Origin of the sequence: Spirosoma endbachense, assembly GCF_010233585.1 — a bacterium.
In the GTDB taxonomy this organism is placed as follows: Bacteria; Bacteroidota; Bacteroidia; order Cytophagales; family Spirosomataceae; genus Spirosoma; species Spirosoma endbachense.
Genome location: NZ_CP045997.1, coordinates 9,812,151 through 9,927,493, shown reverse-complemented (window position 1 = coordinate 9,927,493; position 115,343 = coordinate 9,812,151). Strand labels below are relative to the sequence as shown.

The following is a 115,343-nucleotide window of genomic DNA, read 5'->3' as shown; positions in this document are numbered from 1 at the left end:
GATTTCGACTTTAAGCCGGTGAAAAAAGGCTACGCGATCAAGATTCCGGTGTTCTCGTTCAGCAAATTCCCGAATGTGAACAAGGAACTTGGCCCCGAAATGAAATCGACCGGCGAAGGCATCTACTTCATCGACGACCTGACGGACGATTATTTTCAGAAAATATATTCCGAACGGAATCTGTATCTGAGCCGGTAAAATACATACAGCCTGTTTGTTAGGGTGTCAGTTTTAGGAAACTGACACCCTATTTTATTGTAGCGTTTTATACGTGAATGATTAAATCCAATTGCGTCTTCATTACCGAAAAAGCCAGCCGGCTGCTCTGTACAGAAGCTACCTACGCTACACACAAAAAAGCCCAACCTACTCACGCAGATTGGGCCGATAATTAACAGTTGGATTATGTCATTAGAAACCCAGGCCAACGGCAAAGCCGCGAACCGATGGGTTGCCTGTGAGATTAGCGCTGAATGATGCGGCCCCTGACGACAGGTTGATCGTATAGACTTTAGTCGAACCGCCCGAACGCAGCAGCGCATAACCCATATTCGAGGTACCACCGATATCGAAGCCGTTACCACCTTCTATCTCAACCCCAAGCGAGCCAACAGGCACCAGCGTTCCATTGTTGGGAGGTGTCTGCATAACTAACCAGGCACTGCCTGTGCGGGTATCAATGTCGTATAGGGTTGTTGCCGTTGAGCCTGCGAAGTTGTTCGTATAGGCGGCTGCTGTTACGTTTGGTGAGCCCTGTCCTGACGCAAAAGCCAATGTGCCATCCACACCGACTACAGTGCCATCATTAGGGTTGAGTCGCAGATCCTGACCATTGAAACCGACAAGCCGGATACGGTCAACCGTTGGGTTGAAATCAAATCCGAAGTCACCTCCTGCACTTGGAATCGACGGCGTAAATGGCCCTGAACCCACTGCCGTAGCGGCACCATTTGAGGTGTTTATGGTATAGAGCCGGCTTGTGCTACCCAGCGCAAATAACTGCCCGTTAGCCGGTCTGAAATCAATACCATACAACGTCTCACCGCCTTGTAAGCCCGTAATGGCTTTGGTTACGGACGAGCCTGTCATTGGATTGAAGATATACAGCGTATTGGCACCATCGACGGCGTAAGCAACCGGCTCCGTTGGAATGGCTACCCCAACAATGCTGGTTGTGCCTGGCAGGTCGCCTAAACGCTCGGCACGGCCGCTTGCCAGATCAATCTGATAAAGTCCTTGCGTAATGCCGCTAATTAAGGTTGCAATGGCACTGCCATCGGGGGCGATGTCGAAACTACCCGTACCGGCAATGTCAATACCCAGTGAACCGACCTCTGCCAGCGTTCCATTATTGGGCGGGTCCTGGCGATACAGTTTGTCCGTAATTGGGTCAATATCGTATAAGGTTGTCGTGGTAGATCCTGAACGGTTGTTGGTGTAGGCAACCCCCGAAACGGCCACGTTGGCTACACCATTGATGGAGCCATCAACAATCATTACCGTTCCTGTCTCCGGATTTAAGCGCAAATTCTGACCTTTATTCGTAACAAGCCGAATGCGATCAACTGTTGGGTTAAAATCAAAGCCAACCACATCGCCGTTAATACTGGGTGAGAATGCGCCTGATCCCAACGCTGTAGCCGCACCATTGGCCAGATTAATAGCATAAATTCGGCTACCGTTACTGACGCCATATAACTGACCCGTTGCTGGTCGGAAGTCAATGGCTACCAGCCGTTCGTTGTTCTGAACGCCTGTAATATTGATCGTGCCCAGATTGACGCCAGGATTCTGCGTATTCAGTTTTAATAACTGATTGTTGTCTGTCAAGACATAAAACATAAAATCAGCAGACAGACGTGCATTGGCAGTAGAGAGGCCACTTTGCGGCTCTAGCTGTGGTTGCATATTCTGACAGGCATTAAGGGTCAGTAGCGTGCCCAGGGTTAGCATACCGATCAGAGAACGGAGCGATTTGTTATAAAACATGGCTGTTGATTGTAGAAAAAAGTTTCATAGACGAGTACACAATAAAAGCCTATACGATCGTGCAGGCTGAATAGATTGCATCAGATTAAAAAAAGATTAAAATCATATTATATGGCGTTAAAATGTGATTATTTTGAAGGTTATAGATTGGTTTTCAGTCTATTAATGGGATAAATAGTTATTACATTCCAATAAAAAAGCGCCCCTGTCCAGACAGGGGCGCTTTTTTATTGGAATGATTTTTCGGTAGTATCTACCGCCGATACCGACTACGATATTCAGGACCAACACCAAAGCCATAGCCTAGTGTTAAGGTAATTGTGGAGTTGTAAATGTTTTGCCCCCCAATGCCACCGGAGATCGGCTGGCTTGTCGCATCGGCCAGGCCATAGGTATAGCGGGCATCGATCAAAAAACGTTGCCGTTCGCCCAAACCTGGAAAGTTTAACTGGAAACCGGCAAATAAGCCAAGGTCGGGATTATTGAACGCTTCTGAGTTCGTTACATCCGGCTGGGTTGATCCGCCGATCTTTTGATTAACTCGTTTGGCGCTTAATGGTATAGCCAGCGTTGGACCGAAGAAAAGATTTGGCCGGAAATTACCACTCAATGTCAGGAAGTAGCGTAATGCCACCGGGATTTCCAGATAGTTAATTTGCTGTTTCAGTTCAACGGGTACGTTGCCTGGGTTAACTCCCGTAAATTTACCACCGCGTTGAGAATATAATACGTCGGCGGAGATGCCGAAGTGATTTAATGAACTGTACATCAGAAAAGCGCCCGCTACAAGACCAGGAGTCATTTTGTAGCCTTCCACATCACCCCGCAATGTGGATAAATTCAAGCCAACGCGCGGCCCTGCGCTGAAACGTTGCTGTGCGTAAGTAGTTGATAAGCAAGTTAAAAGGGCTACGCATGGAATGGCGAGTGAACGTAGCGAAATTGAGCGAAACATAGACTATAGAATGAGTTGTTATGCCGGGTTAACGTCCTAGCTTTCCTAAATGTTTTACTCTATCAAACTACTTCTTATGTTCCGGTTTTATATATTCGACTTTATGTAGGTTTTTATTGGGAATTAATTGTACCGAGTTATGAACGAAAACGGTCAATAAACTATTTTTTTTCGCCTTTTCAGACGAATCTAATTTCGCTCAGTAGCCTATCCGCAAGGATACGAATAAGGTTGAAGAGATGCCATAAACGGGCTTATCTGTCTGATTTTCAGGGTCGTTTTAGGTTTGTTATTTGGTTTCTGTTTGGTCGGATGCTTGGCTACAAAGAATATGATATAAATGGCCACGGCCAGCATAAGCAGAATGGCAGCAGTAGTTGTGGCTATCCAGAGCGGCCAAAGCCTTTTTTTCGTCGCTGATGAGTGAATACGCTCTTGAAGCGCATCACGTAGGTTCGCCAGTTGTTGTGTTGTCGGTGTGGCGGTTTGCTGCATCGCTTCTAAACCTGCCAGGGCATCGGCATAGAAGGGGTCTTCGAGCAGTAACCGCTCGACCCGGTGCCGGGCCGGACCATTCAGCCGTCCGGCCTGATAGGCGCGCAAATCGTCAAAGGTCAATTGATCATTCATATTGGTAAGGCAAACAGGCGTTCCAGATTACTTACTCATACAAAGTTTCAGCATTCGTCGGCCGTTTTGCAAATAACTTTTCACTTGTTTCAGGTCGTATCCCGTCAGGTCAGCGACTTCCACATAACTTTTTTGGTCAAGATAAAATAAAGTCAGACACGTGCGCTGTTCGCTCGGTAACGTTTGAAGACACGCTTCCATTCGGCTAAGATCTTCTTCAAGATCAAGCGTTCGGTTGTCCGACTCATCCGCTATGGTTGCCGTGACCGGATTATCGTCCATATCACTGTCTGCGGTTAAGCCGGTTAGCTGAACCGCTTTTGGGTGCGCCTGACTCTTGCGTAACTGCATCAGGCAGTAGTTCCGGGCAACACTGTGTAGCCACGACTGAAATTGTTGTACGTCATGTTTGCGCAGATCCGTAATTAACTGCTCAAACAGGTGCATAACGGCGTCTTTAGCTTCGTCTTCGTCGCGCAGATAGTTATAACAAACGGCATAGACCAGCTCCATGTGTCGTTCATACAACTCCCCAAGCACGGATAAATCACCCGTGGCGCGGTAAGCCGCAACATACTCCGCATCGGTAGTAAGTTTTGATTTACGAAACCGTTTAAGAAACATAGACCCAGTTGAACGGTATAATGCTGTTGATGCCGTCTATTAATTGCACATCTATAAAACGGATGTAATACTGTCCTAAATTCCATACATGCATGAAAACTTTCTTTGTTTGCTGGATGCTGCTTGGGTTAACGGTTGGTGTCAGAGCCCAAACGGAAATAGTGAGGACAATTACGGGTATCGTAACTGACCACTCTACGAATAGCCCATTGCCAGGCGTAACAGTTGTTGCTAAGGGAACTAATCGGGGAGTTGCCACAGATGCTAAGGGATACTACTCGATTGGTGTGCCAAAGGATACGGTAAGTCTGGTGTTTCGTTTAGTGGGTTATCGAACGCAGGAAATTGCCATTGGGAAGCGCCAATCTATCAATGTGACATTAAGTCCTGACGGTCAAGCCTTGAAAGAAGTGGTTGTAACTGGGTATAAAGTAGCGCAAAAGCGAAGTATTACGGGTAGTGTTGGACCGATAAATTCCCGCCCAAGCCCTTATTATCGCCCGCCAAATCCGTCAACCGAAAGTTACAAAGCCATTGAAGAAACCGGTTTTCAGGATGTTCGTCGCCAGCCAGTTACTACCTTCTCGGCCGATGTAGATCGGGCGTCGTATAGCAACATTCGGAGAATGCTCAATAACGCAAAGCGTCCACCCAAAGACGCGGTTCGGCTGGAAGAAATGATCAATTATTTTTCCTACCAATACCCACAGCCAACCGGCGAGGCTCCCGTGTCGATAACAACGGAACTGGCCGAATCGCCCTGGAATCCCGGACTGCAATTACTGCGGATTGGGTTGCAGGCGCGTAGGGTAGCGAATGATCGTCTACCACCAGCGAACCTGGTATTTTTGATTGATGTGTCGGGGTCAATGAGTGATGAAAATAAACTGCCACTCGTGCAGGCATCTCTCAATCTGTTGGTCGATCAACTGCGGCCTATTGATCGCGTAGCCATTGTCGTATATGCCGGAGCGGCTGGACTTGTGTTGCCACCAACGCCCGGAAACCAACCGCAACGAATCAAAGATGCCATTAATCAGCTTCATGCCGGAGGCTCAACCGCTGGCGGAGCCGGTATCGAACTAGCTTATAAAGTGGCGCATGATAACCTGGTTGAAAAAGGAAACAACCGGGTTATTCTGGCTACAGATGGTGATTTTAACGTGGGTATTTCGGGCGATGGCGAGTTGCAGCGTTTGATCGAACAGGAACGTAAGAAAGGCGTTTCCCTGAGCGTACTTGGCTTTGGAATGGGTAATTTGAAGGATGCTAATCTGGAAACGCTCGCTGACAAAGGAAATGGCAATTACGCATATATCGACAATTTGCCCGAGGCCCGTAAAGTGTTCATTACTGAGTTTGGGGGTACGTTATTTACGGTAGCCAAAGATGTTAAGTTGCAATTGGAGTTCAATCCGGTCTATGTACAGGCGTATCGGTTACTGGGCTACGAAAATCGGCGGCTTAACAACGAAGACTTTAAAGATGACCGTAAAGATGCCGGTGATTTAGGGGCAGGCCATAGTGTAACGGCCATCTATGAACTGATTCCGGCTGGTATGACAAGTCCGTATCTACCCAAACGCGATTCATTAAAATACCAGACGCTCGTTGAAACAAAAGCATCGGGCCAGTCTGGCGAACTGCTCACGCTGAAGGTACGCTACAAACAACCTACTGATTCTGTTAGCCGACAATTGGAGCATAGTGTGCAAAGGCAAGCGGTGACACTCGATCGGGCTTCGGCCGATTTCCGATTTGCGACTGCCGTGGCTGAATTCGGGTTATTGCTGGGCGAATCCACCTTCAAAGGGTCAGCTCAGTATGGCCAGGTGGTGAAACTGGCTAAAGGATCGCTGAATGGTGATTCCGAAGGCTATCGTAGTGAATTCGTCCGAATGGTAAAAACGGCTGCTGGCTTAAGTTCAGTATCAATAACAGATGATGAGGATAAGTAATAAGTAGCGTTCAACCGGCCGGCCTGGTTTACTCCGAAATCGGGCCGGTTTTCAACGGCCGAGCCTGGACACTTGCTCGATAACCCACCAACAAAATAACCTTCTTAGTATGGCATTCGTTGAGTATAGACACAAATACTCAATGTTATGAAACGGATCGTGTTTAGTACCATCCTGTTATGCGCTGGCTTAGTGGCCAGTGTCTATGCACAAAGCAATCAGTCGCCAACCTTACAACAGACAACGTCGACGGAGGATAATCGGCGGGCCAATCCGCCTAAGCCAAGGCTAAAAAAGGTAAGTGCCCAGGAACAGAAAGAACTGGAAAAGGGCATGGACACCACTTTACCCAAAAACCGCACCAAACCTGACCGGAAGCCACGCCGACTTCCGCCCGATTCACTTCGGCGGGGAGGAGCCACACGTGTAGATACGATTCGGTAACGAAAAGTAGCCACATGGTTTGTTCCGCCGATCAATTCGTGAATCGCTAAACTGCTAACTCCACAGAGCACATGTCCCTAAACAGACCCTGGCTAAAATAGTCAAACAAATTAGCTGAAACAGAGTCGTGTAAGATAAACCAGCAAAACGTTATGATTAAATTGATGATCGGTGCCTTACTGATAACGACCACAACGTTGGCCCAGACTGCACCACAAACGGCAAAAAGTAGCCCGTCGAAATCGGTGTCCGCTTCAACGGTCACCAGGCCATCGAAACAAACGGCGACATCGGCTAAAGCGACAACGAAAAGTAGCTCTACGTCTACGGCGCCTGATGCCTCCCGGCGTTCCTCGAAACCAATACCCAAGCCGTCGTTAAGTGATAATCTGGAGAGTAAAGACAACGCCATTCCCAGCTATAAGAAAGCGAAGCAGGCCGGGGAGCATAAAGTCAAACCCAAGTTTTCGCCACGCCGAACGGCATCGGGTGCTCGTCCAGATACGATGGATCGCAGGAAACAGTAAGAAAATAGCGAAGTAGCGTGGCCTTGTGGTCATGCTACTTCGCTAAAAGCCCTGTAAGGTTTTGTATGGTTAAGAGGACGTACTTTTTCATGGTACTTGTTGTTTACGCATAAAGCTTTTCTCTAAAGGTTCATGACCCAGTTCTGCACTTGAGAAAGCGATCCAGCATAAGTGCCCGACGGACTGATTGCCGAGCCTTGATCGGTCAACGCATTTAATTGTATAGTACAGAAAATATGGCCGGGGTATCTGCGTAAATGCATTTTGACGGTTGAGTCGTCGAGCCAGGTTACGTCTGATGCCGACCAGGGATCGCCGTTGAGATTAAACAGTTCAACGTCATCACTGACCCGGATCAGGTAGGGTTGATCGACCCAGTGACTCATTTTCATTTCGTAGCTACCGATTGCCACTTTAAACGTTTTTTGGGGAGAAAATAGCTCTTCCAGCATAATGATTTTGTACTACTTATTGGTGTTGGGTGTCGCCTGTCGAAGCTTGCCGTCGGGCATTAGTTGATAGATAAGGGTAGTGATTTTGGGTTGGCCTTCTTCCTCATAAGTCTCTGTTTTTACAATTGCCTGTTGTTGTTGCGGAAGCCATCGGGTCTCGGTTTGTGTCATTCCTTCAGCATTGTCATAATACACTTGCAGTTTATCGAGCTGTTGCTGAGTTGATCGATTGAAGGTGACGAGCCACCCAATCGTTTCATTTGAATAGAGCCGACTAAACAGGACAGCAAACACCTTATCGGTAGCGGCCAGCGTATCGGCTTTATAAACAGGCTTTTCTGGTTCATTACCCGTAAAGCTTTTTACATCATCGCGGGTGATCGCCTGATCCGTCGGATTGAACCGTGTACCTTCGTTCAGCCTGGCTTCCGCGATAAGAATTGTATCTATGACGGTTTCTTTGCCTGCCGTATTATTGTTCGGTTTGTCGGTCGATTGACAGGCCGGAATAAGTAAGCTGGCTGTCAGTAAATAGCTAATTGAGGGTAAATTCATTATAAAACAGTAGTTAAGGTGCTCTGGAGTATGGTTTGACTGGTTGTTATATCGAGTTTAAGGATTCGGTTGAACTGGGTTTCGTCGTCTAATTGACGCTCGGGCACGTAGTAAATTCGTACGATCAACCCGTTGAGGATCGGAAAATGATGAGCCTCAGCGTTGTGAAACCCGGCCATTTCAACCAGTCGGTGGTAACCAAACTGAACTGTATCTACCCGAAACGATTCATAGCTATAGCTGCGATGAGTGTCTTTTTGATACCAGTCTTTCCGCCAATAGCCCATTATTTTACCCTCTGCAACCTTACATTCGGGAGTCGATAGCTTATTCACCAGACGATGGTGGTCCCAGTAAGGCATGACCAGCGTAAACAGAATGAACAGCAGGCTGAATGCCAGCAAAGTGTACCGCCAGGACGCCAAGTTTGTCACGAAGAAAACGAGGAAAGTGGCTATAAGCAATCCAGCGGAAATTCCCAGAAAGACTCGGTCTATTGATGGCTGACCCGCTATTGAATAAACGGTCTTGTAGGGCATTTGTCAACAATTGGTAGGACTATTAAAACGTTCATCTACGACAAAAAAGCATCGATAATGCTGCAGAGAGTCGTGAACTTCCTCACTATCCGGTAGCAGACTGTGCCACCATAAGGTTTCACCCTGAATAACCTGACAGATAGCCCACACCACAGTAAATGCCAGTAATGGATAAGCCAGACAGTATAAAAGGAACCCCATCCAGAACGGCATGCCGCTTTGTTTTGCCGGCTGGGTTTTGTAGCCTAGCCAGGCCAGTAACGAGGTCCGGAGATTTAAGAAATACAATTTCATTGTGACAGCGCTCTGCAAGGGGACGATGCGGTAAACGGTTGTTAGTGAGACACAAAGTTGGTTCTGACTAAGCTATTTGGCCAATTTTATCCGTGCAAACAGCACGAATTTGTCAATGAAACGTAGAGGATTGTCAATGAATCGTTTCGACGAGAAGCCATTCGAGGGCCATGACGAACGGTTGGTTCGCCAAAAGCAACGTTTCAGGCGATTATGTTTGTTGAAGAGGGGTTATGAGCTGGTTTTTTGTGGTGTAGTTAAACCAGATTAATCTACTCATGGACCCATTTGCCCGAAGGCTTGGCGCCGTATTCGGTCTAGTTAGCATCGGTTTATTGGCCGGTGCCTTTTTCAGCTATAGAAACACCAGACAATGGCTCAGCGAGACCGATAAAGTGACTGGCCGCGTGATCGGTCTCGATAAACGGCAGTCTGTTGATCGTTCCAATGACCGTGATCGCTATTCTACGGCCTATTACCCAGTTGTTCAGTTTAGTGGTCCAGCCGGTCAGTCAATCACATTTCGCTCATCGGTTGGGTCGTCGTCATCCGATTATCAGGTTGGTGAGTCAGTGCCCGTCTTATATGACCGGCAAAATCCATCTGATGCCAGAGTAGACGCCTTCATGAGCATTTGGCTGGTGCCGCTGGTTCTGGGTGCCCTTGGCGTCGTTTTCATGATCGCAGGCCTTTTCCTGTCTTTCTTCAACTCCGTAACCTATGTGTACACGAATGGGGCCTGGCATCGGCATACACCTTAAGCTGGCTCATTGTCCGCTCATTAAAGAAGCTTGTTGATTTGTTGTTAACTCATTATCAGTACCATGAATCTTCTCCTAAACCTTATTTTCTATGCAGCCCTTGCCATAACTGGGTTGATTGGGTTGTTTTATTTCACCATGACTTTTTTCTCGATACTCTTTCCGCCGGGCCCCGCCTACAGGAAAGGTGACAGTTTGATTTTTCTGGCTGGCTGTGCAATTGTACTGGCGCTGCTGGTCTGGGCTTATGGGCTGGCTATGGTTCAGGGTAAAGTTGGGTTCGGCTTTGCTGTTTTAGCGGTATCGTACCTGGGCTGGCTGGGCGTTCTGGCTATAGGATTCGTGTTCAGTAAAGGGGGTACCTGGCAATAAGTCAGCTAATTGGCTTTTTCCCGTTTACGAGCCTCCCGCTTTTTTCGGCGTTCGGCCTTACGCTCTTCGCGTTTCTCTTTTTTTTCGGCTTTACGTTCTGTCCGTTTCGCTTTATAATCGTCTTTAAAGCTCTTGACGGCATCCTGTAGGGTAATATTGTTATCAAACTCACCTTTAAAGGCTTCAATATAAGCGTTCCGCAATACACCGAAGATAGTTGGCCAAATGGCGGTTTTAATCTCTTCGATCGTACCATTGAGGGGAATTCTCGTTGCCACCTGATCATGCTTCTGATTCTTAAGAACAGCGATTCCTGCCTGTGCGACCAGTTCGGTGAAGAATTTTCCAGCCGAGCGACCTTCGTGCTCATTGAGCTTGAAGATTTTCATGCCCTTTGTCAGCGGCTTCAGGTAGCCATTTAGCTTGCTGTCGAGCATGGCCATTTCGCTGTAAACACTCATTGTTCCCTGTTCAAAATCGAGGTTGGCATATTCGCGGGCTAGTGGATTGATCTTCACTAGCTGCAAATCGCTAAACCGCAGGTTGTAATCAAAATCCGGGACAACTTTCAGTAGGTTCATGTTAGCGCTGAAGGCCATTGAACCGCCATAACCCGGCACATCGCCCGAAGCCACTACTGGAGAAGGTAGTTTTTTGTCTTTGTCCTCCACATTGCGAATGTTTCGGATTTCACCCTGAAATTTTTTGAGGGATAAATCAGCGCGAGGTTGGGTAATTAAACTTGCCAGATTAATCGTGCCGTCGATAATCGCGAATCGATTTATGCTGATTGGCAGTAATTTTTTCAGGAAAGCTGTCCAGTCGACCTCAGCACCGGTCTGATTACTCGCTTCGTTATCGCTGAAGGCGAAGTTAAGTTCTGGATTATAACACTCAACTTCGCTTACCAGCCTACCCCGAAACAGTGATTTCCATTCAACAGATAAATCGGTTTTCGGAATGAAAATAAAGGGTTCCTTGATGTTGCCGTTAATCTTACGGACTCTCAGGTCATCGATCTGGTAAGCGCCCCGAATCAGCTGAATATCAATGTCTTCTACGTGGCCTGTATAGCCGCCCATGTCGGCTAGTGTTTTATTGACATACCGCAATACAAAGTAAGGCAGCAGTAAGCGGGCAATAATTAGCAGAACAACAAGTGCTAACAGGATCTTTGTGGTGCGTTTCAAAACGTTGCGTAGTTGATGTAACGTTTTGATAAACAAGCAATCTGGCTGATTGTTAACTGAGTTGAAAAGTCAATTGGGTAATCAAGGCCATCAGGATGATTGGATAATTGCGGTGTTAAACCTTTCCAACCCGTCGCTAAAGATGCCCTGATTACCCAATTCTCTTAACTTGACAATTATCGACTACCGGCCATTCGGTGAAAATTTCCGACCGTCCAGCGTAGTGTATTTAAAGTCGGTTGATCCTTCGAAACGAGCGTCATCGAAGTTAGTCCCACGTGGCAGGTGGGTATATTTAAAATCGGCGGAGCTGGTAAAGCGGGCCTGCCGAAAATCGACACTTTCGTCAAATTTTGTGTATTTGAAATCGGCATTCCGTTCAAAAACGACTTTCTGAAACGCCGAAGACTCGTCAAACTTCGTGTACTTGAAGTCGGCATATCCGCTGAAGGTCGATCCGCTGAAGTCGGCGGCATTGTTGAATTTTGCGTATTTGAACAGCGCTATTTCGCGGAAGGTATTGCCCGTAAAAATAGCTCGCTGCTGGAAATGGGAGTATTTGAACGTGGCATCGTCGTTGAAAGTACAATTCTCGAACGTTACGGCTTCGTTAAAATCGGCATTATAAACCGTATTGTTTCTATTGATGAGCCGTCTTTCTTCCGTCTCATCGGTGTGATAAGCAAGGAATTTGCCTTTAAATGTGCAGTTTTTGAATGAGATCGGCGATTCGACAGTACTCAAAAACTCCCGCGAATCCCCTTTCCAGCTGCCTTCCCGTACTTCCTTCCGATTGGCTAAGTTGGTCAGATCGAGATCGCCGGTTATGGTTGCGTTCTGGTACGAAACGGTTTCCTTGCGGTTGATTTTGGCAATAATGTCTTTAGCATCAACGGTCGTTTGGGCCAGCGACGGGGCCAGCGCGACGACTGTGAGCAGGAGAGAGGTTACGAATGTTTTCATGATGTGATTTCCGGAGTTGTGTTTTAGTAAAGATGCAAACGCCGTTGAGAACGTTGCGTGGGTAGAGAAACTATTATTATGGCCGGTTGCACGAGGCCCGGAATGTATTTATTCTGCCCTGATTGTCTTGATTAAACCCGGTTGGCTCAATGTACTAAAAAAACAGAAACCGCCAGCTTTTGAGGAGACTGGCGGTTATTAGTTGGGAGATTTTCTGCAATCTGAACGTCGTGTAAAGGCTAGTCCAGCCACATAACTTTCTCATAGGCAATCTCATAGTCCATTTCTTCGAGTGGAATCAGTTCGGCAAAATGACCAGTTTCATCGGTTCTGACGGCGTTCCAGCAACCCGACGCATCGCGTAGCAGGAGCCGGTAACCGTATAGTGGATGCAACGTACTGCCATCGGTGCGATGGTCCCAACCCGTCTGCAGCTCAATCGCAAACGCAATCCGGTCCATAACTTCGTTCATCTGGCCAGCCAGACTATCAACACCGTCCAGTTCTTCAATCCAAAGCACTAATCCATCGGTTCCCCAATCGAAGTTAAGGGGAGTGGGCGTTAGTGTAATAATGGAAGCGTTCATACCCGTTAAGTTTTTAGTTTGTAGCAGCCTGTATGTGTCTTAGGCCGTCTTCAATAGCCTTTGCGCTGGAGATCCGTTACCGGCCGATAATTGACCACTTGTTACAACGGATTGTTCTTCGCGCCATTTGCGCAGCCAAAAGCGGTATTTTTTTCGGCCGTAGTCCATAAAGCCAGGAATTGACGTGGCATCGACTGCGAAAAGCCGGTGAGGGCGCTGCTTCATAACCCCTATGAATACAAACCGAAATTGACGGGTCGACGCCCATTCGGCCAATTCGCCATGACGAGCGTCGGCATAGCGCAGGCTGTCGATATAAAAAGCCGCCTGCCGGTCATAATCGTAGGTATAACACGATTCCAGAAACTGCGACTGCGTGCGCGCCGACGTTGTTTTTATATCGATAACCAGCGCATTCCGGCGCTTGGGACTTGTATAAACCATATCCAGTCTGGCTTTGCAGGCAACACCGGTTGTTGGTTCCGTAAAAAGTACCACCCGTTCCCGCTCCGATTGCCGGAGATAACGCCGGCAGAACGTATCCTGTTTAATGGTACGCATCAGTGTATTTAGCTGCTCCGTTTGCGCTGGCCCCAGGGTATCATGGTCGACCATATCGGGTAGCAATTGCTCCAGTACCGTGCCGACCGTTTCGGGTTCCAGCAGGTGCTGGTGAAAGGCACGACCAAATACTTTCGTCTTTTCGGGAATAAACCGCGCCGACGGAACCGACCAATAGCCCAGATGCTCTTCTTTGAGTCGAGTCAAATCAGAATTCGATACACGCATCAGAGCGCGATAATCGTCGCCGGGGCTAAGGATCGGCTGTGGGATGGTGATCAGCTGTTGAGAAATCATTCAGAGTGGTTGATTGGGTACTATAAATGAGGTGATTGAGTGATTTATGGTAAATAGCTGAGGCACGATTTACCATAAATCACTCAATCACCTCTTCAAAGGCATACTAGACTTGTCCTGCTGGCAGTAGCCGAAGGTCGGCCTCGTCAGCGTCTTCGGTTAGATTCGCGAATGGGTTATAGTAGTTCATTGCCGTCTTGATGTTGGCAATATCGGTCAGGGTTTCCTGCCGGAAGATTTTGACATCAGCCGCAAACTGCTTCAATTCGCTGGTTTTTTCGACATCGCCCATTTTGTAAGAAAATGTGGCAATGTAATAGACGCCTTTAGGCTGAATTTTAGCGTTCTCCTTCTTTTCGGCAACGGCTGTAATGACCACATCGGCCAGCGTCAGGTCGTCGTAGTAGAGTGGTTCAATGAGCCGAAAAATATTATCGACCGAGTAGCCGTGAAACAGGACAGCTGAAACACAGTTTTTATCATCGATAAAAAAGATTTCCGCCCAGTTTTTGGTGCCCATGTTCAGAATGTTGTCGGTAAAGATCCGCCAGGCAATCGGCTGAAACGTTAATGTGCGCCCTAACTTCTCGGTGCCGTTGATATTGAACACACCCTCTTTGGCATCAAATCGATACTGACGCGGGTGTCCCTCCAGATATTTATACTTATTTACGACCTCATTTGTGAGTTCATGAATCTTTTGATACGGTTTCAGGGCGTTACCGCTTTGATTTGTCTCGATTTGGCTTTTGTTTTGTGTGTTCATTAGTATTTGTTGTTTACTGTTCAAGCAGGGGGCCCATTTTGCGGTCCCTTTTGCCTTTTTAAAGGAGGTGTTTACTGGTTTAAAATTACACAGTTTTGCGTAAAAAGCAAACCCATTCTGTAAGTATTTTTAAACGTGAATAGTATCGGAAATGAGCTTGATTTGGCCTGTTTTCTGCGTGTTGGCTCCACTAATTCATTGGCGTTGCCTTTGGTTGAATTTTTACATGGATTTGTGTAAAATCTACCCTTTTCTATGACTATCCATCTTCGTTTGCAGCAACTGATCGATACGCTTGATATCAGCGTACTTGAATTTGCCCGGCAGTTGGGCGAGCATCGGGGCGAAAAAGTTTATCATATTTTGCACGGCCGCCTGAAACCACGCTTCGATACGCTCGAAAAAATTCTGGTTGCCTATCCTCAGGTTAACGGCGACTGGCTGTTGAGGGGAGAAGGCATGATGTTTAAAACCCTTAATTCACCATCGGCAGCCATTACAACCGAAGAGCGATTGAGAAACGTGGAGTTTTTACTTTTTCAGCTTAATGAACGCATGGCGTTACTGCAGCAGACAAACGACCAATTGATGACCGAACTGTTAGCCCTGAAAAAAACGACCGACAGCCGGCTTTAAAACTAACGAATGGCCGTAGCATTTTCGGCCGCCCGTTTCGCCTGACTAAACAACCCAATGCCATTTCGGGTTATATGTTGAAAAAACACGCAACGTTATGGCAACGACATCACCATTCGATCCCGATAAAGTTGACCCCGAATTCTATTCGCACGACCCTAACCAGCATGGCGACTCTGATTATGGTCGCGAATCGGAAGGCGTCGGTACAAATGCCTACAAAGACTCAACGTCGGGTATGGACATGGATACCGAAAATATGGAAATCACCCACAATACGCGCGAGGCTAATCTTGGTGTAGGCCGTGTGGGTGAACCAAAAGGCGATAAATACGGCACCACAGAAGAGTGGGACGTAGAGCCTGAACTGATTAACGATCCGAAGCAGCCCGAAAGTAAAATGATAAGCGACGAAGCGGCTGACAAACTCAGCAAGGTGGCCGAAAATCCATCGGATGATGCACTATTTCACCGGGCCGATGCCACATACCTCGAAGAAGGCGATAACCCGAATGAGGGCTATGATCCGCACAATGTTGGCTATGATGGCAAAGACAAGTCGAATTCACAATAAGCTGTATAGTACAATTAGTACAATGATTCAACCAATGGAGCGATCGGTTATTGACCGATCGCTCTTTTTATTGATGGGGTAAATGGTTATATCACCGTTATGAACAGAATTCTTTTGTAAACTTGCTTTTCAATTAAAAAGTCGCCGGGTAAATTGCCCGCTCCACAGTCTTGCTTATCGAAACCCGTGCCTATGCCCGGGCGGGCCTGCTTGGCAACCCGTCTGATGGCTTTTTTGGCAAAACTATTGCCATTACCGTTCGCAACTTCGGTGCGTCCGTAACGCTTTATCCATCGCCGGAGCTGACAATTGAAGCGCAACCGCAGGATACGAACGTTTTCCGAAGCCTTCATCACCTGCGCGATGCCGTTAGTACGCTCGGCTATCATGGCGGTGTTCCTCTGTTGAAAGCAGCCATCAAAAAATTCGCTGAATATTGCGAAAGCGAACAGATCCGGTTGCCGAATCAGAATTTTTCGATTCGCTATAGCACGTCTATTCCACGACAGGTTGGCCTTTCTGGTTCCAGTGCCATTATCGTTGCTACGTTTCGGGCGTTGATGCAGTTCTATAATGTCGAGATTCCGTTGCCGATTCTGCCTAATCTGGTACTGGCAACTGAAGCTGACGAACTGGGTATTACCGCTGGCTTGCAGGATCGTGTTATTCAGTGTTATGAGGGTTGTGTTTACATGGATTTTGATCGGGAAACGATGGAGCGCCAGGGCCACGGCCAATACGAACCGATCGATCCGCACCAGTTGCCTAAGCTGTACATCGCCTACAACACCGATCTCGGTAAACAATCGGGGCGGGTTCATAACGATGTGCGGTCGCGGTGGTTGAAGGGAGAGCCTCTTGTCGTAGAAACGATGAGCTCTATTGCCGATGTTGCCCGCCAGGGCCGGGAGTCCTTACTGGGGCAGGATATCAAATCATTAAACGAGCTGGTAAACCGTAACTTCGACCTGCGCGCCCAGATCTATACGATCAGCGACAGCAACCGGAGTCTGATCGAAACAGCACGAGCCTGCGGTGCTTCGGCTTCCTTTACGGGTTCGGGTGGTTCTATTATCGGCCTCTACCGCGACGATGCCATGCTCAACCGACTCTTTATCGAACTCAGAAAAGTAAATGCCCGCGTTATAAAGCCTTATGTAGTTTAATTGCAAGTGACTGAATGAGTGAGTGACTGAATGATTGAATAATACCAGGCGTCAGCTATTCAGTCACTCACTCAGTTACTCAGTCAGTCACTCACTCAGTCAAAAATGATAAAGAAAGCCGTTATCCCCGCTGCCGGACTTGGAACCCGGTTTCTACCTGCCACCAAGGCTCAACCTAAAGAAATGCTGCCGATCATCGACCGACCTACGATTCAGTATGTTGTTCAGGAGGCTGTCGATTCGGGTATCGAAGATATTCTGATTATTACCGGGAAAGGCAAACGCGCCATTGAAGACCATTTCGATCGCAACTTTGAACTTGAAACCCGGCTTGAAGAAAAAGAAGATCAGTTGCTGCTGGACGAGATGCGTCGGTTGTCAGACATGGCCAATCTCCATTATGTTCGTCAGCGCGAACTGAATGGCCTTGGCGATGCCATTCGGTATGCCAAGCATCATGTCGGTAACGAACCGTTTGCCGTTCTGCTGGGCGATACCATTATGGACTCGGTGATTCCGGTTACGCAGCAGTTGATCGATACGTATGCGCAATATGGCGGATCGGTAATTGCCGTTGAAGAAGTGCCCCACGATAAGGTTAATCGCTATGGTATTGTTGGCGGCAAGCCGTTGAATAACCGGATTCTGGAGCTGACAACGCTCGTAGAAAAACCAGCGATCAATGAAGCGCCTTCGAATCTGGCTATTGCTGGTCGTTATGTACTGACACCGGAGATTTTTACCATGCTGGAGCAGACTCCAGTTGGAAAAAACAACGAAATTCAACTGACCGATGCGCTTCTATTGTTGCTTAAACGCGAGAATCTCTATGCGCATCGGATCGAAGGAAAACGCCACGACATCGGTAATAAGCTCGATTTTCTGAAAACAACCGTTGAGTTTGCGCTCAAGCGGCCAGAGTTCGCCGATAAGTTTCGGGCATTTCTGAAGGAGATTGTTGGTAACGATTGAGGTATTTTTTTACGGCAAGCGCCTTTTGGTATACAGCGGTATGTCACGACAGATTGTCGTTGTTTTTTCGTTAATAGTGTGTTTCAGTAAAATTCAATCAATTCATTTATCATGAACTACCTGCGCTTATCTGCGGGCCTGCTGGCCCTCGCGCTAACCTTTAACATACAGGCCGAAAATCTTCCGGGAAAGGGGAAGTGGGAAACGCTTTTTGATGGCAAGGATCTTAAAGGATGGCACACGTATCTGAAATCAGGTCAGCCTGTTTCTGACAAGTGGGGTATTGACGATGGCGCTATTCACCTGAAAGAAGGGGGTGCCGGAGATCTCGTAACGGACAAAGAATACGGCGATTTTGAACTGGAAATAGAGTGGAAAATTGCCGAAGGCGGCAACAGTGGCATTATTTTCCACGTTCACGAAGATCCTCAGTTTAAGGCTACCTACCAGACTGGCCCCGAAATGCAGGTTCTGGACAACGAACGTCATCCAGATGCCAAACAAGGCCGCGACGGTAACCGGACGGCTGGTTCGCTTTATGACCTCCAGAAGCCAGTTACGCCTGGTGCTGCCAAACCCGCTGGCGAGTGGAACAAAGCCCGATTGGTTATCCATAACGGAAAAGCCGAACAATATCTGAACGGCAAAAAAACAGCCGAATACGCTACCAGCGGCCCGGAATGGGACAAAATGGTATCAGAAAGCAAGTTTAAAGGATGGCCGGGCTTTGGTAAATATTCTACCGGCCATATTGCCCTACAGGATCACGGCAATAAGGTTTGGTACCGCAACATCCGGATTCGCGAATTATAATTATTGCAGAAAGGCAATACCTTGCGTTTCTGCAACTAAATCCTAAACCACTATGACCACCCGCCGAACGGCCTTGAAAACCCTGACTGGTAGCGCACTGGCGCTGTCGTTGACCGATTCTTTAGCTACTTCTATGACTCAATCCGACGCTGCGGCTCCCATGCTGAAGGGCCGTATCAACCACTCGGTTTGCCGGTGGTGTTATAGCAAAATTCCGCTGGATGATCTTTGCAAAGCGGCTAAAGAGATGGGGATCACATCCATCGACCTGACCGGACCAAATGAATGGCCTGTCTTGAAAAAACACGGCCTGACATCGGCGTTGCCGCAGGGAGCAGGAAAGGGTATTCCTGATGGATTTAACGACCCTAAGTTCCACGACGAGCTGGTTGCCAGTTATGAGGCTATTTTTCCCAAGCTTAAAGAGGCTGGCTTAAACACCGTCATCTGTTTTTCAGGAAATCGCCGGGGCATGAGCAACGAACAGGGCCTCGAAAACTGCGCGGTAGGCCTGAAACGCCTGATGCCAAGCGCTGAGAAACATGGTATTACCATGATCATGGAATTACTCAACAGTAAAGTCGATCACAAAGATTACATGTGTGATCATACGGCCTGGGGGGTAGATCTGTGTAAACGCGTCGGTTCCGATAACTTCAAGCTGCTATATGATATTTACCATATGCAGATCATGGAGGGCGACATCATTCGCACCATCCGCGAGCATAGCAAATACATTGGTCATTATCATACGGGCGGCAATCCTGGCCGGAATGAGATCGATGAAACGCAGGAGCTTTACTATCCGGCAATTATGAAGGCAATCGTAGATACAGGCTTCAAGGGCTATGTGGCCCAGGAGTTTATCCCGAAACGCGATCCCCTAACGAGCCTGAAAGAGGCCGTTCTGCTGTGTGATGTGTAGCGAGTAACTACGTAACGAGTTAATCTGGTAAAGATAGGGTTGGGTAAATGGGCCAAAAATCAGGAACCATTTACCCAATTCCTTTATTTACCCAACTATCTACTAACTGATTATCTGATTTGGAACCCGTCGATAGCCATTTGTTTCTGATTGTCGGAGCCGCTTTGTTTGCCATTGGACTCGCCGTTGTGCTGCTCAAGCGACACGCTATTGTCGTGCTGATGGGTATCGAACTGATGCTTAATGCCGTCAATATCAATTTGGTTGCCTTCAGTCAGTATGACCCCGACCGGTTGCAGGGGCAGATGCTAAGCCTGTTTGTCATGGTAGTGGCAGCTGCCGAATCGGCAGTGGCACTGGCAATCGTGTTGCAGGTTTATCGGCATTTCCGCACGGCTCAGCTCGATGAGTTGAATGAAATGAAGAACTAGGACGTTGGATAAGCACTATTGGACGAACAAGCGAACGCCCATAGTCAACGATCCAATAGCGCTATACATGAATTCTTTATTTGAACCGATTATCGATGGTATTCTGGCTGAAGGCTACGGCATCGTCGATAATTTTTTGACGGCAAACGAAGTATCGGCCCTGGCGAAACGACTCCGTGTGCGCCGGGAAGCTGGCCAATTCAAAGCGGCTGGTATCGGAAATCAACAGAGAACGGTTGAAAATACGATCCGGGGCGACGAGATTCTGTGGCTCGAAGAAGCTTCGGCTACACCCGAAGAAACCATGTTTCTCCAGCGTATCGGCGAGTTTGTGGAGTATGTAAATCGTACCTGTTACCTTGGTCTGCGCGATTACGAATTCCATTATGCACTCTATCCTCCCGGCACTTTCTACAAGCGCCACCTTGACCAGTTTCGGAGCGATTCGCGCCGACGACTCTCTGTAATCTGCTACCTGAATACCGACTGGCAGGAAACAGACGGTGGGCAACTGGCTTTATTTCTCCCTGAATCAGATGGCTCTACCGGGCACGAACTAACCATTCAGCCCATTGGCGGTAGGCTGGTCTGTTTTGAAAGCGGTCGGCTCGAACACGAGGTGCGGCCTGCCGGTCGCGAGCGGCTAAGCGTAACGGGTTGGTTGAAAACGGCCTAGTACCCGCTACGATTCTAGCTTCATCGCTTGAGCATTTTGATCAGAAAAGAAGGTACGAACCGCCCCATTCGCCGAATCGATAAAGGAATTGTAAAGCGTTTGGGATACCCTTCATTATCATAGGCTAAAGTCTGGTCGAAGTATTTATTATCAATTGTCTGACCAGTTGCGATATTGGTAATTTTGCGAATGTAGAGTTTGTCAATCGTAGCGTCGGAGCGTAAAGGGGTGTAATACACGCAGTTTTCGAAGAAATAATGGGTTACCTGGCTATGGCGGGATGAGCCGGGCGTCAGGATTTTCTCACCTCCGTGTAATAGATTGGCTGACCAGATGATCGCCTTCCCCTTGGGCATATTCAGCGTCTCTTTTTTCAGGCCATGCGCCTGAATAATTTCGTCCAGCCGTTCTTCGTATTTTTTGTATGTACCACCATAAATCTCTTCTACCGTCTGCGCTTCCGAGCCCTTCAAGCCCATATCAATCAAATCGTAGAAGGGTAATTTGTGGCTGCCAGGGTAATAATGAAGTGGTCCATTATCAGGACGTACATCTTCCAGAGCGACCCAAACACCACACATAAAGCGTTGTGGAATGGAGTTGAAGTGAATCGAATCGGAGTGGGTGCGCTGCTGGGTTCCAACCGGGAAATTGAGTGTCTGGAATGGAATTGGCTCGCGACGATAGAGTACGCGGAGCATCTCCATAATTTTAGGTGCCGTAGCAATGGTTCGAACGGCCGAAACCGTCTTCCAGGCATCCTGTTTCCGAAGTTCGTTGCCGTAGAGCGGTTCAACTTCCCGGCGGGCGTCATCGAGCACCGATTCCTCAATTTCCGGATCAAAAATCAGATACCCGTCTTCGGCATACCGGCGAATCTGTTCGGCAAGTACAGGGTCAAGATTGACTTGTTGTAATTCTCTGTTGAAAAAAGGCGATTCAACCCAGGGAAGGTTAATGGTTTGGGCAGTAGTCATAATAAGGTAGGTATGGCTTTTTTTTTACAAATATGCCTAAAAAGCTAATATGGTTTACAGGGATAGTAATTTGCTTCCCCACAGTATAATGGGGATATTTGCGGCCAATTCTGACCAATAACGAATGCCTGACGACGCTCCCCAACTAATTTCCCTGCTGATGATTGCCTTACTGGGGCTCCCCTTCGCCGGATTTCTGGCATTGACGGGCCTAAGCCGACTGGTTTCGGGTAAGCTGGCAATTCTGTCGACAGGGGTTGGCCTGGTAGTGTCGGTGTTCCTGGCGGCAACAATGCCCGAACAGGCTGTTACGATCCGAACCGACTGGGCAACGGTGTCAGGCGTATCGTTTGGTGTTAGTTTCCGGCTGGATGTGCTCACTGGGATTATGCTCGTATTAGTCCATTTTGTGGCTTTACTCGTCCAGATTTATTCGCTCTCCTACCTGCACGATGAACCGAAGTTATCCCGCTATTTCGCTTACCTGCAATTATTTGTCGGGGCTATGCTGGGAATTGTCCTGTCCGGTAACCTCCTGGTAATGTATGCCTTCTGGGAACTGGTTGGTCTGGCTTCTTACCTGCTGATTGGCTTTTATGCCGAGCGCCCTGCCGCATCAAAAGCGGCTAAAAAGGCTTTTTTGATGAACCGTGTTGGCGACATCGGTTTTTTGCTCGGTATTTTCCTGACGTACTATTACTTCGATACGCTTGAATTTAATGCTTTACTGGCCAATGGTATTCAGGCCATTCCACCAACAGCTATCGGTTTATGCCTGTTTATGGGTTGTGTTGGAAAATCGGCCCAATTCCCGCTATTGACCTGGTTGCCCGATGCCATGGAAGGACCGACACCCGTATCGGCTCTATTGCATGCTGCCACGATGGTTGCGGCTGGTATTTTTCTGCTGGCCCGAATTCATCCGCTGCTGTCACCGGATGCTCTGGTCGTCATTGCATTCATTGGCACCCTAACAACCATTTGGGGTGGCTATTCAGCTGTTTTTCAAACCGACATCAAAAAAGTACTGGCCTTCTCGACGGTCTCGCAGCTGGGGCTGATGGTTGCTGGTATGGGTACCGACAATGTTGGAGGAGCCATGTTCCACTTGCTGACTCATGCGTTTTTTAAAGCCGGTTTATTCCTGAGCGCTGGCGCTGTGATTCACGCAGTCAACACGCAGGATATGCGTCAGATGGGTGGCTTGCGGAAGGCAATTCCAACAACATTCATTGCCTACACGGTTTGTGCGGCCGCTCTGGCTGGATTGCCTTTCTTTGCCGGATTTTTATCGAAAGAGGCTATCCTGGGCGGGGCTTTTTGGTGGGCTGGTGTACAGACCAATGGGCTGGCTTATCTGGTGCCGGTACTTTTGGTAGGATCTTCTGGTTTGACCTCCTTGTATATGGCTCGCCAGTGGCGACTGATTTTTTTCGGCGAATACCAGAACAAGTCCGAGCCAATGGCACACGTTCATGAACCAGACTGGCTCATGCGGGGGCCAGTGGTGATTCTGGCAGTGTTGTCAGTATGGTTCTGGTTTGCCATAAATCCGTTATCGGGGCATTCGAGCTGGTTTTTCCGGTTAGTGCCCGTAGCAGAAGAAGTGGCCAGTTGGTGGCTGGCTCCGGTTTCCATCGGTCTTGTACTGGCAGGCGGCTGGTTTGGCTTTCAGATGCGTGAACCCAGTTATACCCGAAGCTATGTGCGTCTTTCGCTTAAGTATGGCTTTTTAGATACGGTTTACCAATACTTCGTTATTAGGCCAATACACAAACTGGCCCTGCTTCTCAACCGCACCGATCAGCGCGTGGTCGATGGGGTCGTGAACGGTGCGGGCGTAACAACGGTGGTTCTGGCACAAATTACGCATGTTGTTGATCGTTTTGGGGTAGATGGCTTTGTGAACGGTGCTGCCTGGTTGGCCGGTCAGGCCGGACGATTAACCCGTTCCGTTCAGAACGGTCGTGTGCAGTCGTACATTACGGCAGCTGTAGTGGGCCTGCTGGTGTTGCTTTGGTGGATTTTGTAACACGGGTGAAAACCCGCGATTTAGGTCAATGACTGCGGATTCGAATCCGCGCTACGTATGGTTCTTTCGTTACTTATTTTTCTGCCGTTGGTTGGGTCTTTACTGGTCGCATTGCTGCCCGAGAGTCAACGAACACAATTTCGGTTGATTGCCCTGATCGTTACACTGGCTAATCTGGTGCTGGCGGGCTTTGCTTATTCGCTTTTCGACACAACGATAGCGGGCTATCAATTACTGGAAAAAGCGGACTGGATTACCCTGCCGCTTGGCAACTTAGGTATTGCATCCATCGACTACTTGGTTGGTGTCGATGGATTTAGCCTGCCATTAGTTATTCTGTCGGCAGTGGTTATGGTTATTGGTGTGGTGGCATCCTGGAACATGACGAACCGCCTGAGAGCCTATTATTCGCTCTATCTATTGCTGACCGGCACCATCATGGGCTGTTTTGTGTCGCTTGATTTCTTCCTGTTTTTCCTGTTTTTCGAATTTATGCTCCTGCCGATGTATTTTCTCATTGGCCTGTGGGGCGGACCGCGCCGGGAGTATGCATCCATCAAGTTTTTCCTCTATACACTGCTCGGGTCATTGTTGATCTTACTGGTCATGATCGGCCTGTATCTGTCGGTTATGGACCCTATTAGTACAGCAGTTGCCGCCGGGCTGATTCCTGATTCATTGACCGTTACTGATGATACCATCCGGATGATTCAGACCTATCTCCAGAATGGCCAATTGAATCCGGGCCAGATCGTCCATACATTCGATATGCGTTTTCTGGCCGATGGGGGCAATTATCTGCCAGACGCGTTTCTAAATCCGACTTCTGAGCCAATCGTGATGGGAATTCCGGCCCGTATGCTGGCATTCTGGGCGGTGTTTATCGGTTTTGCGATCAAATTGCCTATCGTTCCTCTGCATACGTGGTTACCGGATGCCCACGTAGAAGCTCCTACGCCCGTATCGGTTGTGCTGGCTGGGGTCTTGCTTAAAATAGGCGGTTATGGTTTCCTGCGTATTGCCTGGAATTTCTTTCCCGATGGGGCGGCTGAATATGCGCAGACACTCGCCATGTTGGGTACGCTATCAATCGTCTATGGTGGATTAAATGCGCTGGCACAGACCGATGTCAAGAAGTTAATTGCTTACTCATCGGTGTCGCACATGGGATTTGTATTGCTGGGTGTGGCCTCGTTAACGGCTGAAGGCATTAATGGTGCTATTTATCAGATGGTGAGCCACGGAATTTTATCGGCTATGCTCTTTCTGATCGCAGGCGTTTTATATGACCGTACCCACGATCGCCGGATCGATTCGTACCGGGGGCTGATGCAGCCTATGCCGCAGTACACGACCCTGACGGCAGTGGCTTTTTTCGGATCGCTGGGTTTGCCGGGATTTTCGGGATTTGTCGGTGAACTGTTTACGCTGATGGGCAGCTTCCAGTCTGAGTGGTTACCTGGCTGGCTTACCGCTGTTGCGACCACTGGTATTTTACTGGCCGCTGCATATTTTCTCTGGACACTCCAGCGTATGTTCTTTGGTCAGACCTGGGTGCGTCCCTTTGAGGGCCAGCAGGGTATGTCAACCGTGCTGACCGACCTGACTGCACGCGAAAAACTCCTGCTTATTCCGCTGGGCCTGATGGCGTTAATTTTGGGCTTATTCCCGAATCTGGTCTTTAATCTAAGCGGTGCAACAGTGGCACAATGGCTTGTAAGATTCGCGGTAGAATAGGATATGTGACAGAAAAAGCCAGTCGGCTTATTACTTGTCGGCATTGTAATCGGCCATTAGATCAATAAAAGCGAGACTAATTTCCCTCAGATGCGGATTCGCACACTTGACAATGACAGCACAATGATAGGTTAGTTGTTTTGTCGTATCGAAAAAAGCATCGTCGATCCGCACATAACCATTGGCCGCAAAGTGATCGTACCAGCGGTTGAATTTCCTCCAGCGGGCTTCGTGTTTCCGGTCAGCTGTGTCGCAAATGAAAATTGTGATTGTCAGGCTGCTTTTTTGATAAAAGTCGTTAATAATAGCAGCCACTGTTGGCGCAATAAGCGAGTCAAGCGGAGGGCGTCGGTTAGTCGGATTATCAGCGACTTTGATAACCAGCACAACGATTTCGTCGGCTAATACAAACCCCTCACCAAACAGATAGGGTGTGTTGGTTTAAACTGGACCTCATAGATAATGTTTTGTAGGGTAGCGAAGAAATAAATGTTTTGACTACCTCCCGCAAAATTAAAATTATAGCTGGACGATGGGCGTTCCTCTTCGCTCATTTTCTTCTCTAAGTTTGGCAACAGCTGCCTGAATCATTGGGTCGGTATGGAAGTTTTCAACGATGTCTTTTTCAGCCTGCCGTTTATCAGCAATGAGCCGTTCTATAATCGCTACGGCTCGCTCATGTGCTGTTTGTGCCGTTGTTGATTGATCTTGAGTTTTCATCTGCATAAGTTGATTATCAGGTGAAATTACGCTTAATAATGCAAAAACGGTTGATTGCCCGGCTTCGCTTAACGTCCATACTTTCTCTTCCGCGCTACTTGCCAGACTGCACCGACTAATCCAACCAATGCCAATGGGCCGAGTAAATTGAGGGCCTGCCAGCCAGTGCGGTTGGCATTAACGCGAATTTTGTCTAACGGACGGAGCATGACGGTGTGTGCACGGGCGGCAATAACACCATTCGGATCAACCAGGTAATCAATCGCGTTAAGGACAAAATCTTTGTTGGCAAATGTGTTGCGGGTGAACCTGTCGAAACCTAACGGATAAGGCGCATTCCGCTTAAAATCAACATCGTTGACAATCATGTCGCCATCTGAGCAGACCAGCACCCGAGAGGGTACACCGACCGCCTGGAAACCATTGGCACGCGCATCGCCCGGTAGAATCCGGTTCGTAAACAACGATTGGAATTTTCCTTCGAGCAAACAGCCAATGATCCGAACACCGTCGTTATAGGTCTTCGGATCGGGCTGTTGACGAGCTTCGTTGTACGAGATTAAAGCAGGCGCTTTCAGAATTTTGGTGTACTGGGATGTCAGCAGGAGCGGAATTTTTTGAATACCTGCCGATTGCACGGTGTCGAGTGTGCTGATAAATCGACCGAGCACAGCATCGAGATTGCGTACGATCGGGTTGCCGCTCGTGCCAAAATTGTTGAGCAGCGGATAGAATCGCCAGGGAACCAGCTGAACATTAGGTTTGTCACCAATATTGCCGACATTGAGCGGAATGGGAGCACAGTAAAAATCTTTCACAACGTCGCGGTTAACGCGAACACCCCACCGAAAAAACAGGTCATCGAGGCCGAGGTTAATCGGTTGAGCATAAGTGCCTTCGTTGTTTACGCTGTCTACGCGTTGTCCATCCACGAAAAACAAAGCCCGACCACCTTTCACGACAAACTGATCGAGTTTAAAGATTTCGTCTTCCGAAAAAGGCCGATCGGGTTTCGGAACCAGCACCGCGTCCAGTCCCGCAATGGGGCCTGGTTTAGTCATATCGATGAAAAACAGGTCGTAGTTTTCCTGGACAGAAGCCAGCAAATCAGCGAAACGTGAGGGCGGAACCTGCGTATGCCCGTAAAGTAGCCCAACGCTTCGCCGGTTGCCTTCTGTCTGGGTTAGTTTTCGAATCGCGGTAGCCAGCTGAAACTCAACACCTTCATACGACTGATTCAACTGCTCTTCTTTAGAGGCCGTTTTGTTTCCTTTCAGCAACAGCACCCCGGCTTCTTTTCCTTTATAGGAGACAACGACGCCCGGAAATACCAGTTTTTCGGTACGCTTTCCACCTTCATTAGCCACCAGATTGGTTGGTAACAGGCCCCGTTGCTGGAGCTTGTCAATCAGTTTATTCTTTTCTTCGACGCTGATCATGCCGTCTGGGTCGATGAATCGATAGGTGATCTTTTTTGCGGCTTCAGCCTGAAATTCGTCGAGCGTTTCGCGAACCGCATTTTCGAGCCGTTTGAAGGCAGGAGGAAGATCGCCGGTCAGGTAAACGTCTACATGAACGTCGTCGGGCAGGTTAGCCAGCAGGGTTTGGGTCGCAGTAGATAAGGTGTATCGTTTTTCCTGCGTCAGATCAAGCCGGAAAAAGACAAATGCCGATAAGGTATTAATGGCAACGAGGGCCGCAATACTAAGAAGTGTACGCAAAGAAGCGGATTTCATACTGGACTATAACGAGCAACCGGGCTTATAAAGTCTTTTGGTGAGAAATGCCCGGTCTTACTGGATTTAATTCAATCGGTGAACAGGAATCGTCCGCAGGATTTCCTGGGCGTCCGTTTGGGCAACGGTGGGGCTTTCAAGCGCTGTTGGTTCAATTCCCAATTCCTTCATGAGCCGATACTGTCGGGCTTCCAGAAAAGTCAGACGCGACACTACTTGATTCAGGCGGGTTGTCTGCTCTTCCTGTTTGGCCTGCAAGAGAGCAACCTTACGTTCCAATTCATCAATGCGCTCGTGATCAGTCATAGTGGGTTGTTATTTACGGTCAATTTTACGTGAATTTGGCCAGAAAATGAAGTCTTTGTATTTATTTTTCAAACCCAACGCAACCCTTTTTTCAACCGTTCCGTATTGACGACTGAACCGGTTCAACTGTTCTATTTCTCATCTTATAACACAGTTGATACAATGAAATCATCCGTTTACAGTAGTCGCCTGTTGGCCCTAACGGCTTTAGTGGTAGTTGCCTTGTTTGGTTGTAGCAAAGACGACAACACCCCTGCTACCGAGCCTGATCTGGGATTGGGAACAACTACACTCGGCAAGGTACTAACCGGTGAAGGAGGTAAAACGCTCTATTTCTTTGCTGCAGATGCTGCCGGTGACGCTAATTGCTCGGGAGCCTGTAAGGATAACTGGCCCGTGTATTATAAAGAAACGCCTACACTGGCCAGTGGACTGAAAGCTACTGACTTTGCAACGATTACCCGTGCCGATGGGGCCAAACAAACAACCTTCAAAGGCTGGCCACTTTATTATTTTAAAAATGATGCCAAAGCAGGCGATGTTGCCGGTGAGAATGTTGGAAACGTCTGGATGGTAGCCAAAACTAATTATACCGTCATGCTTGCCTCACGGCAGCTGGTCGGAAGTGATGGCAAAAGTTATACATTTGATACAAAAGAAGGTACGGGAAATTCGCTGTTTTTGACTGACAGTCTTGGCCGTACACTCTATGCATTTGCCAGTGATAAAAAGAACGTAAACAAATATACCAAGGCCGATTTGAGCAATAATGCTACCTGGCCCATATTTGAAACGTCGGCTACGATTGGCGAAATTCCTTCGGCACTCGCAAAGACTGATTTTACGACTATAACTTCTTATGGAAAAACACAACTGACCTATAAGGGCTGGCCCCTCTATTATTTTGGTGCCGACCAGGGTCAGCGAGGCAGTACAAAAGGAGTAAGTTTTCCAAAGCCTGGCGTTTGGCCAGTAGTGAATGCAACATCACCTGTAGCGCCGAATAGTTGATTGTTGCCTTAGTTTGGGTTCTCGGATAGTACCATACCGTAAACCCAAAACCGCTTCGGCGGCCCGGCGTAAACCCAAAATGTAAGCTTAAACTTTGTCCAACGCGTCGAACATACCTGCACTGCCCGAACTGCTGGCTGGTTGCCTCCGCAACCACCGGCGCAGTCAGGAATTGCTTTACCGGCAATTCTATGGCTATGCTATGAGCGTTTGCCTGAGGTATGCGCCCACTCGTGAAGGAGCGTTGGAGGTATTGAACGATGGTTTTTTGAAAGTATTTACTCGATTGGATCAGTATGAACCGACTCAGCCTTTTAAAGGCTGGTTACGACGCATATTGATTAATACTGCGGTAGATCACTACCGGCAGGAAGTGCGACATTTTTACCATGAAGACGTTGATCAGGCCGATCAAATTGCCGTGACGGACTCGTCGGATGCATATAGTCAGCTGGCTCATGAAGAATTGATGAGCCTGATTCAGCGGTTGTCGCCCGCTTACCGATTAGTATTTAATTTATATGTGATCGACGGATTTACGCATGACGAAATTGCTGCTCAGCTTGGTATCTCAGTCGGCGCTTCGAAGTCAAATCTGGCACGAGCACGGGAGAATCTACGCCAATTATTGAAGCACTTTAATTACGATGAGTATGCAAGAGCTAACCGATGACCAATTGGACGGACTCTTCAGAAAATCGACTGAAGAGTCCGATACCCCTTATGATCCAGCGGCCTGGGAGGCCATGAAGGATAAACTAGATGATCGCGACCGGGCCACTTTATGGAAAAAATGGTTGCCCTGGGGATTGCCTCTTCTGCTGTTATTATTGATGAGTGGAGTGTGGTATGTTTACCAGAAAGATCGCCCTGGCGGTGGGAAATCTGTTGCAGAACGTGTTGCGAAACGCAATACAGCTCCAACGCTTAATCCGAAGCAAACCCCGCAGACCGATGCCGCCCAATCAGCAGATGACGAATCTGTGGTAATAAAGCCGGAAGGAGCAGAAGCGTCTTCTACAGTCGCCGGTTCAACACCGAGAGTGGCAGCAGAAAAGGCAGCTTCTGAACGGACCAGCCCTGCTGTAAGGGCCGACAAACCAGCATCAGCGTTAAGTATAAATACTGGCGCTGATGCAACAAAAGACCCGGTAACATCGTATAGAGACAAAACGAATACGGAGAATTCAAATCCAGTAGCACGAGTTGTCGCGACACGTTCATCCCGTTTAGTCGCCCGGAATAATCGTCGTTCCGGGTCGCTTGGTAAGAAAGAGAAAGCCGTGTCGACGCGATCGGGCAATAAACCTATCGCTTTAGCTAAACGCGATTTTTTCCCTGCGTCAACGTCTGTATATGTCGTAAATTCTACCGGTTCATTACGTAAGCAAAGGGCAAAGAACGGTGGCGAAATGATACCGTTTGATGGTTCGAATAGTACGGTAAACACGCCGGCTGCAACGGCAACTGAAATCAGTGAGAATACGCCAGTAACATTGCCTTCATTAGCTGAATTGACAATTCGGCCGTGGCAATTGATGAAGCTGCCAGGATTGGCAAACCGGGAAATTACTCAACCAGAAAAATCGGAGCCGCTGGCTATGCCTCAAGTAACACCGGTATCGTCGCGAGGGCTAAGTGTTCGGGTGGCGGTTGCTCCTGACCTGAGTTCCATTGGTTTACAGAACTTTTCCCGGCCGGGTACTAATGTTGGTGTCATGCTGGAGTATCGCCAGTCACCGCGCTGGAGCGTTCAGGCAGGCGTAATCCGAAGTACCAAAGTTTACAAGGCAACCTCGTCACAGTATGATGCCGATGCAGAGTACTGGGTAAAGTTTCCGGCGAAACCAGGTGGTATCATTGGGCAATGTAACATGCTTGATATTCCGGTTAATGTCCGGTATGACATTGCTCTGCGCCCTCGGTTGGATAATCGATTGCAGCCAAGTCGTTGGTTTATAAGTGGTGGAGTAACATCGTACATTATGTTGAAGGAGGATTATACGTATGAAAATTATCCCCCCCATACCTATGGGGCTCCGTCGCAGTGGAGTACCAATTCTGGCGGCTATGGGTTTAGCCAACTAAACCTGTCGGCGGGTTATGAACGGGCCGTGAGTCGGCGGCTGTCATGGCAGGTAGAGCCATTTATGAAAGTTCCTCTGAAGGGAGTTGGTTTTTTTAAGATTGATCTGTTAAGTACCGGAGCGTTCCTATCCTTGCGGTACAAGCTTTAAATTTTTCCAGGCAGTAAACGAGTACAAGTAATCGTATCAAACGTCATTCAGTGTAGCTACATTAAACAACCTACAAACAGATGAATAGCAATCCAACGACCGACCAAATGAAGCGTGGTGAATTTTTGCGGAGCCTTGGTATGAGCAGCGCAGCTCTAATGGCTTTCTATTGTATGGGTACGGGACTGACAGCCTGTTCCAGCAAGAGCGATGATCCATCACCGACTCCGGGTACGCCCACAACAAGTTCGGGTTTAACGGGTAACGCCGAAACAGCAAAAGGTGCAATTAACTTTACGGTTGATTTGACAAACGCTGATTTTGCCAAGCTCAAAACGGTAGGTGAGTTTGTGAAAGTGGGTAATGTGTTGATTGCCAATACTAAAGGGGGCAAGTATGTAACTATACAAAGAGATTGTACGCATGAGCACCAGGATCTGGTTTCGTACCAACTGGCATCTGATAATTTTTATTGTAATGCTCATGGATCAACGTATGCTACAGACGGAAGTGTAACCGTAGCTATAATTTCTGGCCAGGCTGCTATGAAATTATACAAAACGACACTCAGTGCTGACGGTAACAAATTGACCGTTACGGCTTAACTACAAATTCCCGTTCAATGAAATACATTTTTGTTGCCGTACTCCTATCGTTCGGGATTGGCTCGCTGCAAGCTCAGGATTCGACGGCGGTGAAGACGCGTGTAGCTGTCGATACATTGTCGCCCAAAGATAATAACGCTGCCGATGCGCTACTGGCGGGATTGGCCGATTCAACTGATGCCCAGCCGTTGCTGCCCCGAAAAATGATATTTACGCAGCGGGTATTCTGGGGGCCCAAAGGGTTGTTGAGAGCCATGAATGTGGCCCCTCTAACGCCCGAAGGCCGTGCTAAAGAACTGAAAGTTCGGCGGACGATGCTGATAACGCACCAGATCGGAGGTTTTGTTACATTGGCCGGGTTTATAGCCCAGGGTCTACTGGGTGCAAAGCTCTACAATGCGAAAGGACAGGAGTACGTCGATACAAAAAAGTGGCATGAGCGCTCGGCTACATTTATCAACATTGCGTATGGTACCACCCTGGTTTTATCCCTGACGGCACCGCCCCCGGTAGTAGGAACCAAAAAAGGGTTTACCTCGATCAAACTGCATAAATACCTGGCCATTGTTCACCTGACGGGTATGGTTGCAACAAATATACTGGCCCATATGATTGAGGATCATCCTGATCTGAAACCCTATCACCGGGCGGCTGCTTACGGAACTTTTGGCGCTTATGCTGCTTCAATTGTATCACTTACATTTTGATTTCGGTACTTGGTGAGCAGGTGAATGGGTAACTGGGTAGTTGTCGGAACGAGAGGCTATACATACCTTTTACACCACAATTACCCACTTCCTTACGTTCTCCATTGCTATTTCCCTTAATTACCAATCCCCTACAATTATGAACTATCCAATTACTCGTGGCTATTGGCTAGCCATACTGATTCTCTGCGCCTTTGTGAGTCCAATGGCTAAGCGTAAACTGATGGCCGACAAATCGCTTTCGACAGTTATTTATGCGGCCAAACATCCGCTTCATAAATGGGAAGGGGTCAGCCACGACGTCAATTGTGCCGTGATCTATAATGATGAAGCGAAGCAGCCCGAAAACGTAGCTGTTTCTATTAAAGTGTCTTCATTCGATAGTGATAATAACAACCGCGATTCGCACGCAATGGAAGTGCTCGACGGGCTGAAGTATCCGAACGTAACCTTTGTCAGCTCTGACATTAAAGCGGGCGAAGATGGTGCATTGACGGCTAAAGGAAATCTGACATTTCATGGCGTTACGAAGCCAGTTACTATGCAGGTTAGTCGGAAAGATGCTGGTGGGAAAATGACACTGGCTGGCGAATTTCCGGTCAATATGAGCGATTATTCCATTGAACGCCCATCGCTTATGGGCATGAAAACAGAAGATGGTATGCTGCTCAAATTTACGGTAGTATTTACCCTGTAATTATGCCGTTTGTTTACCAGCAACTAACCCGGCAGGCAAGTAATCTATATACCTAACAACTATCAATAGCGTAAAGGCTCAAACGAAACGATTGTTGCCAATCCAAAAGCCTTTTTGAAATCGGGACTTTCGTCAGAAGCCGTACTAAGCGTAGTGTTGTTCCCAACGAAAGCCCTGAAAATATAGGTATTACGCCCTAAAAATATAGGTTTTCCTTGATTTGAGAACAACGGTCTATGTTCGACCTTTGTCATGTTCACTTTGCTGCCGGGAAAATGCATGCACGGATCAAATCGTCAACAGGAAACGCAAGATATCAGACAACGGTCTTGATTCTGGGTATTGGGCATGGGTTTTCAGATGCTGCCGCCGGTTACCTGATCGGTAGTTTGTCGCATGATGCGAATTTCATCGAGACAGGCAGTGCCGTGATGGTCTATAATGTGATTGCATTTGGTGGGCAACTCCCCGCCGGAATCTGGTTGGATCGTATCGGACATTATCGTAACCCGGCCGTTTTGTCTTTATTGGGCATGATACTGGCTCTGGGGCTATTGTCCTGTCATTTTTTATGGATTGCCATTGCTATAGCGGGACTGAGTTCCGCTATTTTTCATGTGGCAGGTGGTGCCGTTACCATCGCTGGTTTTCCGGAAAAATCGCGATTTGTAGGTGTGTTTTCTGCCTTCGGTGTACTGGGCCTGGCCCTGGGTGGGTGGGCTGCCATGAGGCAATGGGATGGAGCGAGTTATCTGCTGGAGGCTGGCCTGGCCGTACTATTGCTTTCTTTATTGAAAGCTAATTTTCCGCTCGCCCGAAATCGAAACTTACCTGCCCCGAAACCACAGCTAGATAATCATGATTATCTAATGATCCTTCTCTTAATGGCCATCGCTCTACGGTCGGCGGTATGGAATGTCATTCAGTTATGTTACGCCCATCAATACGACTGGCTGCTCTATGTGGCTATGGCCGCCATGGCTGGTAAACTCCTTGGTGGTTGGCTTACCGATCATATTCCCTGGAAACCCTACGCGCTTACTGCCTTATCGATTGCTCTTCCTGCGCTGGGTTGGGGCTACCGAAAATTATTCTGGCTTCTTTTGGGTACAGGCCTGTTGCAATCGCTTACGCCGATGAGTGTGATTGCCCTACAACGTCTCTGGCCGGGCGTACCCGCCACAGTGAGCGGTGCCGCTTTTGGCCTGGCTATTGCTATTGGTGGGCTCATCAATTTTGTGCCTTTTAGTACGCCGAGTTTCCAACTGATCCTGTTCGGTTTACTGGTAGGTATCCTGTATTACGCGTTTTTATCAGCCGATAGGCCCCTATCGACGCGGAACCGAAAATTCTTTAGGTAACTAATACTTAGGCCTTTGGCCTGGAGCCGTACCACGGTTTGTTTACGCATCACTAGTAACCGTGGCACGGCTCCAGGCCAAAGGCCTAAAACTGTTCACTACTTCTTAACTGATGTTACGCCAACTCCATTTGTGGATGTTGGCTGAGTTGATTTTTGAGGACGGCCAGTTCCGCAAAAGCCGCTTGCAGGGCTTTGAGGTATAACCGCCCTTTCAAGGCAAAATGATTGGTTGCGACGGTTCGCCGATGCGACGGTTCGCCGATGCGACGGTTCGCCGATGCGACGGTTCGCCGATGCGACGGTTCGCCGATGCGACGGTTCGCCGATGCGACGGTTCGCCGATGCGACGGTTCGCCGTGGCGATTCTTTACAACCTTGCCGGTTAGGCTTCTCAATCCATAGAGGTCAGGTTGAAGCACCTGATCTCACACCAATAAACCTGGCCTTACGCCACGAACCGGTATCAAATAGAGTAGCTATCTCGGCAACTGTTCGAATTTAATCATCCAGTAGTAAGTACAGGACTTTTTAGTTTACCTCTTTTGATATAGCCGGTTAATTTCTTCAGATGGGATTATTGACGGGAGCGGATGACCATTGCGTACAAACTCTTTATTTTGTGCCCTCGTCTTTACTACTCAATGCTCTCCCAACTTCAGACCATCGATATTGTTGTTCTGGTGCTTATGCTGGCCATTATGCCGATGGCTGGAATCATAATTGCCTTACGAAAAAAGACCGCTGAAGATTATTTTCTCGCTGGTCGTACGATCCGGTGGTGGGCTGTGGCCGGATCGGTGTTCGGCACCAACATCTCGTCGTTTCACCTCATCGGAATGCTTGGCATTGGCTACTCGATTGGCTTTGTACAGGCCCATTACGAAATTGTCTTTCCCGCCATTCTGCTATTATGTTTTGTCTTTCTGGGTTCATACCGGCGACTCGATGTATTCACGCTTTCACAATATCTGGAGGTTCGTTATAACGATAAGGCGCGATTGCTCTATACCATTTTACTAATTCTGATTATTCTGGTGCAACTGGTCGGGTCATTTTATGTGGGGAGTATCACGTTGCAATGGCTGTTTGGTGGAACGGGATTCGAGATGTCATATGCGACAGGTCTCCTTCTGATTGGTCTGATTACGTGTAGCTATACAATCTGGGGCGGTATGGAGTCCATTGTCGTTACCGATACTATTCAAACCGTGATGATGCTGGCGGCTGGTACTGCCGTTGCGTATTTTACGCTTAGTCAGCCCGAAATAGGTGGCTTTACAGGGTTGTTGCACTTGGATGCCGCACAGCCTCGTGCGTTGCAGAAGATGCATCTGTATTTACCTTCGAATCATCCGAATTTGCCTTGGACGGGTATTTTCACTGGCTTGTTACTTCAGCACTGCTTTAATTTTTCGACAAATCAGTTTCTGGTTCAACGCGTACTGGCCGCCAACTCCGACGCTGATGCCCGGCGCGGGGTAATTGCCAGTGGATTTCTGAAGCTGACCATTCCTTTCTTTAGCATTTCGGCTGGTGTAGCCGCCTACTACCTGTTTCGGGCCCGCTTCGGAGAAATGGACTTCATCCGGATGTCGGCCCAGTCCGACAATGCCTTTTTGAAACTGGTCGAAACTGTAATACCGCACGGTACGGGTCTGGTCGGCATGATTCTGGCTGGCCTGACTGCGGCTACATTTTCGTCGGTGGATTCGATGATGAACGCAGCCACAACCTTGCTGACGGTTGATGTATACCAGAAATACGTGAACCCAAAAGCCAGCGATAAACAAATTGTTGGCTTCGGTCGGTTAATGATCGTGGTGATGGTGCTCGCCAGCATTGGGCTGGCGTTGTGGACCTACACCCCCGACCGCACGAACAACTTCATGCTGAAGGTATCGGCGCAGTTATCCTATTTCACACCGGGTATTATGGTCGCGTTTTTTCTGGGCATTCTCTGGCGTGGTGCTTCGGCGCGTGCAGCCGTGATTGCCATGGCCGCTGCTCCGTTCTATGGCGTATTGGTAGAATTTATCTATAACAATTTCCTGGGAACAAACGCCACTGTTGCTGCCATTTTCGGCACGAATCTCAATTTTATGCACCGTGTCTTTCTGACATTTGTGCTCAGCCTCACAACACTCATTGCGCTCAGCCGAACGCTATTTCCAAACCGCAGCTCTGAAGGCTTCGAGCGATTGCGCGTCAGCATAAACGCCGGGCAACTGGCGCGGGCCGTTGGTTTATTTCTGGCGTTACAGAGCATATTTATTGGGTTGATTATCCTGGGTGGTATCTCCCCCAAAAGCGTAGCCGTCTGGGCTGCGTTGGCCACGTTTGGTTTATTTTTTCTGCACAAACGCTCTACCACTGAAGAGCTGCCCGCACTCAATATCGGTCAGAACACAGCCCGTTTCGGCCATGACGGTGACCTGCTATGGGCGGGCTTGCTGACGGGGGCGAGTATATGGGTACTGTATTATTTTGCGTAAATTGGTTTGTGACCCTTGCAAGGCTCTGTTATGTTGCTTAATATATCAATTGTTACGTATCGCGCGCAAGTTTCTTTGGTGAACCGCAAACCTCTAAGACCTTATAGGTTTAAATAAGCATGGGATTCGTAAACTAGTTGCTGAATGGGGTGACGATCTGGAACTCGAATCAGATCTGACTTATTGTTTCCAATTACCCCGGAATCAACGACTTCAAAAACCCCGGCCGCTCTCGCTTTTTAGAAGCCTGTTCGTAGGCGTAGCCGATTGCCAGTAACGCGCCTTCCTGATAGGCTCCGGCGATGAGCGAGAAACCGACCGGTAAGCCGTGAACGGTTCCCATGGGGATAGTCAGGTGGGGATAACCCGCCATGGCGGCTGGTGGGCAGAAGTAAAAGCCCGTGTCGTAGTCGCCGTTGATGAGGTCGATGCAGCCCGCTGGGCCGATGCTGGTGCCGCCAATCGCATCCAGTTTATTAGCCGCCATTAGCCGGTCGATACGTTGTCGCCAGTTTTGTGTTCTGGCGAGTGCTTCGGTATATTCTTTACTGGTCAAATCGCCTTTGGCTTCACTGCTTTCGAGCGTTTCCTGTTTAAAGAAAGGCATGGCCTTCGCCTGATTCTTTTGATTAAAGGCAATCACATCGGCCAAGGTCTTTACCCTGGCATTGGCCGTCGATAAGTAGCGGTTTACGCCATCTTTGAACTCATATTGAAGCACGGTAAATTCGGCCCCGCCCATGCCCTGAAGCTCTTTCATTAACTCGACTTCCACGATGGTAGCCCCCTGCTTTTTCAGTACATCAATGGCTTCTTTGTACAGACCAACAACGCCTTCGTACCCTTTTAAGAACGATTTCTCAATGCCGATCCGTTTGCCCGACAAACCTTCAGCTTTCAGAAATTGCGTATAGTCAGCTACACTCTTGCCACGGCTTTCGAGCGTCACGGCATCGTCGGGATCAACGCCTGTGAGCGCACCCAGCAAAATAGCCGCATCGGTTACGGTGCGGGTCATGGGTCCGGCGGTATCCTGGGTATGGGAGATGGGGATAATGCCACTGCGGCTGACCAGTCCTACCGTTGGCTTCAGGCCAACGAGCCCACAATGAGACGAAGGGGCAATGATGGAACCATCCGTTTCGGTGCCCACCGCAACGGCGCATAAATTTGCGGATGTTGCCGAGCCGGAGCCCGAACTGGAGCCGCTCGGATTGCGATCCAGAATGTAAGGATTTCGGGTTTGCCCGCCCCGACTACTCCAGCCGCTGCTGGAACGGGTCGATCGAAAGTTGGCCCACTCGCTCAGGTTGGTTTTACCCAGTATGACCGCGCCAGCCTTCCGCAATTGAACAACAATAAAGGCGTCTTTAGCTGCTTTGCGGCCTTCCAGCGCTAAAGCACCAGCAGTTGTCATCTGTTGATCGCCGGTGTCGATGTTATCCTTGATCAGTACCGGAATGCCATGCATGGGCCCCCGGAGCTTACCGGCCTTTCGCGCCTGATCCATCGATTGGGCTATGGTCAGGGCATCAGGGTTGATCTCAATGACAGCGTTCAGGCGGGGACCTTTTTTGTCGATGGCCTCAATACGGTCCAGGTAGAGTTGGGTGATGGCTTCGGAGGTATATTCTCCCGACTGCATTTTTTGCTGCAGGTCGTTGATGGTTAATTCATTGAGCGCAAACTCGTCGACAAAAGGGGCGGAGTCGGTTTCCGTACCTGCTGATTTTGGCGATGAGCAGGCTGTCAATGTAGCAGCAGATACTGAAAGGACTGAACTGGCTTTAACAAAACTCCGTCGGTTCATAAAAAGAGGGGGGCGAAGGGGGTAACGAGCCATGAAGTTAAGCACCCTTTCGCATAAGGCCGTTTAAGAAGCCTTATTTATTGCCTCAATTCATCCAGCGACTTTCAGTAAGCGCCCTCGAGGGTGTGCCACGGTTAGTAGGAGCGTCATCAGCAACCGTGGCACACCTATGAAGGCGCTCACCGGAAGTCCTGCTATTGAGCACAGAAAAAAATAACATGGCTATTCAACAAAATGCCAGCAGACACCGGCCAGATCAATTATGTTCACTTCCCGGCCATAAGGCTGGTTGATTGGTTTGCCGATCCGAATGCCAAACGTTTCAGGGAGTTTTTTCTCCGTTACCTCCCGCCAGAATTCGTCGGCGTTGCTGATCCGTACATTCACCATGAGATTTTGCGCAAACTCGACGTTGTCAAATTTCTGTAAAATGAATTTGCATCCGTCTCGGTCAAAGCCCACATAGTCACCAGCATCCCAATTGATGGTGAACCCTAATTCCTGAAAAAATTGCTTAGTGCCTTCAAAATTATTCCCTGATGGAATGAAGGGCTCAAGAGATAGAAACTTCATGATAAAAGGCGATTCGTTCGATTCGTAAATTTGGGTAAAATCATTCCCGCGATTGCGATTTCCTAGGCCAGCGCATCCTGAAACAGGCTCAGGCGTTCGCGCATGACGTAACTACTAACGTCGGGATTCCAGCCACCACCGCCTTTCAGGGAGTAAATCCGTAATTCCGGCGATAAAGTAGCGTATTTGTCCAGGGCTTTAAACCAGACCGCCCTGTCGCGGTAGGGAGCCAGCAATACCCGAGCCTGACTCAGGGTGCGGTGTTGCCGGGGCGACCAGATGGTGCGCTGACGATAGGCCGGACCCTGACCGTTGAGCAGGTCGGGGAGGGATACCGCCGGAGCCAGGGGCAGCAATTCGGCCATCAGGTACAGGCCCAGTTCGACATTGAGCAGCCGGTTGGCTACCATGCCAGGCAGCGCATGGCGATAGCGTAACCGAGTCGCCAGCGGCTCCTGCCAGCGCAAAAGGCTGGACAGGGCCGGGCGGGCTGTGGTGGGATAGGAGGTTAATTGCGCGTTCATTAGTTGATCTTGTTGTTCGTTGTTCATGTCAAAGTTGCAACTAGAAGAACGTAAATTTCTTACGTTGTGTAACTAGTGCAAAAAATATTTTTCGCCCCAATCTTACCAGGATCTCGCAAGCTTTTGAGCGATAGACCGTAGTCTCGGCTGATAGGCCCAGCAGAGCAGGCTGGACTGGCAAACCACTGCTCCACAAACTGTCAGGTAATGCCAATAGAGGTGGCGACTCATCGTTAGCCCCCACAGTAGTAGTCCGATATGCATGCGTAGTGTCCAGCAAATCATTAGGCTTGCGCTCCGTACCGCCGGAGCATTTCTTCAATACGTATCATTGTCTGAGCAGCGAGTCCAGGCTGCTGCTTCAACCAGGTAATGACTCCTGGTTCAATCGTGGCACCGGCATCGAGCAATGTCTCAATAATCGGTACATAATCTATCGCTGGATTGCCGTAGCTGACGCACCAGAGCGCCTGACCCAGCACCGTTCCACCGAATAGGTTTCTGACTTCAAGGGGTGCGTTGTGTTCCAGAAGCCATTTGACCATGCCAGGCTGTCCACCCAGTACAGCGCAGTGTAAACTGCTTTGACCGTCCCTGTTCTGGGCGTTTGGATCAACTCCACGGTTTAACAGGAACTCGGCCACGTCGATATGCCCATAGGTGCAGGCATAGAAAAAAGCACTTTCCAGTTGTGCTTCCAGCTCTTGAGGCATTTCCTGAAGCGGTGTAGCCAGCGTGTTTGCTGTACCCGTTTCATTGAAAAATCCCTGAACGAGATCAAGTCGTCCCAATCCGGCTGCGGCCACGACACTGTCAATTGGGGCGCCATGCGTAGCCAGCGTTTCAGCGGCTTCCGGATAGCCATTCGCCAAAGCCGCCATCAGCGGTGACCATCCATCAGCCAAACCAACCATCGATGCGCCATGAGTTAGTAAGCTTTTGATCAGCGGAATTTGAACACCAGCCCTGAAGGGATGAAGGCTTGTCGCTACCAGCCCCAAAGTTGTCCCTTTGCCGTAGGTGTCGGCCAGAGCGTCGACGTCGGCGCCCGATCTGAGTACTAATTCAGTGATGGCAACGGCGTTCATCGGCGATTTCTGACGGTAGTTCTCAACACCGTTGGCCCCGACATAGTGGAGAAGCATAGCGTGGTGCACACGCATCGAACGCATATGAACCAACTCTGGATTGTTCTGTAGCAGCGACGAAAGTGTGGTTGCATCACCGATTATCATTGCTTCAATGGCCGATTCAAACTGCCAGACCGCCGAATGCGCCTGTGTTACCTGGTCGACATAATTAGCCAGCTCTTTCCAGTTCTCGAATCCGTACACATGGGCAATGATCTGCTGAGCGTCGACCAGACTGAATCCGGTTTCGTGAAAGTCATCTTCCGGCCAGTTTCGAAAGGTCAGCTGGTGGTTCTGGATTTGTTGAAATTGTTGATTGTCACCCAATTTTTGGGCCTTAAGGAGCTCCTCGGCCTGATTCTGATAGTGCTCAAGCGGGGCATCAAACGATACGGGCTGTATGGGCGTCATGCGTACAAATTGTTTAATGTTGAGACAGCACACGTAAAAAAGCGGACAAAAAGAAGCGGAACGTTTACGCTTGACGACCAGAATTTCAGGCCATGCTTCGTGTTATTGGGGTAATGTTTTGAGCGTGGGAAAGTAGTAGACCCGGAACATACCGTTGTCGTTGATGGCCCATCCTTCCTGCAAGGCTACTGTAAACAACCAGTTCGATATCTCCGACTGATAGGCCCGATAGCCCCGATTGCGCAGGAATTGCTTTACAATAAGCGAACTGGTTGCCCCTTCGGCCAGGATCAGGGTAGTGGCTGCCAGACAGACAACAGAGGGTGTTATTTGCTTCAGTGATGCGTTCATGTCAGATCTTAATTTTAACCATGTACCGAACCGTGCATTGAGCCTGGTTGTAAACAATGAATTCGTTTTTCAATAGGCTGACCCCACGTTGAGCAAAGACCGAATCGTAAGCAGGATTAATGCGTTTAAGGGCATCGCTGTCAAGCTGTTGATACCGGGCTTCGTGCTGGCTTACCACCATTTGTTCGCCCACATGTACCTCATAGATGCCCAGATACCCTTCTTTCTGCTTCCCATTGGCCCAGACCGAGCCATGCAGTGAGGTATAGTTCAGCGATTTGCTGAACTGATCGGCGAAATAGATGCCGTATCCAAACATTTTGCCGTTAATGACCGCATTGGCCGGACGCAGCACAAGGCCTGTTTTTAGAATAGACATCCAGTTTTCGCTGCGACTGCCATGCCACAGAAGCTGCGTTTTGGATTTTCTGGCCTGTTTTATATGAGCGTCGAAAGCTGCCTGAGTTGCCGCCTGCTGAACACTGAAGGCCGCGTCGAACTTATCGACATCCGGTCCCATCATCTGCTTAATGAGATTGAGCACGCGTTGGTCGGTGACCGGTTCGACCCTAAGGTTCATTGTTTCCAGCAGGCCCGGCGGAGGTAGATTACTATCCGTTTTCGACTGGGCCAGTTCGACCTGTCCACGCATAACGTCGAGGGTATCCTGCTCGCTGGCTAACTGGGTATGCAATGTCTGTAACTCATCTGCCGTTTGAGGGACCTGAGCAACCAGATGCTGACCGACTTTCCCCATTTTTCGGGGAATGACTTTAAAGAGATCGAGCAGTTTGCTGTTGTAGGCCGATATGTCTACGCCCAGCGATACCAGTTTGGCTAGCTCATCGAGCAGTTGCTGGGCCGTTTCGACTTGTTTACGCGTTACCTGTTGGGCTGTAACGACGTAGTTCTGGTAAATTGACTGATTTGCGAAGTCCATCAGCCGACTCATCAGGCCACGTACCGAAGGGTCTGCAATGGAACTGGCATCTGAGGTTACCGTCGTATCGGCATAGAGATGAGTCTGATCGACGTAGCCTTTCGCTACTTTCTCGCGAAACTTTTTATTCCATTGCGCTATAGGATAGGTTGCGACACTTTTTGTGCCGCCTACCCGCCCATAGTGAACGGTAAACGTATCATTTTCCTGCTCGTGCATTTCATAGTATTTGTTGTTGTTTTCTGCCGTTACCATAATCAATTTCAGCGTGCGTAATGGTTTAGTCGGTAGAGGCAGCTGTGTGGGTGTGGGTTGGGGTGTTGGACAAGCGGTTGTAGGTTGTAATTTTTTTAGAGATAGTGATGGATCGAAGTAATTCTGGACACGCTGGAGCAGGTTCGTGAGCATAGAGAAAGGGAATTGAAGGCAGGGAATTGGGCAATAACAGGCCTGTCATCGCGTAAAAACGGCAATGCAAGTGGTAAAAAAGAGAACCGTCGGTTAGTGGTTAGCTCACAATCTGCTTCAGCGTAATAATGCGATTACGGAAAAAGCCAACCGTCTTTTCGCAGAATCGGCTGCGATCGGTACTGATGTCATAGGCTTGTAACCGGTCGGGGATGGTGGTGTAGGCATCCAGCAAAGCTGTCCATACATTGCGTTGCTGAATATGGCTCAGCACAACCCGGCCCCGGTTCAGTAATTTGAGTTGCTTGGGAGTCCAGGTTGGCCGCTCCAGAAACGACGAATCGGTGTCGGTCAGTAAACCCGGCAGAGCGTCGGGAGGGGCCGTGGGCAGGAGTTGCGATAACAGAAACAGGCCCAGTTCGATGTCGAGTAACTGCCCTGCCGACAACGTAGCCCGTTTCGATGGGCGGGGCGTAACGGCTGCCGCTGTCCATTGAGCAGCGGTGTTGAATGGTGGAAAAAGAGATGGTGCTGAGCTGGCAGCGCGATTCTGATTGGAGCGAAAGAAAGTGTTCATTAGTATGGTTGTTTAAAAATTCACAGAACAAAGTTCTATCGGGTAAAACGTAATCTTTTTACGCCCTTCTTTTTTTGTGAAAATATTTTTCTCTTTTTTGTGCCGGGCTTTGTACCCCGACAGTCTGTCTGGATTTAGTCCTGACAAACGGAGCAGATTTTTCCAGATGATTTAACTCATTCGTCATTCGTATGCCTATTACCCGATCAGCCTTTCAACGTTACCGACTCATCGACGAAATCATTAGCCGATATCCCCGCCAGTTTTCCAAACAGAAACTGTTTGACCTCTGCCGCGACAAGTGCGGGATTCGCTCCATTTCATCCCTGGAAAAAGACATTCAGCGATTGCGCGAAGACCATGACGCGCCCATTGCCTACGACAAACGGCGCAACGGCTATTACTACACCGATCCGCAGTTTCGATTGCTCCGGCTGATGCTCTCACCCGACGACATGGAAGCCCTCGATTACGCCCGTGAAGTGCTGACAGCCACACAAGGGGCGTCGGTAGCGGGTGAGTTGGCCAACGCCCTGCAGAAAGTGCGGCAAAGTCTGGATATTATTCGGGAGGTAAAAACCGAAGGTCTGACGCGACGCGTCGTGTATGTAGAAGAGCGTGTGCTGGGCGGGAATCGCCATTACGTACCGGTTCTGATTCGGGCCATTAACCAGAACCGGCAGATTACCTTTCGCTATCTGAAACACGAAACGGCAGTCACTATGTCCGATCCGTTGGCTGAGGTACCAAAACTACGAACGTTGCATCCTATCTTACTGCGCGAAGTGGCCGATAGCTGGTACGTGATTGGCTATGACGAACCTTCGGGCAAAGAGCGAACCTTCGCACTTGACCGAATGAGTGATCTGGAAATTACGGATGATCCCTGCGCCGTTCCACCCGATGTGTTAACGAATGTCAGTGAATTGTTTGAGCATATTTATGGCATTACGGATAGCAGCGGGCCGGTCGAAGAGATTTTATTGTCGTTTTCTCCCCTGTTTGGTCGCTATGTAACGGCGAAGCCGATTCATCAGACGCAGGAGGTTATCCGCGACACGGACGAAGAATGTGTTGTCCGGCTGCGACTTGCGCCCAACCGCGATTTGCTGATGCATCTGCGCAGTTATGGCGAACACCTGACCGTAATACAGCCTGCCAGTTTAGCTCAGGATATAAAAGAGTCGCTAATGGCTACACTGGCGCGGTATTGACTTATCAATAACTCACTATGCCCACGTTTACTACCATTCTTCAGAAGTTTGACAAAAAAGGCGAAAAGACCGGCTGGACATACATCGAACTACCGATTGATGTGACGGATGTGCTGAAACCCGGACAGAAAACATCTTTTCGGGTTAAAGGAACGCTGGATAATCTGGAAATTAAACAGGTAGCCCTGATCCCGATGGGACGATCGGGCGGTTCGGAAGGGGCGTTTATTATGCCTGTTAACGCAACCATGCGCCGTAGTATTCGGAAAGAAGAAGGTGCATCGGTGCGGGTCACGATCGATGTGGATGATTCGCCGTTACCCTTATCTGCCGACTTCCTGGAGTGTTTGCAGGATGATCCTGATGCGCTGAAATTTTTTGAAACGTTGCCCAAAGGTCACCAGAACTACTTCAGCAAATGGATCGAAGACGCCAAAACCACCGAAACCAAAGCCAATCGCATTACCAAAGCCTTACGGGGATTGTCGATGGGAATGGGATACGGCGAGATGATCCGATACTTTAAAAATCAGCAGTAATTAGTTGTCCTGCTGACGATGAAAACAGTGTCTATTTTCTTTCTAGGATTTTCGCTCAAAGGTGTGCCACGGTTAGCAAGAGTGCGATTAGAAACCGTTGCACACCTCTGAGCGAAAACCCTACTTTCAGCAGCAGGACAGCTAAGTTACCTGGCTCATTCAATTAAACGGAATCGTTAGTTTCACGCACATGTTTCGGCCCATGCCGTATATGCCCAGATGCCCATTGGGCGAATGCGTAAAGTATTCGAAATACTTCAATCGGCTCAGATTGGACTGATAAGCTACATCGAACAAATTATTGACCTGGAACAAAAGGCGTAGCGCAGGTCGGTTCTGGCCAATATGAATCGCGCCATCGATTCCGGCATTGACGAGCGTATAGGCTGCTGTGGCTGTTTCGGTATTGTTCAGGCCCAGATACCGATCCTGGCGGGCATTGTGATCGACATCGGCTTTAACGGTCAGTTCCGTGAGCCACTGGCTTTTCGTCGGAATGAGCTTACTAACACCCGTCGAGATGCGCAGGGGAGGAATAAAAGGTAAATATTCACCATGTACGCCCGTTTCTGCGAAGCGGCTCCCGCGATTGAAACCATAGACAACAGCTATACTATTGTCGAAACTGAAGCCCCGCCAGCCGGTTGGGTGAATACTGAACTGGGTTTCGAAACCATAAAGCTGTGCCGATGCCTGCTGATATTGAAACGTTTTGTTTCCCGGCACAATGACCACCGGATTGCCTTGTGCATCAACTAACTGCGCCAGCGATATGTAGTTCTGAATGTAGTTATTGAACACGCTGACCCCCAGATTCATGTCGGGAAGTGTGAGTGTCAGGCCGATATCTTCCTGTAAGCTGAATTCGGGTTTGAAATTTCGGTTTCCCATATACACGATGTGGGCACCGGGATCGAGCCCGTTCGACGCAATTTCGGTAATGCTGGGTGCGCGATAACCCCGTGCAATATTGGCTTTTAGAGCCAGTTTGTCGGAGAACTCATAGGTAAGGCCCACGCTCATTGAAATGCCGGTAAAGGACTGATGCAGACGAGGGAATTGTAAGGTTGCTCCGGCTGTATCGGGGAGGGTAACATGCTCATCGAAGCCATCCCGAACATTGGCACGAACGTAAAAATCATCGCCACGCAGCTGGCGCTGGTCGTAACGGGCTCCCCCGCTTAATGTCAGTTTGTCGACCTGCCACTTCAGAAAAACGAACGTGCCGACATCGAAGAGCGTGTAGTCTGGAATCGGGAAGTTTGTACCATTCTTATTTTTGTTGCTCTGATACATACCGTTTACCCCCACTGTAGTCGAAATATTCGACAGGGTAGGGAGGTTGTAGCGAACACCATAGTTGAGCGTGTTCAGACGTACGTATAGCCCTGGCTGATCAGGTTGCGTAGGGTGGTTGTATTCCCGGCGTACGTTTTGCTGGAATGCGAGCAATACATCGATTTCACCGTTACCGATCTGGTAGTGATTGTTGGTGTGGAGACGATAGTGTTGAATACGCTGATGCAGCGGGCCAAGCTTATACGGTAACAGATCGCTGGCGGGCACAATGGGCCGGTTTTGAATATCGTCCAGGCCCGATTCGTCGACCTGCTTCGTAAATTGACGTGTCAGCGAATCCCGGCTTCCATCTGGAATGCCCTGCAAATTGTCGTAGAGCGAGGCCCCGAAGCGCGAGTAACCGCGTTGTCCCGAATAACCCAGCATTGCCGTCAGCGTTTTTTCCGAAAACCCTGTGTTATAGACGCGCCCGTCGATTTTATTCTGGTAATTCGTGGCGGCCCGTAGCGAACCGCGCAGATTCCAGGCCCAGCGAGCTCCACCGGATGCTAAACTCACCGACTCACCCAGCAATCGGTTATTCGACTGGTATTCTGTTACAATCCCTACTTTGATTTTCCCTTCTGTGTCTTTCGGGTAGTTCGGCATCATACTGACCACACCCGCCAGCGCATCGGAGCCATACATCAGGCTGGCTGGCCCTTTAATGACCTCAGCGCGGTCTATATTATAATTATCGACCTCAATACCGTGTTCATCACCCCATTGCTGACCCTCCTGTCGAACTCCGTCGTAGAGCGTCAGGACCCGGTTGTAGCCCAGTCCCCGAATAAAGGGTTTAGAGATATTGGGCCCAGTTTTAACCGCGTTCAAACCAGGGGCATTTTTTACAAGTACATCGATAATATTACTACTGGCTGTGCCTTCGATGGCCCGGCGCGAAATCGCGAGAACGGCCACCGGATTTTGGCGCAGCAGTGTGCCCCGCGTAACACCCGTAACGACTACCTCATTGAGTGTGTTTGTATTGGGTAGCATGTCGACCGAATACGTATCGGTGCCGGGTTGGATCAGTAACGTATCGGATTTAAAACCGACGCAGGAAATAACCAGTTTATGAGTTACCGAATCAGCTTTTATCGATAACGAAAATTGGCCTCTGGCATCGGTCAATGCTCCTTTTGTACTTCCGATGAGGGTTATTGTGCCAAAAGGAATTGGCTTCCGGTTATCGGCGTCAATCACCGATCCGCGAATAATTCGATTGGGAGTTGGCTGTGCATATACAAGCCTTCCCATTAGCCCTATGCTAATGAACAGGAAAAATAATTTCATTCAGGATGTCTTCGTTTGGTTGAGTGCTCTGATGGAATGCAGCAACAGGCACCGGTTGAGAAGCCGGTGAGCGCCAATCAGGAAATTACCAAACGACCGGTGGACCCCGATGTGAGAAACAGTAAAAGGAGGAGACTGTGTGATACGTACGATCAGCAAACCGAAAAACAGCCTGGTGATAACTTCGTAGTAGAAAAAGAAAAGCAAAAAAAGCACTGACGATAATGGGGAGATGGCCTGCCAAATCAAGCAATAGAATCTCCTGGGCCGTATGGGAATTTGGTAGAATCGGGCCTTTACCGAAAGGCCAGTAAGGGTGAGCATGAACGATCAGCCGCCCATCCGTTAACCGGTGCGCGTGGCGGAATACCACCCCGTTGAGCCACATGGCCAAAAATAGGCCAAGTAGTATACGGGCTACCCGGAATCGATGTATATGAAGCCAATCGAGCATCTTCCTTGTACGCTAGTAGCTATGCTTCTGTGCGTCAATTTTCTACCAAATATAAGAAACATACGTTAGTAGACGACGTTTTATTTATTTTTAGGCTCGTCTAAAAAAAATGTTGGCTTTAGTTGAATAATGCGTATAGTTTTTTGTATTTATAGTGGTTCTGGCGGGCTTGCCGACTGACCCCAGCTACTTAATTCGTCTTCGGTCCAGAGTTCTGGAAAGAAAACGATTTGCTGTTGTCTGGGTGGCAGGTACGTTTGCCAGTTCGTTCCGCCCGTAGCACGGATGTCTTCCGGTTGTTTGTGCAGATATTGCACCGCCGATCGCAAATGGGCTAATTTCCAGCGCACATTTACCCGCCAGTCGTATTCACGCAGAGCCGTTACTAATTCGGGTGTACTTTGTCCATCGTGTTCCAGTTTTAGATAACGATGGTGTAGGTTTTTGAATTGATAGTCTTCGGCCTGTCGAATCAGATGCGAGCTATTGTGTTGATCGAACTGGCGGAGCGTAAGGGTTTTTTGCTGGGTTGCCAGTTCTGTAGCGCCCTGTTTCCAGTACATGAACTCATACAGATCAGAAATATACGCTGGCTCTTCGGGAGCAGCGATCAACAGGTTCCGGAAGTCAGTCGATACGATCTCGATCTGCCGGAACTGAACCGACTGAAACCCGCTCGATGGCAGAAGCGCCATCCTGAATTTCAGAAACTGGTCGCGTTCCATGCCGGTGATCATAACGCTGAACGATTCTTCAAGTAGGGCAAAATAGCGGTTCAGTCGCCCCAATCGGGCAACGAAAAAAGCAGCGGTCAACGGCTCGGCATGAGCGATCTGGTCAATTTCGTGCAGAATAAGCTTGAAGTATAATTCGGTAATCTGATGATAGGTAACGAAGATCAGTTCGTCGGGATAGGCTGTTTTAGGGTTTTGCAGAGACAGCAGCGTTTCGAGATGGATGTAGTCCCAATAGGTTAGGTAATCGGCCTGGAGCAACCCTTCGAGATAAGAAGCCATATCCTGCCCCATAGCCGCGAATTTCTGCTCGAGCTGATTAAGTTTGTCGGTTAGTGATTCGTGCATGGCAAGTGAGTTTTGGCAATGGCGTAAAGGTCGTAAGCCAATAGCTTCTTTACGAATTTTGTGCGATCTCTTTACGACCTTTGCGCTGGCCGCTAATACGGCTCAACTGAATGAGTATGAACGTCGAAAACAAAACCATTATTATTTCAGGGGCATCGCGGGGTATTGGCCGGGCAACGGCTTTATTGCTGGCCCAGCACGGTGCCAATGTTGTTGCTACCGCCCGTAATGCCGACGATCTTAAGCAACTCGAAGTGACGGCGACCGAAGGATCTGTTCGGGGAAAGATCGTAACGGTGCCGGGCGACGTCGCCAATGAGGCCGATATGGCCGCAGTCGTTAAGGCCGCGCTCGATCAGTTCAGGCGCATTGATGTTGTGATCAACAATGCAGGCTATGGGGTTTTCAAAAACGTCGATGAAATTACGGTCAGTGAGTGGGACGACCTGATGGCTACCAACGTGAAAGGGACGTTTATTCTGACAAAGGCTGCGCTTCCGTCGATGAAAGCACATGGCTCAGGGCATATTGTTGTCGTGGCATCGGATGTAGCCAAGCGGACCTTCGCGGGTGGATCGCTCTATACGGCCAGCAAGTACGCGCAGGAAGCGTTTATGGGGGCGTTGCGTAAGGAAGTCCGGCCGTTTGGTATTAAAGTGACAGGCGTTTATTCAGGACTGGTCGATTCGCACTTCCACGAAAAAGGTCACGGTCACGAAACGTCACAAAACTGGCTCAAAAATGAAGACATGGCCGAATCGATGCTGTTCATTGTCAGCCGCCCGGCTCACGTTGTGATTGATGAGTTTATGGTACATCCGCTGGAGCAGGAGTATTAAGGGATGTCGTGTAAGCTATAAGTTGTATCCTATAGCTTACACTATTAACAAGGTATATGTCAACGCCAAATTCACAATCCGGCCTTCGAGGGGTTCTCCAGATAACCTGCTACAACCGCTCAACGCTCTACTGACTCCAGTCCGTCGGTGTCCGATCCCAGCGATGGCCTTTGAGTTCGTGCAGTAACTCCGGCGACAGGCCGCGTCCGTCGCTAACGGCGGTGTTGGCTTCTACGTTTCGGAGCTGACGCATGCCCGGAATCGTCGTATGAACATCGGGATTACTTAAAATGAACCGCAACGCCATTTCGGGCATTGTCATATCCGCCGGGATCAGGGGGCGTAACGCATCGGCACGATCGACGCTGCTGTTAAGGTTTTCAGGAACGAAATAGGTCGAACGCCAGTCGTTGGCCGGAAAGGTAGTTTCTTTCGTAAATGTGCCGGTGAGCGTGCCTTCATCAAAGGGTACGCGGGCAATAAGGCCGAGGTTCAATTGTTTACACAGAGGAAACAAATGATCTTCCGGGTTTTGGTCGAAGATGTTGTAGATCACCTGTACGGCGTCGATCAGTCCGGTTCGAAGGGTGTTCAGGCTATTGTCTGGCTCCCAGCGATTTACAGATAGACCCCAGGCCCGCACTTTGCCTTGCTGTGTCAATTTTGTGATCGCTTCCTGCCAGTCGTCACGGTCGGCCCAGGCATCTTCCCAGACATGAAACTGCATCAGGTCGATGGTTTCAACACCAAGGTTTTGCAGGCTTTTTTCGGTATATTCAACAATGTAGTCGGCCGGGAATACATCGTCTAACTGAAAGTCAGGTCTGGAAGGCCAGGTGCGATTTTTGGGTGGAATTTTGGTTGCGGTATACAGAATCTTGTCGGGATTTCGCTTGAGCAGGTCGCCCAGAATCTGTTCGCTCAGACCGGAGCCATAGCCCCAGGCCGTATCGAAAAAATTGCAGCCCCGTTCAACCGCCAGATCGAGTGCTTTTTCGATTTGTGGCCGTTCAGAGCCAGTCCAGTCGGCGAGGCCCCACATGCCATAGCCAATTTCGGAGATTTCCCAGCCCATGCGGCCGAATGTACGGTAATTCATTTGTTAGGGGTTATAAGACACAGAGACACAAAGAACACAGAGTTTTTTGATTAACCCAAGATGGGTTACGGTCGGGATTAGAAAACAAGCCGTTAATCCTTGAGGTTTCGATTGATCGTCCGTTGACTGTTTTGCTGAACCGGGACCAGGACGAAATTGATTCGCAATCTTACTTTCCTGACTGCTTAATGGGGATAAACACTACGTTATCAATTGCTTTGACTTCTCATCAATGGCATTTTTAAGCAGCGAATCCACGACAAATGGTCTACTAATTTCCTGACCTTTGTAGACAACCCGAATTCCAGCCTGACGTTCCATTGATCGCCACTAAGTAATTCGTGAGTAAGGCATTCCTCATAAATACTTTCCAGAAAGCCCGGTAGGTGCTTCTGGTCAGGCATTATCGATGCTGCGGTTTTGCGATTTCTGCATCAGCGTCATTCAAGAGAATGGTCTTTTGTACGTACACAAAAAATACTAAAAGAATATGCTTGTTCGCATTGTTCGCATGACATTTCAGGAAGATAAACTTGCCGATTTTCATGCCATTTTTGATAGCTCCAAATACCTCATTCGGGCATTTCCGGGAAACCGGCATCTTCAGCTTTTAAGTGATCCCGACCGGCCCGACGTACGAATGACCTACAGCCTCTGGGACTCAGCCAATGCACTTGAAGAATATCGGCAGAGCGAGCTGTTTCGCTCAACATGGGCTGCTACAAAAGTATTGTTTGCAGAACGGGCTATTGCCTTCTCGGGCGAAAATCTGGAAACGGTAACACGAATCGATATGGCTTAAGCGCAAGTAAATCAAGACCTTTTGGGTCTTTTGGTTTAGAGTCTTCGCTCACCATAAAAACCCTGAACTGCCATGTATCGTTGGCTAACTGTCGTTGGGTTGATTGCCTGTCTGACGTTCGGGCTGGTTTCGGGGGCGTATGCACAATTGACCACTACGCTATCTGGCTATGTGACCGACGCTACGACCGGTAAGCCAATGCCCTTTGCCAATGTATACCTCAACGGCTCTACGCGGGGTTCCATTACAAATGAGCAGGGACACTTTTCATTAGCGGGTGTTCCGTTGGGGACAGTAGAGGTTGTGGCTTCTTTTGTCGGCTATCAGCCAGCGCACCAGACATTACGACTCAACGACGACCAGGCGAAGACAATCAATTTTCGCCTGAAACCCGGCGGACAATTACTGGCTACTGTAACCGTTCGGGGCAATCTCAAGAAGTGGGAGCGGCATCTTCGTCAGTTTAAAAAGCAGCTGCTTGGCGAACCGTTTGGCGGGCAGTGCGAAATCATGAACACCGATGTACTCAGTTTTACCGAAGAAAACGGACATCTGAAAGCCGTTGCGACTGAGCCGCTTGTTATTGAAAATCATGCGTTGGGTTATAAACTATGGTATGAACTGGCCTATTTTGATGGAACCTTCCAAAAGGTCTTTTATGCCGGTTCGACTCGCTTCGAAGAGCTAAAAGCACCCGATGAACGACAGGCTAATCGATACCGCCGAAATCGGATGCGTGCCTATCTGGGATCGGTCCGGCATCTGATGGTCACGCTGATCGACAGTACCTATGAGGATGAAGGCTTTCTGGTCTATCAGGAAGACATAACCGTACCGATAGCCAGAGGCAAAGATAATCGGGCAACATTGTATGGTTCACTAAGAGGGCACCTGAAGCCGCTGAGCATAAAAAAACTGATTCAGCCGGGGCGGTTACCGTTTGAGCGCAGGCTGGTTTCTGACCGTCAACTGATTGTATTTTACACCAATGCGATGTCGCCTTATTCGCCCTATAGCGATGCCCGGTACGCTTATTCGCAAATCAAACTTCCAGCGGGACAAATGCAGATGACCACCGATGGTGTCATAACGCTACCCTATGGATCAGAAATACAAGGCTCACTGGCCGACGATCGCCTATCGACGATGCTTCCTGCCGACTGGAAGCCTGACCAGGAGAAGGCTGTTCCCTCAACAAATGCCCCAATTATTGCACAGGGAAAACTATTGCCCCCCGATGCCCGGATGGAGCGAATTTCTACGGCGTTTAAGGAGCGTTTTCATGCGCTGGCACCGGTTCTGTTTGTGCATACCGATAAGCCATTCTACGCAACGGGTGATCGAATCTGGCTAAGCGCTTACCTGCTCGATGCGGTTACCAATCGCCGACCCGTTGGCGAAACGGCAATTCATGTAGCCCTCATGACGGCTTCAGGGCGGCTCGTTCAGCATCAGTGGCTGAAAATATCGGAAGGTCGGGCGGCTGGTGATTTCCGACTGTCGGATTCGCTGGCTTCAGGAACGTATCATTTGAGGGCTTATACCGATGAAGACGATGGGCAACATCGACCTGCTTTTGAACGATCCATTGCCGTGTATAATCTGATTCAGTCACAAAGTCAGGCAATAGCCGACACAGCACAAAAACCGCTGGACGTACAGCTATTGCCCGAAGGCGGTCATTGGGTGGTTGGGGTCCGGTCTCGATTTGGTATAAAAGTGGTGGCGCCTGATGGCCTTGGTCGGCAGGTGGCAGGCCGGATTATCGATGATGCAGGTGTGGAAGTGGCTCGGTTTACAACGAATCCGTTGGGGCTTGGCAGTGTGGTGCTGGCACCGGTTCAAGGCCATACCTACCAGGCACAGGTAACGGCTTTACAACTGGAATCGAATCACCGGTTGACCGGGTCGGTTCAATTACCTCCTGCCGAAGCCGATGGATTGCTGCTATCAGCCGATGTTGTTAGTGATAGCAGCCGGCTGATTATCACGATTACGGGAACAAATCGTCCGGCCGTCGATTCGGCTTATGTGTTGATACAGCAACAGGGCCGCGTGGTCGATCAGCGAAAAATTCAATTGCAGAATGGCGTGGCACGGGTCAGTTTACCCAGTGCCGGTTTGCCCCCCGGTCTGAATCAACTCACCCTTTATGATGCTTCTGCCCGACCAAAGGCCGAGCGACTGGTGTTTTTGCCGGAACGATTGGCCGCGGTTCGGGTGCTGATGTCCCTCAATAAAGCGCGTTATCAGCCTCGTGAACAGGCTATTTTAAGCGTTACGCTCAATGATGACGGACTTCCTGCAGTTGCCGTATTGTCTGCCTCGGTAACCGATGCCGGGCAGGTTCCCGACGATACCGCTGCGGCTACCATCCAGACGCATCTGCTGCTGACCGGTGAATTACGGGGGCGAGTTGAGCAACCCAATCTATACCTTAAAGACAACTCGCCCGAAACACGCCGGGCTTTAGACGATCTGCTGTTGACGCAGGGCTGGCGTCGCGTAAGCGGTACACCCGAAAACGAACTGCTGGGGGGCGTGTCATTGATTGGGCGAGTGCTGAACCAGAAAAACGAGCCTATTCCTGGGGCGCAGGTCATGATTGCCTCAATGGCGACAGAAAAGTCATTCCTGAAATCAGCCGGGGCTGATGAAAAAGGGTGGTTTCGATTAGCAGGTTTAGATATTGCCGATACGACGCAGCTGTTAGCTCAACTGACTAACCGGGAATTGAAGCCGTTCCTGAATGATGAAGCCCATTTTGTGCTGAGTGGACCTGGTCGGACGTGGGATGTAGACACCGCCCGTATCCCCTCAAATTGGCAGGCTTTACACATGCAGATAACCGCAGCGAAAATCCGTCAGGAAGACGATGCCGCTTTCTACCGTGACAAAACCGTTAAACTCCTGAAAGAAGTTATTGTCCGTGCCCGAAAAATTGAAGAACGTCCGGATGACATTAAACGAAGGAGTTTGCATAATAATGCTGACGCTACACTTGTGTTCGACGAAAAATCTCCCCGATTTCCGAATCTGTATGAGATGATTCGTGGGCGGTTTGCCGGAGTAGGGGTCACACAAACGTTGACTGGTGGTTATCAGGTGGTTGTGCGAGGAGTGGGGAGTATTATGAGCGGCTCACAGCCCTTGTTTCTCATGGACGGAATGCCCGTTCAGGATATGGATGGAACGGGTTTGTTAAATTTCAATCCCAGTGATATTGAGCGCGTCGAGTTGTTGAAAAATGCTGGAACCGCTGGCATTTATGGCGTTCGGGGTGGAAATGGCGTCATCGCTTTTTACTCGAAAGTGTTTCGGCCCGATAAGCCATCGACCAGTAAAAAAACAGGAACAAAGCCCATGCAATTGATTGGGTATCCATCGGTGCTGCGGGAGTTCTACGTGCCACGCTATGACAGTAAACCTGACGAAACGACACCTCCCGAAGTTTCGTCGCGGATTGATCGCCGGGATGTATTGTACTGGAAACCACTGATTCAAACGGATGGGCAGGGACATAGTCAGTTGCAGTTTCCGCTGTCGGATGTGGTCAGAACGTTGCGCGTAACGGTGCAGGGCATCACCGCCGAAGGTCGGCCGGTGGTTGGTTCAGCGCTGATCCGGGTTCAATAATTACTCCTCAGGCCTTTCCTCTGGAGCTTCGAGCCGTGCCACCGCACGGCGGACCGTGGTTACCAATGATAAGAAAACAAACCGTGGCACGGCTCGAAGCTCCATACGAAACGTTTATTGATGTACGCTAACATCGCGGGCTTTTCCACGGATTATCACCAAACACGACTATGTCTTTTGATGGTCAATTCACAAACGAATCGAGTTTGCTATAACTGACCCGCCCATCGTCGAGAAGAGCATAGGCTCGGTAATAGTACGTTCCTTTTGCTGTAAGGGTAATGCCTATTGAGCTGGGTAAAGTCAGATCTTTAGCTTTTGCGAGGGCTGTTGTTCCTGATGCGTCGGCCAGCGACGGAGTTTTATTGGTAGTTGAATAACAAACACCCAGCTCTTTGACCGTTACGCGGGGTACCGAGGTCACGTTGAAGGTAAAGGTCACCACAGTACCACGTCCGGTTATCGAAAAATTATCCACGTTCGTAATGGTTACGGTGGGAAGGGTCGACGACGAAGTGGGTGTTATTTCTTTAGGCTCCAGATTCCATTTTGAACACCCGGACATAAATAGACCGCCTAGTAGGGCAATCATCACACTGTAAACTAGCTTGTGCCGGTGTGTTCGCCAGTTAATCATGTCGTTGAGAATAGGGACTATATTAATAATTATTGATTTTTTATAAAAATAATGAATCACTTACTCGGAGTATACTGCTTTTGAGTGAACGGCTATAACTCAGAAAATGAAAATGGGCTGTATGGGTATGATTTATAGTTTTTTGAGTTTTTGATTCGCCAGCCAGGCTACAATGGCCAGACAACCGGCAAACCAGGCAAACGGTAGCCGCAGATCAAGTAGTGACAAAGCCCCAAAGACTAATGTGGTTGCAAAGCTACCCAGCCCCTGCAACGCCTGATTAATGCCGAAAACTTCGCCCCGGTCGTCGTCGGTTGTTAGCTGAGCCATTAACCCCTCGATCAATCCCTGGATTAGCGACAGGGTCAGGCAGTCTATTGTAATCAGGATATATAGCCCAACCAGTGATGACCCAACCAGTCCGTAACTGCCCAGCACGGGTACTCCGATGAGTGCCAGCCAGAAAATAGCCCGTTGCTGGTTGATCCGGTCGGCCATGTAAGCGTAAAAGACATAACTGATGACCACGCTCAAAGCGCCGAAATACATGAAAAAGTAAGAAATAGCCTTTGCATCCATGTGCAGTTCGCCAAAACTCGCGAAGGTTACGAAGTAATTGTAATAACCAATGCTGAAGGTTAGTGCTAATTGCATGAGTACCAATTGTTTCAATCCCTGATATTTGCTGTCTTTTTCTGCTAGTCGACTCCAGAGCAACTGTACATTCAGGGATTGAATCAGTTCGTTTTTGAGCGCCGATGTGTCAACGCCGGGCGGGTTTGGGTGAGTTTCCCGAAGTGTCCAGCTCAGGAGCATATTCACGCTTGAGAGTGTGACCGCCATAATCGCCACAACCTTCGCCTGATTGCCCTGAACGACATCGAACGTGGTCAGAAGCAGACCCGAAACGGCTGGTCCGAGGACAAAACCAAGCGAAATAATAGCCCCTTCGATGCCGAGGTTTTTGAATAGCTGATCTTTGGGGGAAATGTCTGTTATCGCCGATCGCACCGTTGCATACATGCCGTTGGTTGTGCCGTCGCTGATGCGGTTCGCAAAATAAAAGCCTACCCGAACAGGCAACAAAAAGCAATCGGCCAGAAACGTACCGACCGATGAGAGAATAAAAATGGGTCGGCGGCCGTAGCCATCCGAGAGTTTCCCCAGCAAAGGAGCGGAGAACAATTGCATACCTAAAAACAAAGCCGTACCAGCCGAAAGCCATAATTGGGGGCGTTGCAGGCCCTTTACAAATTCGGGTAAAATTGGCCCAACAGCTGAACCAACAATGACGTCAATCAGGATAATGGCATAAATCTGAGGCAGTCGAAAGTCACGGACTTTCCGCTGGCGCGGTTGCGTCATGGATGAACTGATTAATTGGAACGCAAAAGTCCTGTTTTATTTGACCAAAGCTAGTTTTGCGTGGACTTTCCAGGCCGCGCTGTCTGCTTAAAACGTCATTATGTAAAACTGACAGGTAAACGACTTGCCGAATTCGCTCATATCGCGCTGATAGGTAGGCTGGAATCCGTATCGTTCGTAAAACTGCATGAGTTTAGGTCGCCCGGCGTCGGTTTCGAGCTGAAGGGTGTAAATACCTCGTTTGAGGCATTCCTCCCGGCTAAACTTCAGAATCGACGCGAACAGATTCTGTCCATTAAAAGGACGCCTGATGGCTAATTTATGGATAAAGCCCGACGTGTTGGCCGGAACATCGGGCCAGTAATGGGGGTCTTCCCACTGAAGTATGAAGGCTGCCGCTGGTTCTGGCGCTGTTCCGTTGCCGTGGTCGGCATACATCACATAGAGCTTATCGCGGGTAAAATCGTCGATGAGGTTGTCGAGTGTCAGGGCGTCAACTGTCCAGAGTTCGCGATCATTGTCAACAAGCCATTGACCGACTTCGCGTAATAGATCAACGGCCACTTCGGGCTGGTCGTTTCGGAAGAAGAATTGCATGGGTTGAATCTATCACTTTTTCCCCAGACCCGATCCATCATCTATGACTTTACTCAACACGGATACGCCATTTTCGTCGAAGGCTTCGATCGCAAAATAATACGGTACGTCAACGTTGAGCGCCCTAAGTTCGAAGGTATTGGCTTCGTCGTTCCAGAACTGATAATTCTGATAGAGTTTGTCAGGCGCAATGCCCCAGCGGATGTTGTAGCCGACAGCGCCGGGAACCTTGCTCCAGGACAGGTCGGCATTGCGCTGGTCTTTCTGACGTTTGGCGGTCAGCGTAGCGGGTGTTGCCGGGGCTTTCCCGAATCCATTGCCAAATAGGCGGAATGCATTGATGGCCAGATGCGAACCCGCAACGTAAACGTGCTCATATCGCACATACCGCGCCCGAACGGGTTTGTCCAGTTGCACATAGGCGCAGGCCCGGTCGCGTTTGGGTTCTTTCGTCAGATCGGCAACAACATCCCACTTTTTATTGTCGGTTGAGGTCAGGATTTTGAACTGCGTATACACGGTCGAATCGGAGTCATAAACAGTTTGTTTATAGTCGATATAATCGACCTGAACGGCCCGGATTTCACGTTCCGTTCCTAAGTCAGCGGTTAGGGTTTCGCCCGGTTTGTTCTGAGCCGCGACCCAGAATGTGCGCGGATTTTCGTCGGCTACATTTGCCGCGACTCGAACGGTATCAGTAGGTGTCGATAGGGTCGATGAGGCTACGACTGGTTTTTTGTAGTTGAGAAGCATCCAGCCGGTAAACAGCGCATCGCTTTCCGTTCCGTTCTGGCTGGGTACTTTTTGCGTAGGCAGGTAATGTGGAAAATCACCAAACCGCGTGTTGGCAAACATATGGTCGTCTTTGTCGAAACCTGCCGGATTCATCACAATCCGGCGTTCCATGCCCCAATTGTAGCCAATCCAGGTAGTGCCCGTATTCCAATAGTTACCAAAATTGTCCTGGAACGTATTGCCATGTCCACAACCCGTAGCGAAACCGCCCGGTTTGTAGGCAATCGGATTATAAGGCGCGTACTCAAACGGCCCCAGTGGATCATTGCTAACATAAGTGCCATTGCCGTATACGTTGTACTCGGTGCCGGGCGCACCATATTGCAGGTAATACTTGCCCTTGTATTTGGTCATCCAGGCCCCCTCCGTAAAGGGTTTGAACGGGTCGGAATGATTCGGGCCGAAGCGTTCCCAGCCGTGTTTATAGGGGTCGAGCCAGAGCATGGCTTTATATGCCTGGGCGGGATTGTTGCCTGCGTAGGTCAGGTTTCGGCTCTTGTCCAGCTCAGCTCCGAAAATCGGGTATACATTCGATGAACCCCAGTACATATACCATTTGTCGGTATCATCGTCGTGAAACAGAGCCGGGTCCCAGGGACCAATGTCTTTGGGCAGACGGGGTAGCCAGCGATTATAAAATTTGAGTTTTCCTTTTTCGGGTTCCGTCGAAATAAAAATGGGCCGTTGCTCGAAGGTAGATTGAAACAGATACAGTGTATCGCGGACCGACATGGCCGCCGGAGCGCACATGTCCTCCATTGGCCATTTGTCGGGTACGATATAGTTCCAGTTAACCAGGTCTTTGGAATGCCACCAGCCACCCTGAATGGTGACGAAGAGATAATATTCCTTCTTGTGGTTAACAATGACAGGATCGGCTCCGGATCGATACGAAATTTTCTCGTTGAGCTGCTCGAAATTGTACCGATAACTGATGTCCATCGGGTTGCAGTAAGTTCTTTGCTGAGCGACGGACGGATAGGCAAAAATGAACAGGAGAACCAGATAAAGCGATAAACGCATAAAAATCAGTTGTTATTTCAGGGTTAAAGATAATTTGTTATTGTGAAAGTATAATTACACTTGACCTTGAAATAGCAGCGAACCGTGTCTCGTTCTGGATGCTCACCACAGCTGATTATGTACTTATCGCTTTTGACTGATAATTGCAGCTATCTGGCTACGAAAATTCATCAGATGACGTCTATGAATGGCTAATTTAAAACGCTGGTATGCAGCCGGTGCGCTAGATCTTCATCGATCAACTCATGGTTCATCCAGACTCCTGCTTTACCTCCGTTCGTGGCAGCGATCGACACCTGCCGAAAGGGAGTGCTGTTGTCTCCAGCCGCATACAAACCTGGTATGTTGGTTTGGCCGAATTCACCGATCTTAATCAGGCCAGATTCGTCGAAATCACACCCCAGCTGGGCAGCCAGTTCACTATGTTGCCGAAACGGAACGGGGCTGAAAATGGCGTCCAGTTCGTGGATCGATCCGTCTGGAAAGCGAAGGTTTTTTAGCTGACCTTGTTGATGCTCGACGGCTACAATTTCGGTTTCAATAACCGGTATGCCAAGCTGTTGTGTCGTTTGCCATTGCTCAGCCGTTAGGGTAGCCGGGCCGTTTGTAAACAAGGTTAAATCAGGACTCCAGTGTTGAATGAGTCGCACCATTTTGTTGGCAATATCACCGTTGGCGATGATACCGAGTCGTTGACCATGAACTTCATAGCCGTGACAGTAGGGGCAGTGCAAAATGGATCGTCCCCAACATTCGGCAAACCCGTCGATTGCTGGCATGATATCGTGAATACCGGTTGCCAATAGCAATTTGCGCGATCGGAACTGATGCCCGGCTGCGGTTTCCACTATAAATCCACTCGACTCAGGGCGCGCTACTGTCGCCAGATCATTTACGAATGAAACTGTTGGATATTGCAGCAGTTGCTCTTTGGCGATGGCTGCAATCTGGGCGGGCGTCTCACCGTCGCGGGTCAGATAGCTATGGGAGTGGGGCGTCTGCCGATTGCAGGGCTGGCCGCTATCGATGACAAGCACTTTCCTTAACGATCGTCCGAGGAGTAAAGCCGCGCTCAAACCAGCATAACTCCCACCAACAACGACAACGTCGAATGTATCTGTTGTACCCATGATTCCTGTATTGTTTTGACAAAAATACAGCAGCGGATTCACTAATGCAACAATGTTGCATTAGTGAATCCGCTGAAATCGATGATCATGGGATTGCTATAATCTCTAAAGCGACTTAACGAGCTTATTTTCAGCTTTATGGCTGATTAGTGGTAATCGCCAGAAGTGTTCGGGTCGCTAAAATGGCTTGTCAGCACCAGAAAAGGGGATGAATTTTCCAGTACATCAAGTCATTTATCTCAGCAATCTTCGGCTCCACAGTCAGCCTCTGTGGTTACCTCTGTTTCGAGCGTGGCATGGCCAATATTACGGTGTAATAACCGATGACGAACATCAGCTTTGAGAGCCGTTTCGGCACTGTCGGACAGGCCGGGTTGTAAGACAAGGTGAGCTGTAAGCGCATTTTCGGTCGTACTCATAGCCCATACATGGACGTGATGTACATCGCGCACACCGGCAACCGTCCGCAGATCGGCCAGCACAGCGGGTAGGTCGATATCGGCCGGAACGCCATCGAGCGAGAGCCGCAAACTATCATTGAGCAGCCCCCAGGTCGAACCCAGAATGACGGCAGCGACGGCCAGCCCGATAGCCGGATCGAGCCAGACCCAGCCGGTATAACTGATGATAACACCAGCTATGACTACGCCAAGCGACACCAACGCGTCGGCCGCCAGGTGCAGATAAGCGCCTTTTACGTTCAGGTCGTGGTCTTTATCGCGGAAGAACAACAGCGCCGAGGATGCATTGATGAGGATACCAAATCCGGCGACCCAGGCAACAGGACCACCGGCTACCGGCTCCGGGTGCTTGAAACGCTGGATACTTTCCCACAAAATAGCCCCGATCGTAACCAGCAGGATGACAGCGTTGGTCAATGAAGCCAATACTGTGCTTTTCCGATAGCCATAGGTGAAACTCGGTGTTTGCCGAACACGTGCGAGCCGAAAGGCCAACAGCGAAAGGAGCAAACTGGCCACATCACTCAGATTATGTCCTGCATCAGCAATCAGTGCCAGTGAATTGTAGTAGAATCCCATAGCGAATTCAACCACTACATAAACCGAATTCAGCACCGCCCCGATAATCAACGCCCGGTTGACGGATGTCAGAACCGTGGGGCCGTGGTTATGGCCTGCGTGACTATGGGCAGAGTCGTGGAGATCGTGAGCCATGCTTATAATTTCAGTTTAATACCTCCGTTGATGATTCGGCCATCGGTTGGGGCATAAATATCCGTAACAAATGTTGGCTGCGTTGGCGTACCATGAACCAACGGTTCAAAACGCGATTGCCGGACATCCAGGAAGTTCTCGAAATTAATAAAAATGCTCCCAAAGGACCATTTCCGTTCGATCATATAGCCCATCGTCCAGTATGAGCGCGTAATGGTGCCATCCGTTCGTTGTTGTTGACCAGAATAAAACGCTTCAAATCCGGTTTTTAGCTTGTCTGTCTCGTAGAGCGTTGTAAAGTAAAGCCGGTGTTTGGCCGTTAATGGAATCATACCCGTCAGGTTATCGTATCGGCGCTGGGTGTCAATAAATGAATAGCCTAAAAACGCATGAATGTCATGATAGACCAATCGAACATTCGTTTCGAAACCTCGCGTGTTGAGGTGACCTGCGGCCGTGCGAAAGGCATAACCATCAGTCTGGGGGCTCAACACCGTCAGGCGATTCAATTGCGTATAGAAGAACAACTGATTGATCGATAGTGTGGTTTCGTTTCCTAGCTCTGTGCGGTAATTAATATCCCAGTTCAGACCGATGGATGATTCGGTCTGGTTGCTCTGGATAGAGCGCAAGTTGACTCCCCGGAACGATAACCGTTCGGCATCTTCCGTAAATAGGGTCGGGGCTTTGTAGCCTAATCCGCCACCCAACCGGCTCGACCAGTGTTCTGTAGCGCGGTAGAGCAATGAAAAGCGGGGCAATAAAAATGCCTTTGGTGAATCTGAATCGGTCGTTCCGCCAACACGTGTGGTAACGACGTCTCCGCGTAGACCCGTTTCCAGGCTCAAGTGTTCCGAGAGCGTAAGCGTATTCTGCACGAACACACCGGCAATGCTCTGTCGATAGACGGAGGGGTCGGTGAAGGTCGATTGAGGGCTGTTGTCGCGAAAACTATCGGTCCAGACATTTAAACCCACAATCCAGTCTGATTTTGGCTGATGTTTAAAGTAACTGAGTTCAGTGAACGATGAATGTTGCTGACCATCGAACCGGTAATCGGGCAGGACAATGGCCCGGTTAAAGCGGCTGTAACTGTTTTTTACGGTCAGCACCGCGTCACTGGTAAATCGCTTTTCCAGCCGGAATTGCGTCGCTAACCGTCGTGAATCATTGGCCTCCGTATAGCCCGTTGCCGATTCATTCCGGATGATTGGCAGATAACCGCCCGTACGCTGTTCATTTGACCAGATTAGCCCCGCCGATACAGTCATGGTGGCGTTTGGATACCAGAATAGTTTGGGTTGCAGGGTAGTTCGGGCCGTTTGGGGCAGATCAGAAAACTGGTCGTGGTTCGGGTCGAAAGCACGTTGCAGATTGCGGGTAGCATAGAGCGTAATCCCAATTTTATCGTTTCGCTGGGCATAATACCCATTCAGATCCAGGCCCAGCGCCGACGTGCCGTTGATCAGGAATGACAGGTCGCGTTGACGAGTCGGTTCTTTCGTAACCAGATTGACCAGCCCCGCAATAGCTCCACTGCCATATAACGTAGACTGACAGCCTTTTACCACTTCCACCTGTTTCAGGTTGAGGGGCGGCACCTGCATCAGACTCAATCCACTCGAAAAACCGCTGTAAAGTGGTAAACCATCCTGCAACAGTTGCGTGTAGCGACCATCGAGTCCCTGAATCCGGAAGGTTGCATTGGCCGACATAACCGATGTCTGTTGTACCTGAATGCCCGGACTTTCACGCAAAATCACGGCGATATTGGCGGGTTGCATGTTGGCTTTTTCATCGAGTTCTTCGGCATCAATAACCTCAACGCGAGTCGGTTCATCGGCTACCGTTCGACCGCTTCGGGTGGATGAAACGGTAACCTCTTCCAGTGCTTCTTCGGAGGTTTCGAGCGCAAAACGAATTGTATCGCTAATGGGTAAATTAATTGTTTGCGTAACAGACAGGAAACTCACCGCCGATGCCCTGATTTTATAAGGGCCAGCAGTTGGTAGCCGGAGCTGGGCGTTTCCGGCAGTATCGGTAACCGCGCCGTTTGTGGTGCCGATGATCAGGACAGTAGCACCGGGTATCGGTTGGTTTGTGGTCGCATGGCGCACCGTAATGTGTAAGGTATCCTGCCCCTGAGAAGCCGTGTTTCGGAAAACGGCTGCCAAAAGCAATAGGAATAGAAAAACGTTTTTCATTCTGTAGGATGAATACAATGGAACAATTCAGCCAATGGATGATTGGCCGTGAAGAAATCCATGAAAAACGGTTACAATTTGGGCGGCTGCCAGACGGACTGAATCACATCCGCATGATTGGGAGACTGATAGGCAAAAAACTGACGGATGGGGAAAATGGTCGTCAGCTTAACGGACAGGCTGTAGCTGAAAATCCGGGGAATGGAAAAGCCAGCACAGGTTGCGCAGTGGCAGAATGGGCTACATGGCGCTTTGTGCCCATGATCAGGATCGTCGGTCGAATGAGGAGTTGCGGTGTTAGAGGCTATACGTTCGTGCGCATGGCAGTCGGCATCCGGACAGGGGAGACCCGCCAGCAACAACAGCCAAAACGAAAAAAGGTATACGACCAACTTCATAAGCATAAATGTAAAGCATGAGTTAATGCAACAGGTAGTCAAAAACGTTAATAGAAGCAGATAGGGGGCATTTTGTTGATTTATTCCTTGTTTTTACCGGGCTAATCCAGTTAGTTTGCCCCAACGTTCTTTGTTTTCCGTCAAACAGGCTATGGTTTTCCTGAGAGCTTCAGGAAATTAAAAAGGAATCGTGTGAGAATCACGAGCAGACGTTGCTACTGTCAGTGACCGTTAGAAAAGGGTTTGCCCTCGATGTCCATTGTTCCAACAGCGGTTCGCCGTTGTGAAGGGATGAGAAGGACGGCAAATACCGTCACAAGCCAGGAGACTTGCCTTAGCCCTGCTGATTGCGCCTACACGCTATTAGGCTTCATCAAGATTGACCGCTTCTTCTTTTCTCTTCTTTCGGTGGGGATGGGTGTGGTGTGTCGTGTTGATAAAGTCCTGGTAATGTGATAGACGTATGGAGTTCGGCAACGAACGCGATCAATCATTTTTATCAATTAACAACATGATCGCACACAACCTCGGCTATCCACGAATCGGTAGCCACCGCGAACTCAAAAGGGCCTGTGAACAGTTCTGGGCCGACAAAATCACACGTCAGCAATTGCAGGAAATCGGTCGGCGCATCCGACAGGACAACTGGCTGACCCAACAGCAGGCTGGCATTACGCTGGTTCCCTGCAACGACTTCTCGTTCTACGATCAGGTACTGGATATGTCCCTGACCGTTGGAGCTATTCCGAAGCGGTTTCAGCCGCTGCTCGACCGGCCCGACGTTGACCGGCTGACGCTTTACTTTGCCATGGCGCGCGGGTATCAGCAGGATGGTCTGGACCTGAAAGCGATGGAAATGACCAAGTGGTTCGATACCAATTATCATTACATCGTTCCGGAATTTACGGTCGATCAATCGTTTGAGCTCTTCTCCGATGCGATTTTTGCCGAATTTGACGAAGCCCGACAAACGCTCGGCACAACGCCAAAACCCGTATTGATCGGCCCCGTATCGTATCTGCTTTTAGGTAAAGAAAAGGAATCTGGTTTCGATCGGCTGGATTTACTGGATCGGTTGTTGCCCGTTTATGAACAGGTGTTGACCAGCCTTCAGGCGCTGGGAGCTGATTGGATTCAAATCGATGAGCCCTGTCTGTCACTCGATCTGACCGATCGGCAGCGGGAAGCTTTTGCTGTAACGTATAATCGACTCAAAGGGCAGTTTCCCCAACTTAAATTCCTGCTGGCCTCCTACTTCGAATGCTATGGGGCTAATCTGAATCTGGTGGTTCAACTGCCCGTCGATGCCCTGCATCTTGATCTGGTCCGGTGTCCAAGCCAGCTGGAAGACTTATTAAAAACCGATTTCGTCAATCAACAGACCCGTTTGTCATTGGGTATGGTAGATGGGCGTACGATCTGGATCAATGATCTGGAAAATTCGCTGACTATGATTCAGCGAGCAGCCGATGCGATAGGAGCCGAGCGCCTGTTACTTGCGCCATCCTGTTCATTACTGCATGTTCCCTGTGATCTGAATTCAGAAACCAATGGAAAGAGCCTGACGCCCGAAATAAAGCAGTGGCTGGCTTTCGCCCGGCAAAAGCTGGATGAGGTTTCGACATTGGTTACGCTGTTCCGGGAACCGAATAACGGGCAGGCAACAGAAGCCCTGGTCGCCAATCAGGCCGCGTTGGTCGCCCGCCGACAGTCACCGCTTATCAACCGCCCAACCGTGCAGGCTCGTCTGGCATTACTGACGGATCAGGATGCCCGTCGTCATGGAACGTTTGCCCAGCGTCAGGCTCTGCAACATGATCGGCTCAAATTGCCATTATACCCAACAACGACGATTGGGTCGTTTCCGCAGACTGAAGCGGTTCGGGCCAACCGCGCTAAATTCAAGAAAGGTGACAGGACACTGGAGCAGTACGAAGACTTTATTCGAACCGAAACTGAGCAGGCGATTCGCTGGCAGGAAGAAATCGGACTGGATGTACTGGTTCATGGTGAGTTTGAGCGGAACGATATGGTCGAATATTTCGGCGAGCTACTCGATGGATTCGCGTTCAGTGAAAACGGATGGGTACAGAGCTATGGCTCACGCTGCGTGAAACCACCAATCATTTACGGCGATGTGCATCGGCCCGCGCCAATGACCGTACGCTGGTCGCAATATGCCCAGTCGTTGACCAGTAAGCCGCTTAAAGGAATGCTCACTGGGCCAGTTACCATTCTGCAATGGTCGTTCGTGCGCGACGATCAGCCGCGTCGGGATACCTGTCTGCAAATTGCGCTGGCTATTCACGATGAGGTTGTCGATCTGGAAGCGGCTGGTATTGGCGTTATTCAGATTGACGAACCTGCTCTGCGGGAAGGACTTCCGCTGCGCCGGGAGAACTGGGCCGCTTATCTGGCCTGGGCGGTTATGGCTTTTCGGGTGGCGGCTTCGGGGGTTCAGGATCATACGCAGATCCATACGCATATGTGCTATGCCGAGTTCAACGATATTATTGGTGCGATTGCCGAACTGGACGCCGATGTGATCACCATTGAAACGTCCCGATCACAGATGGAACTGCTGGACGCGTTCGGAAAATTTGCTTATCCCAACGAAATAGGCCCCGGTGTTTATGACATTCATAGCCCTCGTGTGCCAACGGTTGACGAAATGGTTGAGCTCTTACAAAAGGCAGCAACTGTTTTGCCCGCCCGTAATTTGTGGGTGAATCCAGACTGTGGATTGAAAACGCGCCGGTGGTCAGAAACAGCCGATGCGCTGAAAAATATGGTTCAGGCTGCCCAAACAGCCCGCGATTTAGTTACAGAGACAGTGTAACTAGTCATGGCCTTCTGTCCAAACGGGCAGAAGGCCTTAATCGCCCATATTATGGATTTTTGCGGACCATACGACAAACAAGTAGCGAACACCTATCGAGTAACCCAGATCACACCGTTGTGGGGTGGTTGGGAGTTCAGACAGAATCCGGCATTATCAACTGGTACAGCGGGTTGGCTGGCGTTGGCGAAAACGTATGATTGGGAGCTGTCAGCGCCAGTCCGTCGTGATTTGATAAGTGGTGACTGGGCCATTGTTATAACGGATACGTCGCAGATTATTCGCTATGTAAATAACCAATTCGAGCGAATGACGGGTTACAAAAACCACGAAGCAACGGGCCGTCGACCTGATTTTTTGCAGGGAGTCAAGACCGATCCTTCATCGAGGCAGCGGATCAGGAAGGCGATTGACCAGCAGAAAATCGTTGACGAACGAATACTGAATTATCGCAAAGATCAGACAGCATACTGGTGTCATATCATTATTCGCCCCATCGTTAATCGACAGAAACAAGTAGTTAATTTTGTTGCCTTTGAACAGGAAATTGAATCAAATGACCGCTATAGCCATCAATAAACATGAGCATACGACTTGCCCTCGCTGTCAACGCTCTTTCGAGTGCCGCGTGGGTAGTATCAACCTGTGCCAGTGTCAGACACTGACGCTAACCGACGACCAGCGACAGTATATCAATTCGCTGTATCAGGGATGCCTGTGCGCAGCTTGTTTGCATGTACTTCGATCGGAATATAATCAACTTAACCACCAGAAGAAAGTAAATCAGCTGCTGCATGGGCATTGACAAAACAACCGCCATTGCGGATCGAATTTCAGCGGCCGAAACGCGCATATTTAAAGCTGTATTTCCCAGTACGACGAACCATTACGACACGCTCTTTGGCGGTACTGCCATGCAATTAATGGATGAAGTTGCCTTTATCGCGGCTACCCGGTTTGCTCGTAAGCGCATGGTTACCGTATCGTCCGATAAAATCAATTTTACGAAGTCCATTCCGGCGGGTACCATTATTGAACTCGTCGGCCGGGTTGATTATGTTGGCAATACCAGCATCCGAATCGCCGTCGAGATTTATGTCGAAGAGATGTACTCGATGGAACGTCACCAGGCCATTCACGGTACGTTTACGTTCGTTGCGCTGGATGAAGATAAAAAACCAATCCGCATTTTGTAAAACAGGCGATACCGGCAAACGGAGCTTATGAATTATAAAGCCATTACAACCCTCAAGAAAGCGGATACGGAGGGGCGAGTGCCCCAGCACACACTGGATCAATACATTCGTAGTGAACTTTCTCAACAGTTAATCAAAGCCCTGACACCCCATTTGCCGATTAATAGCAACCGGCAAACTCAAGTGGAGGGCACGGTCGATTTTACCACGGAGCTAATTTTTCTGCAACCGCACCAGTGGGAGCAGCTTAAAGAATCGTTGACTGGTAGCCTGAATTCGTTGTTACCTGAACAGCAATTCGTTATTCGACAACTTATCGATGAAGTTGAGAAACAATAGACAGGATAGCTTCCCTTATGATTTCGTAGCCATTGACCAGACTCGATAAGCAATCATTTATCGTTGGGGAGAAGGCTTGGTTATTTTCTTTTTGCAACATTGTTGCAAAAAGAAAAATAGTCTTTAGATTTGCCACATGGCAAGTCAAACTACTGTTGCAACGGCGGGCAAGCCCGTCGATAATCGTTTACCGGTTACGGTATTGAGTGGTTTTCTGGGAGCCGGAAAAACAACACTCCTCAATCATGTACTTCATAACCGGCAGGGTTTAAAAGTAGCCGTGATTGTCAATGACATGAGCGAAGTTAACGTCGATGCAGCGCTCGTCAGGCAAGAAGGTATGCTCTCGCGCACAGAAGAAAAACTGGTCGAAATGTCGAATGGCTGTATCTGCTGCACGCTGCGCGAGGATTTAATGATTGAGGTCGAAAAATTGGCGACGGAGGGCCGATTCGATTATCTGCTGATTGAGTCGTCGGGCATTTCGGAGCCATTGCCTGTAGCACAGACCTTCACCTTTCAATCTGATAGTTCGATAGACGAAGACAATAGGGTCGATCTGTCGCGCTTTGCCCGCCTTGACACTCTGGTAACGGTGGTCGATGCGTTCAATTTTTCCCGCGATTTCGGCAGTATCGATACTGTATATGATCGTAAACTGAATGAAGACACGGCAGATACCCGAACGATTGTCAATCTGCTGACCGACCAGATCGAGTTTGCCGATGTCGTTATCCTGAACAAAACAGATCTGTTGAGCCGCTATCAGGTAGGTGAGCTGAACGCTATTCTGCAAAAACTGAACCCTAAAGCCAGACTTATTGAAAGCCAGTTCAGCAAGGTCGATCCGACCGAAATTCTGAACACGGGCCGATTTGATTTCGACGAAGTATCACAATCAGCAGGCTGGATTCAGGAGATACAGAATCAGAAAAGCGGCAAAGGTCATACCCCTGAAACCGACGAATACGGGATCTCATCGTTTGTTTTCCGCGACCGGCGACCATTTCATCCGATGCGCTTCTGGCACTATCTGAGTGCGGATTTCCCGGCAGGTATTCTCCGAAGTAAAGGATTGTTCTGGTTGGCTTCCCGACCGGATGATGCGCTGAATTTTAGTCAGGCTGGTGGCAGCCTGCGAGCCGAATCGGCCGGTGTGTGGTGGGTGTCGATGCCTTTTTCTCAACGTATCCAGTACGGGTCATTTCTGGAAAATCGGCAATCTATAGAATCTGGCTGGCACAAACGCTTCGGCGATCGGCAGAACGAACTGGTCATCATTGGGCAGGATTTGCACCCGGAAAAAATCACAAAAGAGTTGCAGGATTGTCTATGTACTGAATTGGAAATGAGGCATATGGAAATCGGTGGCGTTTTTGGCGATCCCTTTCCAAGGGGTAGTGAATAATGAAAGATGGCTGCTGGAAAATGGATAGCAGGTGGCAATACGGATACATTCTTTATCAATAAATCTTTTGTTGCGGGAGGGTGAGTGTCTAACGGCTTCACTTGATGGTTGGGCATTCGTGCGATTGGGTACTTTCGTGATTGCCAAGCACTCCCCTCCGGCCAAAATAAATCGTACGGATTATAATACTGACAGCCCACTTGATTCGATGGGAAATCTGGGGGCAAAGCAGTCTGGCAGGTTTGGCGGTTTGTGGTGTTGCCCTGGTTGGGGGATTCGCTTACCTGATTCCGTCCGTTGTGTTGCGTCAATGGTTGCCCCTGTTCATCAGTTTATCGACGGGGGTGTTGTTGGGGGACGCGTTTCTGCACCTGCTACCCGAATCACTCGAGCGAATTGGTAACGTTCAGCTTGTTTTGCTGGAAGTGCTGGCAGGCATCTTTCTCTTTTTTAATCTTGAAAAGCTGATCCGGTGGCGTCATGACCAACGTCTGACAACAGGCGCTGTAGTAAAGCCGTTAATTTCCATGAATTTGCTGGGGGATTCCCTGCATAACTTCCTTGATGGAACGCTCATTGCAGGTAGTTTTTTAGTTAGCCCAACGGCTGGCTGGGCCACAACCGCGGGGTTGCTATTGCACGAATTGCCGCAGGAAGTGGGCGATGTCGGTACGTTGCTCTATGGTGGTTTTAGCATCCGTCGGGCAGTAGTTTATAATTTGCTATCGGCTCTAACATGCCTCTTGGGAATCAGTACCGTACTTCTTGCCGGACTATGGTTCGAAGCGTATCTGATTTATCTAATGCCGGTAGCAGCAGGTGGATTCATCTATGTGGCTTCCAGCGATTTAATACCTGAATTACATCGTTCCAATCAATCCGGTATGTCGTGGTTTCAGAGCCTGTTCGTGCTGATGGGCATTGGGCTGATGCTGTGGCTAGCCTCACTCGAATGACGGTTACTGTATGCTTTTGGCTTGTTCCATAGCCTGTTGGGTTTGTTGCTGAATTTGTTTGATGTTCGTCAGAAATGCCTGTTGTAGATCGCGCATCTGGTCGGCAGGAAGATCTTTGGTGTCGCTGTTATGATGATGGTGGTGGCCTTTATCATGCTCGTGATGATGCTCATGCTTCATGCCGGGCACTTCTACCAGATTTTCCTCCCACTGCTCAAATGCCGTTTTCAAACTATCGAGCGATTGGGCCGTGATTTTTGCCTCAGGGGTCATTTTTTTAATAAGCACAGTACGTACCGAGTCAATCTCATCAATCAGAGGTTCTACCTGTTCCTGTACGTTGATCGCTTCATTATGAAATGTTGCAGCTTCATTCAGTATGGACTGGTCGGCGTCAGTTTTCCCGGAGCAGGCAGCTAAAGATAATGCCAGGCAGAAAAGAATAAAGTTGCGCATAAGTGGGTAGTTTTTTAGGCAAAGATATAAATTTATGCAACAATGTTGCGTTTATGTCGAATTGTTCAGTATTCCCTATATAAATGGTTGGGTGTTGAGCGGAGAGTATAAACTTTCTCCGGTTAAAATAACCGGACCAAAGCGATCACACTCTATCTTTGTTCGCCATGAAAAACGTGCTGGTCTTTGTTCTCCTCATTGCAACGCTGCTGCCAACGGTCAGCCAGTGGGGAACCATTGCGTATTATCATGCCAACAGGGACTACATCGCCCGTGTTTTGTGCGAAAACCGGGATAAGCCTCAACTTCACTGCGATGGCCAATGCTATCTGGCTAAGCAATTGAAAGCCCAACAGGACAAACAGGATAAGGAAACCACCGAACGGGTTCAAACTACCCCCGTTTTGCAGTTGTTCTTTGAGGCTAGTCAACCGTTTGCGTTTAGCCCGTTCTGGACGCAGTCCCTGCCAATGAATTTCTTCGAGTATACTTTTTCAATCGCACTGGCCCCGTTGATGGGGTTCTTTCGTCCTCCGCGGTTTTAAGTCAAGCCGTTTATCTATCTACGTATCTGGAGTAATTGCTATCGTCCAGGCGCAGGAGCTATCCTCGTCCGTGGACTCTGGCCGTTTCTAAGGCGAACCTTACTAAGCGGCATTTCAGGGCTTCATGCCCGTAGCCTTACTTATTTGCTTGACTTAAACTAACTTCTCGTGATAACCTATAAATTGCTCATGGCCATTGGCTTATGGGTTGCAGCTGCCTGCATGGCAACTGCTCAATCCACCTGTCAGGGGTTGATTTTTGACGCTCAAACCAAAGAACCCATACCCGGTGTAACCCTGATTGCTCCCGATGGGAAATCTGGCGTCGTTACCGATGCGAACGGACGGTTCTCACTGACTCCCACTGTTAACGAGGTCATTGTGTCGGCTGTAGGGTATCGCCGACAACGAGTGACATTAACGCCCAATCAGTCAGTACACCTTGCTCTTGAACCAGCCGTTGAAGACTTGCAGACGGTCGTGGTAACGGGCAATCGGGAAGCCGCGTTGCGTACCGAAACACCGATTGCTATTTCGAAGCTGTCGCCCAGACTAATCGAAGAGACAAAGCCAACCAGTATTTATGAGGTGATCAACAAGACACCGGGCGTACTGATGGTTAACCTGAACAATGAGCAGCATATGATGGCGATTCGGCAGCCGATGACCACCAATGCGTATTTCCTGTACCTGGAAGATGGCGTTCCGATTCGGCCAATGGGCGTGTTCAATCACAACGCCTTGCTCGAATTGAATCAATTTACGGTTAGCTCCATTGAGGTAGTTAAGGGACCGGTATCCTCAATTTATGGGCCAGAGGCCGTGGGGGGAGCCGTAAACTTCATCACCCAACGCCCAACTGCCGTGCCAACGGCCCGCGTGGGCATCCAGTTCGACCAGTGGGGATATCAGCGGCTTCAATTTGGCACGGGAGTCCAACGGGGCAAATTGGGTATTTATCTGGGAGGGTTTGTGTCCCGGCAGCGTGATTCGTGGCTGGCCAGCTCTGACTACGACAAGTCCTCGTATTTTGCCCGGCTCGACTATGCGTTTACACCCCGTACGCGCCTGACGGGGACGCTCTCCTACAATAACTACAATTCGCAGACTAGTGGCAGCGTCGATAGTACCGCGTTTTTTGCCCGTCAGTACGTTAGCACAACTGATTTTACCTATCGGAAAACGTTCTCGCTGCGTAGTCGCCTGACACTCGAACAGGACTGGAAAGATGGATCACAATCATTCATAACGGCATTTGTACGGAATAATAGCGTGGGGCAAAATCCGGCCTATTCGATTCGATGGACAACGGGTTCTTCAACCGCTATGGGGCAGATTAACAGCAACGATTTCAAGAGTTTTGGGATCATTGCCCAGCATACGCAAAAGCTAAATTTCCTGAACAGCAAGCTACTGGTCGGGGCCACACTCGATCTGTCGCCCAATGCGTATTATGCCTATCAAACCGATATGGCGGCTGAATTACGATCCGATAAAAAATCAGTTGCGAAATACACGCTGTTAAAAGAAAGGCCTGATATCCAGCTGGCTAATTATCAGGCCGATATTCACAACATAGCGGCTTATCTGCAATATGATTTCGAGCCATTACCTAAACTGCGGGTATCGGCGGGGCTTCGCTACGACCGGATGGCCTTCGACTATACCAATGCGCTGGATAAGAGTTCAGGCGATAAATCATTTAGTCAGGCTACGCCAAAAATCGGGGTCACGTATGATCTGGGGAATGGTAAGGGGCCATCCAGTATGGGTGTGTATGCGAATTATTCGAAGGGTTTTTCGCCCCCGGCCCTTACGTCGATTTTCATAAAGCGAACTCTACCAACGGCTTCCGGCGATTTGTTCTACTACAATCTTCAGCCAGCCACATTCGACAATACGGAAATCGGTGGCTGGGCTTCATTGTTCAACAATAAGGTGTACGTAGATGGAGCGCTCTACCAGATGAATGGCAGGAACGAACTGCTCAACATTCGCCAGCCCGACAACTCAACCGATTACCAGTCAGCGGGCCGGACAGTACATCGGGGTATTGAACTGGGCGTCACGTACCGGCCTTCAAAACAGGCATTCTTCCGTTTCGGAGGGACGCACGTTGTGCATCGGTTTGTGGAATTTACACTTAGTCAGCGGGCATCCGATGCGGTGCAGAACGTCGATGGTAAAGATATGCCCTCGGCTCCACGCACGCTCTGGAATACGGAGATCAGTTACTATCCGGCCTGGCTGAAAAATTTCCGGACGTCGGTAGAATGGCAGCATGTGTCGAGCTGGTTTCAAAATCAGACCAATACGGTTAGCTATGGTGGCTATGACTTTGCCAATGTACGAATCGGGTATCAATGGAAGGGTATTGAGCTGTATTCGAACATACTCAACGTAACCGATGCGCTATTCGCCACGAATGCAACACGGGGCAATAATGCCACGGATCGAACGACCTATACCCCGGCAGCTCCGCGCACATTTGTGTTCGGCATTCAATATAGTTTTTCCGGTAAATGACAATCCGGCCGGTTCGCTCGTGCTGGCTCTACATAAATCATAAACAACATGACATACTCATTTCTAATCGCTCTTTTTGGCTGGTTGATGGCCTTTACGCCCGCTACCGAAACAACCGTTTCTAATCCACAATTCGTTGGAGCAACCCCTCGTCTGACGACCGATGCGGTCGGAAATCCACTCCTGAGCTGGGTTGAAAAAGACGGGGAAAAAGGAGCCGCGTTCTACTTTGCTATTTCGGCGAATGATCGTACCGACGGAATGGCCCCTGTATTTGGGCCGAAAATTCGCGTGAAAACGCCGACAAACATCGCTGCTCATGCGGAAGGGATGCCTAAAATTGCGGTCAAAGCAGATGGTACGCTCGTCGCCATTTTTGAAGTGCCGCGCCCTACGTCAGCTTCTCGCTTTGCTGGTGATTTACTGTTCACCATGTCAGCTGATCAGGGCAAAACCTGGACAGAACCGAAGCCAGTTCATCGGGATGCAACGCCGGGGAAAAGTCATTCGTTTGCTGATATAACCCGTTTGTCTAACGGTGAAATCGGCGTGGTATGGCTTGATGAGAAATTGCCCGGTCTGGAAGGCCGTCCGGTCGTATTTGCTCAGACTGCCAAAGGCAAAGGGTTCGGCCCGGCTGTGCTGGTGGAGAATAATGCCTGCCAGTGTTGCCGGACGAACGTATTTGTCGACGCCAAGAAAAACATTCATCTGACGTACCGCGACCTGATCCCTGCCACAAAATCGGGTGAGGTTGCTTCCCGCGACATCAGTACGGCTGTTTCGACTGACGGCGGCAAAACGTTCAGCAAACCGCAGCTTGTATTTGCCGATCATTGGCAGGTGAATGCCTGTCCACACGCGGGGCCGGTAGTAGCTGAATTGGGCAATGATCTATTGATGACGTGGTTTTCGGGAAAAGAAGACGCGCCAGGGCTTCGATTGGCCCGGTTAGGTTCCGATAAACTGGTATCAAGCGTATTGACGAGCCGGGCGAAACATCCGCAGGTAGCAACGGCGAATGGGCGAATTGTTTGGCTCTGGGATGAATCGGTTTCTAAAGACGGCTCTGGCGAAATGAGTTCATTTGTTCAGCGGATCGGAATGCGAACGGTATTGGGAAAGGACGTGAGTCCAACAACGTACCTGACAACCGAAAATGCCGATGCGAAGTATCCGGTTGTGCTGGCCACGAAAAAAGGCCTGCTCATTGCTTATGAACAGACAACAAATTCGCAGAATACGGTGATAGTTAGCCGGTTAGTGGATACGCTATAAAATTGGTTCAGGCAGGTTGGCGTACAGGCATCCGATAGTCGAAGTAAATGCCGGACAATTTCTTCCTGAACGAACTGGCGAACTCTAAAAATAGAATAGTAACCAGTTCGTTATTCATACGTCCCAACGGCTATGCTTCGTCGATTACCGCCCATTATTCAGTTTATTTTCGTTTGTATGACTGGGCATCTGCCTGGGCACCCTGGCAGGCTTTCTGAACGAATGTACACAACACCCATTTAGTGCAGCGAATGCGCTTATCTGGCTGTTCCTGATGATCGTTAGCGGTAGTATCGTGACATTAATTATCCTTTATAGCCGCAACGGGTTAAGGTAAATCAACGTATTGAACGTAAAGTAACTTCGAAACTTTGAGCCATGAAAAACTATTTCTTTTTATCGCTGGTGTTGATGGGAGCTATTGGAGTTGCCGTCGTTTCCTGCGACACAACCAATCCCTACGTTCCTCCTGAACCGATTGGCTCATTATCGCTAACATTCGACAACATTGCAGGCACTCAGGATCTTAAGCTAAACGCCACCACCTACCAGAATTCAGTCGGAGAGTCGTTTGTCGTGACGAAATTCAATTATTTTGTGAGCAACATTCAGCTCAAAAAAGACGATGGCAGTACATATACGCTACCGCAGGGGGCCAGCTATTTTCTGATTGAAGAAGAGAAGCCCGCTTCACTCTCGCTGACGCTGGCAAGTATACCATCCGGAAACTATACGGGAATGACGTTTGTGGTGGGTGTAGACAGCCTGCGTAGTCTGGCCGACATTAGCCTGCGAACAGGCGTGCTCGATCCAGCTCTAAACGATGGCATGTACTGGGAATGGAACTCAGGGTATATTTTTATGAAACTGGAAGGGACGTCACCACTGGCACCGGCCGCTCAGAATAATACCTTCTTTTACCATATCGGTGGTTTTGGTGGAGGATTCAACGGGAAAAAGACGATTAATAACCTACGTACGATTTTATTATCGTTTAACGGCGATGTAGTAAAAGTTGACCCTTCCGTCAAACCTAAAGTTCAACTAAAGGCCGATGTATTGAAAGTCTTTAATGGCCCAACAAAACTGAGTATTGCTCAGAATTCATCGGTTATGTTCGATCCCTATTCGACAAATATTGCCACTAATTACGCAGCCATGTTTAGTTACGACCGAACTCAGGCGAACCAATGACCCAATGTACTTTCCATAGCGCTAAAAAGTTAGGGCTGGTCATCAGTCTCTTTTTGTTTGGGCTGGCTGTGGCCTGTCAAACAAAATCGGGCGGTAGTGATGACCCCGCTCCCGATACGACAGATACGGGTGGTGTGCAATTTCATACTACCCCTGTTCCGTTTCGGCAACCGGCCAATTTTCCCACTCCTGTTTACGAACTTAGTCAGAACCCATTAACGGTTCAGGGTGTAGCTTTAGGAAAGTCGTTGTTTTATGACACCCAGCTGTCCCGCGATAGTACGGTTAGTTGTGGATTCTGTCACCAGCAGTTTGCTGGTTTTGCCCACTCCGACCATGCGCTGAGCCATGGAATAGACAATAAGTTTGGAACGCGTAATGTGCCCAGTCTGCAAAATGCGGCATGGGGGCGCGAGTTTTTCTGGGATGGTGGGATAACGGATCTGAACACACTGTTTATTGCCCCGCTCACCAACCCGGTTGAAATGGACATGAAGTTTGCCAATGTCCTGGCGCGGGTGCAGCAAAGTCCCAAATATCCGCAAATGTTTAAGTCCGCCTTTGGTTCAGACACCGTTACGACGGCTCGGTTCCTGAAAGCGATTTCGCAGTTTGTATTGACGCTCGTTTCCGCTGATTCGCGCTATGATAAATACGTCAGGAAAGAATCCGGGGGCGACCTGACAAGTGATGAACTGGCGGGACTGACGCTATTCAAGCAGAAGTGTGCGACCTGTCATGCCACCGATTTATTCACGGATTATAGCTATCGCAACAACGGGCTTCCTGTAAGTAGCATCAACGACCAGGGGCGTTACACGATTACGCTCAATGAAGCCGATCGGCTAAAATTTAAAGTGCCCAGCCTGCGCAATGTTGAGCGTACATTTCCTTACATGCACGATGGGCGCTTCACAACGCTGGAGCAGGTGCTCAACCACTATTCTACGGGAGTGAAAGATAGCCCTACGCTCGATCCGGCTCTGAAAGCGAATGGTCAACTCGGCATTGCATTAACTGCCACCGAACAGCAACAGGTGATCAGCTTCCTGAAAACGCTGACCGATAACACGTTTATTACCAATCGGGCATTCGGGCCGAATTAGTAAGGTCAGAACCGGGATTACGCAGATTTGGGGATTTTCGGGATTTTGCTTTCAGCAACTAGATTAACAAAATCAGATTAATACTCAAATCTGCGTAATCCCGGTTCTGATTAATGAACGTGCTGTAAACGATGCTGGCGAATGTTGATCAGATGGGTAATCACCAGACCCGCCGACGCTGCATAGCCTATGTATTCAAAGATTGGGCTTACGTCTTCCAGCAGAATGGCGATGGTGAACAGACTTAGAAATCCCCAGAGTGATTTTTTGACGGCTGGCAGCGCATAATGGCGTGTTGCCGAATAAACGGCCACAATGTTGACGCCGATAAAGAGGTAGTCCAGGCTCAGGTAACCGAAGCGAAGGTGTTCATCCTGAATCAAAGCAGTGGACATCAATAAAACAGGCGTAATCAGGCAGTGAATAATACACAATACCGACCCGGTAATGCCAATGTAGTCAGCTTTGCGAGAGAGAATATCAGTTTTCATGGGCAAACGCAAAAGTACGATGCTTCGGTCAATCGTACTTCTCTTAACCGGCTTTTTTGCAACAAAGTTGCGCAAATATAATTTTTTGTTCTACATCTACCAGAGGCCGTACTGAAATAAATTAGTTCACTTTGCTTAACAGCGTGTAACCCATCAGTTTACCGTTCTTGTTGTAGGTTTCTGACTTAATGTCCAGAAGCTGATTGTTGGCCCGGTAGCTTACCACACGCATAGTGCCCCGGATAGGAATGCCCATCATCCGGTTCTCAAAATTCATATCGGACGTGACTTTGTAGGTATCGAACGTACCGGCGGGTGTGGTAACTGATTGCTGACCTTCGACCTGTCGGTTGCTCATCGTCATCGACATTGTCATCATCGTATTCCCATTGCTCAGCATATCAGCGTCCATTTGTCCATCTGATAGTTTCTGGCCGACGCTGAGTTTGCCCGGATACACCAGCTTGTTTGTTTTCAGTTTCATTTCCATATCTTTCATACTGCTCTGCATGCCCTGCGCCATGCCCGATAAGTCGGCCACAAGCTCATCGCCCGTGCAGGTATAATGAATCGGATACGAGGGGCGTTGATTGCCTTTTTCGTCCTGAAACTGAGCCACTATGTCCATAATAGTTGAACTGCCTTCTTTGTGGACATCTTTTACCTGATAGATGATTTTGCCGGTAGGTTTATCTTTACCGCTGAACGTACTCATTTCAAAGTTCATTCCGGCTTTAAACGTGATGCCCATACAGTCCTGCGACTGGCTACGGCTTATGGTCATGCAAATGGTGAGCAGTGCAAAGGCAAGCGTTTTCATACAAAAGACGAGTTTAGTTGGAATAAGCCTCTGGCAGAGATCGTGCCACGGTTTATTGATACTCAGGCTTAATTATACCACGGATCTCTGTCCAAAGCCTACTGAAAACAAATGTATCTGTAACTAACAATTAGTAGCCAGGCCCTTGAGTAAACGGTAGCAGGCAGTTCTCAACAGGTAGTCTTTAGTGAACAGCCCGTCTTCATGCCCATACCATGCTCACAACACCCAAAAGCATAATGAGCTTACAAAGATTGCTCAGGTAGCCGAAGTCGCGTCGGGTGTCGGCAAAAACAAGCCGGTAGGTGAGCCAGATGAGTGGAATCAGAAGTACCAGGAAGATCAGGCCAAGCCGCAGATTACTAAGCGAATCGGCGATGAGAAACATACAGAAAATAAACGACCCGATGAGTACGTAGAGCAGGTATTTGGTTCGGCGTAGTCCCCAGACGATCGGCAATGTCCGGCAACCGAACCGGGCGTCGCCCCGAACATCCTGCATGTCTTTGATGATTTCACGGACAAGCGAAATGCCGAACGAAAACAAGGCATAAATAAGCAGCATTTCGGCATTCTGACGGTAATAAACCGCCAGAACAATGAGCGACAAGGCTGTTAACAGCGAAACAACAATGTTCCCAATAAAAGGCTGTCGCTTTAGCTGGGCCGAATAAAGCCACAAAAGTGATACCGAAATAACATCGGTCAGAAATACCCACTTACTCAAATATAAGCCAATGAGACAGCCGATTATGTTGAGGAGTTGATGCGTGCCAATGGCAACTCGACGCTTCAGATAACGACCTATGACCACTCGGTCGGGCTTATTGACGAGATCAATCTTGATGTCGAAATAGTCGTTGATGATATAACCGGCTGCGGCAATACAAACGGTGGATAACGAAAGGAGCCAAATGGTTGGGTCGGTCAGCAGCCGGGGCCAGGCTTCGCGGGGGCCAACCAGAACGAGCCGGGCCAGAAATTGCGTCAATACCACAATCAGCAGATTCTGCACCCGGATCAGCCGCAGGAATCCGAATGCGAAGGCCGAAAAGGGTATGGGCTGACGCGTAGACATGGCGTTTTTTTGCAAAAATAAGGGTTTTCGCGATTAGGTAACTACCGGAATTTGGTGATTGAGGTAATTCGGTAATTGGTTTGCACAATTAGTCAGAGAACCGATCGGCCAATTATGTATTTACCTGGATTAGGCCAATCACCAAATCCTACCCTATCGGGATTCTTTTGCTATATGTTTGGTGTTGTTCGAACAAATCGTTCCCAGCCCACAGGGCTTAATACATGAAAATCGGTATTGTATGCTACCCGACTTTTGGGGGCAGTGGCGTTGTCGCCACCGAACTTGGTAAAGCACTGGCTAAAAATGGCCACCAGATTCACTTCATCACTTATCAGCAACCACCTCGGCTCGATTTTTTCAACGAAAACGTTTTTTATCACGAAGTAAATATACCATCATATCCGCTCTTTCAGTACGCTCCCTATGAGTCGGCTCTGGCCAGCGAAATGGTTAATGTAGTAACGAACGAAAACGTTGATTTACTACACGTTCACTACGCTATTCCGCACGCATCTGCGGCCTATATGGCTAAAATGATTCTGCGCTCGCAGGGGCGGAACGTGCCTGTTGTTACAACACTTCATGGTACTGACATCACACTCGTAGGTAAGGATGCATCGTATGAGCCTGTTGTAACGTTCAGTATCAACGAGTCTGATGGCGTTACGTCGGTTTCCGAAAATCTACGACAGGATACGTACGCTCATTTTAAGGTTCACCGCGATATCGAAGTCATTCCGAACTTCATTGATCTGGATCGATTCCGGCGCCAGCAGAAAGAACACTTCAAGAAAGCGATCTGCCCGAACGGTGAAAAACTGATTGTGCACACGTCAAATTTCCGTCGGGTGAAGCGGATCGACGATGCTGTTATGATGTTTTTTCATGTTCAGAAACAGATACCGGCAAAACTATTGCTGGTCGGCGATGGTCCCGAACGTGCCCGAATAGAACGCCTGGTGCGTGACCTGGGCATCTACGATCAGGTGAGGTTTCTGGGCAAGCTGGATGCGGTTGAAGAAGTGTTATCGGTAGCCGATTTATTTGTGATGCCTTCCGAAAACGAAAGTTTTGGACTGGCAGCCCTCGAAGCGATGGCATGCGAAGTGCCGCTGATCACATCAAACGCCGGTGGGCTTCCTGAATTGAACATACAGGGTGTAACGGGTTTCCTGAGTCCGGTTGGCGATGTCGATGACATGGTCAAAAACGCACTCTATGTTTTAGACGATGAACATCTGCCTACTTTCAAGGCAAATGCGCTGGCAAGAGCCAAGGAATTCGAGTTATCCCGTATCTTGCCGCTCTATGAAGCTCACTATGAGCGGGTGTTGAAAGAGTCCCGGCTGGCAGTGTAGTGAACAAACATAGCGGCAGAACGATTTATGAGGGACGGCAGGCAATTTAGATCCCTTTAAATCGTCAGAGACCTCTCATAAATCGTAACTCAATCCATGAACCCAAACATACCCCAAACGGATCGGAAGCGTGTTGTTATTGTCGGCGCGGGCTTTGGCGGCTTGAAACTAGCCCGTAAGTTATCCCGAAAGAAAGAATTTCAGGTCGTACTGATCAATAAGCAGAACTACCATGAATTTCAGCCCCTGTATTACCAGGTGGCTACGGCCGGGCTGGAGGCCAATTCTATTCTGTTTCCGCTACGGACGGTATTTGGCAACTGCAAGAACGTACACATCCGTGTGACTAGTGTAACGGGTGTTCGTCCTGCCGACAAAACAGTTGATACCGAACTGGGACCGATCACGTACGATTATTTAGTCATGGCTACCGGTGCCGACACTAATTTTTTTAATCAGCAGAACATTATTGAAAAAGCGCTGTCAATGAAGTCGGTATCGGAAGCGATCGCGTTGCGCAACCGGATGCTGCAAAACTTTGAGGATGCGCTGAGTGTCGAAACCGAAGACGAAAAAGAGGGGCTTATGGACGTGGTCGTCGTTGGGGGCGGGCCAACGGGCGTGGAGCTTTGTGGGACACTGGCTGAAATGCGTCGGACCGTCCTGCCCAAAGATTATCCTGAATTGGACTTTAAGATGATGGATATCTATCTCATCGAGTCGGGTGGGGAGCTATTGGGGCCAATGTCGGTTGAATCACAGGAGCACTCGCTGGCCTATCTGAAAGAACTTGGCGTAAATGTTCGGCTGAACACGCGGGTAAAAGATTTCGACGGGAAAATCGTTACCATGAACGATGGGTCGACATTGCGAACGAATAACCTGATCTGGGCGGCTGGCGTTAAGGCTAATCCCCTCGCGGGGCTTCCTGCGGAGGTCATTGGGCGGGGTGGGCGCGTGCTGGTCAATCGCTACAACCAGGTTCAGGGCTTTACCGATATATTTGCTATTGGCGACGTGGCGCTGATGACTGAAGAGAAATGGCCAAACGGGCATCCGCAGGTGGCACAACCGGCTATTCAGCAAGGACGCCATCTGGCTAAAAATCTTTTTCATCTGATTCGAAACGAACCATTAGAGGAGTTTACCTATCGTGATCTGGGCACAATGGCTACCATCGGTCGTGGACTGGCTGTAGTTGATTTGCCATTTTTTAAGTTTCAGGGATTTTTTGCGTGGCTAACATGGTTGTTTGTTCACTTAATGTCGATAGTTGGTGTGAAAAACCGTCTGGCTATATTCCTGAACTGGATGTTTAACTATCTGACATACAGTAATTCACTACGCTTAATAATCAAACCTAAATTGCCTAAGGGAAACCTGATGGCCATGCAGGAAAAACTATCCGACCAGTTGGAGGTTAGTAAAACATGAAATGAGATAGTAAACCAAATTTACTATCTGGGATGACGAACCCAATTTTCGTTGTAATTTTGCACTATTACTTTATTGTCAACGTATCTGCTCTATGGAATCAACTACTGAGAAGTTGCAAACAATGGCCGGCCATGGTAAAACCCGACCAAAAAACAGCGGCACGAAAAAACTGTTTGATAACCCAATTCTTGAAGCACTTTCGCGTACCCACATCATGGTTCCCATCTCGATGTGGTTGGTTCTGTCCGTTTTTCTAGGTTGGTATGCCTTCACGTATACAGCTATGAGTACGAGCACGATTGCTACGCTGTTCATAACGGGTTTACTGGTATTCACCCTGTTTGAATACGTTTTACACCGCTACTTATACCATCTGGCACCTACCACTCCGAAACGCGCTAAAATTCAGTACACTTTTCACGGTATTCACCACGAATATCCGAAGGATAAAACCCGTCTGGCAATGCCTCCGGCTCTGGCTATTTTTGTAGCTGGTGCTTTCTTCGGGCTATTTTTCCTGATTATGGGTGAAGCCGCTTATGCGTTTTTCCCTGGTTTTCTGGTAGGTTACTCGGGCTATCTGGCAGTGCACTTTATCGTTCATGCCTACGCTCCGCCCAAGAATTTCTTTAAACAACTGTGGATCAATCACAGTGTTCACCATTACAAGAATCCCGAAAGCAATTACGGCGTTTCGTCGCCTATGTGGGATTATATTTTCAGGTCGTTTCAGAAGTAATTGTAAGAATCGACTACTAAAAAGCCCTGCCGGAACTGTTCCGGCAGGGCTTTTTAGTAGCAGGCAATTGACGCTCGCCAATACGCAGACTCACTTATCGTCGTCATCATCGTCGGCTTCCGCCACCTGCAAAAAGGCACCCCGTCTGGGTGCTGGCATAACAGAGTGTTCACCTTTAATGGCTTTCCAGATGATCTCGTTGAATAACCGGTCGTCGATTTTGTCGGCAAAACGCAGGTCCAGTTTTTCAGACTGGCGGGCCGGTTCAGTCATGGCTGTGTTCTTGGCGTCGAGATCAATATTGGCCGGAATATGGGTATAGGGGGTTAGGGTAGGGGTGTTGGTGAAACAGGCAAACATGGGCGTTGCAGCTGCATCGTACTGACTCATGGGCGGGAGACCTAAAATCAGCTCCATGGTGCGCAGCATTCCTGAGGTTGAGTACATGGTGTGCTCCACGTGTTTCCGTTTGGTATAAGGGCTGATTACCAGCGCGGGCGATCGGTGAGCATCAACGTGATCGGCCCCATTCTGGGCGTCGTCTTCGAGTACAAATACGGCTGATTCTTTCCAGATTGGGCTCTTGGATAGATACTCGACAAAACGGCCTAAAGCCAGATCATTATCTGCTACGTGGGCGGCTGGCGTTGGCGCGCCAATTCGGGCACCGCTTGTGTGATTATTACCAAGCCGGATGCTGCTGAAGTGCGGAACAGCCTTGGCTGCAATCAGCGAATCAATGTCTTTCTTCCAGACTTCTACACGGTCAATGTCTTTGATTTTCAGATCGTAATCGGGGTAATCTGGTGCAAACCGGCCATCTAATGCTGACCCTTTGCGTTTCGAATAGGCTTCGAACTCTCCGTAGCTCCGGTAGCGGACACCGGCCCGCTGGCAATAATCCCAGATGAATCCTTTCTTCGGATACGCGATCGGACGGCTTCCTTCAAAATCGTAAGTGCCACCCCGGCCACCATAGCTGGTAGGCCAGTTTTTTTCGACGTAGTCATTGGCATAGGCGGCTGTTGACCAGTTGTGCCCATCGGCGCTCACTTCGGCATCGACGTAGAAATTATCGAGCAAAATAAACTCGCGGGCCAGCGCATGTTGATTAGGAGTAACTTTCTCGGGAAACAAACACAATGAGGTGTCGCCATTGCCCCCCGGCATATCACCGAAAACCTGGTCGTAGGTGCGATTCTCCTTGATAATGTAAAAAACGTATTTGATTTGCGCTGATTTTTCGCCCACCCGTTTCGGAATCGGATTATTCTGTTCGCCAGCCGCCAGTTTTTCCTTCTCCTTCGTGTAGGGCGTATTCTGATAAACCAGTTTCGACAAGCTTGTCAGTTCGGCGGGTTTGGGTAAATCAAACAAAGACAACGTACCTTTAAAAAGGCCAGCGATGTACTCCGTTCCGCTTTCGCGTCGTTTGTAGGGGTTTGGTCCATTCGGATTTGCCTTGGATGAAAACCCCTTGCCATTGGCAACCAGCACCTTTTTACCAACGACCTTTACCGCCGTCGGGTACCAGCCGGTCGGAATGAAACCGAGCGACCGGCTGCGACCGGGATTAGACACATCGAATACAGCCAGGCAGTTGTTATCGGCGTTGGCAACTAACAATGATTTCTGGTCGCTTGAAAGGGCCAGGCCATTGGGTGTACTACCGGCTGGCGCGTCTGGATAGAGAGCCGTCGTAACGGTTTCCAGAACCTTCCGGGTCTTGACATCAATAACCGAAACCGAGTTTTCATTGGCATTGGCCACAAACAGGAATTTGCCATTTCGGGTAAATACCAGGTCATTCGGGCGGCTTCCCGTGTTGATTTCTCCGGTTAGTTTCTGCTGTTTGGGATCGTAAATCAATACTTTGTCGCCACCCCATACTGTAATAAATAGCTCGTCGGATACCGGTGAGCGCAGGCAGGTATAGGCTTCAGCAGGCAGCTTTATCCGGTTTTTAACTTGCTTTGTCGCCAGATCGCAGACATACAGCATACTGTCGTCTTTCGTGACGGCATAGAGCGTTGATCCGGTTTTGTCCGTTTCGATACCGGCTACCGAAATCCGGTTTGGCCAGGGTTTCCCCAGTACAACTGAATCTATTTTTGTAAGCTTGTCGCCCGTTACGTCGTAAATGAGCACGCGGTTATCGTTACCACCCGACGCAAGCAGTTTTTTGCCATCCGGACTGAACCGCAGGCCAACCCACGACTTCGCAATCTCCACCTCACTCAATACCTTTTCTTCCGATATATCGATCAGTTGAATACTCTGTGTGCTCTGTCCATTGTTTGTGACCGCCAGTCGCTTGCTATTTGGTGAGACTGCCAGATTGAGTGGCAAATCACCGAGCGGTATCGATCTACCAAAGGGAGTTAGGCCCCACCCGTTGGGCAGCGTCAGGCGGGATGCCGTTTTGGGCGTTTGGGCAAGGACGAATACATGCGTACTAATGAGAAGAAATGCCGAAAGTAGAATACGCATAACAAGGATGTTTTTGGCAAAGTTAAGATTGATTCCAGTCTGGTATGTTACGGTCTTGTTAAGCAACTATCGTTGATCAACTACTCGTTATTTTTGATCGTATAAATCTTTCAAAATATTTTGAAAGATAAAAAACTTTCATCTACCTTTGGACATGACATTCGAAGAAGCAAAAGACAAATTTATACACACCTGGGGAACGTTGGCGACCCAGTGGGGTATTAATCGTTCGATGGCGCAGCTCCACGCCTTGCTGTTAATCTCGCCCGACCCGCTGGCGACGGAAGATGTCATGGAACAGTTGCAGATTTCGCGGGGTAATGCCAGCATGAACCTGCGTGATCTGATGGATTGGGGGTTAATTTACAAACACCTCAAACCTGGTGAGCGTAGGGAGTTCTTTATTGCCGAAAAAGACATCTGGAAAGTAGCGCGTCAGGTAGCTAAAGAACGTCGTCGTCGGGAAATTACACCGGTAGTCGACGTATTGAATGAACTGAAATCCATACCTGCCGACACGCCCGAAGCGCAGGAGTTCCAGCGGGTGATGACAGGTTTAAGTAGTGTGGTTGGATTTGCGGATAACACGCTCAACGCGGTCATTAAAGCGGAGGAGAACTGGCTGATGGGGCAGTTTTTGAAAGTATTCCGATGATTTTTTTGTACCTATATTTCAATTGTTTTTGAAAATTTAAAAACAATAAGTTATGAATAAGCTAATTATCTATGATGGAAGCTGCCCGATGTGTCGACTTTATACGAAAGGCATGGTAGCCGCCGATCAGAGCGGGAGATTAACCCGACTAAGCAACGATCAACTGGTGCAACATACTATAATCAGTCGGTTAGATAGGCAACGAGCCCGTCACGAAATACCCATGGTCGACCTGGATAGCGGAGAGACATTATATGGTGTTGATACCTGGATATACGCATTTGGCCGACGGAGCGATCTGATCGAAAAGCTGTTGTCGTTTAAATGGTTCAAGGTGATTTTGCAGAAACTCTACGCCTTCATTTCCTATAACCGACGGATTATTATTACAGCGGCACCCGGCCGGTGGCAGTTACTGGATCTTCAGCCGGAGTTTCACATAGGGCAACGGCTGGCCTTCATTCTGGTCATCTTTGGCTTTATTTCCGGTCTTTTCGCTACAGGATATGTCAATGTCTGGCCACCCGCATTTTTAGGGTTGGTAGTCGGGCAACTGACTTTAGCCGGGCTATACCTGATCCTTACGCAACGCTATAACCTGCTCGAAACAATGCTGGATTATACGGGCCATTTAGGAATGAGCCTGCTGATTGGGGGAGTCATTTCCGCACTGGGAGCAATAACAGGCTGGGCGATTCTTTCTCTGGTTGGCTTTGCTCTCCTGATTGGCCAGCATTTTATCCGGACCTACCGACTTGGTCTAAGTCCTTGGTTAAGCGTCTGCTTCACGATGTTAAGTCTTTTACTTCTGGGTAGCCATGACAATCCTACGCATTTTTGACGATCGACTGTATCAGCGCTGGGTCTTATTACCGGTGTTGGCGCATATGCTAAGTTTTATGGCCGGAATAGTGGGTATAGTTCTCTTCCCCATTCTGGTAACGGTTGCCCAATATCTGGTTTTCAGAAGCCACCCTGCCGTTGCCCGACCCGGTCTGTGGTTCGTTACGATTCCTGTTACATTTTTTATCTGGATGAAATGGGGCCCCTATTTAGCGACCATAAAACAGCAAACTATCCAAAATGGCGTAGTTGCCTATTATATTGGCCAACTTATCAATACATTATTCATCCCGCTGATAATCAGAAAGGAAAAGCCAGAATTTTTGCTGAGCTGGATCCTGAGCAACCTGGTGGCAGGTATTGTTTGGATAATCCTGTATGACTTTGCAACGAATTGGTTGGGCGTTCAATACAGCGTAGAGGGCAATACGGCGCTGTTTATTCTGTATCCGACGATCGCTTTGCTGGCCAATTCAGTAAGTGGATTTTTCTTGACAAATCGTATGGTATATCAATCATGAAACGGCAAATGCGGCTGTTTACGGGATGATATAGCAGCAGCCAGTACGTATTTTGAGGAGTTGATCTTACGTGTAGATTACCCGTTTGCTTCTTTGAATCGATCAATAAAAAACCTGGTTTAACCAGCAATCAATCTGCTGATTAAACCAGGTTTTACCGCTCGAAATCTCGAATGGGTTTTACTTATCTTCCTTCAATGTCGACAGGAAACTAACCACATCCCGAATTTCCCGTTTTGTCAGCAGGTATTTCATTTCGGGCATACTCGATGGAGCGGTTGTTCGCTTCGCAACCTGATCTTTACGGATGGCGGTATCTGGCTGATCCCCCACTTTTACTTTGATCTCTGTGCTGGTCTCACCCTGCAAAATACCACTGACGGTTTTGCCATTTTTAAGCTTCAGGTTGACCGTGCCAAATCCAGGCGCTAAACGGGCACTTGGGTTGATCAGGGCTTCCAGCAGTTGTTCACGAGTGAGTCGGCTTGCTACGCCGTTCAGACGAGGACCAGCATTGCCCCCCAGGTCATCGTAGGCATGACAGCGGATACACTGCGCTGTTTGGTGGCGGAAAAAGATGCGTCGGCCCAAATCGGGTTCACCTCCGAGTAAACTTCCCTTGTAGGAAGCGGCCAGCGCATCCGGTGACAGTTTAGACGTGATTGCTTTATAGCGGGCAGCCAATTGTGGAGAGTGACTACTTTCGATAGCTTCCTCTAATTCCAGTTGAAGTTCGGCGGGCATCGTGCCTGCGGTCATTTTAGCCAGGAACTGGTCGAACGCCTTCTGTGAACTGGCAATAGGAAGTTTCCCCAGCGTGAGCAGGGCTGCCTGCTTTTCTTCGGTTGTCCGGGTATTGATCACCTCTGTCAATAAACTCACCATCCGGTCTTTGGGCATGTCCGATTTGGCTAATAAATCTAACCCTGCTACCCGTACACTTTTCTCGCTGTCGGCCAGGGCTGTTTCAATAGCTTTACTGACTTGTTTATCGTTCATCGAAGCCAACGCCCGCAACGCAGCGATCCGGACAGCCGCTTCTTTGTCGCCCGTTAACCGGCTGAACAACGGCTCAGCCGCTTCGGTCAGGTTTAGCTTGGTGATGGCTTTGATCGCACTCAGCCGTAGAGTCAATTCTGGATGCGTCAGCAACTTGATGTAGCTATCGGCAGTTTTCGTTTTGAGCATAGCCCCATCTCGCTCAATGACACCCCGGTAGCGTCCATCAACCCGATCCAGCACGGACGGTTTTGCCCACGTACTCAGCGCTTCCAGCGCTTCGGCCCGCATGGCCAGTGGGTTGCCTTCTTTCTGGGAATAGTCAATTAGGGTTTGCATCGCTTCAGGGGTTCCTACCCGCAAATTCGCATTGATGACGCGCCGTAGCAGGGCTTCATTCGTGAAGGTCGTCTTTTGTAACACCTTGCCCAATGCCGGGAGTGCATCTGGAATAGACAGATCATCATTGATGCCCCGAGCGGCTTCGGTCACGACAAATTCATCTTTATCGTCCAGGAAACTGGCAATACCCGGATCGCTCATACGTCGAAGTGCCACCACGGCAGCAATTCGTACCGCCCGCGACGAATGACTGGCTAAAGCCACAACTGGAGCTGCTTTCCCGATGCGGGCGAGCGCGAGGCTACCCGCATGGCGGATGTACGCGTCTTCGTCGTTGTTGGCCTCCAGGAGTTGAATAATAGGCTGAATGGCAGGCTCATAAGCAATGCGCCCCAGGGCCTCGGCAGCAAAGAAACGAGTCCGGCTGTTGGCATCTTTCAAGAGCGGAATCAGGGCTGCGCCAGCTTCTTTGTAGCGAACATCGCCTAACCATTTGGCCGCCTGGGCACGAATCTCAGGATCTTTATCGTCGAGTAAAGGCATCAGTAACTGGCCATATTGCTTATCCTGACGGGTCAGTTGACTAATACCCCAGATACCATGCACTCGGGCCAGTTGATTGTCGGTTTGTTTGATCGCTGTAGAAAAAACTGCAGCGCCATTGGTACCCCGTTTGGCTAATTCGAACTGGGCTTTCTGCCGAACGCGCATATCGGGATTCTTCAATAATTCACCTAAATCAGTTTCTGAGCGTTGACCAAACTTTTCGGCCAGCAAAGCTTTGGTTCGCTGACGATCAGCCGATGAAGCGCCTGCTTTATCATCCAGTTTCCAGATGCGGCCATAGTCTTTGGCATCCCAGCCATTGATCCAGTCGGCTACATAGAGAGCACCATCGGGGCCGAAATCAATACCCGTGGCCAGTACGTTGCCTAGAATTTTTTTCTGTTCGCCCAACTCAAAGGAGGCTCCTTTCGGTTTCAGCTTAAATGAATGAATGCCTGAGCGAGCAGGATTGCCCACAAATTCAGCGATAAAAAACGTGTTTTTGTAAGCTGGGCTTAAAGCCGTACCCGGATTGTAGCGCATTCCGGCCGGGCCGCTCACAAAATTGGCGATCGTTGGCGTAATGTAAGCGGCCTGACCCTCAAAGCGAGGCTTATACATTTGCTCATCCATCCAGACTTTATAGGTATTGTTATTTGGGTCGCGGTATTTACCGTACTGCCAGTTACTGCGCCAGCCCGTATCTGAGCCGTTAACAATATAAACCAGTCGCTCTTTCTCGCCCGGATGGTCGCCGTCATTGTCTTCGCTGATCAGGTTGCCGTATTCATCAAATACAAATTCGTGGGTATTGCGAACACCATGAGCAAATACTTCAAAATCGCTACCATCGGGATTCGACCGCACAATGACGCCACTATTGGGATACGCCCATTGTTGCCCATCCGGCCCTTTACCATTGAAGCCAATATCACCGATTTGCCAGTAGATCTTGCCATCTGGCCCCATCTCGATACCCGACATCCCATGACCACCAAAGCCTACATGAACCCCATAACCATGTGAAATAGAGGTTTTTGTTTCAGCAATACCGTCGCCATCTTTGTCTTTCATGCGCCATAAATCGGGCGCTACGGCCACAAACAGATCATCACCGTTGCTTAAAACACCACCGGCCACATCGGTTACTTCGTCGTGAAAGTCATCGACAACCAATTGTGACAAATCAGCGACGCCATCACCGGATGTGTCTTCGATTCGGTAAATATTTTCCTTCTCGACTGTCATGTCCCGCCAATCGTGGGAGCCATCCCCGTTGAGGTCTTTTAACCAGTCATTTTTTGCACTGTTTTCGGGCGATAGAACCCGGTGCAGGAAGGCACGTTTATCCTCAATGCTTTGCAGACGGTTCGATTCGATCTCCCAATCCTGATGGCTCCGAATATCAAATTCTGAATTTTTCTGCCGATTGGTTCGGGTGTAATATAGTCTACCAGTATCATCTATATCAATGGCAATCGGATCGGCAACTAACGAATCTACGCCCCACAAACGCAACGTCAGCCCCTCGGCTAATTCGGGGGTGACCGTGGCCTCGATCGCTTTTGCCAATTGGGCGGCTTTTTCGGGAGCCATGCGTTTGATCCGGCGATCTATTGGGTCTTTCTCGACCTGATAGCCCACCAGGCAGAGCGTGGGAGCCAGCGCGAGGAGCCAGAGCCGTTTCCTGTTTGTCAATAAACTCATGGTACTTTTTCTCATATACTTTCTAATAAATAGGGAATGTCGACAATAAGAAGGCGTTACCTGCCAACTCTACTTATTTTCTATGGAACTACTGGTAAAAGTAATACCTGATTGTACGATCCGCATTGACTGCCAGATTTATCTATTGACATGAGTCCCGATGTAATCAGTACTCTAAACTTTTTTGATGGCGAATCTAACAGATTCTGTAGGCTCTGTCTGCTACACACCACAGGCCCAATCATTTCTCCGTCGTAAAGCCGTTAAAAGGATGAACAAGTTGCTGAAAAATCGGCGATTGCCAAAATACAGGGCGGATTGGACTAGCAAGAGATAATAATGTATTCGTTTGGGGAGAAGTCAGTAGTAAGTATATACGACGACTTTTAGTTGGAAACGTATTCGTTTCAGTCTGATCAATAAGTTGCTTACTTTGGGGCTTCAACTTAAATTCCTGACTTAAACCATGGACTACTTGGACCAGATCGTTTTCGCTTGTTTATTGCCCCAAACGTATTTATTCTATTGATCCAATACTCATTCAGGCAACGATTTGCTGCCGAATAAACTCATTCCTTCACCTAATCATTCGTCATTGATTCGCATGCAACCGGAAAACCATACATCCAGAAGAAATTTTATAAAATCTGCCACTGGACTTATAACCGGACTATCCGGTATTGATATACTGGCTCGACAGACGAGTTCCGATCAGGCCAGTGCTGGCTTTTCGCTGCCGTTGGGTGTTTGTACCTCTTATGACAAGGCCAGTCTGGTAAAGGGTTTGGGGTATTCATTTGTGGAGGAAAGTGTGGGCCGGTTTCTAATTCCAGATTTGGGTGATGGTCAATACGAAAAAAATCGGCAGGCGCTGAAAACCGAGAACGTTCCGGTTCGATCCTATATTTACTTTTTTCCGGGCACGCTAAAGTCAGTGGGACCGGAACTGCATCATGAGGCTATTTTACAACGGGCCGATCTGGCTCTCAAGCGGGCGAAAGAATGCGGCTCGAAGAATATTGTCTTTGGCAGTGGTGGTTCGCGGGCTATTCCTGATGGGTTTGATCGGGCTACTGCCAAAGCACAACATATCGCTCTGTGTCAGAAGATGGCTCCCATAGCCGAAAAATACGGGGTTACTCTGGCGGTTGAACCACTGAACCGGGGAGAGACTAATTTTATCAATAGCCTGGCGGAAGGAGTAGAAATTATTCAGGCCGTTAATAATCCCTGGTTCCGGTTGCAATGTGATATCTACCACATGCTCAAAGAAGACGAGAAGCCGGAGGAGATCATAAAATATGGCCAGTACATAGTCCATTGCCACATCGCCGAAAAACAGAGCCGCACACCACCCGGTGTAAAAGGGGATGATTTCAAGCCTTATTTCCGTGCTTTGAAACAAATAAAGTACCAGGGAGGATTGTCCCTGGAATGTGTCTGGGCCGATTTTGACAATGAAGTAAAGCAGGGCCTATCGGTTGTCAAGAAACAGTTGGCCGAAGTTTGAGGACTCTAAAACGCTTTGATAAAAACGTTCACCCATCAGCGGTTTATCAATAGCAGGACTTTGGCTCGAAACCGTGCTACGGTTCATCAGCACAGATAAACTGTAGCACGATTTCGAGCCAAAGTCCTGCTTATTTTTCTTTCAAAAATGTTACCACGGCCGTAGCGAACTCGGGGGTTCGCATGGCTCCACCATGATCGCCCGGCACGACCACCAGATGCGAACCCGGCACTGCATCGACCAGCGTTTGCGGATCACCGTTATCTTTATCCTTGTCGCCGTTGACAACGAGTAAGGGGACTTTTATTTTCGCTAACTCGGCCCGCGTAGTAACGGGCTGAAACTCCTGTAAACGAGCCAGTACCACCGTGTCGGCTCCAGATTTTTTGGCGTAATCAATAGCTCCCTGCAATTCGGGATGGCTGCCCGGTTTGGTCAGGGCTTCATGGAAATTTTTGCGCCGATACCAGTTTGGATCGGAGAAATCGACACTGATGCCCCCCATAACGGCCCGGTGCACCTGCTTATCCATTGTCAGTAATTTTGCCGTTAAAATAGCTCCCCGCGAATAACCAACCACATCATAGTTTTTTAGGCCGAGGTGGTTCATCAAGGCCATGACATCTTTGAGTTCGGCATTGTCGCGGTAGGCTTCGGCAGTGTGCGGTTTGTCGGACAGGCCATTCCCGCGCAAATCGAGCATAACAACTTTGAAACCCGCATCGACCAGCGCCTGCCGAACAGGGGCTCGTTTCCAGCTCTCACTGGTGCTGATGAAGCCGTGCAGAAGCACCACTGGTTTGCCTTCTCCCAAAATGTCATAATGAATTTTCGTTCCATCGAAAGACGTAAATAGGGGCTCCCGGCTTGTTTGGGCATCTACCCGAATGCTCAGGAGAAGGAGCGTAACGAACAGTTTATAAATCATCTGCATCAACGGAGCCAAAAGAGATAAGTGGTCAGGACTTTCGCTTCGAGCCGTGCCACGGTTTGTTTGTGTATCAGTAGTAACCACGGTCCGCCGTTGCGACCGTCCGCGGCTGCGGTGGCACGGTTCGAAGCGAAAGTCCTAGTAGTAAATCTATAAGGCTAACCGGGATTTATTCTACCGCGTTTGCCAGCTTTATACCAACAGGTAGAACTACCGTATAGTAAAAGAATTAACGTCTCGATAGCACTTTATTCCTAACTCCGCACGATTAGCATGTAGTAGTTTTTTTTAATGCTGTCAAAAATACAATAAGTAAATATACTTAAAACAATGTGCATCGATCATTTTTTCTGAGTAGTTGTAAATAGTTGAAAATTAGTAATAATTCATGTGATATTATGTGAAAAATACAATTAAATATTGAAATTACCTTATAATATATTTTGGTAAAATTACTATAGTGAATTGGTAGGTTTACAGTTGCTTGACAATTCGTCTATACCTGAAAGGAGGTTTTAGGCTTCAATAAATTATTCATCTATCCTTTACTATGATCATGAAAACGCTCCGTAATTCCGCCTATTTACTGTTAGTAAGTATGACACTACTTTTTAACCAGTGTCAGCCTGTGACAAAGGATCTGGCTCCCGTTCAATCGAAAGGAAGCGCAAACTCATCAGCCCGCATTGATCCATCTTCCTGTTCATCTGGATTGTCGTCGATAAACGCAACGGTTGGTAATTACAGGGTTACCTTTAAGTCTGTCGCCCAGCAAGGGAGTACATATGTTTGGGAGTATGAGATAGCTAAAGTTGGCAATGGTGGTGGCCCACTCTATTTAAGCATGGGTTGCGTAACAAAAGACGATTACGATTTTGTAAGCATTGCTGACAACAACCTTAATAGCAGTGAAGAAGGATTTACGCATGGTAAAGATTGTAGTGATAATGAGGGTAATTTCTTGAAAGTTGCGGGCCTGAATAGTGCTTTTAATGGCAGTAATCCGCCAACGGTTGTTAGTTTGAAGATTGGTTTAAAAGTTGATGTGGATCAAACCGCAGGCCATGTATCCAGTATAGCTGTCGGCAGCTGTGATCTTCAGCCTATGGTAACACCAGGATGTTATCACCTGTGCGGTGTCGTCAAACAGGCACAATGTGATGATCTTCCCCCAACAGTTGTGGTGGGTGCTACGGTCACGATCACAAATGGTACGAGTAGCTTCACGGCCGTAACCGATGCCGATGGAAGCTATTGCTTCTGTGGAATACCCGCCGGTAATTATACCGTTTCGGTACTTGACCAAACAACGGATGTAACAATTCAGCCAGCGTCGGTAGATGAGTTGCTGATTACAATACCTGCCCATTGTAATGCGTGTTCGTTCAGTCAGGGGTATTACTTCCGGTCTCCGGTTGGTACTGCAGCGTCGGTGAGCTATTGGCCATTGAGCATTGGCGGGAAGTCTTATTCACGGATACAAGGTATTGCCATTTTCAATGCCCGCGCTGGAGGATATGCTAACATCTCCAATTGTTTCACGCAGGTTGCCGCCATAAAATTAAGTGCTGCTTTAGGTCACCTGACACTGAGTGGTGCTCTGCAGGCAAATGTCACCATCGTAGAGACCTACCTGGTAGGGCTGGGCTATCAATTGGATCCATCCAATAGCCTGGCTTTTCCCTCCAATACGAAACTGCCAAAAACAAGTGGAGGTATCTCGTCGTCTGCTGCCGTTACGGCAGCGGGGGCCATTAGCAGTTGGATTGAAGCTAATCATTGCACAGAAGTGCCATTTTGAGATTATTTTCTGAAAATATTAAAAAAGGCCGGCCCTGATGGATCGGCCTTTTTTGGGCGATAAACTTTACGTATCTAACCGGGTTATCTCCTAAGAAACAAATACTCAACGATCATGACAACGCTCTTAAAACCAATGTCCGGCGATGTAGAACTAATCGGTTCACGGCTTGACCGGATCGATCCCGACAATTTTCGGAACCAAAGCGGCAGCGAAGACACGGATGACGAAGATGAGGTAGTCAATGAGGATGAACTGTATGACGAACCAACTGATGAAGACGGTGATCCAACGGGTGAGCATGATCACCATCAGGACGATAACTATGCATTAGGTGGTCACGTTTCGCGCTCAGGTAGTTAGCGCTACAGGCAGATTAGGAATCTTACGGAGTTTCATAACCTATTAATGAAAACGGGATGAATGCTAACGACGATCCAGATGAGTATAACGCGGCCGATGATGACAATCAGGGTGTTGCTCAGTTAATGGCTCAGGGCGAAGAGGCAAATACGGGTGTTCCGCAGGCCGGGTATATGGACCTGGTCAGGGCCCAGGGCCCTGAGCCAGAAAAGGCGGAAGTTAATGATTCAGATGTCGATGCCAATGGAGTCAATGACGATTTGCTGGCCGAAGAAGAAGTAGAAGACGGCGATGTGTATGAAGAAGAATAATCCAGTCGGAAAATGGGTAGTGAATCATCGGGACTCTGCTTTTATAGCATAAACATATGCTGAATCGTGCAGGCGATTCTTGATTCTTTACAGTGACGTTATGACCAATAATCAATTAGCCCAGCTCGTAATGCGTATTGGGCTGGGTATCAACATGCTCATGCATGGCCTTGTGCGAATTCCCAAATTAACAACATTCGTGGCTAAAACCGGAGCCGGTTTCTCCAAAACGATTCTTCCCGAAATTCTTACGAATGCTTTTCTGTATACTCTGCCGTTTTTAGAATTCGCAAGTGGGGTCCTGATTCTGATTGGCGGGCAATTTGGTCGATGGGGCTATGTGCTTGGTGGGGCAATCATCGGTGTATTACTATTCGGAACTACGCTTAAAGAAGATTGGGCTAGTGCGGGTAACCAAATGATCTATGTCATAGCTTTTTACCTGGCCTTACGCGGTCTGGATGGCAATAGCCGCAATCGGTATCGGTGATTTTTTTCGATGATGTTCCAACGCTTCCGTCTATAGTCGACTCAGTATAGGAAACAAATCGAGTTAATAATGAAATCAACGTTGTTGTTAGTTTCCGTTCTGACGGGCAGTTTATTTACATTTTCCGCTTGTAATAAAGACGACATTTCATCACAACCAGGTCTTCCTTATCAATCTAATTTGCAGCGTGACCAGGATGGCTGGGTAGCCGATATTGTCGATTATGGCGTAGCGCAGGATACCACCATGCGGTTTAAGTCTGGCTGGAAAAGCCTGCCTTCTCCGTTAGATACAACCCGCAAATCGTTAATGCTGGAAAGCATGAATCGTAGTGATGACGCCTTCATGTTCCTGAAAAAGAAGGTCACAGGGTTACAGCCCAATAAAGATTACTCGCTGGTTTTCGATATTGAATTGGCCTCAAAATATCCAACCAATTCAATTGGTATTGGTGGCTCGCCGGGTGGGAGTGTTTATCTGAAAGCTGGCGCGTCGGCTGTTGAGCCTGTTAAAGAAAAGAAAGATGATTTCTATTCGCTCAATATCGATAAAGGGGCTCAGAATGATAACGGTAAGGATGCCATATTGCTGGGAAATGTAGGCATTGGCGATGATGAGCCAGATGCATATAAACTCATTACGCGTTCCAATGCCGATAAGCCCTTTACGGCCCGTAGTAACGCCAACGGTGAACTCTGGCTACTGGTCGGTACAGACTCCGGGTTCGAAGGATTGACAACCTTATATTACAGTCAGATTAAAGTAACAGTGAAATAACAACTTCGGAGCTATTTCTGACCCCAGGCGTGATACGGTTCTTTGGCGTAATCCTACTAACCGTGGCACGCGCTGGGTCAGGAAAAACCCTGAACTGATTTACTCAATGAACATAACGAATGCCATTACTCCGTGTGATGGCATTTGTTGTTTTAGTCTGAGCATTTACCCAAACCGATGGCGGTTGTTGCTCTCAGGCAATCTTTGTTTGAAAGGTAGAGAAAACAAGAGCCACTAAACTCAGAAACGTGGCCGATCTGCCAGGCAACAGTTCGATGCTGACCCGCTTTTCATGGCTGTTGAGGAGGGCATTTTGCCAGTTGAACGACCTTATTCCGATTAAGTTTATGGGTCATTTGCCAGCAATTGTCATATACGTCACTGTAGGTGACCTTAATTTGATAGGTACTGTCGGCAAGTAAATTTTCCATCCATTTAATGAATGGACCACCATTTTGGCCCTCTTTTTTAAAGGAAAATAGCATTCGGTTGTCGCCTTCTTTAACGGCGCTTCCGGCATAGATGACATCCGCATCTTTCCCCGCCTGTATATAATCCTGACTAATGCGAATATTCTTATTGGCTTTAAGAAGAGAGTCATACTTTTGTTGAGTTAATTGCTCATCGGGTATTGCCGTTAAATCGGCGCTAAGATCGCCCATCGCATCCAGAAGAAATTCAGTATAGCCAGCCAGACTCTTTTTATTATAGGAAGTAGAGATTGATTTGATAAAAGCGGGACCAACACCTTCATTTTCAAGAAAAACGTTCAGTTGATTGTCTACGATCTCATGCCGAACCTGCAAATAGGGCAATACTGACTTTTGCTGTTGCTCCCGAGCGATCTTGGTTTGAAAAATAGAGACAATTAATGCGGCCAGACTTAGAAAGGTAGCTGAAATGCCAAGAAGCAGCTCGATGTTGATCGATTGTTTGGGGGAACGCATTCTGGAGGGAATAGATTAGCTAAATGCCCGAAATAACGGAAAGTTTCCGATATTTGTCCAACCTGCCCGGAACATACCCACCCGGCCTTTTGTTGAAAATATAACGCAACGGTACAACAAACCACGCGGCTAACCGAGACTATGAGCAAGGACGCTGACATTTTAGAAAGCATAACCAACGCCGAATATAAATACGGATTCGAAACACTGATCGAAGCTGACGAAGCCCCCATGGGCCTTGATGAAAGCACGATTCGTTTTATTTCCGCCAAGAAAAATGAACCAGACTGGTTACTCGAAAACCGGCTGAAAGCGTTTCGGTTATGGCAGGAGATGATTGAACCACATTGGCCGAATGTCAAATACCCTAAGATTGACTATCAGGCCATTAAGTACTACTCGGCTCCCAAACAGAAGAAAACGGTTAATTCCCTCGACGAAATTGACCCTGAATTACTCGATACGTTCAAACGACTTGGTATTTCGTTGAACGAACAGAAACGACTGGCTGGTGTAGTTGACGGCGTCCAGACTGAACTGCCCCGTGTTGCCGTCGATGCGGTAATGGACTCTGTATCAGTGGCCACAACGTTCAAAAAAGACCTTGCTGAACGCGGCATCATTTTCTGCTCGATTACCGAAGCTGTTCATGAACATCCTGAACTGGTAAAAAAATACCTTGGTTCGGTTGTTCCGGCGAAAGACAACTACTTCGCTGCCCTCAATGCAGCAGTATTTACTGACGGTTCGTTCTGTTACATTCCAAAAGGCGTTCGCTGCCCTATGGAATTATCGACCTATTTCCGTATTAATGCGGCTGGTACGGGCCAGTTCGAGCGGACACTGATCATTGCCGACGAAGGTTCGTACGTGAGTTATCTCGAAGGCTGTACGGCTCCCATGCGGGACGAGAATCAGCTTCACGCAGCTGTGGTCGAGTTAATTGCGATGGCCAATGCCGAAATTAAATACTCGACGGTACAGAACTGGTATCCGGGTGATAAAGAAGGAAAAGGCGGAATTTACAACTTCGTGACCAAACGTGGTATCTGCGATGGCCCGAATGCCAAGATCTCCTGGACACAGGTTGAAACGGGATCAGCCATCACCTGGAAATACCCTTCAGTAATTCTGAAAGGCGATAATTCGATTGGTGAGTTTTATTCGGTAGCTGTCACGAACAACATGCAGCAGGCTGATACGGGCACCAAAATGATCCATATCGGCAAGAACACCAAGAGCCGGATTGTGTCGAAAGGCATATCGGCCGGTAAGAGCCAGAACTCGTACCGTGGCCTGGTTCAGGTGATGAAACGCGCCGAAAATGCCCGTAACTACTCGCAGTGTGATTCGCTGCTGCTCGGCGATAAGTGCGGGGCCCACACCTTCCCGTATCTGGAAGTAAACAATCCCTCAGCCACCGTTGAGCACGAGGCCACTACCTCTAAAATCGGCGAAGACCAATTGTTCTACTGCAACCAGCGCGGTATTCCAACCGAACAGGCCGTAGCGCTGATCATCAACGGTTACGCTAAAGAAGTGCTGAACCAACTGCCGATGGAGTTTGCTGTAGAAGCACAAAAACTGCTGGCAATCAGTCTGGAAGGAAGCGTTGGGTAATTTAAAGAAATCTTTATAGATTAAAGCCTCGGCGGAAACGCGGAGGCTTTTTTGCTTACAACTACGGGGTTATTTAAATACATGCCCTCGCCGAAATACAGATTGAAGCCAGATGAGCGGACCGTGGTTCTGAGCGAAAGTCCTATGGTTGGTGTGAACTTCTTATAAAACATACTATGACAGTAGCCGAAGAAAAAATTAAAGTAATTGAGAAGGTCCTCGAAACAGATGATGCCTATCTGCTCCGTGAAGTCGCAAGCCTACTGAACATTCCTTCATTATCAGACTATCCAGCTCAGCCAATGAGTAAGGAGACGTTTTTGGGTAAAATTGAACGTGCTGAGGAGGCCGCTCGCCAGGGAGAAGTGACCGATCATGAAGATGTGAAAAAATTGATTGCTACGTGGAGCAAAAAGTAACCATTACATGGACAAATCCCTCTCTGGAGGATTTGCAGTCATCTTTGATTTCTATGCTGCTTATTCTAATTCGCTGGCTGACCGAATCGTTAGTCGAATTATAGATCGGGTTGATTTATTAAAAAAAGGCTTTCTGGAAATAGGCCAGATTGAGCCGCTACTTTTCGACCATCCGGGCAAACCTCGTTATTTGTTGGAAGGATACCACAAAATAATCTATCGGATCATCGACTCTCAGCACGTTTTAATACTTACCGTTTTCGATGTTCGGCAAGATCCTGGCCGTCTGACAGTGCGATTTGAGTAACTATAACCCAAGTAAGCGAAGTTCTGCTCATAAAGCACCATACCAAAGAACACTAGTGTATCTTTGTCGTGTTTTTTGAACACGAATGTCATTTACTAAAATATATCTACAGGCCGGGCGTGATGAAGCCGTCCGGCGATTTCATCCCTGGGTCTTTTCACGGGCCATTGGGCGTTACGAAGGAAATCCTGAAGACGGCGATGTGGTTGAAGTATTCGACCGAAAAGGACATTATCTGGCCAGCGGTCATTACCACGACGGTAGCATCGCTATCCGTATTTTCTCGTTCGGGGCTACGACTGGTGGGCCAGTAACGCCCGATGTGGCCTACTGGACTGACAAATTAACCCACATTCGCAGCATTCGGCAGGCCATTGTAACAGGCGACACCAACTGTTATAGGCTCGTTCATGGTGAGGGTGATGGCTGCACGGGCCTGATTCTGGACGTGTATAATGGCGTTGTCGTTTTGCAGGCGCACTCGATCGGAATGCACCGCGAACGCCAGATGATTACCGAAGCATTGAGAAATGTATTTGGGAATGAATTGCAGGCCGTATATGACAAAAGCGCCGATACACTTCCCGACGAATACGGAGCCAGTGTCACAAACGGTTACCTGTATGGCCGAACGCCCGTTCCGCATCCGGTACAGGAAAATGGAAATACATTTCTGATTGACTGGATTACGGGACAAAAAACCGGTTTTTTTCTTGATCAGCGCGACAATCGTCAACTGCTGGCCCAATACGCTCCCGGTAAGAAAGTCTTAAACGCTTTCTGTTATTCGGGTGGGTTTTCGGTATATGCGCTCAAAGCCGGGGCGAGTCTGGTTCATTCGGTCGATGTTTCACAGAAGGCCATCGACCTGACGAAGCAAAATGTAGGGGCTAATTTTGGCGAAACAGACAAACACGAAGCCTATGCCGAAGATGTCATGCATTATTTGAAAGCCAGTGAAACTTCGCCGGACGATCATCAGTATGATGTCGTAGTGCTCGATCCGCCAGCGTTTGCGAAAAGTTTGTCAGCGCGGCACCGCGCTGTGCAGGGATACAAACGACTGAATGCGGAAGGACTACGCCGGGTGGCAAAAGGTGGTATCCTGTTTACATTTTCCTGTTCACAGGTTGTGGACCGGGAACTGTTCTATAATACTATCGTGGCAGCGGCCATTGAAGCTGGTCGGCAAGTACGCGTTTTACATCATCTGAGCCAGCCTGCCGACCACCCTGTCAGCTTATTCCATCCAGAGGGGGGGTATCTGAAGGGGCTGGTATTGTGGGTTGAATAGGGCTGCTTTTTACGAATGCAACAGATCAGAATGACTGCATTCAGCGCTTAACGAAATGTCTTTATCAATTGTTGATAGAGAAAACTCAGTTCGGCGATACAACATAGAACCCTTTCCGTTAATTTTGGCCCTCAACCGCCCCGGCGGCCCGGCCGGTCTTTTTACAACTCGATATATACCCTAGCTGGATATGGCTGAATTAATCCGAATGCCCAAGATGAGCGACACAATGACCGAAGGCGTCATTGCGGAATGGCACAAAAAAGTGGGCGATAAAGTAAAATCCGGCGACGTGCTGGCTGAAGTCGAAACAGATAAAGCAACGATGGACCTCGAATCCTACGAAGAAGGTACGTTGTTGTACATCGGTGTCGAAAAAGGTGCATCAGTACCTGTCGACGGTGTTTTGGCGATCATTGGTGCCGATGGCGAAGACTACAAAGCATTGCTGAATGGGTCTAGCGGAGGAAGCCAGGAAGCGGCAGCTCCCAAAGAAGAACCTAAGTCGGCTCCATCGCCAAATGGGGCTGCTCCAGCGCCGAGCGGTGCAGCAAGTGGCGAAACCGCTACTCAGTTACCCGCTCCACAGGCTGTTGCTGCTGCCCCGGCAGAGAGTGTTAATGCATCGGTCATTCGGATGCCGAAGATGAGCGATACGATGACGGAAGGGACCATCGTAGCCTGGCATAAAAAAGAAGGTGATACGGTTAAGTCAGGTGATATTCTGGCCGAAGTCGAAACCGACAAAGCCACGATGGATCTGGAAGCTTACGAAGAAGGTACGCTGCTGTACATTGGCGTGAAAGAAGGCTCAGCCGTGGCTGTAGACGATATCATTGCCGTTGTCGGTGAAAAAGGTGCCAACTTCAACGTATTGCTGGATGGCGGTACCGCTCCGCAAGCTACTGGCCAACAGGCCGCTACAGGCGAAGGTGGTTCGCAGACAGCTCAACAGAATCCACAGGCCAGCGTAGCCGCTAATGCCGATACCGATCTGTCATATGGTGGTGGCGCAGGTGATGTTTCTGAATCGAACGGACGTCTGAAAGCGTCGCCGTTGGCGAAGCGGATTGCCGAAGAAAAAGGAATTAATCTGGCTCAGGTTCACGGATCAGGCCCTGAAGGTCGCATCGTGAAAAGCGATGTTGAATCGTTTGTTCCTGGTACGCCAGCTGCTAAACCAGCTCCTGCTCAACCAGCAACTCCCGCACCAGCTCCTGCTGTTGCCCAGGCTGCACCAACACCTGTTGCTGCTCCTCAGCCACAAGGTGAATACGAAGATGTACCGGTCAGCCAGATGCGCAAAACGATTGCCCGTCGGTTGAGCGAAAGCCTGTTTACGGCTCCGCATTTCTACCTGACCATGGAAATCAACATGGACAAGGCGATGGAGTTGCGCGGAACGGTCAATGGTGTCAGCCCCGTGAAGGTGTCGTTCAACGATTTTGTGATTAAAGCGGCCGCACTGGCGCTGAAACAACATCCGAATGTGAACTCATCGTGGTTGGGCGACAAAATCCGGAAATACAAATACGTCAATATTGGTGTGGCAGTAGCCGTTGATGAAGGCTTACTGGTTCCGGTTGTTCGTAATGCTGATCAGAAAACACTATCGACGATTTCGGGCGAAGTGAAAGAAATGGCAGCTAAAGCGAAAGAAAAAAAGCTACAACCGAAAGATTGGGAGGGAAGTACATTCTCAATTTCGAACCTGGGTATGTTCGGTATCGAAGAATTTACGGCGATTATTAACCCGCCCGATTCGTGCATTCTGGCCGTTGGCGCAATCAAGCAAACCGTGAAAGTAGAAAACGGTGAGATCAAGCCGACCAATGTTATGAAAGTAACGCTCTCCTGCGACCACCGCGTGGTTGACGGCGCTACGGGTTCTTCGTTCCTGCAAACGGTTAAGCAATTGCTCGAAGATCCGATGCGGATGCTGGTCTAAATACGGGTTTTGATTTAAACCAACTAGATCAGGACTTACGTGCCACGGTTTCTATTTCGCTTCGAATGACCGTGGCACGGCATTGTATCGAAGATCTATAGATATAAGAAAGCCCCGCCTGAGCTTCAGGCGGGGCTTTCTTATATCTATTATTGGGGAATTATACCGTTGTTGGTTCCAGAGCAGCCTGTAATTTCTGCTCAAGGACGTTGCGTGGAACGGCACCGATAACTTTATCGACTAATTGGCCGTTTTTGAACACCATCAACGTCGGAATGCTACGAATGCCAAACTTAGCTGGAATCTGGGCGTTCTGATCAACGTCCATTTTAGCCACAACGGCTCTGCCTTCGTATTCGCCAGCGAGTTGCTCAACAACTGGTCCGATCATTTTACATGGACCGCACCATTCGGCCCAAAAATCTACTAAAACCGGCTTATCGGAATTAATCAGTTCGTTGAAGTTCGCATCGGTCGCTTCGACGGCATGTGATCCTGCTGCCATGAGTGAAATCTGTTTATTTAGTTTAACTTGTTTCTCCCACATAAACCGTTTTCGGGGCGATTAGTTCCGGATTGCGCGATCCATCGGGCTTGTTATAGAATATAAGATAAATAGACTAATTCACGATTGGAGTTCTTTTTGGCGTGGGGCTATGTCGCCCACGGGCGGGCGGTATTTCTGGAATGGAATCGTTAACAGATTGCCAATATGCGAATGTTCACGAGGCTTCAGGTGCGTATCGATACCATACTGGATGTCTTTGCCTGCCATTTTATGGTAAGTGCCAAACAGATGATCCCAGTACGGAAAAATATTACCATAGTTTGTATTGGTAACCGGCAAAACATAATGATGATGAACATGATGCATGTTAGGTGTCACGATGATCAATCCTAAAAGCCGATCGGCCCAGCGAGGTAACTCAATATTGGCATGGTTAAACTGCGACAAAAGCACCGACAGAGCCTGATACAAAAAAACAAGCCACATAGGCGCGCCAGTGACTAATATAGCCAGCATCGTGAAGGCGAACCGAATTACGCTTTCGCCGGGATGGTGGCGATTGGCGGTGGTGGTATCGACGTAGGTATCGGTATGATGAATCAGGTGAAACCGCCACAGAAATTTAACCTTGTGCTGGGTCCAGTGAGGTAGCCATGCGCCAACCAGATCTAACGCCATCAGCCCGACAAGTGCTTCGGTCCAAAGTGGCAGAACCAGCCATGGCAACAAACCGACCTGATGTTCTACAGCCCAGTCGCTGGTGCGCAACAGGAGAAAAGCCAGGCAGAAATTAACCAGAATCGTTGTAACTGTAAAGAAAATATTAATGCCTGCATGGGCAAACTTCCGGTAGCCAGGCGCGGTCTGCGAAAACTGAAACAGGGGAAATGCACTTTCGATCAGCCAGAAAATAGTGATGCCACCTACCAGAATCAGGCTTCGATGTAGCGACGGAATGTGCTCAAAGTAGTCGACTAAACGCTCCATGGGTTTTGTCTAATTATTTGATGTTATAAGTCAAATATACGATTCCTGCCAGATATATTTTCAGCTTCTCATGTAAGTTCTGGATCAAGCGACGGCGGTGATGGCTTTGCTACATGAGTAACTTATCGAAAGTAAAAACGATACGTTTAGCCAGCTGCTTGCTTAACAATTCGATAATATAACAGCACGCGAGTTCTTGTAGAATCTGACGCAAACGAAAACTCGATCGGCAAATCGACTATTTGCCTGTTACTCCAAATAACAAAATACAATTTTGATGCGCCAAATTTTATTTGGTTAACGAAATGCCTTCCTATTAAAATTAGTCCAGATGTTGATGCAATAGGCTTTACAGAATGATTATTCAGTTGATTATGAGCGAAAAACCCCTTCAACTACTTTTGCCATGTCAACAACCAATCGACAATAATGCTTCTCAACACAATTCAAAAAGGCGCACTAATCTTGTTCGTCTCAGTAAGTAGTCTGCTGTCGTCAAGCGCACAGACTGTTCCGGGAACGCTTGAAATGGCCGTTTTCCCAGCAAAAGCTCCGCTTAAAATTTGGCTCGTATTAGTAAAGCCAGCAACCGACAAAATCGCCCGTATCGAATTAGTTAATGGGTCTCAACAGGCCTTATACGTTAATAACCTGTCTAAAAAGGAGCAACGGATCAATCAACTCTTTGATTTAAGCGAAGTCGCTGATGGTACGTACACAATTCGGGTGACCACTGGTCCAGAAACGGTAGAAAAAACCTTTAAAGTGCAAACGCCTGTTGTAGAGGAACAAATGACAAAGCGTTCACTAACATTCGCACAGGAGCCTAAAGTGGCGGTTAGTGGTCTGTGATTAGATACGGCTTTGGCTTCGAGCCGTATTAGAATAAGCGCTTATTTCAGCTATGCCTCAACCCCAGCACCAGAATGCTGGGGTATTTCATAACTACGTATTACGACTCACCTGCCCAGGCTATCAAAATTTGCTCGACTCTATATGGTTATTCGGTCTGCTAAAAAGTCATAGGCTTATTAATCTATTACCTTTGCTCGAACAGCGACAAGCTAAAGACAATCGCTGGCCGTACGAAAAAACACTTTTATGACGAACGATTCGCTCCAGGAGCTTTATAGTTGGGTCCGAACTTGCCTGGATAAGTCAGTCATGTTGGATTACCTGATTCTTAAGGTCAACAGTCAGATTCCCAACACTTTATTGATCCTGCTACGCCAGCCAACCTCCCTGAAGGCCAATGTTGAAGTAGAAATCAGTTATTTACCGGATCGGGACCTTCCTTACCAGGCTATCTTCAGCTCGTTGCCATTCAATTCTAACATTCCCCGTCCCGATCGGCTCCGACCCAGTTTTCAAAGTCAGCAGGAAGTGATGCAGTGGCTCAAAACAGGTCAATACCAGGTTCCACTTTATTCGTTTTAGGGTAGTGTTAGAAGTACCCTTCATCCAACACCCTGCTATATGATGATAACCCTAAAAGAAGTCGCTCAAGAAAAGGTGTTGAAAAAGATTCGAAAACGACGCCAACAGGTAATCCGGACCTATGAAAAGGTCGTTCTGAAACTGGAAGCCCAACTGGAAAAAGTAAATCGAATAAATGATCAGGAAGCAGTTGCCACATTAAGAGAAATCATTCAGTCGGGACTGGATCAATCCAGAACATTACTGGAGCGCGCTCAGCAGGATTACAATTCGGTAGTCGCGAAACAGGCCGAATCCTGGAACCATAAGCAGGTACCTAAACCGGGATTTCTTCCATAAAATCATACCTGTCACGGTGAAGTCTGAGAGCTACTTTCACCCATTTATCGAATTGCGATCGAGTAAGAATCGCTAAACGCTGTTGTCAATGCCCAGAAAGTAGTTAGCTGGTGATTAACTCATTGTCTTTAAGTGAACAGAAATTCAGGTAATCCTGCTGAACCTGATGCGAATAGGCTTCACTTTTCTCGATCACTTCAGACACCCACAACGGGTTTTTAGCAAAGGCAATCAAGTCGTCGGTGATCGCTGATCCCTGTTGACCACCGCTTCGTAGATGTGCCGACGCCAGTAGTTGAGCCACCCGATTAAGCAGTTTCAACAGCCGGTCGCCTTTACGCATTGATTTGGTTAAGATCTTAAGCCGATCAGCTTGTGGTTGAAGGACACGCATCACAAAGAATTCCTGCTCAGGCCCTTCCTGTGAACTTAACCCACCAGGTGAAACATCCTGCAACCGTTGCTGTAGGGTTACGATTCGAGTGGCCTCGTTTGGCCAATTCGGTTGCTGATCGGCAAAATAAGGTAATGCAACAGAGGGCCTTGCTGCTTTAATGTCCAGCAGTTTTCGTTTACCGGCTGCCGTCTGGATTAAAGCCACGTATCGATTTAAGCCCAGACTGTTCGTACCAGCAATCCGGAAGGCAATATCAAGTGGACGAGCTCCATCTCGTTGGGATAAGATTGGGTTTAACCAAGCCAGGAGCCGATCTCGCTCCATGTCAGAAAAGGTGATGATAGCCCCTTTTTTGGATTTCAGCCGACGATCCTGGCCACGGCCCTTGGTATGCTCGTCAATTAATTCGCTCTGTGTCTGGTCGGCTGCCCGATTCAGGAACTGTTTCAGAACACCTTGAGCGGTTTCACGCTCAAGGGAGCGAGGTTTGCCTCGTATCAAGGTCTGACAATAGGCTTCCAAAAACTTTCTGGCTAGCATCTGACTTGACAGTGGAGACAAGTTGAGGTCTGGAGCGGCCACAAACAGACTAGTGAGCAGGCGGGCCACATCGACGGTGCAGGGAGCCAGTATGGATTCGTCAAAGTCGTTGATGTCAAAATACACCTGTCCATTATCGGCTCGATATGAGCCCAGGTTTTCGAGGTGAAAGTCACCACATACCCATGAATGAGGATGACCCTTAAACATTGTGTCCACCATCCAGTCCTGGTAAAATAAATAAGGAGTGGCCCGGAAGAAACGGAAAGCGCTTTCCCGCATGGCTTTATATTTCAGGGGCAAATGTTCAGGCTGGCGAGAAGAATCGGCTTGTCGAATTCGATTGACTAGGGAGTTTTGGGTAAACTTTTTCATTTTCATTGTCTAGTTACAAGGTAGATCATTCCACTGAACTAAATCAAATTGCCAAGCCAGCCGATCCTGAAAATAGCTGGCTTTTAACCCTAATCTGGATTGCTTTACTGCCTCGTTTGGCTATATCATCCGGCGCACCAGGCGGGATTATGAGTAGCGATGAACAATAAAAGAATTCAATCCAGAAAATCCCCGCTTATTACCCGCAAACTAGCAAATAGATTCATTCATACTGATCTCTCCATCGTTTTTGTTGCTTCATTCAGGGGTTGATAACCAATCGCTTACCGTTTACTAAGAGAAGGAGACTCTTGATAAATAGTTCTGGGATCATCGGTCAACTTGTTTTTGTTTCAGGTCTTAATCGACAAACCAGCCTCTCCATGTCCCTTACCAACTACCATCTCTTTGTAGGGCGCTATGACCGTGGTCTAATGGCTCCCGATGCGAATCATTTTGAGGTAAAACTCAACACCGGAAATGAATTTTATCGAATCGCCGTTAATGTTCGGTCCCAGGATGGTTCCATGCTTATGGCTTTGGTAAATGATAATTACCAGCATGAATTATGTAATCGACTTCTGGAATCGTTTTCCGAGAATGGTAGCTATAACATCAACGACGGGGTTAAAAGAAAGCAATTTGGATTAGATTTCTTACGGCGGAACATGGTTGGCGATTTTAACAACATGGTCGTTCTACCCAATAATGCGCCCGGTTTAGACAATGATCTGGAAGACAAATTGACGCTTGCTCTGAATAAATCGAAGGCGGATCCAAATGCCCGCATTTTTGCCTTTGGTGAGCAGTGGCCTGGCACCAACAAGCCTGACAGGTATTTCCCGGAAATGAAGGATCAGGGATTACATGACATTCACATGAATCAGGGGAATCCTCAAGGTTCACATGATCAGGACAATGGAGTTTTTCAGGACGGCGGGCTATTAATTTACTTCCCCAGCCTGCAACGCTGGACCGCCATTTTGTTGGCTTTTCAATCGCAGTTTAATACGCTCAATCCCACTACGTTACATACTGACGACCAGACTGGCCATCGCATCAAAGGTGATGTGCCCGGCCCTGGACCCGGTACCTCTGTCGATGGCATTGTTGTCATTGTGGCGGCTCTGGTGAACCCCAAAGGCAATGAAGTGGGCAAGGAGAAGGTTATTCTGGTCAATACCACCGATGAAGCCATCTCGCTGGATGGCTGGAAGCTGGTTGACCGAAATCGACATGAGTTTGTCATCCGAAACCGTTCCATTGGAGCCGGAAGCACGGCTGAGGTAACGATCTCTGCAAACAGCAACTTCAATCTGGGAAATAATGGAGGTACCATCTCCTTATTGACGAGTCAGGGTATTAAAACCAGTGGTGTTCAATACACGAAACAACAGGCAAAAGCCGAAGGTAAACTCATTCAGTTTTAAGCCTCCCAGAACAGGATCGAATCACCGGCAGAATGTATCTGCCAGCTTGCATACAGCTCTGAGTCTGATTCCTTATCCTATAGCGGTTAGGCTCAAAGAAATAATATGGTTCGAAGTAGCACCAGCGAAATCGCTGTGCTGATTAGGTATCCATTTCCTGGATTGTTACCGCAGGTTATGGTTCATCTGGTTAAAGAATGACCAGTTAAACCATGCCTGTGTAAAGTTATTTTGGTGTTCTTCAGTGCAAAGAACACCAACCCACTATCTTTACTCGAGTCCCGACCTGGCTCACCTGGGACTCTAACTTAATTCTGCTTTATTGTCTTACGTTATTTGCCAATCGCTCGAATTCGCTTTTTTGTATATGAGACGACTAATCCCATTTTGTATTTTACTACTGCTTATTTCATGTACCGCTAAAAGACAAAGTGACAAAGTAGAATTCGACGATATACCTGTTTCGAGACTCTCCGGGAAAGAACTGTCGATAGCGCACTGTAGCCGGTGCCATGCGTTTGTGAGTCCCGAATTATTGGCAAAAACGAATTGGAGAGATGTGCTTCCGGCTATGGGGCATCGGATGGGCATATACAGTAACGGATATCGACCCGACAGTTTGTTTGATCCCGGTCTAAGTGGTTCCATTGTACGTGATGCCAATATCTTTCCAGAAAGGCCAATTTTGGCAAAAGCTGACTGGCGCAAAATAGAGCAGTATTATCTTGAGAATGCACCGGATACGATCTTACCTCCGCTTCGCAAAAGTAAGATTCGGGTGGGGCTAAAGCATTTCAAATACAGGGAACCGTCCTTTTCTCACCGGCCCTCACTGACCACAATGGTCAAAATTCTTCCCGATCATCGAGGTATTGTTTTTAGTGATGGGAAAAGCAGACGCAATATCTTAACATTTCTGACCCCCGATCTGCTGGAGAATTATAGTATGCGTTTGGAATCAACGCCTGTTCATTTTTACGAAAAACCCAATGAGCTATACCTGACAACGGTTGGGAAAGGCGTTTTTCCAACTGATGCGCCCAATGGTGCATTGCAACGATTGGTGAAGAATGGCTCGGAATCAGGCTATAAACTAGAGAGCATAGCTATTCCAGATTTACGACGGCCCGTATTTATGGCTTATGGTGATTTGAATCAGGACGGGACTGAGGATGTAGTGGCCTGTGAGTTTGGTAACCAAACCGGACAATTGGCCTGGTACGTAAATAATGGAAAAGGGGGGTATGAGAAACGGATTTTGCGTGAGAAACCCGGTGCGATTACGGCTATAATTAAGGATGCTAACAACGATGGCTTGATGGATATTTATGTGCTCATGGCGCAGGGCGATGAGGGCGTTTTTCTTTATGAAAATCAAGGATCGGGTAAATTTCTGGAAAAACGCCTGCTAACTTTCCTGCCACTGAATGGGTCACAGCATATCGAATTGGCTGATTTTAACAAAGACGGCTTTGATGATATCGTTTACGTTTGTGGCGACAATGCCGATAAAACGCCGATTTTAAAGAATTATCACGGGATTTATATTTTTCTGAATGACAGGAAATCCAACTTTAAACAATCGTATTTCTACCAATTGAATGGGGCTTATAAGGCGATGGTACGAGATTACGATCTGGATGGTGACCTGGATATAGCTGCCATTTCGTTTTTCCCGGACTATCTTCGCTATCCGGAAGAAAGCTTTATCTATTTGAACAATAAGGGCAATCTAAAATTTGACGATTATTCATTTCCCGAAGCCTCAAGGGGAAGATGGGTGGTAATGGATGCCGGAGATATGGATGCCGATGGTGATATTGACCTTGTGCTGGGTTCGTTTGTGTATTTTATCCCAGAAGGCGATACCACCGGACTAGGTAAAAAATGGCTATCGACCGGGCCTTCCGTCATTGTTCTGGAAAACACAATTCGGTAGGCTTACCGGTTAAATTACATCGTTTTGGACAAATAACCTGGCTTATGGGCAGGACCCATCTAAGTCGTATGCGGAGATGGATCCGTAGCGACACACTTACGTTCCAGACCGGTCTGGCGCGGAACGGATTAAAGGTATAGCTCGCCGGATTGACCAACAACTTCGTGTTCTTTGGGTTCCGTACTTGCCCAAGTCGGTTTTCGGTAGTTGGTTTGCATAAACGCATTCCTGTTTATTGATAATTTCTCACGAAAAAAATGCCTCAACCCAAACTTGCCCGCGATTCCATGACGGTAATGACCGAAATGGTACTGCCCAATGACACCAATACGCTGAATAACCTGATGGGCGGGCGATTATTGCACTTCATGGACATCGCTGCGGCAATTGCTGCTCAAAAACACTCCAATCGTATTGTCGTAACGGCTTCTGTTGATAATGTGTCTTTTTCTGAACCGATCCGGCTGGGTAACATTGTTACGATGAAAGCCCAGGTAACCCGTGCCTTCAGTTCGTCGATGGAGGTATTTATTGAAGTCTGGGCCGAAGATATTCCCGCCGGCATACGGGTTAGCACAAACAGCGCATTCTATACGTTTGTGGCTGTTGATCAGAGTGGTAGGCCCATAGAAGTTCCGGCGGTGATACCCGAAACGAATGAGGAGAAAGATCGTTACGAGAGCGCGTTACGCCGACGGCAACTACGGCTGGTGCTCGCTGGTCGGATGAACGCGCAGGACGCAACTGAACTGCGGGAATATTTAAAGGTATAAGCCAAACCCCATCGGCGTTACCGATGGGGTTTAGACTACTGTGCCATCTTGAACGACTGCCACGTTACCATCTGCCATTGTTTCCCATTTCGGACATAGACATCGGTATACTTTAAGTGCGTATTGATCGTCTCGCCGTTATTCAGCGCTTTAATCATGCAAATGCCATTGATAATGGCTGTGTTGCCATACACACGTACCTTTTGTTCTTCTACGTTAATGGCGTCGTATTTCGATTTACCATCGCGGATCGACTGGATATACGACTGTTTTGTATCGGTGTTGCCGTTTGAATGTGTATAAACCAGATCATTGGCCAGTACCTGATCAAGTACCGCATAATTTTTGCTGACCTGGGCCTCGAAACGTTGTTTTTCGGCGGCAATGACCGATTTTTCGTCGGC

112 protein-coding genes, 1 pseudogene and 1 riboswitch (2 of these 114 cut by a window edge) are annotated in these 115,343 nt (G+C 48.6%); of the genes and pseudogenes, 64 read left to right on the top strand and 49 right to left on the bottom strand.

Annotated elements, in window-relative coordinates:
* On the top strand, window positions 1-198 hold the 3' end of the coding sequence (carB, locus tag GJR95_RS40000; RefSeq protein ID WP_162391203.1) for a carbamoyl-phosphate synthase large subunit. 2,679 nt of this gene lie to the left of the window's left edge; the window shows 198 of its 2,877 coding nt (coding positions 2,680-2,877); its start codon lies beyond the left edge, outside the window; the stop codon is at window positions 196-198.
* A gap of 213 nt (window positions 199-411) precedes the next feature.
* Here the strand turns inward: carB and GJR95_RS39995 are convergent, their stop codons facing one another.
* From GJR95_RS39995 to GJR95_RS39980, 4 genes are all read right to left on the bottom strand, one after another.
* Window positions 412-1,989: a DUF4394 domain-containing protein gene (locus tag GJR95_RS39995; protein WP_162391202.1), complete on the bottom strand. Its 1,578-nt coding sequence runs from the start codon at window positions 1,987-1,989 to the stop codon at window positions 412-414.
* Between the two features lie 253 nt (window positions 1,990-2,242).
* Window positions 2,243-2,944 (bottom strand): porin family protein, encoded by a 702-nt coding sequence (locus GJR95_RS39990; RefSeq protein ID WP_162391201.1) that lies wholly within the window; start codon window positions 2,942-2,944, stop codon window positions 2,243-2,245.
* 207 nt (window positions 2,945-3,151) lie between these two features.
* On the bottom strand, window positions 3,152-3,574 hold the full coding sequence (locus GJR95_RS39985) for a hypothetical protein (RefSeq protein WP_162391200.1): 423 nt from the start codon (window positions 3,572-3,574) through the stop codon (window positions 3,152-3,154).
* Between the two features lie 27 nt (window positions 3,575-3,601).
* Window positions 3,602-4,198 carry an RNA polymerase sigma factor gene (locus GJR95_RS39980; protein ID WP_162391199.1) on the bottom strand — a complete coding sequence of 199 codons (597 nt, stop codon included), beginning with the start codon at window positions 4,196-4,198 and terminating at the stop codon, window positions 3,602-3,604.
* A 92-nt stretch (window positions 4,199-4,290) separates the two neighbouring features.
* On the opposite strand from GJR95_RS39980, the gene GJR95_RS39975 reads away from it, so the two are divergent.
* From GJR95_RS39975 to GJR95_RS39965, 3 genes are all read left to right on the top strand, one after another.
* On the top strand, window positions 4,291-6,156 hold the full coding sequence (locus tag GJR95_RS39975; RefSeq protein WP_162391198.1) for a vWA domain-containing protein: 1,866 nt from the start codon (window positions 4,291-4,293) through the stop codon (window positions 6,154-6,156).
* 147 nt (window positions 6,157-6,303) lie between these two features.
* A complete protein-coding gene (locus GJR95_RS39970; RefSeq protein ID WP_162391197.1) occupies window positions 6,304-6,600 on the top strand; it encodes a hypothetical protein in 297 nt (98 codons plus the stop codon).
* Window positions 6,601-6,752: 152 nt separating this feature from the next.
* A complete protein-coding gene (locus tag GJR95_RS39965; protein WP_162391196.1) occupies window positions 6,753-7,127 on the top strand; it encodes a hypothetical protein in 375 nt (124 codons plus the stop codon).
* Window positions 7,128-7,249: 122 nt separating this feature from the next.
* Here the strand turns inward: GJR95_RS39965 and GJR95_RS39960 are convergent, their stop codons facing one another.
* From GJR95_RS39960 to GJR95_RS39950, 3 genes are read right to left on the bottom strand one after another with little or no spacing between them, the layout of a single operon-like run.
* Entirely contained in the window at window positions 7,250-7,579 is a 330-nt protein-coding gene (locus GJR95_RS39960) for a hypothetical protein (protein ID WP_162391195.1), read from the bottom strand.
* A 12-nt stretch (window positions 7,580-7,591) separates the two neighbouring features.
* Complete coding sequence (locus GJR95_RS39955; RefSeq protein ID WP_162391194.1) at window positions 7,592-8,134, bottom strand: hypothetical protein; 543 nt, start codon at window positions 8,132-8,134, stop codon at window positions 7,592-7,594.
* Window positions 8,134-8,673, bottom strand: coding sequence for a hypothetical protein (locus tag GJR95_RS39950; protein WP_162391193.1), 540 nt, complete (start codon window positions 8,671-8,673; stop codon window positions 8,134-8,136). The genes GJR95_RS39955 and GJR95_RS39950 overlap by 1 nt, the downstream gene beginning before the upstream one ends.
* 572 nt (window positions 8,674-9,245) lie before the next feature.
* On the opposite strand from GJR95_RS39950, the gene GJR95_RS39945 reads away from it, so the two are divergent.
* Complete coding sequence (locus GJR95_RS39945; protein WP_162391192.1) at window positions 9,246-9,728, top strand: DUF3592 domain-containing protein; 483 nt, start codon at window positions 9,246-9,248, stop codon at window positions 9,726-9,728.
* A 63-nt stretch (window positions 9,729-9,791) separates the two neighbouring features.
* Entirely contained in the window at window positions 9,792-10,100 is a 309-nt protein-coding gene (locus GJR95_RS39940) for a hypothetical protein (protein ID WP_162391191.1), read from the top strand.
* A 5-nt stretch (window positions 10,101-10,105) separates the two neighbouring features.
* Here GJR95_RS39940 and GJR95_RS39935 read toward each other — a convergent pair whose 3' ends face one another.
* From GJR95_RS39935 to GJR95_RS39915, 5 genes are all read right to left on the bottom strand, one after another.
* Window positions 10,106-11,326: a DUF748 domain-containing protein gene (locus GJR95_RS39935; protein ID WP_449618978.1), complete on the bottom strand. Its 1,221-nt coding sequence runs from the start codon at window positions 11,324-11,326 to the stop codon at window positions 10,106-10,108.
* A gap of 147 nt (window positions 11,327-11,473) precedes the next feature.
* Window positions 11,474-12,253: a pentapeptide repeat-containing protein gene (locus GJR95_RS39930; RefSeq protein ID WP_162391189.1), complete on the bottom strand. Its 780-nt coding sequence runs from the start codon at window positions 12,251-12,253 to the stop codon at window positions 11,474-11,476.
* 239 nt (window positions 12,254-12,492) lie between these two features.
* A complete protein-coding gene (locus GJR95_RS39925) occupies window positions 12,493-12,840 on the bottom strand; it encodes a hypothetical protein (RefSeq protein ID WP_162391188.1) in 348 nt (115 codons plus the stop codon).
* A 39-nt stretch (window positions 12,841-12,879) separates the two neighbouring features.
* Entirely contained in the window at window positions 12,880-13,698 is an 819-nt protein-coding gene (locus GJR95_RS39920; RefSeq protein WP_162391187.1) for a PD-(D/E)XK nuclease-like domain-containing protein, read from the bottom strand.
* A gap of 106 nt (window positions 13,699-13,804) precedes the next feature.
* Complete coding sequence (locus GJR95_RS39915; protein ID WP_162391186.1) at window positions 13,805-14,464, bottom strand: hypothetical protein; 660 nt, start codon at window positions 14,462-14,464, stop codon at window positions 13,805-13,807.
* A 255-nt stretch (window positions 14,465-14,719) separates the two neighbouring features.
* Here GJR95_RS39915 and GJR95_RS39910 point away from each other — a divergent pair, with 255 nt between their 5' ends.
* From GJR95_RS39910 to GJR95_RS39875, 8 genes are all read left to right on the top strand, one after another.
* Complete coding sequence (locus GJR95_RS39910) at window positions 14,720-15,100, top strand: helix-turn-helix transcriptional regulator (RefSeq protein WP_162391185.1); 381 nt, start codon at window positions 14,720-14,722, stop codon at window positions 15,098-15,100.
* Window positions 15,101-15,197: 97 nt separating this feature from the next.
* Window positions 15,198-15,674 (top strand): hypothetical protein, encoded by a 477-nt coding sequence (locus tag GJR95_RS39905; RefSeq protein WP_162391184.1) that lies wholly within the window; start codon window positions 15,198-15,200, stop codon window positions 15,672-15,674.
* 170 nt (window positions 15,675-15,844) lie between these two features.
* Complete coding sequence (locus tag GJR95_RS39900; protein ID WP_162391183.1) at window positions 15,845-16,840, top strand: mevalonate kinase family protein; 996 nt, start codon at window positions 15,845-15,847, stop codon at window positions 16,838-16,840.
* A 105-nt stretch (window positions 16,841-16,945) separates the two neighbouring features.
* On the top strand, window positions 16,946-17,812 hold the full coding sequence (gene galU / locus GJR95_RS39895; RefSeq protein WP_162391182.1) for a UTP--glucose-1-phosphate uridylyltransferase GalU: 867 nt from the start codon (window positions 16,946-16,948) through the stop codon (window positions 17,810-17,812).
* A gap of 111 nt (window positions 17,813-17,923) precedes the next feature.
* On the top strand, window positions 17,924-18,625 hold the full coding sequence (locus GJR95_RS39890) for a 3-keto-disaccharide hydrolase (protein WP_162391181.1): 702 nt from the start codon (window positions 17,924-17,926) through the stop codon (window positions 18,623-18,625).
* A gap of 52 nt (window positions 18,626-18,677) precedes the next feature.
* Entirely contained in the window at window positions 18,678-19,550 is an 873-nt protein-coding gene (locus GJR95_RS39885; RefSeq protein WP_162391180.1) for a hydroxypyruvate isomerase family protein, read from the top strand.
* Between the two features lie 119 nt (window positions 19,551-19,669).
* A complete protein-coding gene (nuoK, locus tag GJR95_RS39880; protein WP_162391179.1) occupies window positions 19,670-19,981 on the top strand; it encodes an NADH-quinone oxidoreductase subunit NuoK in 312 nt (103 codons plus the stop codon).
* 67 nt (window positions 19,982-20,048) lie between these two features.
* The gene (locus GJR95_RS39875; RefSeq protein WP_162391178.1) at window positions 20,049-20,657 is read left to right on the top strand and encodes a 2OG-Fe(II) oxygenase; all 609 of its coding nucleotides are present in this window, start codon (window positions 20,049-20,051) and stop codon (window positions 20,655-20,657) included.
* Between the two features lie 20 nt (window positions 20,658-20,677).
* On the opposite strand, the gene GJR95_RS39870 is transcribed toward GJR95_RS39875, so the two are convergent.
* Window positions 20,678-21,634, bottom strand: coding sequence for a phytanoyl-CoA dioxygenase family protein (locus GJR95_RS39870; protein ID WP_162391177.1), 957 nt, complete (start codon window positions 21,632-21,634; stop codon window positions 20,678-20,680).
* Between the two features lie 124 nt (window positions 21,635-21,758).
* On the opposite strand from GJR95_RS39870, the gene GJR95_RS39865 reads away from it, so the two are divergent.
* Together GJR95_RS39865 and GJR95_RS39860 are read left to right on the top strand one after the other, a co-directional pair.
* Window positions 21,759-23,666, top strand: coding sequence for an NADH-quinone oxidoreductase subunit 5 family protein (locus GJR95_RS39865; RefSeq protein WP_162391176.1), 1,908 nt, complete (start codon window positions 21,759-21,761; stop codon window positions 23,664-23,666).
* 57 nt (window positions 23,667-23,723) lie between these two features.
* Window positions 23,724-25,403, top strand: coding sequence for a complex I subunit 4 family protein (locus tag GJR95_RS39860; protein WP_162391175.1), 1,680 nt, complete (start codon window positions 23,724-23,726; stop codon window positions 25,401-25,403).
* 30 nt (window positions 25,404-25,433) lie between these two features.
* On the opposite strand, the gene GJR95_RS39855 is transcribed toward GJR95_RS39860, so the two are convergent.
* The 4 genes from GJR95_RS39855 to GJR95_RS39840 form a co-directional block, all read right to left on the bottom strand.
* Entirely contained in the window at window positions 25,434-25,790 is a 357-nt protein-coding gene (locus GJR95_RS39855) for a DUF6169 family protein (RefSeq protein WP_162391174.1), read from the bottom strand.
* Window positions 25,791-25,922: 132 nt separating this feature from the next.
* Window positions 25,923-26,123: a hypothetical protein gene (locus tag GJR95_RS39850; RefSeq protein WP_162391173.1), complete on the bottom strand. Its 201-nt coding sequence runs from the start codon at window positions 26,121-26,123 to the stop codon at window positions 25,923-25,925.
* A 68-nt stretch (window positions 26,124-26,191) separates the two neighbouring features.
* Window positions 26,192-27,859 carry a gliding motility-associated ABC transporter substrate-binding protein GldG gene (gene gldG / locus GJR95_RS39845; RefSeq protein WP_162391172.1) on the bottom strand — a complete coding sequence of 556 codons (1,668 nt, stop codon included), beginning with the start codon at window positions 27,857-27,859 and terminating at the stop codon, window positions 26,192-26,194.
* A gap of 66 nt (window positions 27,860-27,925) precedes the next feature.
* Window positions 27,926-28,165, bottom strand: a complete 240-nt coding sequence (locus tag GJR95_RS39840) for a hypothetical protein (RefSeq protein ID WP_162391171.1) — start codon at window positions 28,163-28,165, stop codon at window positions 27,926-27,928.
* Window positions 28,166-28,327: 162 nt separating this feature from the next.
* Between GJR95_RS39840 and GJR95_RS39835 the strand changes: the two genes are divergently transcribed.
* The 7 genes from GJR95_RS39835 (at window position 28,328) to GJR95_RS39805 (ending at window position 34,783) form a co-directional block, all read left to right on the top strand.
* Window positions 28,328-29,176 (top strand): hypothetical protein, encoded by an 849-nt coding sequence (locus GJR95_RS39835; RefSeq protein WP_162391170.1) that lies wholly within the window; start codon window positions 28,328-28,330, stop codon window positions 29,174-29,176.
* Window positions 29,177-29,270: 94 nt separating this feature from the next.
* Window positions 29,271-29,849 carry an RNA polymerase sigma factor gene (locus tag GJR95_RS39830; RefSeq protein WP_162391169.1) on the top strand — a complete coding sequence of 193 codons (579 nt, stop codon included), beginning with the start codon at window positions 29,271-29,273 and terminating at the stop codon, window positions 29,847-29,849.
* On the top strand, window positions 29,830-31,413 hold the full coding sequence (locus tag GJR95_RS39825) for a hypothetical protein (RefSeq protein ID WP_162391168.1): 1,584 nt from the start codon (window positions 29,830-29,832) through the stop codon (window positions 31,411-31,413). Before GJR95_RS39830 ends, GJR95_RS39825 begins: the two co-directional genes overlap by 20 nt.
* An 80-nt stretch (window positions 31,414-31,493) precedes the next feature.
* Window positions 31,494-32,018: a Rieske 2Fe-2S domain-containing protein gene (locus GJR95_RS39820; RefSeq protein ID WP_162391167.1), complete on the top strand. Its 525-nt coding sequence runs from the start codon at window positions 31,494-31,496 to the stop codon at window positions 32,016-32,018.
* A 17-nt stretch (window positions 32,019-32,035) separates the two neighbouring features.
* Window positions 32,036-32,725: a hypothetical protein gene (locus GJR95_RS39815; protein WP_162391166.1), complete on the top strand. Its 690-nt coding sequence runs from the start codon at window positions 32,036-32,038 to the stop codon at window positions 32,723-32,725.
* A gap of 139 nt (window positions 32,726-32,864) precedes the next feature.
* Complete coding sequence (locus tag GJR95_RS39810) at window positions 32,865-33,422, top strand: YceI family protein (RefSeq protein ID WP_162391165.1); 558 nt, start codon at window positions 32,865-32,867, stop codon at window positions 33,420-33,422.
* A 236-nt stretch (window positions 33,423-33,658) separates the two neighbouring features.
* Complete coding sequence (locus GJR95_RS39805) at window positions 33,659-34,783, top strand: MFS transporter (protein WP_162391164.1); 1,125 nt, start codon at window positions 33,659-33,661, stop codon at window positions 34,781-34,783.
* A gap of 115 nt (window positions 34,784-34,898) precedes the next feature.
* On the opposite strand, the pseudogene GJR95_RS43020 reads toward GJR95_RS39805, so the two are convergent.
* Window positions 34,899-35,018: pseudogene (locus GJR95_RS43020) on the bottom strand (IS701 family transposase); the annotation flags it as partial.
* A 408-nt stretch (window positions 35,019-35,426) separates the two neighbouring features.
* Between GJR95_RS43020 and GJR95_RS39795 the strand changes: the two are divergent.
* On the top strand, window positions 35,427-37,277 hold the full coding sequence (locus GJR95_RS39795; protein WP_162391162.1) for an SLC5 family protein: 1,851 nt from the start codon (window positions 35,427-35,429) through the stop codon (window positions 37,275-37,277).
* Window positions 37,278-37,470: 193 nt separating this feature from the next.
* Here the strand turns inward: GJR95_RS39795 and GJR95_RS39790 are convergent, their stop codons facing one another.
* The 7 genes from GJR95_RS39790 to GJR95_RS39760 form a co-directional block, all read right to left on the bottom strand.
* Window positions 37,471-39,087 carry an amidase gene (locus GJR95_RS39790; protein ID WP_162391161.1) on the bottom strand — a complete coding sequence of 539 codons (1,617 nt, stop codon included), beginning with the start codon at window positions 39,085-39,087 and terminating at the stop codon, window positions 37,471-37,473.
* Between the two features lie 222 nt (window positions 39,088-39,309).
* Complete coding sequence (locus GJR95_RS39785) at window positions 39,310-39,660, bottom strand: VOC family protein (protein WP_162391160.1); 351 nt, start codon at window positions 39,658-39,660, stop codon at window positions 39,310-39,312.
* Between the two features lie 62 nt (window positions 39,661-39,722).
* Complete coding sequence (locus GJR95_RS39780) at window positions 39,723-40,184, bottom strand: pPIWI_RE_Z domain-containing protein (RefSeq protein WP_162391159.1); 462 nt, start codon at window positions 40,182-40,184, stop codon at window positions 39,723-39,725.
* A gap of 284 nt (window positions 40,185-40,468) precedes the next feature.
* Complete coding sequence (locus GJR95_RS39775) at window positions 40,469-41,725, bottom strand: ankyrin repeat domain-containing protein (protein WP_162391158.1); 1,257 nt, start codon at window positions 41,723-41,725, stop codon at window positions 40,469-40,471.
* 102 nt (window positions 41,726-41,827) lie between these two features.
* A complete protein-coding gene (locus GJR95_RS39770; protein ID WP_162391157.1) occupies window positions 41,828-42,076 on the bottom strand; it encodes a hypothetical protein in 249 nt (82 codons plus the stop codon).
* A 1-nt stretch (window position 42,077) separates the two neighbouring features.
* Window positions 42,078-43,424: a WGR domain-containing protein gene (locus GJR95_RS39765; protein ID WP_162391156.1), complete on the bottom strand. Its 1,347-nt coding sequence runs from the start codon at window positions 43,422-43,424 to the stop codon at window positions 42,078-42,080.
* Window positions 43,425-43,524: 100 nt separating this feature from the next.
* Entirely contained in the window at window positions 43,525-44,001 is a 477-nt protein-coding gene (locus GJR95_RS39760) for a pPIWI_RE_Z domain-containing protein (protein WP_162391155.1), read from the bottom strand.
* Between the two features lie 191 nt (window positions 44,002-44,192).
* Between GJR95_RS39760 and GJR95_RS39755 the strand changes: the two genes are divergently transcribed.
* Together GJR95_RS39755 and GJR95_RS39750 are read left to right on the top strand one after the other, a co-directional pair.
* On the top strand, window positions 44,193-45,215 hold the full coding sequence (locus tag GJR95_RS39755; protein ID WP_162391154.1) for a helix-turn-helix transcriptional regulator: 1,023 nt from the start codon (window positions 44,193-44,195) through the stop codon (window positions 45,213-45,215).
* A gap of 17 nt (window positions 45,216-45,232) precedes the next feature.
* Window positions 45,233-45,754: a YdeI/OmpD-associated family protein gene (locus GJR95_RS39750; RefSeq protein ID WP_162391153.1), complete on the top strand. Its 522-nt coding sequence runs from the start codon at window positions 45,233-45,235 to the stop codon at window positions 45,752-45,754.
* A 159-nt stretch (window positions 45,755-45,913) separates the two neighbouring features.
* Here the strand turns inward: GJR95_RS39750 and GJR95_RS39745 are convergent, their stop codons facing one another.
* The 3 genes from GJR95_RS39745 to GJR95_RS39735 form a co-directional block, all read right to left on the bottom strand.
* A complete protein-coding gene (locus GJR95_RS39745; RefSeq protein ID WP_162391152.1) occupies window positions 45,914-48,388 on the bottom strand; it encodes a TonB-dependent receptor in 2,475 nt (824 codons plus the stop codon).
* Between the two features lie 85 nt (window positions 48,389-48,473).
* Window positions 48,474-48,842 carry a hypothetical protein gene (locus tag GJR95_RS39740; protein ID WP_162391151.1) on the bottom strand — a complete coding sequence of 123 codons (369 nt, stop codon included), beginning with the start codon at window positions 48,840-48,842 and terminating at the stop codon, window positions 48,474-48,476.
* 149 nt (window positions 48,843-48,991) lie between these two features.
* A complete protein-coding gene (locus tag GJR95_RS39735; protein ID WP_162391150.1) occupies window positions 48,992-49,924 on the bottom strand; it encodes a tryptophan 2,3-dioxygenase family protein in 933 nt (310 codons plus the stop codon).
* Window positions 49,925-50,040: 116 nt separating this feature from the next.
* Here GJR95_RS39735 and GJR95_RS39730 point away from each other — a divergent pair, with 116 nt between their 5' ends.
* Entirely contained in the window at window positions 50,041-50,763 is a 723-nt protein-coding gene (locus GJR95_RS39730; protein ID WP_162391149.1) for an SDR family oxidoreductase, read from the top strand.
* A gap of 127 nt (window positions 50,764-50,890) precedes the next feature.
* Here the strand turns inward: GJR95_RS39730 and GJR95_RS39725 are convergent, their stop codons facing one another.
* Window positions 50,891-51,862, bottom strand: a complete 972-nt coding sequence (locus GJR95_RS39725; RefSeq protein WP_162391148.1) for an aldo/keto reductase — start codon at window positions 51,860-51,862, stop codon at window positions 50,891-50,893.
* A gap of 490 nt (window positions 51,863-52,352) precedes the next feature.
* Between GJR95_RS39725 and GJR95_RS39720 the strand changes: the two genes are divergently transcribed.
* Both GJR95_RS39720 and GJR95_RS39715 read left to right on the top strand, forming a co-directional pair.
* Window positions 52,353-52,664, top strand: a complete 312-nt coding sequence (locus GJR95_RS39720; protein WP_162391147.1) for a putative quinol monooxygenase — start codon at window positions 52,353-52,355, stop codon at window positions 52,662-52,664.
* A gap of 72 nt (window positions 52,665-52,736) precedes the next feature.
* Window positions 52,737-56,300 carry a carboxypeptidase regulatory-like domain-containing protein gene (locus GJR95_RS39715; RefSeq protein WP_162391146.1) on the top strand — a complete coding sequence of 1,188 codons (3,564 nt, stop codon included), beginning with the start codon at window positions 52,737-52,739 and terminating at the stop codon, window positions 56,298-56,300.
* A 184-nt stretch (window positions 56,301-56,484) separates the two neighbouring features.
* Here the strand turns inward: GJR95_RS39715 and GJR95_RS39710 are convergent, their stop codons facing one another.
* From GJR95_RS39710 to GJR95_RS39675, 8 genes are all read right to left on the bottom strand, one after another.
* Window positions 56,485-56,892 carry a DUF3823 domain-containing protein gene (locus GJR95_RS39710; protein WP_162391145.1) on the bottom strand — a complete coding sequence of 136 codons (408 nt, stop codon included), beginning with the start codon at window positions 56,890-56,892 and terminating at the stop codon, window positions 56,485-56,487.
* 177 nt (window positions 56,893-57,069) lie between these two features.
* Entirely contained in the window at window positions 57,070-58,302 is a 1,233-nt protein-coding gene (locus GJR95_RS39705; RefSeq protein WP_162391144.1) for an MFS transporter, read from the bottom strand.
* Between the two features lie 87 nt (window positions 58,303-58,389).
* On the bottom strand, window positions 58,390-58,899 hold the full coding sequence (locus GJR95_RS39700) for a GNAT family N-acetyltransferase (RefSeq protein WP_162391143.1): 510 nt from the start codon (window positions 58,897-58,899) through the stop codon (window positions 58,390-58,392).
* A gap of 12 nt (window positions 58,900-58,911) precedes the next feature.
* Window positions 58,912-60,717 carry a family 43 glycosylhydrolase gene (locus GJR95_RS39695; protein ID WP_162391142.1) on the bottom strand — a complete coding sequence of 602 codons (1,806 nt, stop codon included), beginning with the start codon at window positions 60,715-60,717 and terminating at the stop codon, window positions 58,912-58,914.
* A gap of 191 nt (window positions 60,718-60,908) precedes the next feature.
* A complete protein-coding gene (locus GJR95_RS39690) occupies window positions 60,909-61,847 on the bottom strand; it encodes an NAD(P)/FAD-dependent oxidoreductase (RefSeq protein WP_162391141.1) in 939 nt (312 codons plus the stop codon).
* A gap of 239 nt (window positions 61,848-62,086) precedes the next feature.
* Window positions 62,087-63,022 (bottom strand): cation diffusion facilitator family transporter, encoded by a 936-nt coding sequence (locus GJR95_RS39685; RefSeq protein ID WP_162391140.1) that lies wholly within the window; start codon window positions 63,020-63,022, stop codon window positions 62,087-62,089.
* Window positions 63,023-63,024: 2 nt separating this feature from the next.
* Window positions 63,025-65,226, bottom strand: coding sequence for a TonB-dependent receptor (locus GJR95_RS39680; protein ID WP_162391139.1), 2,202 nt, complete (start codon window positions 65,224-65,226; stop codon window positions 63,025-63,027).
* Window positions 65,227-65,297: 71 nt separating this feature from the next.
* On the bottom strand, window positions 65,298-65,624 hold the full coding sequence (locus tag GJR95_RS39675; protein WP_162391138.1) for a DUF6660 family protein: 327 nt from the start codon (window positions 65,622-65,624) through the stop codon (window positions 65,298-65,300).
* A 135-nt stretch (window positions 65,625-65,759) separates the two neighbouring features.
* A riboswitch (cobalamin riboswitch) is annotated at window positions 65,760-65,975 on the top strand.
* A 160-nt stretch (window positions 65,976-66,135) separates the two neighbouring features.
* Between GJR95_RS39675 and metE the strand changes: the two genes are divergently transcribed.
* From metE to GJR95_RS39640, 7 genes are all read left to right on the top strand, one after another.
* Entirely contained in the window at window positions 66,136-68,463 is a 2,328-nt protein-coding gene (gene metE / locus GJR95_RS39670) for a 5-methyltetrahydropteroyltriglutamate--homocysteine S-methyltransferase (protein ID WP_162391137.1), read from the top strand.
* Between the two features lie 51 nt (window positions 68,464-68,514).
* Window positions 68,515-69,042, top strand: coding sequence for a PAS domain-containing protein (locus GJR95_RS39665; protein ID WP_162391136.1), 528 nt, complete (start codon window positions 68,515-68,517; stop codon window positions 69,040-69,042).
* Window positions 69,020-69,268 (top strand): cysteine-rich CWC family protein, encoded by a 249-nt coding sequence (locus GJR95_RS39660; protein WP_232541014.1) that lies wholly within the window; start codon window positions 69,020-69,022, stop codon window positions 69,266-69,268. The genes GJR95_RS39665 and GJR95_RS39660 overlap by 23 nt, the downstream gene beginning before the upstream one ends.
* A complete protein-coding gene (locus GJR95_RS39655) occupies window positions 69,258-69,659 on the top strand; it encodes an acyl-CoA thioesterase (RefSeq protein ID WP_162391135.1) in 402 nt (133 codons plus the stop codon). The genes GJR95_RS39660 and GJR95_RS39655 overlap by 11 nt, the downstream gene beginning before the upstream one ends.
* Before the next feature lie 27 nt (window positions 69,660-69,686).
* A complete protein-coding gene (locus GJR95_RS39650) occupies window positions 69,687-69,998 on the top strand; it encodes a hypothetical protein (protein ID WP_162391134.1) in 312 nt (103 codons plus the stop codon).
* 136 nt (window positions 69,999-70,134) lie between these two features.
* Complete coding sequence (locus tag GJR95_RS39645) at window positions 70,135-71,406, top strand: GTP-binding protein (protein WP_162391133.1); 1,272 nt, start codon at window positions 70,135-70,137, stop codon at window positions 71,404-71,406.
* Between the two features lie 200 nt (window positions 71,407-71,606).
* Window positions 71,607-72,362 carry a ZIP family metal transporter gene (locus GJR95_RS39640; protein WP_162391132.1) on the top strand — a complete coding sequence of 252 codons (756 nt, stop codon included), beginning with the start codon at window positions 71,607-71,609 and terminating at the stop codon, window positions 72,360-72,362.
* 3 nt (window positions 72,363-72,365) lie between these two features.
* Here the strand turns inward: GJR95_RS39640 and GJR95_RS39635 are convergent, their stop codons facing one another.
* Window positions 72,366-72,818: a hypothetical protein gene (locus tag GJR95_RS39635; RefSeq protein ID WP_232541013.1), complete on the bottom strand. Its 453-nt coding sequence runs from the start codon at window positions 72,816-72,818 to the stop codon at window positions 72,366-72,368.
* Window positions 72,819-72,985: 167 nt separating this feature from the next.
* Here GJR95_RS39635 and GJR95_RS39630 point away from each other — a divergent pair, with 167 nt between their 5' ends.
* The 5 genes from GJR95_RS39630 to GJR95_RS39610 all read left to right on the top strand — a co-directional run bounded on the left by GJR95_RS39630 (window position 72,986) and on the right by GJR95_RS39610 (window position 79,467).
* Complete coding sequence (locus GJR95_RS39630) at window positions 72,986-73,363, top strand: hypothetical protein (protein WP_162391131.1); 378 nt, start codon at window positions 72,986-72,988, stop codon at window positions 73,361-73,363.
* Between the two features lie 189 nt (window positions 73,364-73,552).
* Window positions 73,553-75,889 carry a TonB-dependent receptor gene (locus GJR95_RS39625; RefSeq protein ID WP_162392035.1) on the top strand — a complete coding sequence of 779 codons (2,337 nt, stop codon included), beginning with the start codon at window positions 73,553-73,555 and terminating at the stop codon, window positions 75,887-75,889.
* Between the two features lie 48 nt (window positions 75,890-75,937).
* Window positions 75,938-77,167 (top strand): sialidase family protein, encoded by a 1,230-nt coding sequence (locus GJR95_RS39620; RefSeq protein ID WP_162391130.1) that lies wholly within the window; start codon window positions 75,938-75,940, stop codon window positions 77,165-77,167.
* Between the two features lie 378 nt (window positions 77,168-77,545).
* A complete protein-coding gene (locus GJR95_RS39615) occupies window positions 77,546-78,361 on the top strand; it encodes an MbnP family protein (protein WP_162391129.1) in 816 nt (271 codons plus the stop codon).
* Complete coding sequence (locus GJR95_RS39610) at window positions 78,358-79,467, top strand: cytochrome-c peroxidase (protein ID WP_162391128.1); 1,110 nt, start codon at window positions 78,358-78,360, stop codon at window positions 79,465-79,467. Before GJR95_RS39615 ends, GJR95_RS39610 begins: the two co-directional genes overlap by 4 nt.
* A 110-nt stretch (window positions 79,468-79,577) precedes the next feature.
* Here the strand turns inward: GJR95_RS39610 and GJR95_RS39605 are convergent, their stop codons facing one another.
* The 3 genes from GJR95_RS39605 to GJR95_RS39595 form a co-directional block, all read right to left on the bottom strand.
* Complete coding sequence (locus GJR95_RS39605) at window positions 79,578-79,958, bottom strand: MerC domain-containing protein (RefSeq protein WP_162391127.1); 381 nt, start codon at window positions 79,956-79,958, stop codon at window positions 79,578-79,580.
* 121 nt (window positions 79,959-80,079) lie between these two features.
* Window positions 80,080-80,778: a TapB family protein gene (locus GJR95_RS39600; RefSeq protein ID WP_162391126.1), complete on the bottom strand. Its 699-nt coding sequence runs from the start codon at window positions 80,776-80,778 to the stop codon at window positions 80,080-80,082.
* 202 nt (window positions 80,779-80,980) lie between these two features.
* Window positions 80,981-81,856: a geranylgeranylglycerol-phosphate geranylgeranyltransferase gene (locus GJR95_RS39595; protein ID WP_162391125.1), complete on the bottom strand. Its 876-nt coding sequence runs from the start codon at window positions 81,854-81,856 to the stop codon at window positions 80,981-80,983.
* 224 nt (window positions 81,857-82,080) lie between these two features.
* Between GJR95_RS39595 and bshA the strand changes: the two genes are divergently transcribed.
* From bshA to GJR95_RS39580, 3 genes are all read left to right on the top strand, one after another.
* A complete protein-coding gene (gene bshA / locus GJR95_RS39590; RefSeq protein WP_162391124.1) occupies window positions 82,081-83,217 on the top strand; it encodes an N-acetyl-alpha-D-glucosaminyl L-malate synthase BshA in 1,137 nt (378 codons plus the stop codon).
* A gap of 96 nt (window positions 83,218-83,313) precedes the next feature.
* On the top strand, window positions 83,314-84,651 hold the full coding sequence (locus GJR95_RS39585; RefSeq protein WP_162391123.1) for an NAD(P)/FAD-dependent oxidoreductase: 1,338 nt from the start codon (window positions 83,314-83,316) through the stop codon (window positions 84,649-84,651).
* Between the two features lie 94 nt (window positions 84,652-84,745).
* Window positions 84,746-85,393 (top strand): sterol desaturase family protein, encoded by a 648-nt coding sequence (locus GJR95_RS39580; protein ID WP_162391122.1) that lies wholly within the window; start codon window positions 84,746-84,748, stop codon window positions 85,391-85,393.
* Window positions 85,394-85,483: 90 nt separating this feature from the next.
* On the opposite strand, the gene GJR95_RS39575 is transcribed toward GJR95_RS39580, so the two are convergent.
* Window positions 85,484-87,883: a bifunctional YncE family protein/alkaline phosphatase family protein gene (locus GJR95_RS39575; RefSeq protein WP_162391121.1), complete on the bottom strand. Its 2,400-nt coding sequence runs from the start codon at window positions 87,881-87,883 to the stop codon at window positions 85,484-85,486.
* A 154-nt stretch (window positions 87,884-88,037) separates the two neighbouring features.
* Between GJR95_RS39575 and GJR95_RS39570 the strand changes: the two genes are divergently transcribed.
* From GJR95_RS39570 to GJR95_RS39560, 3 genes are read left to right on the top strand one after another with little or no spacing between them, the layout of a single operon-like run.
* The gene (locus GJR95_RS39570; RefSeq protein WP_162391120.1) at window positions 88,038-88,538 is read left to right on the top strand and encodes a GbsR/MarR family transcriptional regulator; all 501 of its coding nucleotides are present in this window, start codon (window positions 88,038-88,040) and stop codon (window positions 88,536-88,538) included.
* Window positions 88,539-88,590: 52 nt separating this feature from the next.
* Window positions 88,591-89,379, top strand: coding sequence for a thiol-disulfide oxidoreductase DCC family protein (locus GJR95_RS39565; protein ID WP_162391119.1), 789 nt, complete (start codon window positions 88,591-88,593; stop codon window positions 89,377-89,379).
* On the top strand, window positions 89,357-89,902 hold the full coding sequence (locus GJR95_RS39560; protein WP_162391118.1) for a hypothetical protein: 546 nt from the start codon (window positions 89,357-89,359) through the stop codon (window positions 89,900-89,902). The genes GJR95_RS39565 and GJR95_RS39560 overlap by 23 nt, the downstream gene beginning before the upstream one ends.
* Before the next feature lie 180 nt (window positions 89,903-90,082).
* Here GJR95_RS39560 and GJR95_RS39555 read toward each other — a convergent pair whose 3' ends face one another.
* On the bottom strand, window positions 90,083-93,511 hold the full coding sequence (locus tag GJR95_RS39555; RefSeq protein ID WP_162391117.1) for a HEAT repeat domain-containing protein: 3,429 nt from the start codon (window positions 93,509-93,511) through the stop codon (window positions 90,083-90,085).
* A gap of 589 nt (window positions 93,512-94,100) precedes the next feature.
* Between GJR95_RS39555 and GJR95_RS39550 the strand changes: the two genes are divergently transcribed.
* A complete protein-coding gene (locus GJR95_RS39550) occupies window positions 94,101-95,006 on the top strand; it encodes a sugar phosphate isomerase/epimerase family protein (protein ID WP_162391116.1) in 906 nt (301 codons plus the stop codon).
* Between the two features lie 130 nt (window positions 95,007-95,136).
* On the opposite strand, the gene GJR95_RS39545 is transcribed toward GJR95_RS39550, so the two are convergent.
* Complete coding sequence (locus GJR95_RS39545) at window positions 95,137-95,934, bottom strand: alpha/beta fold hydrolase (RefSeq protein ID WP_162391115.1); 798 nt, start codon at window positions 95,932-95,934, stop codon at window positions 95,137-95,139.
* Window positions 95,935-96,493: 559 nt separating this feature from the next.
* Here GJR95_RS39545 and GJR95_RS39540 point away from each other — a divergent pair.
* The 5 genes from GJR95_RS39540 to GJR95_RS39520 all read left to right on the top strand — a co-directional run bounded on the left by GJR95_RS39540 (window position 96,494) and on the right by GJR95_RS39520 (window position 99,679).
* Window positions 96,494-97,738, top strand: coding sequence for a carboxypeptidase-like regulatory domain-containing protein (locus tag GJR95_RS39540; protein ID WP_162391114.1), 1,245 nt, complete (start codon window positions 96,494-96,496; stop codon window positions 97,736-97,738).
* Between the two features lie 114 nt (window positions 97,739-97,852).
* Window positions 97,853-98,101, top strand: a complete 249-nt coding sequence (locus tag GJR95_RS39535; protein WP_162391113.1) for a hypothetical protein — start codon at window positions 97,853-97,855, stop codon at window positions 98,099-98,101.
* Window positions 98,102-98,157: 56 nt separating this feature from the next.
* Entirely contained in the window at window positions 98,158-98,412 is a 255-nt protein-coding gene (locus tag GJR95_RS39530; RefSeq protein WP_162391112.1) for a hypothetical protein, read from the top strand.
* Window positions 98,413-98,512: 100 nt separating this feature from the next.
* Window positions 98,513-98,902 (top strand): DoxX family protein, encoded by a 390-nt coding sequence (locus GJR95_RS39525; RefSeq protein ID WP_162391111.1) that lies wholly within the window; start codon window positions 98,513-98,515, stop codon window positions 98,900-98,902.
* A 69-nt stretch (window positions 98,903-98,971) separates the two neighbouring features.
* Window positions 98,972-99,679 carry a hypothetical protein gene (locus GJR95_RS39520; RefSeq protein ID WP_162391110.1) on the top strand — a complete coding sequence of 236 codons (708 nt, stop codon included), beginning with the start codon at window positions 98,972-98,974 and terminating at the stop codon, window positions 99,677-99,679.
* 290 nt (window positions 99,680-99,969) lie between these two features.
* On the opposite strand, the gene GJR95_RS39515 is transcribed toward GJR95_RS39520, so the two are convergent.
* Window positions 99,970-100,626, bottom strand: a complete 657-nt coding sequence (locus GJR95_RS39515; RefSeq protein ID WP_162391109.1) for a hypothetical protein — start codon at window positions 100,624-100,626, stop codon at window positions 99,970-99,972.
* A 141-nt stretch (window positions 100,627-100,767) separates the two neighbouring features.
* Here GJR95_RS39515 and sufB point away from each other — a divergent pair, with 141 nt between their 5' ends.
* The 5 genes from sufB to GJR95_RS39490 all read left to right on the top strand — a co-directional run bounded on the left by sufB (window position 100,768) and on the right by GJR95_RS39490 (window position 106,214).
* Window positions 100,768-102,246: a Fe-S cluster assembly protein SufB gene (sufB, locus tag GJR95_RS39510; protein WP_162391108.1), complete on the top strand. Its 1,479-nt coding sequence runs from the start codon at window positions 100,768-100,770 to the stop codon at window positions 102,244-102,246.
* A 176-nt stretch (window positions 102,247-102,422) separates the two neighbouring features.
* Window positions 102,423-102,665, top strand: a complete 243-nt coding sequence (locus GJR95_RS39505) for a hypothetical protein (RefSeq protein ID WP_162391107.1) — start codon at window positions 102,423-102,425, stop codon at window positions 102,663-102,665.
* Between the two features lie 7 nt (window positions 102,666-102,672).
* Window positions 102,673-102,972 carry a type II toxin-antitoxin system RelE/ParE family toxin gene (locus GJR95_RS39500; RefSeq protein WP_162391106.1) on the top strand — a complete coding sequence of 100 codons (300 nt, stop codon included), beginning with the start codon at window positions 102,673-102,675 and terminating at the stop codon, window positions 102,970-102,972.
* A gap of 85 nt (window positions 102,973-103,057) precedes the next feature.
* Window positions 103,058-104,266: a class I SAM-dependent rRNA methyltransferase gene (locus GJR95_RS39495; protein WP_162391105.1), complete on the top strand. Its 1,209-nt coding sequence runs from the start codon at window positions 103,058-103,060 to the stop codon at window positions 104,264-104,266.
* 190 nt (window positions 104,267-104,456) lie between these two features.
* Complete coding sequence (locus GJR95_RS39490) at window positions 104,457-106,214, top strand: pyruvate dehydrogenase complex dihydrolipoamide acetyltransferase (RefSeq protein WP_162391104.1); 1,758 nt, start codon at window positions 104,457-104,459, stop codon at window positions 106,212-106,214.
* A gap of 160 nt (window positions 106,215-106,374) precedes the next feature.
* Here GJR95_RS39490 and trxA read toward each other — a convergent pair whose 3' ends face one another.
* Together trxA and GJR95_RS39480 are read right to left on the bottom strand one after the other, a co-directional pair.
* Entirely contained in the window at window positions 106,375-106,719 is a 345-nt protein-coding gene (gene trxA / locus GJR95_RS39485; RefSeq protein WP_162391103.1) for a thioredoxin, read from the bottom strand.
* A 120-nt stretch (window positions 106,720-106,839) separates the two neighbouring features.
* A complete protein-coding gene (locus tag GJR95_RS39480; RefSeq protein WP_162391102.1) occupies window positions 106,840-107,709 on the bottom strand; it encodes a sterol desaturase family protein in 870 nt (289 codons plus the stop codon).
* Window positions 107,710-108,138: 429 nt separating this feature from the next.
* Between GJR95_RS39480 and GJR95_RS39475 the strand changes: the two genes are divergently transcribed.
* The 3 genes from GJR95_RS39475 (at window position 108,139) to GJR95_RS39465 (ending at window position 109,485) form a co-directional block, all read left to right on the top strand.
* Window positions 108,139-108,561: a hypothetical protein gene (locus GJR95_RS39475; RefSeq protein WP_162391101.1), complete on the top strand. Its 423-nt coding sequence runs from the start codon at window positions 108,139-108,141 to the stop codon at window positions 108,559-108,561.
* Window positions 108,562-108,810: 249 nt separating this feature from the next.
* Window positions 108,811-109,146 carry a hypothetical protein gene (locus tag GJR95_RS39470; RefSeq protein ID WP_162391100.1) on the top strand — a complete coding sequence of 112 codons (336 nt, stop codon included), beginning with the start codon at window positions 108,811-108,813 and terminating at the stop codon, window positions 109,144-109,146.
* A gap of 39 nt (window positions 109,147-109,185) precedes the next feature.
* Window positions 109,186-109,485, top strand: a complete 300-nt coding sequence (locus GJR95_RS39465) for a hypothetical protein (RefSeq protein ID WP_162391099.1) — start codon at window positions 109,186-109,188, stop codon at window positions 109,483-109,485.
* Between the two features lie 103 nt (window positions 109,486-109,588).
* On the opposite strand, the gene GJR95_RS39460 is transcribed toward GJR95_RS39465, so the two are convergent.
* On the bottom strand, window positions 109,589-110,797 hold the full coding sequence (locus GJR95_RS39460; protein ID WP_162391098.1) for a DUF2252 family protein: 1,209 nt from the start codon (window positions 110,795-110,797) through the stop codon (window positions 109,589-109,591).
* Window positions 110,798-111,180: 383 nt separating this feature from the next.
* Here GJR95_RS39460 and GJR95_RS39455 point away from each other — a divergent pair, with 383 nt between their 5' ends.
* From GJR95_RS39455 to GJR95_RS39445, 3 genes are all read left to right on the top strand, one after another.
* On the top strand, window positions 111,181-112,227 hold the full coding sequence (locus tag GJR95_RS39455; protein ID WP_162391097.1) for a DUF2278 family protein: 1,047 nt from the start codon (window positions 111,181-111,183) through the stop codon (window positions 112,225-112,227).
* A 367-nt stretch (window positions 112,228-112,594) separates the two neighbouring features.
* On the top strand, window positions 112,595-114,166 hold the full coding sequence (locus GJR95_RS39450; RefSeq protein ID WP_162391096.1) for an FG-GAP repeat domain-containing protein: 1,572 nt from the start codon (window positions 112,595-112,597) through the stop codon (window positions 114,164-114,166).
* 257 nt (window positions 114,167-114,423) lie between these two features.
* A complete protein-coding gene (locus GJR95_RS39445; protein ID WP_162391095.1) occupies window positions 114,424-114,939 on the top strand; it encodes an acyl-CoA thioesterase in 516 nt (171 codons plus the stop codon).
* Window positions 114,940-114,974: 35 nt separating this feature from the next.
* Here the strand turns inward: GJR95_RS39445 and GJR95_RS39440 are convergent, their stop codons facing one another.
* On the bottom strand, window positions 114,975-115,343 hold the 3' portion of the coding sequence (locus GJR95_RS39440) for a nuclear transport factor 2 family protein (protein ID WP_162391094.1). 60 nt of this gene lie beyond the right edge of the window; the window shows 369 of its 429 coding nt (coding positions 61-429); its start codon lies beyond the right edge, outside the window — the gene reads right to left on this strand; its stop codon occupies window positions 114,975-114,977.

Coding starts and splice junctions, on each gene's coding strand:
- GJR95_RS39505 (WP_162391107.1), top strand. CDS start 102,423: ATGACAGTAGCCGAAGAAAAAATTAAAGTAATTGAGAAGGTCCTCGAA.
- GJR95_RS39720 (WP_162391147.1), top strand. CDS start 52,353: ATGCTTGTTCGCATTGTTCGCATGACATTTCAGGAAGATAAACTTGCC.
- GJR95_RS39755 (WP_162391154.1), top strand. CDS start 44,193: ATGCCTATTACCCGATCAGCCTTTCAACGTTACCGACTCATCGACGAA.
- GJR95_RS39695 (WP_162391142.1), bottom strand. CDS start 60,717: ATGCGTTTATCGCTTTATCTGGTTCTCCTGTTCATTTTTGCCTATCCG.
- GJR95_RS39770 (WP_162391157.1), bottom strand. CDS start 42,076: ATGAACGCATCACTGAAGCAAATAACACCCTCTGTTGTCTGTCTGGCA.
- GJR95_RS39555 (WP_162391117.1), bottom strand. CDS start 93,511: ATGAGAAAAAGTACCATGAGTTTATTGACAAACAGGAAACGGCTCTGG.
- GJR95_RS39515 (WP_162391109.1), bottom strand. CDS start 100,626: ATGCGTTCCCCCAAACAATCGATCAACATCGAGCTGCTTCTTGGCATT.
- GJR95_RS39865 (WP_162391176.1), top strand. CDS start 21,759: ATGCCTGACGACGCTCCCCAACTAATTTCCCTGCTGATGATTGCCTTA.
- GJR95_RS39710 (WP_162391145.1), bottom strand. CDS start 56,892: ATGATTGCCCTACTAGGCGGTCTATTTATGTCCGGGTGTTCAAAATGG.
- GJR95_RS39955 (WP_162391194.1), bottom strand. CDS start 8,134: ATGAATTTACCCTCAATTAGCTATTTACTGACAGCCAGCTTACTTATT.
- GJR95_RS39530 (WP_162391112.1), top strand. CDS start 98,158: ATGAATGCTAACGACGATCCAGATGAGTATAACGCGGCCGATGATGAC.
- GJR95_RS39760 (WP_162391155.1), bottom strand. CDS start 44,001: ATGAACACTTTCTTTCGCTCCAATCAGAATCGCGCTGCCAGCTCAGCA.
- GJR95_RS39715 (WP_162391146.1), top strand. CDS start 52,737: ATGTATCGTTGGCTAACTGTCGTTGGGTTGATTGCCTGTCTGACGTTC.
- GJR95_RS39565 (WP_162391119.1), top strand. CDS start 88,591: ATGAATAAGCTAATTATCTATGATGGAAGCTGCCCGATGTGTCGACTT.
- GJR95_RS39625 (WP_162392035.1), top strand. CDS start 73,553: ATGGCCATTGGCTTATGGGTTGCAGCTGCCTGCATGGCAACTGCTCAA.
- GJR95_RS39875 (WP_162391178.1), top strand. CDS start 20,049: ATGAATTCTTTATTTGAACCGATTATCGATGGTATTCTGGCTGAAGGC.
- GJR95_RS39815 (WP_162391166.1), top strand. CDS start 32,036: ATGAAATACATTTTTGTTGCCGTACTCCTATCGTTCGGGATTGGCTCG.
- GJR95_RS39455 (WP_162391097.1), top strand. CDS start 111,181: ATGTCCCTTACCAACTACCATCTCTTTGTAGGGCGCTATGACCGTGGT.
- GJR95_RS39520 (WP_162391110.1), top strand. CDS start 98,972: ATGAAATCAACGTTGTTGTTAGTTTCCGTTCTGACGGGCAGTTTATTT.
- metE (WP_162391137.1), top strand. CDS start 66,136: ATGATCGCACACAACCTCGGCTATCCACGAATCGGTAGCCACCGCGAA.
- GJR95_RS39615 (WP_162391129.1), top strand. CDS start 77,546: ATGAAAAACTATTTCTTTTTATCGCTGGTGTTGATGGGAGCTATTGGA.
- GJR95_RS39620 (WP_162391130.1), top strand. CDS start 75,938: ATGACATACTCATTTCTAATCGCTCTTTTTGGCTGGTTGATGGCCTTT.
- GJR95_RS39960 (WP_162391195.1), bottom strand. CDS start 7,579: ATGCTGGAAGAGCTATTTTCTCCCCAAAAAACGTTTAAAGTGGCAATC.
- GJR95_RS39995 (WP_162391202.1), bottom strand. CDS start 1,989: ATGTTTTATAACAAATCGCTCCGTTCTCTGATCGGTATGCTAACCCTG.
- GJR95_RS39585 (WP_162391123.1), top strand. CDS start 83,314: ATGAACCCAAACATACCCCAAACGGATCGGAAGCGTGTTGTTATTGTC.
- GJR95_RS39700 (WP_162391143.1), bottom strand. CDS start 58,899: ATGCAATTCTTCTTCCGAAACGACCAGCCCGAAGTGGCCGTTGATCTA.
- GJR95_RS39860 (WP_162391175.1), top strand. CDS start 23,724: ATGGTTCTTTCGTTACTTATTTTTCTGCCGTTGGTTGGGTCTTTACTG.
- GJR95_RS39775 (WP_162391158.1), bottom strand. CDS start 41,725: ATGACGCCCATACAGCCCGTATCGTTTGATGCCCCGCTTGAGCACTAT.
- GJR95_RS39630 (WP_162391131.1), top strand. CDS start 72,986: ATGAAAAACGTGCTGGTCTTTGTTCTCCTCATTGCAACGCTGCTGCCA.
- GJR95_RS39740 (WP_162391151.1), bottom strand. CDS start 48,842: ATGCTCGATTGGCTTCATATACATCGATTCCGGGTAGCCCGTATACTA.
- GJR95_RS39675 (WP_162391138.1), bottom strand. CDS start 65,624: ATGAAGTTGGTCGTATACCTTTTTTCGTTTTGGCTGTTGTTGCTGGCG.
- GJR95_RS39450 (WP_162391096.1), top strand. CDS start 112,595: ATGAGACGACTAATCCCATTTTGTATTTTACTACTGCTTATTTCATGT.
- GJR95_RS39835 (WP_162391170.1), top strand. CDS start 28,328: ATGAAATCATCCGTTTACAGTAGTCGCCTGTTGGCCCTAACGGCTTTA.
- GJR95_RS39820 (WP_162391167.1), top strand. CDS start 31,494: ATGAATAGCAATCCAACGACCGACCAAATGAAGCGTGGTGAATTTTTG.
- GJR95_RS39635 (WP_232541013.1), bottom strand. CDS start 72,818: ATGCGCAACTTTATTCTTTTCTGCCTGGCATTATCTTTAGCTGCCTGC.
- GJR95_RS39950 (WP_162391193.1), bottom strand. CDS start 8,673: ATGCCCTACAAGACCGTTTATTCAATAGCGGGTCAGCCATCAATAGAC.
- GJR95_RS39980 (WP_162391199.1), bottom strand. CDS start 4,198: ATGTTTCTTAAACGGTTTCGTAAATCAAAACTTACTACCGATGCGGAG.
- GJR95_RS39610 (WP_162391128.1), top strand. CDS start 78,358: ATGACCCAATGTACTTTCCATAGCGCTAAAAAGTTAGGGCTGGTCATC.
- GJR95_RS39795 (WP_162391162.1), top strand. CDS start 35,427: ATGCTCTCCCAACTTCAGACCATCGATATTGTTGTTCTGGTGCTTATG.
- trxA (WP_162391103.1), bottom strand. CDS start 106,719: ATGGCAGCAGGATCACATGCCGTCGAAGCGACCGATGCGAACTTCAAC.
- GJR95_RS39735 (WP_162391150.1), bottom strand. CDS start 49,924: ATGCACGAATCACTAACCGACAAACTTAATCAGCTCGAGCAGAAATTC.
- GJR95_RS39750 (WP_162391153.1), top strand. CDS start 45,233: ATGCCCACGTTTACTACCATTCTTCAGAAGTTTGACAAAAAAGGCGAA.
- GJR95_RS39475 (WP_162391101.1), top strand. CDS start 108,139: ATGCTTCTCAACACAATTCAAAAAGGCGCACTAATCTTGTTCGTCTCA.
- GJR95_RS39890 (WP_162391181.1), top strand. CDS start 17,924: ATGAACTACCTGCGCTTATCTGCGGGCCTGCTGGCCCTCGCGCTAACC.
- GJR95_RS39925 (WP_162391188.1), bottom strand. CDS start 12,840: ATGAACGCTTCCATTATTACACTAACGCCCACTCCCCTTAACTTCGAT.
- GJR95_RS39575 (WP_162391121.1), bottom strand. CDS start 87,883: ATGCGTATTCTACTTTCGGCATTTCTTCTCATTAGTACGCATGTATTC.
- GJR95_RS39785 (WP_162391160.1), bottom strand. CDS start 39,660: ATGAAGTTTCTATCTCTTGAGCCCTTCATTCCATCAGGGAATAATTTT.
- GJR95_RS39540 (WP_162391114.1), top strand. CDS start 96,494: ATGAAAACGCTCCGTAATTCCGCCTATTTACTGTTAGTAAGTATGACA.
- GJR95_RS39850 (WP_162391173.1), bottom strand. CDS start 26,123: ATGAAAACTCAAGATCAATCAACAACGGCACAAACAGCACATGAGCGA.
- GJR95_RS39480 (WP_162391102.1), bottom strand. CDS start 107,709: ATGGAGCGTTTAGTCGACTACTTTGAGCACATTCCGTCGCTACATCGA.
- GJR95_RS39930 (WP_162391189.1), bottom strand. CDS start 12,253: ATGAAAACATTCGTAACCTCTCTCCTGCTCACAGTCGTCGCGCTGGCC.
- GJR95_RS39825 (WP_162391168.1), top strand. CDS start 29,830: ATGCAAGAGCTAACCGATGACCAATTGGACGGACTCTTCAGAAAATCG.
- GJR95_RS39660 (WP_232541014.1), top strand. CDS start 69,020: ATGACCGCTATAGCCATCAATAAACATGAGCATACGACTTGCCCTCGC.
- GJR95_RS39945 (WP_162391192.1), top strand. CDS start 9,246: ATGGACCCATTTGCCCGAAGGCTTGGCGCCGTATTCGGTCTAGTTAGC.
- bshA (WP_162391124.1), top strand. CDS start 82,081: ATGAAAATCGGTATTGTATGCTACCCGACTTTTGGGGGCAGTGGCGTT.
- GJR95_RS39840 (WP_162391171.1), bottom strand. CDS start 28,165: ATGACTGATCACGAGCGCATTGATGAATTGGAACGTAAGGTTGCTCTC.
- GJR95_RS39600 (WP_162391126.1), bottom strand. CDS start 80,778: ATGAAAACGCTTGCCTTTGCACTGCTCACCATTTGCATGACCATAAGC.
- GJR95_RS39940 (WP_162391191.1), top strand. CDS start 9,792: ATGAATCTTCTCCTAAACCTTATTTTCTATGCAGCCCTTGCCATAACT.
- GJR95_RS39805 (WP_162391164.1), top strand. CDS start 33,659: ATGTTCGACCTTTGTCATGTTCACTTTGCTGCCGGGAAAATGCATGCA.
- GJR95_RS39780 (WP_162391159.1), bottom strand. CDS start 40,184: ATGAACGCGCAATTAACCTCCTATCCCACCACAGCCCGCCCGGCCCTG.
- GJR95_RS39990 (WP_162391201.1), bottom strand. CDS start 2,944: ATGTTTCGCTCAATTTCGCTACGTTCACTCGCCATTCCATGCGTAGCC.
- GJR95_RS39595 (WP_162391125.1), bottom strand. CDS start 81,856: ATGTCTACGCGTCAGCCCATACCCTTTTCGGCCTTCGCATTCGGATTC.
- galU (WP_162391182.1), top strand. CDS start 16,946: ATGATAAAGAAAGCCGTTATCCCCGCTGCCGGACTTGGAACCCGGTTT.
- GJR95_RS39545 (WP_162391115.1), bottom strand. CDS start 95,934: ATGATTTATAAACTGTTCGTTACGCTCCTTCTCCTGAGCATTCGGGTA.
- GJR95_RS39680 (WP_162391139.1), bottom strand. CDS start 65,226: ATGAAAAACGTTTTTCTATTCCTATTGCTTTTGGCAGCCGTTTTCCGA.
- GJR95_RS39810 (WP_162391165.1), top strand. CDS start 32,865: ATGAACTATCCAATTACTCGTGGCTATTGGCTAGCCATACTGATTCTC.
- GJR95_RS39665 (WP_162391136.1), top strand. CDS start 68,515: ATGGATTTTTGCGGACCATACGACAAACAAGTAGCGAACACCTATCGA.
- GJR95_RS39500 (WP_162391106.1), top strand. CDS start 102,673: ATGGACAAATCCCTCTCTGGAGGATTTGCAGTCATCTTTGATTTCTAT.
- GJR95_RS39690 (WP_162391141.1), bottom strand. CDS start 61,847: ATGGGTACAACAGATACATTCGACGTTGTCGTTGTTGGTGGGAGTTAT.
- GJR95_RS39885 (WP_162391180.1), top strand. CDS start 18,678: ATGACCACCCGCCGAACGGCCTTGAAAACCCTGACTGGTAGCGCACTG.
- GJR95_RS39495 (WP_162391105.1), top strand. CDS start 103,058: ATGTCATTTACTAAAATATATCTACAGGCCGGGCGTGATGAAGCCGTC.
- GJR95_RS39645 (WP_162391133.1), top strand. CDS start 70,135: ATGGCAAGTCAAACTACTGTTGCAACGGCGGGCAAGCCCGTCGATAAT.
- GJR95_RS39915 (WP_162391186.1), bottom strand. CDS start 14,464: ATGAACACACAAAACAAAAGCCAAATCGAGACAAATCAAAGCGGTAAC.
- GJR95_RS39535 (WP_162391113.1), top strand. CDS start 97,853: ATGACAACGCTCTTAAAACCAATGTCCGGCGATGTAGAACTAATCGGT.
- GJR95_RS39730 (WP_162391149.1), top strand. CDS start 50,041: ATGAACGTCGAAAACAAAACCATTATTATTTCAGGGGCATCGCGGGGT.
- GJR95_RS39920 (WP_162391187.1), bottom strand. CDS start 13,698: ATGATTTCTCAACAGCTGATCACCATCCCACAGCCGATCCTTAGCCCC.
- GJR95_RS39725 (WP_162391148.1), bottom strand. CDS start 51,862: ATGAATTACCGTACATTCGGCCGCATGGGCTGGGAAATCTCCGAAATT.
- GJR95_RS39605 (WP_162391127.1), bottom strand. CDS start 79,958: ATGAAAACTGATATTCTCTCTCGCAAAGCTGACTACATTGGCATTACC.
- GJR95_RS39910 (WP_162391185.1), top strand. CDS start 14,720: ATGACTATCCATCTTCGTTTGCAGCAACTGATCGATACGCTTGATATC.
- GJR95_RS39445 (WP_162391095.1), top strand. CDS start 114,424: ATGCCTCAACCCAAACTTGCCCGCGATTCCATGACGGTAATGACCGAA.
- GJR95_RS39580 (WP_162391122.1), top strand. CDS start 84,746: ATGGAATCAACTACTGAGAAGTTGCAAACAATGGCCGGCCATGGTAAA.
- GJR95_RS39525 (WP_162391111.1), top strand. CDS start 98,513: ATGACCAATAATCAATTAGCCCAGCTCGTAATGCGTATTGGGCTGGGT.
- GJR95_RS39705 (WP_162391144.1), bottom strand. CDS start 58,302: ATGACGCAACCGCGCCAGCGGAAAGTCCGTGACTTTCGACTGCCTCAG.
- GJR95_RS39905 (WP_162391184.1), top strand. CDS start 15,198: ATGGCAACGACATCACCATTCGATCCCGATAAAGTTGACCCCGAATTC.
- GJR95_RS39970 (WP_162391197.1), top strand. CDS start 6,304: ATGAAACGGATCGTGTTTAGTACCATCCTGTTATGCGCTGGCTTAGTG.
- GJR95_RS39975 (WP_162391198.1), top strand. CDS start 4,291: ATGAAAACTTTCTTTGTTTGCTGGATGCTGCTTGGGTTAACGGTTGGT.
- GJR95_RS39790 (WP_162391161.1), bottom strand. CDS start 39,087: ATGAACCGACGGAGTTTTGTTAAAGCCAGTTCAGTCCTTTCAGTATCT.
- GJR95_RS39560 (WP_162391118.1), top strand. CDS start 89,357: ATGACAATCCTACGCATTTTTGACGATCGACTGTATCAGCGCTGGGTC.
- GJR95_RS39490 (WP_162391104.1), top strand. CDS start 104,457: ATGGCTGAATTAATCCGAATGCCCAAGATGAGCGACACAATGACCGAA.
- GJR95_RS39655 (WP_162391135.1), top strand. CDS start 69,258: ATGGGCATTGACAAAACAACCGCCATTGCGGATCGAATTTCAGCGGCC.
- GJR95_RS39470 (WP_162391100.1), top strand. CDS start 108,811: ATGACGAACGATTCGCTCCAGGAGCTTTATAGTTGGGTCCGAACTTGC.
- GJR95_RS39550 (WP_162391116.1), top strand. CDS start 94,101: ATGCAACCGGAAAACCATACATCCAGAAGAAATTTTATAAAATCTGCC.
- GJR95_RS39685 (WP_162391140.1), bottom strand. CDS start 63,022: ATGGCTCACGATCTCCACGACTCTGCCCATAGTCACGCAGGCCATAAC.
- GJR95_RS39465 (WP_162391099.1), top strand. CDS start 109,186: ATGATGATAACCCTAAAAGAAGTCGCTCAAGAAAAGGTGTTGAAAAAG.
- GJR95_RS39965 (WP_162391196.1), top strand. CDS start 6,753: ATGATTAAATTGATGATCGGTGCCTTACTGATAACGACCACAACGTTG.
- GJR95_RS39570 (WP_162391120.1), top strand. CDS start 88,038: ATGACATTCGAAGAAGCAAAAGACAAATTTATACACACCTGGGGAACG.
- GJR95_RS39985 (WP_162391200.1), bottom strand. CDS start 3,574: ATGAATGATCAATTGACCTTTGACGATTTGCGCGCCTATCAGGCCGGA.
- GJR95_RS39745 (WP_162391152.1), bottom strand. CDS start 48,388: ATGAAATTATTTTTCCTGTTCATTAGCATAGGGCTAATGGGAAGGCTT.
- GJR95_RS39650 (WP_162391134.1), top strand. CDS start 69,687: ATGAATTATAAAGCCATTACAACCCTCAAGAAAGCGGATACGGAGGGG.
- sufB (WP_162391108.1), top strand. CDS start 100,768: ATGAGCAAGGACGCTGACATTTTAGAAAGCATAACCAACGCCGAATAT.
- GJR95_RS39460 (WP_162391098.1), bottom strand. CDS start 110,797: ATGAAAAAGTTTACCCAAAACTCCCTAGTCAATCGAATTCGACAAGCC.
- GJR95_RS39870 (WP_162391177.1), bottom strand. CDS start 21,634: ATGACTACTGCCCAAACCATTAACCTTCCCTGGGTTGAATCGCCTTTT.
- GJR95_RS39765 (WP_162391156.1), bottom strand. CDS start 43,424: ATGCTCACGAACCTGCTCCAGCGTGTCCAGAATTACTTCGATCCATCA.
- gldG (WP_162391172.1), bottom strand. CDS start 27,859: ATGAAATCCGCTTCTTTGCGTACACTTCTTAGTATTGCGGCCCTCGTT.